93 protein-coding genes, 14 pseudogenes and 1 riboswitch (2 of these 108 running past the window's edge) are annotated in these 115,343 nt (G+C 59.3%); of the genes and pseudogenes, 52 read left to right on the top strand and 55 right to left on the bottom strand.

From position 1 onward, the window contains the following. Together P3T17_RS20510 and P3T17_RS20505 are read right to left on the bottom strand one after the other, a co-directional pair. Nucleotides 1–1,310, bottom strand: partial view of a sugar ABC transporter ATP-binding protein gene (locus tag P3T17_RS20510; protein ID WP_429408713.1) — the 5' portion only. 178 nt of this gene lie to the left of the window's left edge; 1,310 of the gene's 1,488 nt are visible here — the first part of the coding sequence; the start codon lies at nucleotides 1,308–1,310; the stop codon falls past the left edge of the window. Nucleotides 1,311–1,313: 3 nt separating this feature from the next. After that, nucleotides 1,314–2,354 carry a LacI family DNA-binding transcriptional regulator gene (locus P3T17_RS20505; RefSeq protein ID WP_429408855.1) on the bottom strand — a complete coding sequence of 347 codons (1,041 nt, stop codon included), beginning with the start codon at nucleotides 2,352–2,354 and terminating at the stop codon, nucleotides 1,314–1,316. 235 nt (nucleotides 2,355–2,589) lie between these two features. On the opposite strand from P3T17_RS20505, the gene P3T17_RS20500 reads away from it, so the two are divergent. From P3T17_RS20500 to ureG, 17 genes are all read left to right on the top strand, one after another. Further along, the gene (locus P3T17_RS20500; protein WP_074265534.1) at nucleotides 2,590–3,243 is read left to right on the top strand and encodes a protein-L-isoaspartate O-methyltransferase family protein; all 654 of its coding nucleotides are present in this window, start codon (nucleotides 2,590–2,592) and stop codon (nucleotides 3,241–3,243) included. Nucleotides 3,244–3,256: 13 nt separating this feature from the next. Next, nucleotides 3,257–3,580: a rhodanese-like domain-containing protein gene (locus tag P3T17_RS20495; RefSeq protein WP_074265535.1), complete on the top strand. Its 324-nt coding sequence runs from the start codon at nucleotides 3,257–3,259 to the stop codon at nucleotides 3,578–3,580. A 176-nt stretch (nucleotides 3,581–3,756) separates the two neighbouring features. Then, entirely contained in the window at nucleotides 3,757–4,257 is a 501-nt protein-coding gene (locus P3T17_RS20490; protein ID WP_429408712.1) for a DUF2844 domain-containing protein, read from the top strand. Between the two features lie 31 nt (nucleotides 4,258–4,288). Beyond that, nucleotides 4,289–5,617 carry a DUF3443 family protein gene (locus P3T17_RS20485; RefSeq protein ID WP_429408711.1) on the top strand — a complete coding sequence of 443 codons (1,329 nt, stop codon included), beginning with the start codon at nucleotides 4,289–4,291 and terminating at the stop codon, nucleotides 5,615–5,617. A 405-nt stretch (nucleotides 5,618–6,022) separates the two neighbouring features. Next, nucleotides 6,023–7,321, top strand: coding sequence for an urea ABC transporter substrate-binding protein (gene urtA / locus P3T17_RS20480; protein ID WP_429408710.1), 1,299 nt, complete (start codon nucleotides 6,023–6,025; stop codon nucleotides 7,319–7,321). 61 nt (nucleotides 7,322–7,382) lie between these two features. Further along, on the top strand, nucleotides 7,383–9,008 hold the full coding sequence (gene urtB / locus P3T17_RS20475) for an urea ABC transporter permease subunit UrtB (RefSeq protein ID WP_429408709.1): 1,626 nt from the start codon (nucleotides 7,383–7,385) through the stop codon (nucleotides 9,006–9,008). Nucleotide 9,009: 1 nt separating this feature from the next. Next, nucleotides 9,010–10,194: an urea ABC transporter permease subunit UrtC gene (gene urtC / locus P3T17_RS20470; RefSeq protein WP_074265541.1), complete on the top strand. Its 1,185-nt coding sequence runs from the start codon at nucleotides 9,010–9,012 to the stop codon at nucleotides 10,192–10,194. After that, complete coding sequence (gene urtD / locus P3T17_RS20465; protein WP_429408708.1) at nucleotides 10,191–11,054, top strand: urea ABC transporter ATP-binding protein UrtD; 864 nt, start codon at nucleotides 10,191–10,193, stop codon at nucleotides 11,052–11,054. The genes urtC and urtD overlap by 4 nt, the downstream gene beginning before the upstream one ends. 58 nt (nucleotides 11,055–11,112) lie before the next feature. Beyond that, nucleotides 11,113–11,805, top strand: coding sequence for an urea ABC transporter ATP-binding subunit UrtE (urtE, locus tag P3T17_RS20460; protein WP_074265543.1), 693 nt, complete (start codon nucleotides 11,113–11,115; stop codon nucleotides 11,803–11,805). Between the two features lie 254 nt (nucleotides 11,806–12,059). After that, complete coding sequence (locus P3T17_RS20455; protein ID WP_429408707.1) at nucleotides 12,060–12,941, top strand: urease accessory protein UreD; 882 nt, start codon at nucleotides 12,060–12,062, stop codon at nucleotides 12,939–12,941. Between the two features lie 316 nt (nucleotides 12,942–13,257). Continuing rightward, complete coding sequence (locus tag P3T17_RS20450) at nucleotides 13,258–14,061, top strand: transporter substrate-binding domain-containing protein (protein WP_429408706.1); 804 nt, start codon at nucleotides 13,258–13,260, stop codon at nucleotides 14,059–14,061. 158 nt (nucleotides 14,062–14,219) lie between these two features. Further along, on the top strand, nucleotides 14,220–14,522 hold the full coding sequence (gene ureA / locus P3T17_RS20445; protein ID WP_074266173.1) for an urease subunit gamma: 303 nt from the start codon (nucleotides 14,220–14,222) through the stop codon (nucleotides 14,520–14,522). Nucleotides 14,523–14,540: 18 nt separating this feature from the next. Continuing rightward, nucleotides 14,541–14,846, top strand: a complete 306-nt coding sequence (locus P3T17_RS20440) for an urease subunit beta (RefSeq protein ID WP_429286333.1) — start codon at nucleotides 14,541–14,543, stop codon at nucleotides 14,844–14,846. Between the two features lie 67 nt (nucleotides 14,847–14,913). Further along, on the top strand, nucleotides 14,914–16,620 hold the full coding sequence (ureC, locus tag P3T17_RS20435) for an urease subunit alpha (RefSeq protein WP_074265547.1): 1,707 nt from the start codon (nucleotides 14,914–14,916) through the stop codon (nucleotides 16,618–16,620). Nucleotides 16,621–16,622: 2 nt separating this feature from the next. After that, complete coding sequence (gene ureE, locus P3T17_RS20430; RefSeq protein ID WP_429408705.1) at nucleotides 16,623–17,354, top strand: urease accessory protein UreE; 732 nt, start codon at nucleotides 16,623–16,625, stop codon at nucleotides 17,352–17,354. Continuing rightward, nucleotides 17,341–18,021 (top strand): urease accessory protein UreF, encoded by a 681-nt coding sequence (locus tag P3T17_RS20425; protein WP_429408704.1) that lies wholly within the window; start codon nucleotides 17,341–17,343, stop codon nucleotides 18,019–18,021. The genes ureE and P3T17_RS20425 overlap by 14 nt, the downstream gene beginning before the upstream one ends. Before the next feature lie 12 nt (nucleotides 18,022–18,033). Beyond that, nucleotides 18,034–18,681, top strand: coding sequence for an urease accessory protein UreG (gene ureG / locus P3T17_RS20420; RefSeq protein WP_429286336.1), 648 nt, complete (start codon nucleotides 18,034–18,036; stop codon nucleotides 18,679–18,681). 21 nt (nucleotides 18,682–18,702) lie between these two features. Here the strand turns inward: ureG and waaA are convergent, their stop codons facing one another. From waaA to P3T17_RS20385, 7 genes are all read right to left on the bottom strand, one after another. Further along, the gene (gene waaA / locus P3T17_RS20415) at nucleotides 18,703–20,013 is read right to left on the bottom strand and encodes a lipid IV(A) 3-deoxy-D-manno-octulosonic acid transferase (RefSeq protein ID WP_429408703.1); all 1,311 of its coding nucleotides are present in this window, start codon (nucleotides 20,011–20,013) and stop codon (nucleotides 18,703–18,705) included. A gap of 76 nt (nucleotides 20,014–20,089) precedes the next feature. Then, nucleotides 20,090–20,974, bottom strand: a complete 885-nt coding sequence (locus P3T17_RS20410) for a Kdo hydroxylase family protein (RefSeq protein ID WP_074265552.1) — start codon at nucleotides 20,972–20,974, stop codon at nucleotides 20,090–20,092. Between the two features lie 124 nt (nucleotides 20,975–21,098). Continuing rightward, complete coding sequence (gene waaC / locus P3T17_RS20405; RefSeq protein ID WP_429408702.1) at nucleotides 21,099–22,100, bottom strand: lipopolysaccharide heptosyltransferase I; 1,002 nt, start codon at nucleotides 22,098–22,100, stop codon at nucleotides 21,099–21,101. A gap of 125 nt (nucleotides 22,101–22,225) precedes the next feature. Next, on the bottom strand, nucleotides 22,226–22,951 hold the full coding sequence (locus tag P3T17_RS20400; RefSeq protein ID WP_429408701.1) for a PepSY-associated TM helix domain-containing protein: 726 nt from the start codon (nucleotides 22,949–22,951) through the stop codon (nucleotides 22,226–22,228). Then, the gene (locus P3T17_RS20395) at nucleotides 22,948–23,631 is read right to left on the bottom strand and encodes a Fe2+-dependent dioxygenase (RefSeq protein WP_429408700.1); all 684 of its coding nucleotides are present in this window, start codon (nucleotides 23,629–23,631) and stop codon (nucleotides 22,948–22,950) included. The genes P3T17_RS20400 and P3T17_RS20395 overlap by 4 nt, the downstream gene beginning before the upstream one ends. Before the next feature lie 83 nt (nucleotides 23,632–23,714). Continuing rightward, nucleotides 23,715–25,943, bottom strand: coding sequence for a TonB-dependent receptor (locus tag P3T17_RS20390; protein WP_429408699.1), 2,229 nt, complete (start codon nucleotides 25,941–25,943; stop codon nucleotides 23,715–23,717). 340 nt (nucleotides 25,944–26,283) lie between these two features. Further along, complete coding sequence (locus P3T17_RS20385) at nucleotides 26,284–27,678, bottom strand: phosphomannomutase/phosphoglucomutase (protein ID WP_429286341.1); 1,395 nt, start codon at nucleotides 27,676–27,678, stop codon at nucleotides 26,284–26,286. Between the two features lie 282 nt (nucleotides 27,679–27,960). Here P3T17_RS20385 and P3T17_RS20380 point away from each other — a divergent pair, with 282 nt between their 5' ends. From P3T17_RS20380 to galE, 4 genes are read left to right on the top strand one after another with little or no spacing between them, the layout of a single operon-like run. Further along, complete coding sequence (locus P3T17_RS20380) at nucleotides 27,961–29,235, top strand: oligosaccharide flippase family protein (protein ID WP_429408698.1); 1,275 nt, start codon at nucleotides 27,961–27,963, stop codon at nucleotides 29,233–29,235. Continuing rightward, nucleotides 29,232–30,134 carry a glycosyltransferase gene (locus P3T17_RS20375; RefSeq protein WP_429408697.1) on the top strand — a complete coding sequence of 301 codons (903 nt, stop codon included), beginning with the start codon at nucleotides 29,232–29,234 and terminating at the stop codon, nucleotides 30,132–30,134. Before P3T17_RS20380 ends, P3T17_RS20375 begins: the two co-directional genes overlap by 4 nt. 37 nt (nucleotides 30,135–30,171) lie before the next feature. Further along, complete coding sequence (locus P3T17_RS20370) at nucleotides 30,172–31,371, top strand: glycosyltransferase family 4 protein (RefSeq protein ID WP_429408696.1); 1,200 nt, start codon at nucleotides 30,172–30,174, stop codon at nucleotides 31,369–31,371. Nucleotides 31,372–31,382: 11 nt separating this feature from the next. Continuing rightward, complete coding sequence (gene galE, locus P3T17_RS20365) at nucleotides 31,383–32,408, top strand: UDP-glucose 4-epimerase GalE (protein WP_429408695.1); 1,026 nt, start codon at nucleotides 31,383–31,385, stop codon at nucleotides 32,406–32,408. 221 nt (nucleotides 32,409–32,629) lie between these two features. Here galE and P3T17_RS20360 read toward each other — a convergent pair. From P3T17_RS20360 to P3T17_RS20350, 3 genes and pseudogenes are all read right to left on the bottom strand, one after another. Continuing rightward, a pseudogene (locus tag P3T17_RS20360) lies at nucleotides 32,630–32,836 on the bottom strand (IS3 family transposase); the annotation flags it as partial. Between the two features lie 12 nt (nucleotides 32,837–32,848). Beyond that, nucleotides 32,849–33,373 (bottom strand): annotated as a pseudogene (locus P3T17_RS20355) (transposase); the annotation flags it as partial. Between the two features lie 783 nt (nucleotides 33,374–34,156). After that, a complete protein-coding gene (locus P3T17_RS20350) occupies nucleotides 34,157–35,782 on the bottom strand; it encodes a hypothetical protein (protein WP_429408694.1) in 1,626 nt (541 codons plus the stop codon). Between the two features lie 762 nt (nucleotides 35,783–36,544). On the opposite strand from P3T17_RS20350, the gene P3T17_RS20345 reads away from it, so the two are divergent. The 4 genes from P3T17_RS20345 (at nucleotide 36,545) to P3T17_RS20330 (ending at nucleotide 44,204) form a co-directional block, all read left to right on the top strand. Then, the gene (locus P3T17_RS20345; protein ID WP_074265564.1) at nucleotides 36,545–36,892 is read left to right on the top strand and encodes a hypothetical protein; all 348 of its coding nucleotides are present in this window, start codon (nucleotides 36,545–36,547) and stop codon (nucleotides 36,890–36,892) included. A gap of 3 nt (nucleotides 36,893–36,895) precedes the next feature. Then, nucleotides 36,896–37,417, top strand: coding sequence for a hypothetical protein (locus P3T17_RS20340; protein WP_074265565.1), 522 nt, complete (start codon nucleotides 36,896–36,898; stop codon nucleotides 37,415–37,417). Between the two features lie 1,903 nt (nucleotides 37,418–39,320). After that, a complete protein-coding gene (locus P3T17_RS20335; protein ID WP_429408693.1) occupies nucleotides 39,321–43,703 on the top strand; it encodes a YadA-like family protein in 4,383 nt (1,460 codons plus the stop codon). A gap of 30 nt (nucleotides 43,704–43,733) precedes the next feature. Then, a complete protein-coding gene (locus tag P3T17_RS20330; RefSeq protein WP_254368871.1) occupies nucleotides 43,734–44,204 on the top strand; it encodes an outer membrane protein assembly factor BamE in 471 nt (156 codons plus the stop codon). A 1,360-nt stretch (nucleotides 44,205–45,564) separates the two neighbouring features. Here P3T17_RS20330 and P3T17_RS20325 read toward each other — a convergent pair. Both P3T17_RS20325 and P3T17_RS20320 read right to left on the bottom strand, forming a co-directional pair. Beyond that, nucleotides 45,565–45,765 (bottom strand): annotated as a pseudogene (locus P3T17_RS20325) (IS256 family transposase); the annotation flags it as partial. Continuing rightward, nucleotides 45,764–45,976: pseudogene (locus tag P3T17_RS20320) on the bottom strand (IS256 family transposase); the annotation flags it as partial. The pseudogenes P3T17_RS20320 and P3T17_RS20325, both read right to left, overlap by 2 nt. A 113-nt stretch (nucleotides 45,977–46,089) precedes the next feature. On the opposite strand from P3T17_RS20320, the pseudogene P3T17_RS20315 reads away from it, so the two are divergent. Then, a pseudogene (locus P3T17_RS20315) lies at nucleotides 46,090–46,727 on the top strand (porin); the annotation flags it as partial. Nucleotides 46,728–46,881: 154 nt separating this feature from the next. Here the strand turns inward: P3T17_RS20315 and P3T17_RS20310 are convergent. The 4 genes from P3T17_RS20310 to P3T17_RS20295 all read right to left on the bottom strand — a co-directional run bounded on the left by P3T17_RS20310 (nucleotide 46,882) and on the right by P3T17_RS20295 (nucleotide 49,999). Continuing rightward, nucleotides 46,882–47,586, bottom strand: a complete 705-nt coding sequence (locus P3T17_RS20310; protein ID WP_429408692.1) for a molybdate ABC transporter substrate-binding protein — start codon at nucleotides 47,584–47,586, stop codon at nucleotides 46,882–46,884. A 55-nt stretch (nucleotides 47,587–47,641) separates the two neighbouring features. Continuing rightward, complete coding sequence (locus tag P3T17_RS20305) at nucleotides 47,642–48,064, bottom strand: GlcG/HbpS family heme-binding protein (protein ID WP_074265571.1); 423 nt, start codon at nucleotides 48,062–48,064, stop codon at nucleotides 47,642–47,644. Nucleotides 48,065–48,244: 180 nt separating this feature from the next. After that, nucleotides 48,245–48,892, bottom strand: a complete 648-nt coding sequence (locus tag P3T17_RS20300; RefSeq protein WP_429408691.1) for a dienelactone hydrolase family protein — start codon at nucleotides 48,890–48,892, stop codon at nucleotides 48,245–48,247. 150 nt (nucleotides 48,893–49,042) lie between these two features. Beyond that, nucleotides 49,043–49,999 carry a WD40/YVTN/BNR-like repeat-containing protein gene (locus P3T17_RS20295; RefSeq protein WP_074265572.1) on the bottom strand — a complete coding sequence of 319 codons (957 nt, stop codon included), beginning with the start codon at nucleotides 49,997–49,999 and terminating at the stop codon, nucleotides 49,043–49,045. Nucleotides 50,000–51,453: 1,454 nt separating this feature from the next. On the opposite strand from P3T17_RS20295, the gene P3T17_RS20290 reads away from it, so the two are divergent. Then, nucleotides 51,454–52,119 carry a TetR/AcrR family transcriptional regulator gene (locus P3T17_RS20290; RefSeq protein WP_074265574.1) on the top strand — a complete coding sequence of 222 codons (666 nt, stop codon included), beginning with the start codon at nucleotides 51,454–51,456 and terminating at the stop codon, nucleotides 52,117–52,119. A gap of 135 nt (nucleotides 52,120–52,254) precedes the next feature. On the opposite strand, the gene P3T17_RS20285 is transcribed toward P3T17_RS20290, so the two are convergent. The 21 genes and pseudogenes from P3T17_RS20285 to P3T17_RS20185 form a co-directional block, all read right to left on the bottom strand. Then, entirely contained in the window at nucleotides 52,255–53,862 is a 1,608-nt protein-coding gene (locus tag P3T17_RS20285) for a class I adenylate-forming enzyme family protein (RefSeq protein ID WP_429408690.1), read from the bottom strand. Nucleotides 53,863–53,870: 8 nt separating this feature from the next. Then, nucleotides 53,871–54,650 carry an SDR family NAD(P)-dependent oxidoreductase gene (locus P3T17_RS20280; RefSeq protein WP_429408689.1) on the bottom strand — a complete coding sequence of 260 codons (780 nt, stop codon included), beginning with the start codon at nucleotides 54,648–54,650 and terminating at the stop codon, nucleotides 53,871–53,873. Further along, nucleotides 54,650–55,510: an amidohydrolase family protein gene (locus P3T17_RS20275; RefSeq protein WP_074265577.1), complete on the bottom strand. Its 861-nt coding sequence runs from the start codon at nucleotides 55,508–55,510 to the stop codon at nucleotides 54,650–54,652. The genes P3T17_RS20280 and P3T17_RS20275 overlap by 1 nt, the downstream gene beginning before the upstream one ends. A gap of 757 nt (nucleotides 55,511–56,267) precedes the next feature. Further along, complete coding sequence (locus P3T17_RS20270; RefSeq protein ID WP_143787547.1) at nucleotides 56,268–56,615, bottom strand: hypothetical protein; 348 nt, start codon at nucleotides 56,613–56,615, stop codon at nucleotides 56,268–56,270. Nucleotides 56,616–56,641: 26 nt separating this feature from the next. Further along, nucleotides 56,642–57,091 carry a hypothetical protein gene (locus tag P3T17_RS20265; RefSeq protein ID WP_429408688.1) on the bottom strand — a complete coding sequence of 150 codons (450 nt, stop codon included), beginning with the start codon at nucleotides 57,089–57,091 and terminating at the stop codon, nucleotides 56,642–56,644. A gap of 430 nt (nucleotides 57,092–57,521) precedes the next feature. Continuing rightward, nucleotides 57,522–58,131, bottom strand: a pseudogene (locus P3T17_RS20260) (IS6 family transposase); the annotation flags it as partial. Between the two features lie 754 nt (nucleotides 58,132–58,885). Continuing rightward, complete coding sequence (locus P3T17_RS20255; RefSeq protein WP_429408687.1) at nucleotides 58,886–60,433, bottom strand: methyl-accepting chemotaxis protein; 1,548 nt, start codon at nucleotides 60,431–60,433, stop codon at nucleotides 58,886–58,888. A 369-nt stretch (nucleotides 60,434–60,802) separates the two neighbouring features. After that, nucleotides 60,803–61,960, bottom strand: coding sequence for a porin (locus P3T17_RS20250; RefSeq protein ID WP_074265582.1), 1,158 nt, complete (start codon nucleotides 61,958–61,960; stop codon nucleotides 60,803–60,805). A 312-nt stretch (nucleotides 61,961–62,272) separates the two neighbouring features. Continuing rightward, on the bottom strand, nucleotides 62,273–62,755 hold the full coding sequence (locus P3T17_RS20245) for an aromatic-ring-hydroxylating dioxygenase subunit beta (RefSeq protein WP_074265583.1): 483 nt from the start codon (nucleotides 62,753–62,755) through the stop codon (nucleotides 62,273–62,275). A gap of 115 nt (nucleotides 62,756–62,870) precedes the next feature. Continuing rightward, the gene (locus P3T17_RS20240; protein ID WP_074265584.1) at nucleotides 62,871–63,860 is read right to left on the bottom strand and encodes a PDR/VanB family oxidoreductase; all 990 of its coding nucleotides are present in this window, start codon (nucleotides 63,858–63,860) and stop codon (nucleotides 62,871–62,873) included. Nucleotides 63,861–63,892: 32 nt separating this feature from the next. Beyond that, entirely contained in the window at nucleotides 63,893–65,212 is a 1,320-nt protein-coding gene (locus tag P3T17_RS20235; RefSeq protein WP_429408686.1) for an aromatic ring-hydroxylating dioxygenase subunit alpha, read from the bottom strand. Continuing rightward, nucleotides 65,209–65,727 (bottom strand): V4R domain-containing protein, encoded by a 519-nt coding sequence (locus P3T17_RS20230; protein ID WP_074265585.1) that lies wholly within the window; start codon nucleotides 65,725–65,727, stop codon nucleotides 65,209–65,211. Before P3T17_RS20230 ends, P3T17_RS20235 begins: the two co-directional genes overlap by 4 nt. Next, complete coding sequence (locus tag P3T17_RS20225) at nucleotides 65,724–67,058, bottom strand: MFS transporter (protein ID WP_074265586.1); 1,335 nt, start codon at nucleotides 67,056–67,058, stop codon at nucleotides 65,724–65,726. The genes P3T17_RS20230 and P3T17_RS20225 overlap by 4 nt, the downstream gene beginning before the upstream one ends. A gap of 87 nt (nucleotides 67,059–67,145) precedes the next feature. After that, nucleotides 67,146–67,904: a maleate cis-trans isomerase family protein gene (locus tag P3T17_RS20220; RefSeq protein WP_074266180.1), complete on the bottom strand. Its 759-nt coding sequence runs from the start codon at nucleotides 67,902–67,904 to the stop codon at nucleotides 67,146–67,148. Beyond that, nucleotides 67,904–68,938, bottom strand: a complete 1,035-nt coding sequence (locus P3T17_RS20215) for a carbon-nitrogen hydrolase family protein (protein WP_074265587.1) — start codon at nucleotides 68,936–68,938, stop codon at nucleotides 67,904–67,906. Before P3T17_RS20215 ends, P3T17_RS20220 begins: the two co-directional genes overlap by 1 nt. Nucleotides 68,939–69,018: 80 nt before the next feature. Next, complete coding sequence (locus tag P3T17_RS20210; RefSeq protein ID WP_074265588.1) at nucleotides 69,019–69,930, bottom strand: fumarylacetoacetate hydrolase family protein; 912 nt, start codon at nucleotides 69,928–69,930, stop codon at nucleotides 69,019–69,021. A gap of 70 nt (nucleotides 69,931–70,000) precedes the next feature. Then, nucleotides 70,001–71,128 carry a cupin domain-containing protein gene (locus tag P3T17_RS20205; RefSeq protein ID WP_074265589.1) on the bottom strand — a complete coding sequence of 376 codons (1,128 nt, stop codon included), beginning with the start codon at nucleotides 71,126–71,128 and terminating at the stop codon, nucleotides 70,001–70,003. Between the two features lie 392 nt (nucleotides 71,129–71,520). Next, complete coding sequence (locus P3T17_RS20200; protein WP_074265590.1) at nucleotides 71,521–71,823, bottom strand: Zn-ribbon domain-containing OB-fold protein; 303 nt, start codon at nucleotides 71,821–71,823, stop codon at nucleotides 71,521–71,523. Beyond that, the gene (locus P3T17_RS20195) at nucleotides 71,820–72,986 is read right to left on the bottom strand and encodes a thiolase family protein (protein ID WP_429408685.1); all 1,167 of its coding nucleotides are present in this window, start codon (nucleotides 72,984–72,986) and stop codon (nucleotides 71,820–71,822) included. The genes P3T17_RS20200 and P3T17_RS20195 overlap by 4 nt, the downstream gene beginning before the upstream one ends. Nucleotides 72,987–73,283: 297 nt before the next feature. Then, a complete protein-coding gene (locus P3T17_RS20190; protein WP_429408854.1) occupies nucleotides 73,284–74,906 on the bottom strand; it encodes an ATP-dependent acyl-CoA ligase in 1,623 nt (540 codons plus the stop codon). Nucleotides 74,907–75,033: 127 nt separating this feature from the next. Further along, nucleotides 75,034–76,272, bottom strand: a complete 1,239-nt coding sequence (locus tag P3T17_RS20185) for a dienelactone hydrolase family protein (RefSeq protein WP_429408853.1) — start codon at nucleotides 76,270–76,272, stop codon at nucleotides 75,034–75,036. A gap of 562 nt (nucleotides 76,273–76,834) precedes the next feature. Here P3T17_RS20185 and P3T17_RS20180 point away from each other — a divergent pair. The 6 genes and pseudogenes from P3T17_RS20180 (at nucleotide 76,835) to P3T17_RS20155 (ending at nucleotide 81,757) form a co-directional block, all read left to right on the top strand. Next, entirely contained in the window at nucleotides 76,835–77,587 is a 753-nt protein-coding gene (locus tag P3T17_RS20180; protein ID WP_083611462.1) for a GntR family transcriptional regulator, read from the top strand. A gap of 157 nt (nucleotides 77,588–77,744) precedes the next feature. After that, nucleotides 77,745–78,455, top strand: a complete 711-nt coding sequence (locus P3T17_RS20175; protein WP_074265592.1) for an SDR family NAD(P)-dependent oxidoreductase — start codon at nucleotides 77,745–77,747, stop codon at nucleotides 78,453–78,455. A 69-nt stretch (nucleotides 78,456–78,524) separates the two neighbouring features. After that, a pseudogene (locus P3T17_RS20170) lies at nucleotides 78,525–78,635 on the top strand (transposase domain-containing protein); the annotation flags it as partial. A gap of 11 nt (nucleotides 78,636–78,646) precedes the next feature. Then, nucleotides 78,647–79,243 (top strand): plasmid pRiA4b ORF-3 family protein, encoded by a 597-nt coding sequence (locus tag P3T17_RS20165; protein ID WP_429408684.1) that lies wholly within the window; start codon nucleotides 78,647–78,649, stop codon nucleotides 79,241–79,243. Between the two features lie 298 nt (nucleotides 79,244–79,541). Continuing rightward, a pseudogene (locus P3T17_RS20160) lies at nucleotides 79,542–79,867 on the top strand (IS3 family transposase); the annotation flags it as partial. A gap of 387 nt (nucleotides 79,868–80,254) precedes the next feature. Continuing rightward, complete coding sequence (locus tag P3T17_RS20155) at nucleotides 80,255–81,757, top strand: tannase/feruloyl esterase family alpha/beta hydrolase (protein ID WP_429408683.1); 1,503 nt, start codon at nucleotides 80,255–80,257, stop codon at nucleotides 81,755–81,757. Between the two features lie 41 nt (nucleotides 81,758–81,798). Here the strand turns inward: P3T17_RS20155 and P3T17_RS20150 are convergent, their stop codons facing one another. Both P3T17_RS20150 and P3T17_RS20145 read right to left on the bottom strand, forming a co-directional pair. Then, the gene (locus P3T17_RS20150; RefSeq protein ID WP_429408682.1) at nucleotides 81,799–82,686 is read right to left on the bottom strand and encodes a LysR substrate-binding domain-containing protein; all 888 of its coding nucleotides are present in this window, start codon (nucleotides 82,684–82,686) and stop codon (nucleotides 81,799–81,801) included. A gap of 55 nt (nucleotides 82,687–82,741) precedes the next feature. Further along, the gene (locus P3T17_RS20145; RefSeq protein WP_074265595.1) at nucleotides 82,742–83,506 is read right to left on the bottom strand and encodes an IclR family transcriptional regulator domain-containing protein; all 765 of its coding nucleotides are present in this window, start codon (nucleotides 83,504–83,506) and stop codon (nucleotides 82,742–82,744) included. 327 nt (nucleotides 83,507–83,833) lie between these two features. Here P3T17_RS20145 and P3T17_RS20140 point away from each other — a divergent pair, with 327 nt between their 5' ends. From P3T17_RS20140 to P3T17_RS20120, 5 genes are read left to right on the top strand one after another with little or no spacing between them, the layout of a single operon-like run. Further along, the gene (locus P3T17_RS20140) at nucleotides 83,834–84,376 is read left to right on the top strand and encodes a TRAP transporter small permease (RefSeq protein WP_074265596.1); all 543 of its coding nucleotides are present in this window, start codon (nucleotides 83,834–83,836) and stop codon (nucleotides 84,374–84,376) included. Between the two features lie 2 nt (nucleotides 84,377–84,378). Beyond that, nucleotides 84,379–85,668 (top strand): TRAP transporter large permease, encoded by a 1,290-nt coding sequence (locus P3T17_RS20135; RefSeq protein ID WP_167379395.1) that lies wholly within the window; start codon nucleotides 84,379–84,381, stop codon nucleotides 85,666–85,668. Between the two features lie 8 nt (nucleotides 85,669–85,676). Next, nucleotides 85,677–86,054 carry a cupin domain-containing protein gene (locus P3T17_RS20130; protein WP_074265597.1) on the top strand — a complete coding sequence of 126 codons (378 nt, stop codon included), beginning with the start codon at nucleotides 85,677–85,679 and terminating at the stop codon, nucleotides 86,052–86,054. 25 nt (nucleotides 86,055–86,079) lie between these two features. Beyond that, nucleotides 86,080–87,105: a TRAP transporter substrate-binding protein DctP gene (gene dctP, locus P3T17_RS20125; protein ID WP_074265598.1), complete on the top strand. Its 1,026-nt coding sequence runs from the start codon at nucleotides 86,080–86,082 to the stop codon at nucleotides 87,103–87,105. A 49-nt stretch (nucleotides 87,106–87,154) separates the two neighbouring features. Continuing rightward, nucleotides 87,155–88,306 (top strand): CaiB/BaiF CoA transferase family protein, encoded by a 1,152-nt coding sequence (locus P3T17_RS20120; RefSeq protein WP_429408681.1) that lies wholly within the window; start codon nucleotides 87,155–87,157, stop codon nucleotides 88,304–88,306. A gap of 68 nt (nucleotides 88,307–88,374) precedes the next feature. On the opposite strand, the gene P3T17_RS20115 is transcribed toward P3T17_RS20120, so the two are convergent. The 3 genes and pseudogenes from P3T17_RS20115 to P3T17_RS20105 form a co-directional block, all read right to left on the bottom strand. Beyond that, nucleotides 88,375–88,692, bottom strand: a complete 318-nt coding sequence (locus P3T17_RS20115) for a hypothetical protein (RefSeq protein WP_429408680.1) — start codon at nucleotides 88,690–88,692, stop codon at nucleotides 88,375–88,377. A gap of 474 nt (nucleotides 88,693–89,166) precedes the next feature. Then, a pseudogene (locus P3T17_RS20110) lies at nucleotides 89,167–89,322 on the bottom strand (GNAT family N-acetyltransferase); the annotation flags it as partial. A 256-nt stretch (nucleotides 89,323–89,578) separates the two neighbouring features. Beyond that, nucleotides 89,579–90,439 (bottom strand): LysR family transcriptional regulator, encoded by an 861-nt coding sequence (locus P3T17_RS20105; protein ID WP_074265601.1) that lies wholly within the window; start codon nucleotides 90,437–90,439, stop codon nucleotides 89,579–89,581. 114 nt (nucleotides 90,440–90,553) lie between these two features. Between P3T17_RS20105 and P3T17_RS20100 the strand changes: the two genes are divergently transcribed. From P3T17_RS20100 to P3T17_RS20070, 7 genes and pseudogenes are all read left to right on the top strand, one after another. Continuing rightward, nucleotides 90,554–91,525, top strand: coding sequence for a mandelate racemase/muconate lactonizing enzyme family protein (locus P3T17_RS20100; protein WP_429408679.1), 972 nt, complete (start codon nucleotides 90,554–90,556; stop codon nucleotides 91,523–91,525). 28 nt (nucleotides 91,526–91,553) lie between these two features. Beyond that, entirely contained in the window at nucleotides 91,554–92,555 is a 1,002-nt protein-coding gene (locus P3T17_RS20095) for an ADP-ribosylglycohydrolase family protein (RefSeq protein ID WP_074265603.1), read from the top strand. Beyond that, nucleotides 92,552–93,391 (top strand): NAD-dependent epimerase/dehydratase family protein, encoded by an 840-nt coding sequence (locus P3T17_RS20090; RefSeq protein ID WP_429408678.1) that lies wholly within the window; start codon nucleotides 92,552–92,554, stop codon nucleotides 93,389–93,391. Before P3T17_RS20095 ends, P3T17_RS20090 begins: the two co-directional genes overlap by 4 nt. Beyond that, nucleotides 93,388–94,215 (top strand): amidohydrolase family protein, encoded by an 828-nt coding sequence (locus P3T17_RS20085; RefSeq protein WP_429408677.1) that lies wholly within the window; start codon nucleotides 93,388–93,390, stop codon nucleotides 94,213–94,215. Before P3T17_RS20090 ends, P3T17_RS20085 begins: the two co-directional genes overlap by 4 nt. A 243-nt stretch (nucleotides 94,216–94,458) precedes the next feature. Then, nucleotides 94,459–95,844, top strand: coding sequence for a spinster family MFS transporter (locus P3T17_RS20080; RefSeq protein WP_074265605.1), 1,386 nt, complete (start codon nucleotides 94,459–94,461; stop codon nucleotides 95,842–95,844). A gap of 269 nt (nucleotides 95,845–96,113) precedes the next feature. Next, nucleotides 96,114–96,483 (top strand): annotated as a pseudogene (locus P3T17_RS20075) (transposase); the annotation flags it as partial. A gap of 472 nt (nucleotides 96,484–96,955) precedes the next feature. Beyond that, nucleotides 96,956–97,933 (top strand): helix-turn-helix domain-containing protein, encoded by a 978-nt coding sequence (locus tag P3T17_RS20070; protein ID WP_429408676.1) that lies wholly within the window; start codon nucleotides 96,956–96,958, stop codon nucleotides 97,931–97,933. 207 nt (nucleotides 97,934–98,140) lie between these two features. Here the strand turns inward: P3T17_RS20070 and P3T17_RS20065 are convergent, their stop codons facing one another. The 4 genes and pseudogenes from P3T17_RS20065 to P3T17_RS20050 all read right to left on the bottom strand — a co-directional run. Further along, nucleotides 98,141–99,466: an MFS transporter gene (locus tag P3T17_RS20065; protein ID WP_429408675.1), complete on the bottom strand. Its 1,326-nt coding sequence runs from the start codon at nucleotides 99,464–99,466 to the stop codon at nucleotides 98,141–98,143. A 395-nt stretch (nucleotides 99,467–99,861) separates the two neighbouring features. Continuing rightward, the gene (locus tag P3T17_RS20060; RefSeq protein ID WP_074265608.1) at nucleotides 99,862–100,932 is read right to left on the bottom strand and encodes an aromatic ring-hydroxylating dioxygenase subunit alpha; all 1,071 of its coding nucleotides are present in this window, start codon (nucleotides 100,930–100,932) and stop codon (nucleotides 99,862–99,864) included. A 713-nt stretch (nucleotides 100,933–101,645) separates the two neighbouring features. Continuing rightward, a pseudogene (locus P3T17_RS20055) lies at nucleotides 101,646–101,789 on the bottom strand (ATP-binding protein); the annotation flags it as partial. A gap of 41 nt (nucleotides 101,790–101,830) precedes the next feature. After that, nucleotides 101,831–102,012 (bottom strand): annotated as a pseudogene (locus tag P3T17_RS20050) (IS3 family transposase); the annotation flags it as partial. Between the two features lie 116 nt (nucleotides 102,013–102,128). On the opposite strand from P3T17_RS20050, the gene P3T17_RS20045 reads away from it, so the two are divergent. After that, nucleotides 102,129–103,124: an IS110 family transposase gene (locus P3T17_RS20045; RefSeq protein ID WP_429408674.1), complete on the top strand. Its 996-nt coding sequence runs from the start codon at nucleotides 102,129–102,131 to the stop codon at nucleotides 103,122–103,124. A gap of 252 nt (nucleotides 103,125–103,376) precedes the next feature. On the opposite strand, the pseudogene P3T17_RS20040 reads toward P3T17_RS20045, so the two are convergent. Continuing rightward, nucleotides 103,377–103,637: pseudogene (locus P3T17_RS20040) on the bottom strand (transposase); the annotation flags it as partial. 449 nt (nucleotides 103,638–104,086) lie between these two features. On the opposite strand from P3T17_RS20040, the gene P3T17_RS20035 reads away from it, so the two are divergent. The 4 genes from P3T17_RS20035 to P3T17_RS20020 all read left to right on the top strand — a co-directional run bounded on the left by P3T17_RS20035 (nucleotide 104,087) and on the right by P3T17_RS20020 (nucleotide 107,655). Next, nucleotides 104,087–104,497 (top strand): hypothetical protein, encoded by a 411-nt coding sequence (locus tag P3T17_RS20035; protein ID WP_429408673.1) that lies wholly within the window; start codon nucleotides 104,087–104,089, stop codon nucleotides 104,495–104,497. A gap of 4 nt (nucleotides 104,498–104,501) precedes the next feature. Continuing rightward, a complete protein-coding gene (locus tag P3T17_RS20030) occupies nucleotides 104,502–105,512 on the top strand; it encodes an Ldh family oxidoreductase (protein ID WP_254368873.1) in 1,011 nt (336 codons plus the stop codon). Nucleotides 105,513–105,522: 10 nt separating this feature from the next. Continuing rightward, entirely contained in the window at nucleotides 105,523–106,200 is a 678-nt protein-coding gene (locus P3T17_RS20025; RefSeq protein WP_429408672.1) for an iron-containing alcohol dehydrogenase, read from the top strand. A 1,326-nt stretch (nucleotides 106,201–107,526) separates the two neighbouring features. Next, complete coding sequence (locus P3T17_RS20020) at nucleotides 107,527–107,655, top strand: hypothetical protein (protein ID WP_429408671.1); 129 nt, start codon at nucleotides 107,527–107,529, stop codon at nucleotides 107,653–107,655. A 156-nt stretch (nucleotides 107,656–107,811) separates the two neighbouring features. Here P3T17_RS20020 and P3T17_RS20015 read toward each other — a convergent pair whose 3' ends face one another. From P3T17_RS20015 to P3T17_RS20000, 4 genes are all read right to left on the bottom strand, one after another. Then, nucleotides 107,812–109,770 carry an AAA family ATPase gene (locus P3T17_RS20015; protein ID WP_429408670.1) on the bottom strand — a complete coding sequence of 653 codons (1,959 nt, stop codon included), beginning with the start codon at nucleotides 109,768–109,770 and terminating at the stop codon, nucleotides 107,812–107,814. Nucleotides 109,771–110,641: 871 nt separating this feature from the next. Beyond that, nucleotides 110,642–110,968, bottom strand: coding sequence for a hypothetical protein (locus P3T17_RS20010; RefSeq protein WP_429408669.1), 327 nt, complete (start codon nucleotides 110,966–110,968; stop codon nucleotides 110,642–110,644). After that, nucleotides 110,968–111,333, bottom strand: coding sequence for a hypothetical protein (locus tag P3T17_RS20005; RefSeq protein WP_429408668.1), 366 nt, complete (start codon nucleotides 111,331–111,333; stop codon nucleotides 110,968–110,970). Before P3T17_RS20005 ends, P3T17_RS20010 begins: the two co-directional genes overlap by 1 nt. 201 nt (nucleotides 111,334–111,534) lie before the next feature. Next, nucleotides 111,535–111,894, bottom strand: a complete 360-nt coding sequence (locus tag P3T17_RS20000) for a hypothetical protein (protein WP_429408667.1) — start codon at nucleotides 111,892–111,894, stop codon at nucleotides 111,535–111,537. A 921-nt stretch (nucleotides 111,895–112,815) separates the two neighbouring features. On the opposite strand from P3T17_RS20000, the pseudogene P3T17_RS19995 reads away from it, so the two are divergent. Continuing rightward, nucleotides 112,816–113,175 (top strand): annotated as a pseudogene (locus P3T17_RS19995) (cupin domain-containing protein); the annotation flags it as partial. A 151-nt stretch (nucleotides 113,176–113,326) separates the two neighbouring features. Here the strand turns inward: P3T17_RS19995 and P3T17_RS19990 are convergent. Further along, nucleotides 113,327–113,917, bottom strand: coding sequence for a TMEM165/GDT1 family protein (locus P3T17_RS19990; protein WP_074266189.1), 591 nt, complete (start codon nucleotides 113,915–113,917; stop codon nucleotides 113,327–113,329). Nucleotides 113,918–113,929: 12 nt separating this feature from the next. Then, nucleotides 113,930–114,113: riboswitch (yybP-ykoY riboswitch) on the bottom strand. Nucleotides 114,114–114,186: 73 nt separating this feature from the next. After that, on the bottom strand, nucleotides 114,187–115,182 hold the full coding sequence (locus P3T17_RS19985) for a zinc-binding dehydrogenase (RefSeq protein WP_429408666.1): 996 nt from the start codon (nucleotides 115,180–115,182) through the stop codon (nucleotides 114,187–114,189). Between the two features lie 134 nt (nucleotides 115,183–115,316). Between P3T17_RS19985 and P3T17_RS19980 the strand changes: the two genes are divergently transcribed. Beyond that, on the top strand, nucleotides 115,317–115,343 hold the beginning of the coding sequence (locus P3T17_RS19980) for a LysR family transcriptional regulator (RefSeq protein WP_429408665.1). It continues 867 nt past the right edge of the window; the window shows 27 of its 894 coding nt (coding positions 1–27); the start codon lies at nucleotides 115,317–115,319; the stop codon falls past the right edge of the window.

Raw genomic sequence — 115,343 nt, 5'->3', positions numbered from 1 at the left:
AGGAAATAGATGTCGCGCTTCGAGCCGACATCGACGCCGCGGGTCGGCTCGTCGAGCACCACTACGTTCGGGTTCGGCTGCAGGTACTTGGCAAGTGCAAGCTTCTGCTGGTTGCCGCCCGATAGCATGCGGGCGCGGCTCGACAGATCGCCAGTGCGAATACCGAAGTCGCTCACCGCCTGCTTGAGGGCTGCGCGCCCCGCTTTCAGATCGAGCAGCGGATGCGTGTATTGCTCGAGCGTCATCAGGATGAGGTTGTCCTGCAGGTTCAGATTGACGTGCAGCGCCTTGCCTTTGCGGTCTTCGCTCAGGTAGGTGAGCCCGTTACGCATCGCATCGAGCGGCTTTTTGATCTGCACGGCGTGGCCGCCAATCTCGATGCGCCCAGCAAGGCGGCGGCGCAGGCCGAGGATCGCCTCGAAGGCCTCCGTACGACCCGCTCCGACGAGGCCCGCAAAACCGAGCACCTCGCCCGCGCGAACCTCGAAGCTCAGGTCTTCGACCCAATCGGGCACAACGAGGCCTTGGACTTTCAGGGCGATTGCAGCGTCTGCAGATACCGGCACTTTGTCCGGAAACATATCGGAAAGATCGCGCCCAACCATCAGGTTGGCCATCTGCTGCCGTGCGAGTCCTGCGGTTTCCCCGCGTGCAACGAAACGACCGTCGCGCATCACGATCACCTCGTCGGTGATGTGCTCGACTTCGTCGAGCTTGTGCGAGATGTAGATGATGGTGACGCCATCGGCCTTCAGCTTCGTCATCAGCGCAAACAGGCGTTCGGTTTCGGATGGCGTCAGCGTGGCGGTCGGCTCATCCATGATCAACAGGCGCGCCTTGCGCGACAGCGCCTTGGCAATCTCCACCATCTGCTTTTCGGCGACGATCAGATCGCGCACCTTGGTGTCCGGCGACTTTTTCAAGCCGACTTGCGCGAGATGTCGCACTGCCTCTGCGCGCATCGCAGCGTCGTCAAGCAGCCAGCCGCGGCGCTTTTCGTGGCCCAGATACATGTTCTGCGCGATCGTCAGATGCTCCGCCAGGTTGAACTCCTGGTGAATCAGCACGATGCCGGCGGCTTCCGCCTCGCGCGAGCTGGCAAACTGCTGCGCCGCGCCGTCGATCAGCAAGGTGCCCGTGGTGGCCGCCTCATACCCGGCGAGGATTTTCATCAGCGTCGATTTGCCCGCACCGTTCTCGCCAAGCAGCCCGTAGATGCGGCCAGGCGTCAGCTCGAAACTCACCCCATGCAGCACGCGCACCGGGCCGAAGTCTTTGCGGATGTCGTCGAAACGTACGGCGAGGCTCATGGCTCAGGCACTCCCGCGAATCACGAGCCGGTGCGGCAACAGCACACCGGGCACGCTTGCGAGGGGATTCGCCAGACGCTGCAGCAACAGGCGCGCAGCGGTTTCGCCGAGCTCGCGCATCGGCTGGGCGATCGTGGTCAGCGGCGGGTCGATCTGCGCGGCGAGCGAGATATCGTCGAAACCGATCACGGCGACGTCGTCCGGCACACGCTTGCCGACGCTGCGCAGGCCGTGAATCACGCCGATCGCGAGCGTGTCCGACACCGCGAAGATCGCGCTTGGCGCGTCGCGTTGCGCCATCAGCATCGCTGCGGCAGACGCGCCCGCTTCGTAGTCGAGGCTGTTCAGATTCATGCGCCAACGTTCGTCCGGCGTGATGCCGGCGTCGCGCAACGCGTCGAGGTAGCCTTGCTGGCGCTGCCGCGCGTAAAGGTAAGCGACGTCGGAGTTGATCAGGCCGATCCGCCGATGCCCCTGCGCCAGCAGATGCCGCACGGCGTCGCCGGCAGCGCGGTAGTTGTCGATGCCGACATACGGCACGCCAACCGCCGGATCGAACTCGCAGCACGCGACCCACGGCAACGCGCCGGACTCTTCGGCGAGCGCCTGCTGCACCGTGGCCGGATCCAGGCAGATCGCGCCGTCGGCGCGACGCCGCCGCAGCAGGTCGAAGTAGCTGCGCTCGCGGCCCGGGTCGGCGCCCGTGTCGCATAGCAGCATGAAATAGCCGTGCTGACGCGCGACGCTGTCGATGCCGCGCACGATCTCCGCATAAAACGGATTGCCGACGTCCGGCACCATGGTCAGCAGCAGCCGGCTCTCGGCGGTGCGCAGGTTGCGGGCGAGCTCGTTGACGCGGTAGCCGCTCGCGTCCACTGCTGCCAGCACCTTGTCACGCGTGGCGGGACGCACGTTGGCATGGCCGTTCAATACCCGCGAAACCGTCGCCACCGACACCCCCGCCTGCTCCGCAACGCCCGCAATGGAGATGCCCTCGGACGATGGAGGTGCGGTTCGGGGCGCGTTGGTCTCTGATTGCGGCAGTCGGGACACAGTTTTTTGTCGCGAAAATGTAATCGATTACATCTTTGGGCGATGGAGCAAGGAATCGCAAGGTCTGTCTCGTAGGGATTAACACGGGCCGGGTTGGCACCAGGTTGCTATCGGATCGCCGTGCGGCCTGCTGTCCGGGAAACGGGTTTCGCCCCTGGTTTGGTACAATTCCGCAGTTGTCCCGAACCCCCACAGGTCGCACCTAAACCGAACCGCCGAACCCACCATGAATATCGAACAAGCGCGTTTCAACATGATCGAACAGCAGATCCGCCCCTGGGAAGTGCTCGACCAGGACGTGCTGAATCTGCTCTCGATCGTCAAGCGTGAGAATTTCGTCCCCACGGTCTATCGCGAACTGGCCTTCGTCGACTTCGAAGTGCCGCTGCCGGCTGGCCAGCACATGCTGGCACCGCGCGTCGAAGCGCGCGTGCTGCAGGAGCTGGCCGTGAAGAAGCACGAAAGCGTGCTGGAAATCGGTGCTGGCTCGGGTTATATGGCGGCGCTGCTCGCCCACCGCGCACAGCACGTGCTGACCGTGGATATCGAACCGGAAATCGCTGAACTGGCCAAGGCCAACCTGGCCGCCAATGGTGTCCTGAATGCCGAAGTCGCGACCGGCGACGCCGCGCGCGGCTGGCCCGCAGCGGCACCGTATGACGTGATCTGCGTGTCGGGCGGCCTGCCGGTCCTGCCGCAGGAGATCCTCGAGCATCTGAAGATTGGCGGCCGTCTGGCTGCGTTCGTCGGCACCGCGCCGGTCATGAAGGCGCAGATCATCACGCGCATCGACGAAAAGCAATATCGGATTGCCGACGTGTTCGAAACGTATGTCGAGCCGCTGATCAACGCCGTGCAGCCGCCGCGTTTCAAGTTCTAAGGGTGTACCGCTGATGCAAAACCTGACCGCTCCCGCTCTGGCCGAATGGCTTGCCGATCAATCGCGTCCCGCGCCCGTGCTGCTCGACGTGCGCGAGCCGTGGGAAATCCAGACAGCGTCGATCGCCGGCGCCGTGTCGATCCCGATGCGTGAGATTCCGGCACGCAGCGAAGAACTCGATGACGACGCGCAGATTGTCTGCGTGTGCCACCACGGCGCACGCAGCGCGCAGGTCGCGATGTTTCTCGAATCGCGCGGGCATAAAAACGTGTTCAATCTGCAAGGCGGGATTGACGCGTGGTCGAGACAGGTTGATCCGGCCGTGCCCACTTACTGAAATTGAAGAGTACGAAGCCAGCGTATCTATGAGCCACCCATGCGGTGGCTTTTTTTCGTCCATTTCGCGCACCGCTATCCCGTAGCGATACTTCACGTCACAGATTAGGAAGTTTCCAGCGGCTCGACCTGCTCGTTGAAGGCAACATGCTCCGACTCAATTTCCGGAGCAGTCTGATGAGATTCGTGAAGATCGCGCTGGCCGCAGCAACGCTGTTGCCGCTCACCTCCCACGCCGTGCTCGGGGGCGCCCCCGCAGCGGGGTCATCCGCTCCCGTGTCGCTGCATGCCACCCGGCAGGCTGCATCGTCCGCTGCATCCACAGCGTCCGCTTTATCTGCTTCCGTAGCGACGCCCGCCTACTCCACCTCAGCCTATTCCGTGTACGAGTCGCGCGATGCCGACGGCATCACCGTGCGCGAGTATGTGCTGCCGAGCAACGTCGTCTTCGCGCTCACGTGGCAAGGCCCGGTACGACCCGACATGAAAGCGCTGCTCGGCAACTACTTCCCCAACTTTGTCTCCGCGGGCGAAGAACGCTTGCGAGGCACAGGCACGCTGATCCAGCACAACGGCGAGCTTCAGATCGAGTCGGCGGGACGCCCAGGACATTTCTTCGGCACCGCCTACCTCCCCCGCCTCCTGCCCGCCGATCTCCGCGCAAACAACCTGCAGTAACGCGCCGCCGCCTTCCCGGAACACCATCAAAATGAAGACCTTCAGCCACACCCTCGGCGTCGCGCTACTGAGCGCCAGCGTCGTCCTCTCCGCATGCGGCGGAGGCTCCGGAGAGAGCAGCACGAACAGCGGCATCAACTGGCCGGCCTCGGCAAGCTGGCCGGTGACGCCCACGCCGCCGTCTCCGCCCGTCGACACCAGCAACTCGGTGCCGATCGTCGCGGATACCTCGATGGACGCCGTCAACCAGCCCTCCGTCACGGTCACGCTGTGCCCGGCCGGTGCCCCCAACAACAGTCAGTGCGTGACGGTGACGAATATGCTCGTCGATACCGGCTCGGTCGGCGTGCGGGTTGCCAGCAGCGCGCTGAGCCCTGCGTTGAACGCCCAGTTGCTGACGCAGGTCGGCGCCACCGACGACAAGGTCGGCTCGGCGCCAATCGTTCAATGCGCGCTGTTCGCGTCCGGCTTCACATGGGGGCCCATCAAGCGCGCCGATGTCATCCTGGGCAACAAGAAGGCGAGCAACATCCCCATCCAGGTGATCGGCGACGGCGGATACACCGCGCCCGATGACTGCACCTCCCGTGGCGGCCCAGACCTCGGCCCGCTCCTCGGCGCCAACGGCAACCGTGCCTTCAATGGAATCGTGGGCATCGGCCATTTCGTGCGTGACAGTTCGCTCGCGGCAAAGTCGGTGATTCCGGCGGGCTACTACTATTGCCCGACCACGGAGTCATGTACCGGCACGCGCGTACCGCTCACCAGGCAGGTCATGAACCCGGTTGCAGGTTTGGCTACCAATAACAACGGCACCGTCATCCGCCTGCCCGCGTTGCCCGCGGGAGGACAGGTCCGGGTGACGGGACAGTTGATATTCGGCGTCGGCACGCAGGCAAACAACGCGCTGCCGGCCAACGCGAACATCTTGCAGGTGGATGGCAACGGCCTTTTTACGACCCAGTATCAAGGCCGCGCGATCATCAACAGCGCGATTGACAGCGGCACCAACGGCTACGCCTTCTCGGACACCACGATCCCGACCACGGGCGAGTGGTACACGCCACCGAGCGACCAGGCGCTGTCGGCAACCATGGCGTCCACTAACGGGACCGGCAACCCTGCCATGGTGCAGTTCTCGATCGGCAACGCGACCAACATGATGGGAAGCGGCTACGCTGCCTATGACAATCTCGGCATGTACCTGGCCAGCCTGCCGGTCTACGACGTCTCCACCAACAACATGTTGTCCGAAGAGGGCTTCCTCTGGGGCCTGCCATTCTTCTACGGCCGAAGCGTCTATACCGTGCTCGAAAACGCCAGGGTAGGGACGCAAGCGGGGCCGTTCGTAGCGTTCTAGGGTTCAGACGCGCCGCGTCATTCGCTCATGGCAGGAGGCTGGCACCGCAAGGTGGCCAGCCTTTTTTATTTGCGAGCGGTGCGCCGCCCTCATGCACAAAGGCGCGGCGGCGATGCACCTTGGCCGCCCACTGGCGGCCAGGCACGCTTCGTTGCAGCGCGACGCGCACCGCAACGAGGCGAGGCATCAGCGCATGCACCACATTTGCGCCCATCCGGCATACCGGCCGCCGATCGACCGGGACAGTGCCTACCGCACCGCAGCGCCCCGTGCGCGACGCACAGGTCACTCTTACCGCTTGGCACGTGCCTTGCAGTAGTTGTCTGGCAAGCCATGCCGGACAGCCTCGATGGCTGGAATCGACGCCCATAAAACATTCATTCAACCAAAGGCAAGGGGTAGCAAATGAAACGTCGCAATCTGTTAAAGCTCGGGTCAATGTCTGGCGCATTGGCACTCGCAGGCCAGAGTCCGTTTGCTAACGCGCAGTCCGACAGCGGGCCGATCAAGGTCGGCATCTTGCACTCCTTGTCGGGCACGATGGCGATCTCGGAAACGTCTCTGAAAGACACCGCGTTGATGACCATTTCGGACATCAACAAAAACGGTGGCGTAATGGGCCGGCAGATCGAGCCGGTAGTGGTGGACCCGGCGTCGAACTGGCCGCTGTTCGCCGAGAAGGCACGCCAGCTCATCACCCAGGACAAGTGCGCGGTGGTGTTCGGCTGCTGGACCTCGGTGTCGCGCAAGTCGGTGCTGCCGGTGTTCGAGGAACTCAACGGCCTGCTGTTCTACCCCGTGCAGTACGAAGGCGAAGAAATGTCGCGCAACGTGTTCTACACGGGTGCCGCGCCGAACCAGCAGGCGATTCCTGCTACCGAATACCTGATGAGCGCCGAAGGCGGCGGGGCCAAACGTTTCTTCCTGCTCGGTACCGACTATGTATATCCACGCACGACCAACAAGATCCTGCGCGCGTTCCTGCAATCGAAAGGAGTCCAGGAAGCCGATATTCAGGAGGTCTACACACCGTTCGGCCATAGCGACTATCAGACCATCGTCGCCAACATCAAGACTTTCTCGCAGGGCGGCAAGACCGCGGTGATCTCGACCGTCAACGGTGACTCGAATGTGCCGTTCTACAAGGAACTGGGCAACCAGGGTCTGAAAGCGACGGACGTGCCGGTGGTGGCGTTCTCGGTGGGCGAAGAAGAACTGCGCGGTATCGACACGAAGCCGCTGGTGGGCAACCTCGCTGCATGGAACTACTTCATGTCGCTGCGCGATCCCGAGAACACCAAGTTCAAGGCGATGTTCGCCAAATGGGTCAAGGACAACAACCTGCCGGGCGGCGACAAACGCGTCACCAACGACCCGATGGAAGCGACCTTCGTCGGTATCCATATGTGGAAGCAGGCGGTCGAAAAAGCCAAGAGCACCGATGTCGACAAGGTGCGCGTGGCGATGATCGGCCAGACCTTCAATGCACCGTCCGGCTTCGTGCTCACGATGGACGGCAACCACCACCTGCACAAGCCGGTGATGATCGGCGAAGTACGTGCCGACGGTCAGTTCAACGTGGTGTGGCGCACCAAAACGGCGATTCGTGCGCAGCCGTGGAGTCCGTATATCGCCGGCAACGCGGGCAAGCCGGATGTCGTCAGTTCGATCCCGGCATTCCTGCGCCGCTCGCGGGTTGCGTGATGTAACGGAGGGCGCATGCAACTCGCGCCCGCCTGATCCAATTGCACTATCAAAGGGCATCATGGCGTTTTCCATTCTGAGGCTCACACGGCGCGGTATCGGCAAGCTCGGCATCGCGCTCATCATCATTGCTCCGCTCACAGCTTTCGCGCTGGCCCCAGCCGATATCGCCCCGCTCGCCGGCGACGACTTCGATGCCAAGTCCGCGGCCATCGACAAACTGATCGCCGCTCACGACGCGCCTTCCCAGGCACTGCTGAAAGCCCTGTCCGAAGACAACGCGCTCACGACCGACTCCGGTGAAGTGCTGATCCAGGACGGCGACGCGACCAAAGATGCGATCACTGGCAAGACGGTCACGGCAACCGACGCACAACCGGTAACGCTGAATAACCTGCTGCGCTCGAAAGTCTCAGGCGCGCTGTCCGGCTCGCAACTCGACTCACCCGATCTGGAAACGCGCCGCACGGCCATCAACGCGCTGCTGCAAAACCCCGATCCTTCGATGAAGCCGCTGATCGATGCGCAACGCGCGAAGGAAACCGATCCGGATCTGAAGAAGAAACTCGACACACTGTGGGCCATGACGGCGCTGCACAACAGCGATTCGGCCACGCGCCTCGAAGCGGTGCAACTCGTGGCAGCGCGTCACGATCTCGACATGAACGAACTGTTGCGGCCGCTCGTCGCGAAGAAGCCGGACGGTACGTTTGCAGAGAGCGACGACCGCGTGCGCGCCGCCGCGCAGGCCGGCATCGACGAGCTCGATGCGATCCAGCGCCGCAGCGCAATCGCCGGCACGTTGTTCGCGGGCCTGTCGCTCGGCAGCGTGCTGCTGCTTGCGGCGCTCGGGCTTGCTATCACATACGGGCTGATCGGCGTCATCAACATGGCGCACGGTGAGTTCCTGATGATCGGCGCGTATGCAACTTACGTCGTGCAGAACCTGTTCCAGCGCTACGCGCCGGGCGCTTTCGACTGGTATCCACTGCTCGCCGTGCCCGCCTCGTTCGTCGCCGCAGCGGTGGTAGGCATGGTGCTCGAGCGGCTTGTTCTGAAGCACCTGTATGGCCGCCCGCTCGAAACACTGCTGACTACGTTTGGCGTCAGCCTGATCCTGATCCAGGCCACCCGGATGATCTTCGGCGCGCAGAACGTGCAGGTGAGCAACCCGGCATGGATGAGCGGCGGCGTCACGGTGCTGCCGAGCCTGATCCTGCCGTACAACCGGCTCGCCATCCTGGCGTTCTCGCTGATCGTGGTCGGCATCGCCTGGGCGGTGCTGACGAAGACGCGTCTTGGCCTCTTCGTACGGGCCGTCACACAGAATCGCCGCATGGCGGCGTGCGTGGGCGTGAAGACCGCACGGGTCGACTCATACGCATTCGCCTTCGGTGCGGGCATTGCAGGACTGGGCGGCTGCGCGCTGTCGCAGATCGGCAATGTCGGACCGGATCTGGGCCAGAGCTACATCATCGATTCATTCATGGCGGTGGTGCTGGGCGGTGTCGGGCAGCTCGCCGGCACGGTGATCGGCGGCTTCGGGCTCGGCCTCATCAGCAAGGCGATCGAACCGTTCTGGGGCGCCGTGCTCGCCAAAATTGCGGTGCTCGTCCTGATCGTGCTGTTCATCCAGAAGCGGCCGCAGGGCATGTTCGCCCTCAAGGGCCGCAGCGCGGAGGCATGAGATGACATCTGCAACCTCCCCTGCTTCGGTCACGCCCCCCGGCACAGCGCCGGGCACCGGGCGCTCCACGCAAAGCGGCTTTGCGCTCGGCCTGCCGCCGCGTCCGGCGCTGCTCACGCGGCCTGCGTGGATCGCGCTGATTGCGCTGATCATCGCGATCGGCCTGGGCGTGCCGCTCTCGGCGCTGGTACTGCCCGAAACGAGCGCTTTCCACCTGTCCGCGTACATGATGACGCTGATGGGCAAGTTCATGTGCTACGCGATCGGCGCACTGGCGCTCGATCTCGTGTGGGGATACTGCGGCATCCTAAGCTTGGGCCACGCCCTGTTCTTTGCGCTGGGCGGCTACGCGATCGGCATGTACCTGATGCGCTCGATCGGCCATCAGGGCGTCTATCAGAGCGATCTGCCCGACTTCATGGTGTTCCTTAACTGGCACGCGCTGCCGTGGTACTGGGAGGGCACGCAGCATCTCTGGTACGCGCTGCTGCTGGTAGTACTGGTGCCAGCCGTGATTGCGTGGGTGTTTGGTTTCTTCACGTTCCGCTCGCGGGTGAAGGGCGTGTATCTCTCGATCATCACGCAGGCCATGACATTTGCCGCGATGCTGCTGTTTTACCGCAACGAGACCGGCTTTGGCGGCAACAACGGCTTCACGGATTTCAAGCGGATCGGCAACTTTCCTATCACCCATCCGGGCACGCGCACAGCGCTCTTCCTGATCACATTTGCCGTGCTGGTGCTGGCGTTTCTGGGTGCGCGAGCGATTGTGACCTCGAAACTCGGACGCGTCGTGACCGGCGTGCGCGATGGCGAGACACGGCTGATGTTCCTTGGCTACAGCCCGCTTGGCTACAAGCTGTTTATCTGGACCGTCTCGGCGATCCTGTGCGGGATTGCAGGGGCGTTGTACGTACCGCAGGTGGGGATTATCAATCCGGGTGAGATGTCGCCGGGCAACTCGATCGAAATGGCGATCTGGGTCGCGGTGGGTGGACGCGGCACGTTGATCGGACCGATCATCGGTGCATTTGCGGTGAATGGAGCGAAGAGCTTTTTTACGGCGAACTTCCCTGAATACTGGCTGTTCTTTCTGGGCCTGATTTTCGTGCTGGTGCCGCTGCTGCTGCCGCACGGGATCATGGGACTGATCGACATGGCGATGCACCGGAGGAAGCGCTCATGAACGAAAACCCGATGGTGCCGGACCTGGCATTGCCGGAGGAGCCGGCCGAGCACTCGCTGAGCGGCGTGGCGGATTTCGGGCGGGTGGTAACGCCGGGCGAGATCGATGTATCGCACGGGACGATCCTCTATCTTGAGGACGTGACGGTCAGCTTCGACGGCTTCAGGGCGCTGAATGCGTTGACGCTATCGATTGATGTCGGCGAATTGCGCTGCATCATCGGACCGAACGGCGCCGGCAAGACGACGATGATGGACGTGATTACTGGAAAGACTGAGCCCGATTCCGGCAAGGTGTTTTTGGGGCAAACGATCGACCTGACGCGAATGAATGAGCCTTCGATTGCGCGCGCGGGAATTGGACGCAAGTTTCAGAAGCCGACGGTGTTTGAGCAGCATCCGGTGTGGGAGAACCTTGAACTGGCGATGAAGGCTGACAAGGGGTGGTGGGCTTCGTTGCGAGCACGGCTTGACCGGAGTGCGCAGGCCCGAATCGAGGAAACGCTGGAGCTTATTCATCTGGAGAGTGAAGCTCGCAGGCTTGCTGGAGAGCTTTCGCATGGGCAGAAGCAGCGGCTCGAGATTGGGATGTTGCTTATGCAGCAACCGGCGCTACTTCTGCTTGATGAGCCTGCGGCTGGGATGACTGATGACGAGACTATGCAGTTAGCTGAGCTTCTTAATCGTCTTCGTGGGACTTGTTCCATGATGGTAGTTGAGCATGATATGGAATTCGTGGCTGCTCTTTCTGGTGAGGCGGGGAAAGTGACTGTTATGGCCGAAGGGCGTGTGCTCGCCCATGGCACGCTTGATGAGGTCAAGAAGGATGAGACAGTGATCGAGTCTTATCTGGGAAGGTGAGGTTTGTCCGCCGCAAGCCCCCGAAGCCAAGAAAGCACAGAAAGAGGAACGGAGCAAAATGCTAGAAGTAGAAAACCTGAACCAGTACTACGGCGGCAGCCACATCCTCCGAGATGTAAAGCTAACGGTGCCAGACGGCAAACTCACGGTACTACTGGGCCGCAACGGCGTGGGCAAAACAACGCTCCTGCGTTGCCTGATGGGCGTCGTCCCAACCCGCAGTGGCGCGATTGCCTGGCGCGGCACGCCACTCACCAAACTTCCGACCTACGCCCGTGTCGCGAATGGCCTCGCCTACGTCCCTCAGGGACGCGATATCTTCCCGCGCCTGACCGTCGAAGAAAACCTTATGGTAGGCGCCGCCAGCAAACAGGCACCGTCGAAAATCCCCGATCGCATCTACGAACTGTTTCCCGTCCTCAAAGATATGCGTAGCCGCCGCGGTGGCGACCTGTCCGGTGGTCAGCAGCAACAACTCGCTATCGGCCGCGCCCTCATGAGCGAGCCGCAACTGCTCATCCTCGATGAACCCACCGAAGGCATCCAACCGTCGATCATCCAGGACATCGGCCGCACCCTGCGTCAACTCGTCGAGGAAATGGGCCTTACCGTGCTGCTCGTCGAGCAGTACTACGACTTCGCCAAAGCCATCGCCGATCGATACTGGGTCATGAGCCGCGGTGAAATCGTCGCCGGCGGTGAAGGCGCCGACATGGACGCCAACGGTGTGCGCGAACTCATCGCAGTCTGAATGTTGACGGGCCACCGGGACTGGAACGCCTCATCTGCCAGCGTACGCGCGCCCGTCTCCAACTGACGGGCAAAGACATGCAGAAGCACAGGCGTCCCGTGCGGCGAACGGCCCATGCTATCCTCGCCGCATCCATCCGGCGCGCTCACGTCGCTGCGAACCGGGTCACGTAGATCGCTCAGATCATGCGTTGCCTGGCATCGACGAGCGGCCGCCGGGCAGTCGCCACGCAAAGTCCAACTACATCGACCCGCATGTCGCTTCACGAAAACCATGCCACGCTCGCCTCGGCGGATTCCGCCGCGCACACCCAGTGGCAAGCTCGCCTCGAACTCGGCTTCGCCAGACACGCTGAACGCACAACGCTCGTCCATCGCCTGCATGATGGTCCGTTACGCGTCCAACGCCCCCTCTATCCCGAAGGCCACGCAATCTGCCACGCGGTGATCGTGCATCCTCCGGGCGGTGTCGCCGGTGGCGATCAGCTTCACATCGACGTAACGCTCGAGGTCGGCACACATGCCGTGCTCACGACTCCCGGCGCCACCAAGTGGTACAAGTCCAACGATCGCGCGGCGCGGCAGCAGATTGACGTGCGCGTGGGCGCGAACGCCAGGCTCGACTGGCTGCCACAGAACAACATCGTCTTCGACCACGCCAACGCGACCCTCGACTTCACGCTGACGATGGCCGAAGGCGCCACCGCGCTCGGCTGGGACGCCACGCAACTCGGCCGCCAGGCCGCCGGCGAACGCTGGTCGGCGGGCACGCTGCGCGCGGTCTCGCGCATCGTCGGCCCCGACGGCAAGTTGCTATGGCTCGAGCGCGCCAATCTCGCCGCCATCGATCCGCTGCGCGACGCCCCTCAAGGCCTCGCGGGATTCCCCGCCTACGGCACGTTGTGGGCCGTAGGGCCCGCTTGCGACGACACGCTCGCAGAACAGCTAACCGGGCAACTCCCGTTCACCGACACGCTACGCGCTGCCGCCTCGTGCGTAACTCCAGGCGTGGTACTGGTACGTGCCGTGGCGCGGTCAATGGAATCGCTGCAACGCGCGCTAACGCAATGCTGGCTACAGCTACGCCCGATCGTTCACGGCGTCGAAGCGGTACCGCTGCGGATCTGGACGACCTGAGAGAGCGAAACAAACCGAACGTGCGCTGGTGCAATGCTGGCCGGATCTGCGCCGAATTAAACGCGGCGTAGATAAAGGAACAGTACGAGCCTGCACAACCTGAGCGGACCCGTTCAGGGGCGATGCAAGCAGACCAAAGCACACAGCATTGAGCACCATCGCAGCGCATCGAAAAGCCCCACCAAGGTGCATCACCTGTAGAACCTCCCCGCCCGTCCCCGCTGCACCGCATTGGCACACACCTTGCTCGCCAAACCTCTCACGACGCCCCGCACCCGACGGAGGCCACCCGCTTTGCCCACCACCGCTGACCAACATGACCGAACTGTCTTCCCGCCAGTCACGCCGCACGTGGCTCGCCGCCCTGCTGCTCTCGCCCATCCTCGCGTTGACAACGCCAGCAGCCCACGCCGACGCCCTCGACAACATCACCAAATCCGGTGTCCTAAAGGTCGCGGTCCCCGAGGACTATCCGCCGTTCGGCTCAGTCGGCCCCGACATGCAGCCGCAAGGCTATGACATCGACACCGCAGCCGTGCTCGCCAAGTCGATGAACGTCAAACTGCAACTCGTGCCGGTTAACAGCGCAAACCGTATCCCGTACCTTCAGACCGGCAAGGTCGACCTGGTGATCTCGTCGCTCGGCAAGACGCCCGATCGCGAGAAGGTAATCGACTTCTCCACCGCCTACGCCCCCTACTACCAGGGCGTGTTCGGCCCCGCCGACATCAAGGTCAGCAGCCCCGCCGATCTCACCGGTATCACGGTCGGCGCGACGCGCGGCGCGCTCGAAGAAATCGCCCTCACGCAAATGGCGCCGAACGCCACCATCAAACGCTTCGAAGACAACAACGCCACCATCGCCGCCTTCCTGTCCGGCCAGGTGCAACTGATCGCTGCGGGCAATATCGTGGCCGCCGCCATCAATGCGAAGAATCCGCCGCGCCGTCCAGAACCTAAGTTCGTTATAAAGGATTCACCATGCTTCGTCGGCATGAATAAAAATGAAAGCCGGCTGCAGGAGAAGGTCAACGCCGCTATCGCCCAAGCCAAGGCCGACGGCACGTTCAACACCATGTCGAAGAAGTGGTTCGGCGCGCCCTTGCCGAAGACGCTGTAATAAATTTGTTAGTTAGCCTTGATATCTTTGTAAGCTGATCTGGCGTTAAGCTTGTCGCGGTTTGTAGCGTACCCCTCAAGCGTTCGCGACAACGCGCGACCCCGATGGCATCCGACGCCTGTCCCGGCTGGGACAGGCGCAACCCAACCAGACATCCGATGAAGCTGACACCCCGCGAGAAGGACAAGCTGCTGATCTTCACGGCCGCGCTACTGGCCGAACGTCGCCGCGCACGCGGCCTCAAACTGAATTACCCGGAGGCGATCGCATTCATCTCGGCAGCGCTGATGGAAGCGGCTCGCGATGGCAAGACAGTCGCCGAAGTCATGCACTACGGCACCACGCTGCTCACGCGCGACGACGTGATGGAAGGCGTACCGGAGATGATTCCGGACATTCAGGTCGAAGCCACTTTCCCCGACGGCACGAAGCTCGTGACCGTCCACCATCCGATTCCCTGACCCGCCCCGGAGCCCCTGATGATTCCCGGCGAACTTCTCACCGACGACGGTGAGCACGAACTCAATGCGGGCCGCGCAACGGTCTCGGTCACGGTGTCGAACACCGGTGACCGTCCCGTGCAAATTGGTTCGCACTACCATTTTTATGAAGTGAATCCAGCGCTGTCGTTCGACCGCGAGGCGGCACGCGGCTTCCGTCTGAACATTGCGGCGGGTACCGCCGTGCGTTTCGAGCCCGGCCAGGAACGCACGGTCGAGCTGGTCGAGCTGGCGGGCAACCGCGTCGTCTACGGCTTCAACGGCAAGGTGATGGGACCGCTCTGACGCGTGGCATGAGCCCCGTCGTCGAACGTCACGAATACCCGCCCTGCCCTTTTCCGGACTTCACACCATGACATTACGTATTGGCCGCCGCGCGTACGCGGAAATGTTCGGCCCCACGACCGGCGATCGCGTGCGACTCGCCGACACCGAATTGCTGATCGAAATCGAACGCGACTACACCACCTACGGCGAAGAAGTGAAATTCGGCGGCGGCAAGGTGATCCGCGACGGCATGGGCCAATCGCAGCGCGTCGCGGCCGATGTCGTCGATACGGTCGTCACCAACGCGGTGATCCTCGATCACTGGGGCATCGTGAAGGCCGATATCGGCATCAAGAATGGCCGCATTGCCGCGATCGGCAAAGCGGGCAATCCCGACATCCAGCCGGGCGTGACGATTCCGATTGGTGCGGCCACCGAAGTGATCGCCGGCGAAGGATTGATCGTAACGGCGGGCGGCATCGATACACACATCCACTTCATCAGCCCGCAGCAGATCGATGAAGCGCTCGCGAGCGGTGTGACGACGATGATCGGCGGCGGCACGGGTCCGGCTACCGGCACCAATGCCACCACCTGCACGCCCGGACCGTGGCACCTCGAACGCATGCTGCAGGCCGCCGACGGTTATCCGATGAATCTCGGCTTTCTCGGCAAGGGCAACGTGAGCCTGCCAGAGCCAGCCACCGAGCAGATCGCCGCGGGCGCGATCGGCCTGAAGCTGCACGAGGACTGGGGCTCGACGCCCGCGGCCATCGACAACTGCCTGTCCGTTGCCGACGACACCGACACCCAGGTCGCGATCCACACCGATACGCTGAACGAAGCAGGCTTCGTCGAAGCGACCGTGGCCGCGTTCAAGGGCCGCACGATCCACACGTATCACACCGAAGGCGCGGGCGGCGGCCACGCACCGGACATCATCAAGGTCTGCGGCGAGGCGAACGTGCTGCCGTCGTCGACCAATCCGACCCGCCCGTACACAGTCAATACGCTCGACGAGCACCTCGACATGCTGATGGTGTGCCACCACCTGGACCCGTCGATTGCAGAGGACATCGCGTTTGCCGAATCGCGGATTCGTCGCGAGACGATTGCTGCCGAGGACATCCTGCATGACCTCGGCGCGCTGTCGATGCTGTCTTCCGATTCGCAAGCGATGGGCCGCGTGGGCGAAGTGATCATCCGCACGTGGCAGACCGCGCACAAGATGAAGGTGCAACGCGGTGCGCTGCCGGAAGACAACGCTCGCGCCGACAACTTCCGCGCCAAACGCTATGTGGCGAAATACACGATCAATCCGGCTATCACGCATGGTATTGCGCACGAAGTCGGCTCGATAGAACCGGGCAAGTGGGCTGATCTGGTGTTCTGGGAACCGGCGTTTTTCGGCATTAAACCATCGCTGATTCTCAAGGGCGGCATGATCGCGATGGCGCAGATGGGTGATCCAAACGCGTCGATCCCGACGCCGCAGCCGGTGCACTACCGCGACATGTTCGCCACACGCGGAGGCGCTTTGGCGCGTACCTCGCTGACCTTCGTGTCGCAGATGGGCGCGGATGCGGGTATCGCCGAGCGGTATGGTTTGACCAAGCGTATCGTGCCGGTGAAGAACTGCCGCAACATCAGCAAGGCCGACATGATTCACAACGCGTGGCGTCCGGCCATCAGCGTCGATCCGGAAACGTATCAGGTGATCGCGGACGGCCAGTTGCTGACCTGCGAACCGGCCACCGTGCTGCCGATGGCGCAACGTTACTTCCTGTTCTAATCATGCGCACTATCGACAAACTGATCGATCCGAAGATCAAGCTCGCAGCGGTGCTGGTCAAGCGTGCACCGACGCTGACACTCGACTTCGATGCGCGTCGCAAGAGCCGTCTGGCGGCGACGCTTGATAATGGCGAAGAGGTGGCGCTAGTGTTGCCGCGTGGCACGGTGCTGCGCGATGGCGACGTGCTGGTCGCGCAGGATGGTGCGCTGGTGCGGGTAGTCGCGGCGCCTGAGGCCGTTTTGATGGTCACCGCGCGGGATGCGCTGACGCTTACGCGCGCGGCTTATCACCTTGGTAATCGGCATACGCCGGTTGAAGTTGGGGCCGATTATCTGAAGCTCGAATACGATCCGGTGCTCGCGGACATGCTCAAGCGGATCGGCGCGATGGTCGAGCAGCTGACGTTGCCGTTTCAGCCAGAGTCCGGCGCTTATGGCGGTGGGCATAAGCATGGGCATGACGAGACGTTTGCCGAGGACTATGCGCTAGCGCAGCAGGTTTATGGTGAGCATCATGGGCATGATCATGGTGGCGAGCATGATCACGGGCACGATCACAGCCATGGGCATGACCATGGCCACGCGCACGACCACGGCACCGGGCATGCGCACGCACATGGCGAGAATCACAGCCACGAACATGATCACGAGCACGGTCACAGCCACGACCACACCGACTGCGACGCGTCCTGCGACCACGATCACGACCACACCAAACATGCGCATCGCTGAACTCACAGCCTTGCTACATCTCGCATCGCCGGCGTTGCCGATCGGTGCGTTCAGCTATTCGCAGGGCCTCGAAGCGGCCATCGAAGCACAATTGATCACCGACGCCGATAGCGCCCGCGACTGGATCGCCAGTGGCCTCACTGAAGTCCTGGGGCTCGGCGAGCTACCGTTTCTCGCGCATCAGATTGAACGCTGGCATGCCCATGACGCGGCGGGCCTCGCCCTCGCCAACAGCGAATTCCTCGCAAGCCGCGAATCCGCGGAACTGCGCCGCGAAACCGAGCAAATGGGCTGGTCGCTGCGGCAGTTGTGCGTCTCGCTCGAATGGGGCGATGCGGAGCGCCGCACGACGCTCGCGGCACTCACACCGTTGGCACAACCGACAGCCTTCGCATTTGCTGCCTTCGCCCATGACGTCTCCGCAGACGCCGCGCTCGCCGCGTACGCATTCAGCTGGGTCGAGAACCAGGCCGCAGCCGCACTGAAGGCCGTCCCACTTGGGCAACTCGCAGGACAACGCATCATCGTGGCTCTGCGCGCGCCGATAGACGCCGCCGTCCAGCGCGCACTCGCCACAACGCCCGACGACATCAACACCTTCGCGCCGCAACTGGGCATTTTGTCGGCGCGTCACGAGTCGCAATACTCGCGGCTCTTCCGCTCATAGAAAAGATCGATCATGAACGCACCTCAGCACCACACCGCTCATCGCACCAAGAAACTGCCGCCGCTGCGCGTAGGCGTCGGCGGCCCGGTCGGCTCCGGCAAGACCACGCTGCTCGAAATGCTCTGCAAGGCGATGCGCGACCGCTACGACCTCGTCGCCATCACCAACGATATCTATACGAAGGAAGACCAGCGTCTGCTGACCGTAGCGGGCGCGTTGCCGGCCGAACGGATCATGGGCGTGGAAACGGGCGGCTGCCCGCACACCGCGATCCGCGAAGACGCCTCGATCAACCTGGAAGCAGTCGATCGCATGCTGACGCGCTTTCCCGATGCGGACATCGTGTTCATCGAATCGGGCGGCGACAATCTGGCGGCGACGTTTAGCCCCGAGTTGTCGGACCTGACGATCTATGTGATCGACGTCGCCGGTGGCGAGAAAATTCCGCGCAAGGGCGGCCCGGGAATTACGAAGTCGGACATTCTGGTGATCAACAAGACGGACCTCGCACCGATGGTCGGCGCGAACCTCGACGTAATGGCGTCCGATGCGAAGAAAATGCGCGGCGAGCGGCCGTTCGTGATGTGCAACCTGAAGAAGCTCGACGGCCTTGACGAAGTGATCGCGTTTATCGAGAAGAAGGGGTTGCTGACGGTGTGATACGTCAGCAACAGGCGGAGGTTACTCCGCCACCTCCGGCAACAACGCCATCAACACATCCACCGTGCGCGCCGTCGCGCCGCGATGGCGCGCGGCAAACGCCGACGCCGCGCCGCTCATTGCCGTGCGCCGCGCCTTGTCGTTGAAGAGTTCACGCAACGCTCTCGCCAGATCCGCCGGATCCTGCACCTGCACCGCCGCGCCCGCCGCCACGGCATCGGCCGTGGCCTGCGTGAAATTGAACACATGCGGCCCGATCAGCACCGGCACGCCCACCGCACACGCCTCAATCAGATTCTGTCCACCCAGCGGCAACAGACTGCCGCCGATAAACGCCAGATCGGACGCCGCATAGTAAGCACCCAACTCACCCATCGAATCGCCGAGTAGCACGGTCACGCTCGCCGGCAACGCCCGGCCCACGCCCTGCACCGACGCGCCTGCTGCGCCCGGCGCCCAGGTCGAACGACGCTCATAGCGCAGCCCGGCCTTCTCGACCAGCGCCGCCACTTCGTTAAAGCGCTGCGGATGACGCGGCACCAGAATCAGCAACGCATCCTCGACACCTAACGCCGCGAACGCCTGCAGCACAAGCTCCTCTTCATTCTCACGCGTGCTCGCAGCCACCCACACCGGCCGCGAACCGATCGCCGTGCGCCAGGCATGCCCACGTGCCGCGAGTTCCGGCGGCGTGCTCATATCGAACTTCAGATTGCCGAGCACCGCCACGTTACGCGCGCCGAGTGCAGTCAAACGCTCAGCATCCGACGGGCTCTGCGCCAACACCCGCGCAAAACCACCAAACACCTCACGCGTCCCTTTACCGAACCGCGCGGCCCGCTTGAACGAGCGCGCCGACATCCGCGCATTGGTCAGCACCAGGGGCACATCGGCACGTCGGCATTGGTCGATCAGCGTCGGCCACACTTCGGTCTCCATCACGAGGCCAAGCGTCGGGCGCCACGCGCGCAAGAAACGGCGCACCACATGCGGCATGTCATACGGCACGTAGCTGCGCATCACGCGATCACCGAAGAGTTGCTCGCTGGTGGCGCGGCCGCTCGGCGTCATATGCGTAAGCAGAATGCGCGCATCGGGGCGCGCTTTCATCAGCGCCTCGATCAACGGCTGTGCCGCGCGCGTCTCGCCCACCGATACAGCATGCACCCAGATCAGCGGCGCATCGTCCTCGGGCACGCGGCCACGCGTGTAGCCGAAGCGTTCGCCGATATGCTCGCGATAACCGCGCTCCTTACGCGACCGGATCAACAGGCGCAGCACCGCGAGCGGCGCGACGAGCCACCAGAGGGCGTTATAGATTGCCCTCAGCATCCGCACTCCGCACTCGCGTCCAGAGGGAAGTCGATGAAGTCGAAATCGGCGCAGCCCCGCGCAAAGCCGGCGGCGCTCAAACCAGCGCCCTGCCCTTGAGGCGTTCGAGAATGCCGAGCGGCGCGCATTCGGGTTGCGCCATCGCCTTGACCGGCAGGAAGAAGGTCTGCTCCATCATGAACTGACCGGACATCACGGCGTGCGAAGTCTGATCGGAGAAGCACACCCACACGCAGCCCGGCGGAAACGGCATGGTCTCCTGCGGGCTCGACTTCTGATACTCGAGATCGGCCTTCATGCTGTCGTGCAGATTCAGCATCAGATGATCGTATTCGCTGCGCAGCGATTTGGTCACGTGCAGCAGGTTCATCAGCCACGCGGAACCGGGCATCTGCGGCTTGATGCTCGGCAGAAAGCGCCTGGCCATGTCCTCGAACGGCTCACCCACGCGCCACACGCGCGGCGCGCCGGCCGGATTGATGTTGGTGAAAACGCGCAGGATGCGCTCGCCGTAGTTCGGGCGCGACGGGAACGCATCCACGTGCAGGCGGCTATCGTCCTTGCGCCACGAGGTCTGACGCGTTTCCACCTGATGCAGACGCAGGCTCGTCGGCGCGACGCGCAGCTTGCCGTCGTACTCGGGGAAGAGGCCATCAACCAGCGTGCGCGCATTGGTCTGATAACGTGCGATCAAAGCGCGCACGGCCGATTGCGTCACCGCATCGCCCACCACGCCATGCAGCGCGCCGCCGTTCGGCTCGAGACTGATGTTCTTGCGATTTGGATCGGCCAGCGCGGGATCGAGCAGCGCCTGCTCGCCCCCTTCGATCGCAAAGCGCAGATTGGGAAAATACAGCACCTTGCCGCGTTCGACGCCGGCCAGCAGCGTCTCGCGCGGCACAGACAGGTTGTGTCCGTGCCAGTCAGCGCTTGCAACTTCGATGATCTGGGTTTCGTTCATGGTCGCCCTTGAAAGCGGATGGAGCGTAATTCTGGTGGCTTGCAGCGTGGTTGCTGTCCTGCAGCATCCTGCCCTCTGGTCAAGCATTGCTGCGCGCGTGGCCCGGCAGGCTGGTCGCTGAGCGCTATAACAACCCGAAACCAGTCAGCGCGGACTTCACTTGCTGCAGCGTCGGCGGCTGGCCAGCGGTGCCGAGATTGATGACATTCGGCGACCAGTAGCCGCCGGTGCGCCACGCGGTGGCGAAATTGTACAACTCGACCGTGGGCCGCTTCAGCGCCGCCGCGATGTGGACTAGACCTGTATCAACTCCGACGGTCGCAGCAGCACCGTCGATCAGTCCCACCACCGCAGGCAACGACAGACGCGGCGGCACGATGGCCGCCGCACCGAACTCCCTGGCAAGCCGCTCGCTGGTCACGCGCTCCGCGTCACTGCCCCACGGCAGCACGATCGAGGCGCCGCGCAGCACCAGCGCCTGCCCCAGTTCGATCCACGCGGCGTCCGGCCATTGCTTGTCGGCCCGCGAGGTGGCGTGCACGAACACCACGTACGGCACGGGCAGGTTCAGATTCGCCTCGGACAGGGCCAGCGCGGCGCGGCCGGTATCGAGGCCGAAGTCGATCTCGTCGGTGGGTTCGGGCTTGGGGTCGTCCAGCGCGGCGGCGACCAGTTGACGCGTGCGCTCCACCACGTGGGTACGAGCTTCGATCGGCACACGCTTGTCGTAGAAGAAGCGCACTGGCCATTCGTAGCCGGCGCCGTCCGTGCGGTTGCCGAGGCCCACCACCGGGCCGCGTGCCATGCTAGACACCCACGCGGTCTTGATGAGCCCCTGGCAGTCGATCACCAGGTCGTAGTTCTCGGCGGCGAGCGCGCGCCGGAACGCGCCGATCTCGCGCCAGTTCTCAAGCGAAAAGAGCCGCTTGCGCCAGCGCCGCAGCGACACCGGAATCGCCCGGCGCACGCCGCTCACGAGCTGCACCAGCCCCACGAAGCTCTCTTCGACGAGCCAGTCGATCTGCGCCTCGGGATGGCGGCGATGGATATCCGCGATCACCGGCATGTTGTGAACGACGTCGCCCAGCGACGACACTCGCACGATCAGTATCTTTTGCACGCTCAAGTGGGGATCGCCGGCAATCCGGCGATAAGATGCGTTGAAAGGACGGCAATTTTAGCGCGTCGCGTGCAAAAACCATGAAAAAACCCGGCGGGGTAAGTGAATACCACGCCGCGCGAGGGTACGGCTCAGAGAAGCCCGGCGCAAAGCATGGTCACGATGCACCCGACCACGAGCACCGCGCCCACCGTCTTGCGACGGTTCAATTCGGTCCACAGAAGCACGCCGGTCAACGACAGCAGGATGAGGCTGCCTGCCAGCGTATCGACCACCAGCACCCACCCGACGCTCATGCCCACGCCCTTGTGCAGGTTGGTCAGCGTGGCGAGAAAGGCGTTTTCCGTGCGCTTGACGGTCACGAAGTCATTGCCGACCCAGTAGTCCGCCGCGGCGTTCTCGTGCGGCGAGGCGAAACTGATTTCCCAGTGTTCCGGCTGCATCATGCTGCGCTCGCCCCATGCCACCCGATGCGCCGGCTCGTTCTGCATGCGTCCTGGCTTGCCTGCCAGCTTCAGTTCCTGCTTGAGCCACTTTGCCAGCTCGCGCGGCGTTTCGGGCGCGGGTTGCGGCAGCGGCACCTGCACCGTGGAGACCACGGGCTCCCCGGTGGAGACGCGCAACGGTCCGCCACGATGATTCAACAGAAAGCCGGTGGTGCCGAACAGCAGGCCGAGCACCGCGCCCCACAGCCCAATCCAGCCGTGCACCTTGCGCAGCCACTTGATGAAGGTGATACGCCGTGCGCTTTTCGGTTGCCGGGAGGTTTCGGCACCCTGCGGGCCGGTCTCCCGCGCAGGCTTGTCGAGCACGGGGCTCGAACCAACGCCGGCATCGTCGATAACCGGTGTACTCATGTTTCACTCCAAAGACGCAACAGGTTGTGATAGCAACCAACGAGACTGCGGCGTGCCGCGTCGTCAGCCTGGGTTGAGTTGAGGCGTTGGATCGCCGTGTCCATATCGAACAGCAGCGCGCGTTGCGTATCGCTGCGCACGAGGCTCTGCGCCCAGAAGAAGCTCGCGAGCCGCACGCCGCGCGTGACCGGCGCGACCTGATGCAGGCTGGTGGCCGGATAGACGATCATGTCGCCGGCCGCCAGCTTCACCTGCTGCACGCCGTAGGTATCCTCGATGATCAGTTCGCCGCCGTCGTATTCATCCGGGGCGGAGAGAAAAAGCGTCATCGACACATCCGTGCGCACCTTGCTGCCGTTCGGCAACAGACGCACCGCACCGTCCACGTGGCTGCCGAACTGCATGCCGCCTTCGTAACGGTTGAACAGCGGCGGATAGACCTGGTTGGGCAACACTGCGCTGATAAAGAGCGGGTGCCGCTCGAGCTCGGCGAGAATCACATCGCCCAGCTCGCGCGCGAGCGGCGAGAACTGCTCGATCTGCTGGTTGCGTTTGACCGGCGCGCCCTGATAGCCGGCGGTAGCCCGGCCATCGACCCAGGCATCGCCCGCCGCATCGAGCCGTTCGCGCACGAAGCGCAGTTGCTCCTCGTTGAGCACATTCGGAATCTGCAACAGCATCAGTCAATCCTTTCGCGGAGTCGCCGCATTGTACGAACAGGTTGCGTCAACACGGTGACCCCGGAAGTTCACGCAAGCCTGCGTCAGAACCGGTAATCGACCGTAGCCAGCAGCGTGCGGCCAATGCCTGGCACCGAACGGCCACCGTCGGACGGAATCAGCGCATCGTAGTACGACTTGTTGGTCAGGTTCAGCAGGTTCAGGCGCACGTCGTATTTCTTCGCGTGATAGGCCGCCGTCATGTCCCAACGGGTATAGCCGCCGACCTCGACAAAGTTCGTGTTCGAGGCATAGCGCGCCGACATGTAGCTCGGACCGCCGCCAATCTCCCAGTGCGGCGTCAGCGAGTACGTCGTCCAGAACGTCAGCGTGTTGCGCGGCGTGTTGGCCGGGACGTTCCCCTGGGTGCCGTCGGCCGCCTGCACGATGGTGGCGTCCATGTACGTGTAGCCGCCGTAAACCTGCCACTTGTCGGTGATGTGCCCGGTTACGCCCGCCTGGAAACCGTCGACGCGAATGTCGCCATCAAGCTCGTACTCGGTCGGCGAGACCTGGGTTCGCGCGTTGGTCATTTCCTCGCGGAAGAACGCGGACGTCACCGACAGATTGCCGCCGAGCAGATCCCACTTGCCGCCCACTTCATACGAACGGGTGGACTCCGGCGCCAGATTCTGCGTCAGGTTGGTCACCGTCAGCGCTTCGAGCGAAGGATCGAACGAGGTGCCGTAGGAGACGTAATACGATTGCCAGTCGGTCGGCTGGTAGATCACGCCGGCGCGCACGCTGGTGAAAAAGTTGGTCTGGCTGGCGTACGACGGCGCGCTGATCGTATTGTGGATCTGCGCCTGGAAGCGATCCCAACGCAGACCGCCAATCAGCTTCCAGTGATCGCCAAGCGAAGCCGTGTCGTTGAAGTAGCCGGCAATTTCGTTGGACCCGGAGTCCGCGTAATTCCCCGTCGTGGTCGTCACCCCTGCCGGGTTGGACAGATAGACCGGGTTGACCATCGACACGATCGGCAGGTTGTTGCGCGTGTAGGCCTGGTTCGTGTAGCTGTCGTGTCCCACTTCGACACCGGCAATCAGGTCATGCTTGATGAACCCGGTGTTGAATTTGTACTCGAGCGTCGTGTCGTTGTAGATCGAGTGATTCTGGATCACGCGGTCGTGGCTCTGCAGCTTGATGAACAGGTCCGACGGCGACAGCGACGTGTAGTTGCCGTTGGTCAGCGCCGGGCTCGTCGCGAGCGGCCCCGTCAGCACCGATTGCGGCGCGGTTTCGCGCGCGTCCGTCATCGAATGCGAGATTTGCGTCTGGTTGCGCAGCGTGAGATCGTCGGAGAACTTGTGCTTGATGCTCGCGTTGAATGTCTGCACGTCCTGGATGGTGCGGTCGGTCGTGAGGCCGTAGAACGTGTTCTTCGGCACCGGCGACGGATGGCCGTTCAGCGCCTGGACACCATAGTCCGGCATGTCGTAGTTGTGCTGGATCAGCGCGGAGAGCGTGACCTCGGTCGGCGTGCCGATGCCGAAACGCGCTTCAGGCGCGATACCGTAGTCCTTGTTCTTCTCGGCGTCGCGTGTCGATCCCAGGCTCTGGCCAAAAGCATTGATCCGGATCGCGGACGTATCCGTCAGCGGATGATTCAGGTCGACGGTGGTGCGGTAACGGTCGTTGGTGCCGACGGTTGCCGACACGTCGCCCGACTCCTGAAGGTTGGCCTTCTTGCTGACCTGGTTGATCACACCGCCCGTCGAGCCGCGTCCAAACAACATCGACGACGGGCCGTACAGCACCTCGATCTCTTCGAGGTCGAAGGTATCGCGGTAGTACTGGTTGCGGTCGCGGAAGCCGTCGAGATAGATGTCGTTCTGCGCCGTGAAGCCGCGCAGGTTGACGTTATTGCCGATCTGGCCGCCTTCGGCCGCGCCGATCGTCACGCCGGGCGCATTGCGCAACGCGTCCTGAAACGAGGTCGCGCCTTGCGACTGCAGCACGGCCTTGTTAATGACCGTGACCGTCTGAGGGATGTCGCGTAGGGCCGTGGGCGTTTTGGCGCCTACCGTCGAGCGCTCGGCCTGGAAATCCTGCTGAACACCCTGGCCCGACACGGCGATGGTCGGCAGCGTGCCGCTAGTCGATGCTGCGCTGGAAGACGCGTCTGGAGACACGCCAGGCGATGCATTGGACGACGCGCCCGAAGGCGCAGCCTGCGCGGGAGTCGTCGCTGTGGTCTGCGCCAACGCAGGCGCCGCAAATGGAACGGACAAAGCTAGCGCCAGCGCTGTTGCCAGCGGCGTTTTATTGAACATAGGAATCTCGTCGGTGGAAGTCCTTGTCAGAAACCGCATGCGATGACGGTTTGTGTGACGAAGGAATCGGCGGCTGGCTGGCCGCTCTCCAGTCGACGGGACGGAAGCGGTGGGCTGGCGTTAGTTGTTAATGAGAATTACTATCATTTCATATGTTTCAAAACATTTCAATCGTAAGGAATTCATGCGGGTCGAATAAATCGTTTCGAATTATTACAGAAAGTTCTTTGAAAGAATTTCCCGCCCCCGCGCACGAGCTCTATAAAAAAACGCCGGCATCGAGCCAGCGTTTTTTGGTCTAACGAGGCGCGCCTGATGCGCCTCTTGCAGAAGCAAGCGGTTAAAACGGCAGTTTGGCGTCCGGCTTCTCGGCCAGAATCACACGGCGGAAGTCTTCCTGGATGCGCGTCAGCGCGGCGTCGTTATCCGCCTCAAAGCGCATCACGACGACCGGCGTAGTGTTCGACGAGCGCGCCAGACCGAAGCCGTCCGGGTACTCGACGCGCAGGCCGTCGATCTTCACGATGTCGTCCGCGCCGGTGAACTGCGCATTCTTCTGCAGTCCCGCAATCAGCTCGAAGTTTTCGCCTTCTTCGAGCTTCAGTTGCAGCTCCGGCGTGGAATGCGAATTCGGCAGCGAGTTCAGCAACGCGCTCGGATCGTCGACGCGCGCCAGGATTTCCAGCAGACGCGCGCCCGTGTACAGGCCGTCGTCGAAGCCATACCAGCGGTCCTTGAAGAACACGTGGCCGCTCATTTCGCCAGCCAGCGGCGCACCGGTTTCGCGCAGCTTGGCTTTCACCAGCGAATGGCCGGTCTTCCACATCAGCGGTTCGCCGCCCTTCTCCTTCACCCACTTCGCCAGATTGCGCGTGCACTTCACGTCGTAGATGATCTGCGCGCCCTTGTTGCGCGACAGCACTTCTTCGGCGAACAGCATCAACTGGCGGTCCGGATAGATGATCTGGCCGTCCTTGGTGACGACACCCAGACGGTCGCCGTCGCCGTCGAACGCGAAACCGATTTCAGCGTCGGTTTCCTTCAACGCCTTGATCACGTCCTGGAGGTTTTCCGGGTGAGCCGGGTCCGGGTGGTGATTCGGGAAGTTGCCGTCGATCTCCGTGAACAGTTCGACCAGCTCGCAACCGAGCTTCTTGAACAGCTTCGGAGCGAGGCCGCCGGCGACGCCGTTGCCGGTATCCACGACGATCTTCAGCGGACGCGCCAGCTTGATGTCGCTGACGATGCGATCGAGGTAAGCATCGGAAATGTCGTAATCCGTGTAGCTGCCGCTGCCGCTCGCGAAGTTGTCGTCGACGATACGCTGATGCAGCGCGAGGATCTGCTCGCCATAGATAGCCGCGCCGCGCAGCACCATCTTGAAGCCGTTGTAGTCCGGCGGATTGTGGCTGCCCGTCACGACGATGCACGAGTCGACACGGCGCTCGCCACCCGGCAGTTGCAGCGGCACGCTCGCGCCGAAGTAGCCGACCGGCGTGGGCACCATGCCGACGTTGACGACATCGACACCCGCCGAGCGCAGGCCATCGGACAGCGCCCCGATCAGTTCGGGGCCCGACAGGCGGCCGTCACGGGCCACCACGACGGCGTCGCCGCCTTGTGCACGCACTTCACTGCCGAACGCGCGGCCGATCAGACGGGCGGTATCGGCGTCGAGTGTCTTGCCGATCACGCCACGAATGTCATACGCCTTGAAAATGGATTTGGAAATCATGGTTGGCTCACTTGCGTGCATTGGAAAAGTTGACCGGCACCTTGTGTGGTTATCGGCGGTCGTGGGTGGTCATCGCGCTGCGCCCTTGCCGGAGGCGCTCCGGTTCCAACTTATAATTGCGCTTTTCTGTCACGCCTTACAGCCGACTATTCTAATGCTTAGACGCCCTCCGATCATAAAGTTGCCGCTTCTGCCGGCCGGGTGGGCAATCGCACGGACAGGCTCGTCGGATCTGGATAGGCGCACACGGCGAACCGGGCGAACTGAACGGGCAGGCGCTGGATGCTGACGCTCAAACGCTTCTCCGGGCGCTTTGCCAATCCCGATGTGACGCGAGCGTTTGCGAATATCGTCTGGCTCGGGCTTGAACGGGTGACGCAGATCGCCGTCGCCATTCTCATTAGCGGCATGCTGGCGCGCTACTTCGGACCGGATACCTTCGGCAAATGGCAATACGCCAATACGCTGCTGCTGGTGCTCTCGCCGATCACCTGGGTGTGCGGCGCCGAGATCCTCGTGCCGACCATCGTCAACCGGCCGCCGGCGCAACTGGGCACCGTGCTGGGGAGCGCCTTCGCACTGCGTATCTCGGTTTCGGCCGGGGCCTTGCTCATCACGTGGATCGGCATTGCCGCAGGGCTCACCGATCCGCTCGTCGGCGCCATGCTGGCCGGCCTGGCAGTGACGATGCTGTTCCGCGAGCCGTTTGTCGGCGTGATCAATTCGTGGCTGCAGAGCATGACCTACAGCAAGCCGCAATTGCTCACCAGTATGAGCACCGCCATCGTCAAGGCCGGACTCGTCTACCTGCTGGTGCGGGCTGCCACGACGCCCGCCCGCTTCGGCTGGCTATGGGCGCTGGAATCGGCGGCGATCGGCGCGGTGCTGCTCGCCTATTACATCCGCCGCCATGGCGGCAAGCTCGGCTGGCATGTCGACCGCTCGCTGTTCCGGCATTTCGCGAGCGCCGGCACGGTGTTCTGGCTCGGCCTGATCTGCATGTACCTGTTCCTGAAGCTCGACCGGCTGATGCTGGAACGGGCCATTTCGTTTGCCGATCTCGGCCGCTATTCGGCTGCCCAGCAACTCAACGAAAACTGGATCACGCTCGCGCTGATGCTGGCGCAAACCATTGCGCCCGCTTTCGTTTACCGCGTGCAGGAGCCCGCTCACCTGCGCCGCAATATGTGGCGGCTGACGGCGATGACGGCGGCGTTGATGATCGGCGGCGCGATCGTGCTCGATCTGCTGGCGGGCATCATCATCCGGCGCGTGTTCGGGGCTGCCTACGAAGGCGCCATCGAGATTTTCCGCTGGGCCGTGTGGCTTTCCGTGCCGGCCGGGATCGAGGCGATCGGCAACCTCGTCGTGCTGAAATATCAGGCCAAGTTCGTGTTGCTGGCGAAGTGGCTGCTGGCGCTGGCCGTGGCGTTCGCCGTCAATCTGCTGGCGATCCCACGCCTCGGGCCCTATGGCGCGCTGGTCGGACTGGCGGTCGGTTATCTGGTCGCCGCGTCGGTCAACCTCTATTACATCCGCTTCAAGTTGCGCTCATGACGAATTCATCCGCCTCGGCGCAAAGCCCGCAAACGCCGCAATGGCCGCGCGGGCCGCAAGGCTCAGTGGGTCAGCAGTTGCGTGCGTCGGACGACGCCCTTGGCGACGTCGCCGTGCTGCTGCCGGCATATAACGGCCAGGCCGACGTCGACCGCACGCTGGCATCGTTCAGCGAGGACGACGCGCTAGTTCACGTGCTGATCGTCGACGACGGCAGCACGCCGCCGATCGTCGCCCCGGCCCTGCCGAACCTGGAGATCGAAATCTTGCGCATGCCGCAAAACGGCGGCATCGAGAAGGCGCTGCAGACCGGCATCGACGCGCTTGCCGAACGCGGTTTCCGCTATGCCGCGCGAATCGACGCGGGCGATCTGACCGTGCCGCGCCGGCTCGCGAAACAGCGCGCGTACATGGAAGCAAACCCGCAAGTAGCCGGTCTCGGCATGTGGACCCAGGTGGTGACGCGCGACGGCACGCCGCTCTTCATGCTGACGCCGCCCGCCACGCCGGATGCGATCCGCCGCCTGCGCTTTTACCGCAGTTGCCTCGCGCACCCTTCGATGATGTTGCGGATCGACGCCGTGCGCGCGGTCGGCAACTACCGCGCCGATTACCGTTCCGCAGAAGACCTCGATCTGTTCCTGCGTCTGATGGAACGCCATGACTGCGCAAACCTGCCGGAACTGGGCCTGTATTACGAGCTGAACGAAGGCGGTATTAGCGCCACCAAACGGCGTGGTCAGGTCGCATCAACACTGCGCCTGCAACTGCGCTACTTCAACGCGCTCAACCTGCATGACTGGTTAGGGCTCGCGAAGAATCTGCTGCACCTTGTCACGCCGTATCGCACCCTGCAAGCTGTGAAGCGCAGGTTGTATGCGCCCGGCGCCGGACACTGAAACCTTGATGCACCCTCGAAGCCCCTGTCAAACCGCCATGAAGCCCAACGTTTCAACCGTGCCTGGTGTTGCCAATGTCTCCCGCGTTCCAGACGCTGCCGCTGTCCCCGCTGTTTCGTTGCGCATTACACTCGTCTGCAACACTGCCTGGGCAATCTACACGTACCGGCAAGGGCTGATCCGCGAGCTGGTCGCACGCGGCGTCGAGGTGACGGTGCTGGCACCACGCGACCGCACCTTCGATCTGCTGGGCGCCATGGGCTGCCGCTGCATCGAATTGCCAGTGGCGTCGAAAGGCACCAACCCGCGCGACGACCTGCGCACGCTGTGGGCGCTCTACCGCCACTACCGGACGATCCGCCCGCATATCGTGTTTCACTATACGATCAAGCCGAACATTTACGGCTCGATTGCGGCTAAGCTGGCGGGCGTCGATTCGGTCGCGGTGACCACAGGGCTCGGCTATGTGTTCATTCAGCACAGCCGCGCAGCGCAGGTCGCCAAAAAGCTGTACCGCTTCGCGTTTCGCTTTCCGCGCGAAGTGTGGTTTCTGAACCGCGACGATCAGGCCGCTTTCGTCGATCAAAAGCTGCTCGTGCATCCCGAACGCGCGCGCCTGCTGCACGGCGAAGGGGTGGATCTCGAGCAGTTTGCCTTCACGCCTTTGCCGGACAAGGCGAATTTCGACTTCGTGCTGATTGGCAGGTTGCTGTGGGACAAGGGCGTAGGCGAATACGTGGAGGCCGCGCGGAGCTTGCGCGCACGCTATCCTCAGGCGCGTTTTCGCCTTTTGGGACCCGTGGGCGTGGATAATCCCAGTGCGATCACGCGCGCAGAAGTGGCCGCCTGGGAGCAGGAAGGCGTGATCGAATATCTGGGCGAGGCCCACGACGTGCGGCCATTTATCGCCGCAGCCGATTGTGTCGTATTACCCTCGTATCGTGAGGGGGTGCCGCGCACGCTGATGGAAGCCTCAGCAATGGGCCGCCCGATTGTGGCGACCGATGTGCCAGGCTGCCGGGAAGTGGTCGCGGATGGCGTCAATGGTTTGCTGTGCGAAGTGCGCAACGCGGAAAGTCTCGCTGCACAGCTCGCACAGATGCTCGACATGAGCGGCGCGGCACGCCGCGCCATGGGCGAACGCGGCCGGCAAAAAGTCGCCGCCGAATTCGACGAGCGTGTAGTGGTAGCAAAATATAAAGACCTGGTTCGCAACTTGACGGGCGTTTCACTCTAATGGAGCACAGCATGACCACGAAGGGCACGATTCTGGTAACGGGCGGCGCGGGTTTCATCGGCTCGCATACATGCGTCGAACTGTTGAACGGCGGCTATGACGTTGTCGTGATCGACAATCTCGTGAACAGCAATCGCGAGTCACTCAGGCGCGTCGAACAGATCGCCGGCCGTGCCGTGACGTTCTACGAAGCCGACGCGCGCGACGAAACCGCGCTGAACCGCATTTTCGATGCGCATCCGGTAACGGGTGCGATCCACTTTGCGGCGTTGAAGGCGGTGGGCGAATCGGTAACGAAGCCGATCGAGTACTACAGCAATAACGTCGGCAGTCTGCTCACGCTGCTCGGTGTGATGCGAGATCGCAATGTGAAGCAGTTTGTGTTCAGCTCGTCCGCTACCGTGTACGGCGTGCCGAAAAGCTCGCCGATCGACGAGTCGTTTCCGCTGTCGGCGACCAACCCTTACGGTCAATCGAAGCTGATCGCCGAGCAGGTGCTACGCGATCTCGAACTATCGGACCCGAGCTGGCGCATTGCCACGCTGCGCTACTTCAATCCCGTGGGCGCGCATGAGAGCGGGCTGATCGGCGAAGACCCGGCTGGTGTTCCGAACAATCTGATGCCGTACGTCGCGCAGGTGGCGGTGGGCAAGCTCGAGAAACTGCGCGTGTTCGGTGGCGACTATGACACGCCGGATGGCACCGGCGTGCGCGACTACATCCATGTGGTCGATCTGGCGCGCGGGCACCTGGCTGCACTCGACGCGCTGGTGAAGCACGATGCGAGTTTTGTGGTGAACCTCGGTACCGGCCAGGGGTATAGCGTACTCGACGTGGTGCGCTCGTTCGAGAAAGCCTCAGGCCGCCCCGTGCCGTACGAAATCGTGACACGCCGCCCCGGCGACGTGGCGTCCTGCTACGCGAATCCGGCAGCCGCAGCAAAGCTGCTCGGATGGCAGGCGCAGTTTGGTATCGAGCGTATGTGTGTGGATCACTGGCGCTGGCAGGAAAGCAACCCGCAAGGATACAAGGTGTAACGTCTCAAACCGCCCGGTTGACCAGCGCTGACGCGCCCCGGCAGGCCCGCGCTGCGTGAGCTTGTCCGCTTGCCCGCCCGGGCGCAACCACTGTCGTGTTCGGGCGCCGCCCTGGAAGGGGCCGCCGAAAATAAATTCCCGGCTGCTTGCGCGCGGGCAGATCCATGCGATATCAGCGAACTGACCTTGCCCCCGTTTGTCGAAACCCATGACCGGGGATGTTATGCGTCCTTGCCTTGCTGTGCTGCGCACCAGTTCTGCCCGAAAGTCATCGGGCTAACGTAGTTGAGCGTCGAGTGTAACCGGCGTGCATTGTAAAGGCCCAGCCGGTCAATCACCTCGTCCATTGCGGCACGCCGCGTGGCGAAGCGCCGCCCGTGCATACGTGCAACCTTGAGCGAACCCCACAGACTTCCATTCGGTGCATTGACGCTCCTATGTCAGGTGGCAAGCGTCGAACCGGCCAGATCGGCGAGGATGAGTGGGTACAACCTCCTCACCATATAGCGCTTCAGGTAGCGGCGAATTTCCTTGCTGGACATACCTTCCTGCGTCCGGCGCTCGACGTGAGCCCGGGTCCGGGGATCGCTTCTCATGCGGACCATTGCGATGGTCCACAAGGCATTGTTTGCAGACCGGTCGCCGCCCCTGTTCAAGCGATGCCGGACCGTCTTGCCGGACGACACCTGCGACGGACTTGTGCCGCAAAGTGCAGCCAGCGCAGCTTCACTTTTGAGGCGTTCGGGATTGTCTCCCGCCACAGCAGCCAATACCGCAGCGGTCTGAGGGCCGACGCCGAATCTTTCGCGAAGGCGTCTGGCATGCTCGCTGGTCAGACTTTCAAGCACGCTATCGAGAGCTTTGAGCTCCTGCGCCAGCGTCAGCCACCGCTTCGCCAGCAAACGCAGCGAGGTCGTGAGCGTTTGCAAGATTGGCGTTTGGCCCAACGAACGAAGACGGGCACATCCGGTTGTCGCAGCCTCATGTTGCGCAATCCGGATCGGGCAACAGTTGCTGTCGGGGATTTCTGGTTGATAACGTTGGACGAAACGGAGAACGGCGAATTCGAGTAGGCGGGTAAGGCCACACTCCGCTCAAGGGCACTTCGACTCCACCACTGCAGCAACTGGGCGCGGTGGCCCAAAACTCAACTCGGCGCGAACAGTACTCGACGACCGGCACGGCCTGTGCTCCACAGTCATCACCCGTCACCGCCAGATCGCTGCCAGATCGCTGTTGAAGGCTGGCATATCGCCAGCGGTGATCCAACGCTCGCCCACGCTATCCTCGACCTGCTGGTTCACATCGCCTCACGTTCCCAGGCGAGTCGATGCGCAAACGCCGAAATGGTTTGGCCAGCAAAAACCGGAGCCGGAGTTAAGGAACTCACTCCGTGTTGCCATGTCCATGGCGCTCGCCTCGGCGTGGAAACACTGCTCGGTTTCGCGTGGAATGCCGGCTCGCATTGCCGCGGATCGGTCGCCCGATTTGCGCCGAATACGCACCCTGTCAGGCACGGTTGTGCGGCGTCGCAAACCGTCACTGCGACGCAGCGCTCATACCAGACGCAGCATTGCAACGCCGCGGACTAGCTGGCCAGATCGTGGAGAAGATCGGGTAGTCACGTAAGTCATGCGACGTCTCGCCGCTGGGAAGACCGACAGTCATCTCATGGGCGCCGCATTAGCGACACCCCCGTGATCGAGCCGAATCGATCCGCAGCAGACACGGGGGCGGAGCCGGGAATGTCAGATCCTGCTCGCGCTGATCGCTGAGATCCATTCTTCGCGGGAGATCTCAAGACGCTTCAATATCTGACCAGCAAGGAAGCTTGGAATTGCTGGATTGACGCCGTAATGACTACCAAGGCGGAACGGGTGCGCACCGCCGCGCAGAAGCTTAATCTCTGAACCCTTGCCTTGCACGATCTCCACGCCGCACATACGCAGGATCTTGAAAAAGCGGCTACGCCGGATTTGAGGCAAAAAGGGGCCCCGCCCCGCGTTCACCGCGACTGCCGGAATGCTGGCGCCAGCTTCGAAGTGGGGATCAGCATCAATCGGCTCCCGCAATGCTTCGGCATACTCGGCATGGACGAGAAGATCGTTGGCACCGTTTGCGACGCCTGACCCAGAATCAGGCACACCGTCGTGCTGTTTGCGCTGCAGAAAATATCGGTTGATCTTCAGGTAATCTTCGACGATCCGGTCATGCACCTGGCTAATCAGCCAATGCGACACGCGCAGCGCGTCTGTCGCGCCCAGGAAACGTTCAACAGTTAGCCATGGATGCATCAGACAGCCCAAGGCCCCATCAAAATCGAGGGTGAGGCCTGCCCGGCATGCTCCAGTCTCAAGACCGGCGTGGAGCTCCTCTTCGCTGTCAAAGAATGCAAACATGCCGAATCCATGCGGTCCGAGAAAGCGAAAGACTGCGACACACGTTGAGCCGCGAATGGGGAACGTATACCGGGACGTTCTTTTCGATGAGCAAAGGTACGGAAACGCCTCCAGCAGATCGCCCACGCAGGAATGAAAGTCTGCTCGAAGAACGACGTCGGGATCCATGGCCTCGACATCGACCAGAGCCGCGGAGAGAGGTCTCAGGACAACATCCCGGGTGTACAGCGCGGCGTCCACCCCGTAGAGATTCATGTGGTGGCTCACGCAATTGGCAACATGTTTATTGCGCAGGCACGCTCCTTCCCACTTCAGCAGGTGAAATGCGTCTATACCGTGCCGGCAGACGATGTGTCCCGGTTTGAGGAAGCAGCCCTCAATGAGCTGATAGCACATGCAATCCATGGCCCGTGACCAGATTTCCTGATACATGCGGTCATCGCCATGCGCAATCCGTGTGTCGATCTCGCGGATAAACGTTTCGAAGAGCTTGCCGTAGGTGACGAATGGTTCGTTCTCTACCCCTCGCCGGCGCTTGTACAGCACCTCCTGCATGGCTCGCTCGCACCAGTTCAGGACCCGGGCCTTGAGGTCCATCAATTCGACGTCGGCAAAGAGCTGCACCTTAACGGCCTGCGTCCAGCATCCGGCGTAGCGGTTGTTCAGCGCTCTCGTTGCCTCTATGAGACCATTGCCCTCGTCGCGCAAATTCATGGTGAGTAAGCACGCGAGGCTGAGCGGCAATTTCATGAGGGGCTGCTCCCTGATGATACAGTCACCCGCTTTCACGATGCCCTGTGAATACACGTCCAGCGCGCTCGCCGGTTTGAGATTCAGGATTTTGGCATCTTCCTCTGCCAATCGGCGTGCAACAACGGACGCGGGCAGCTCGATGAGGCTGCTTTCTAACTGTATGGTGCACCCGCCTGCCTGGCCTTCTGCCCGTTGCCCCAGTTTTTTGATGAACTTCGTCACAGCTAAACTCCGATAAAAAGCGCTATCAATGCGTTTCGACAGTCATATGACCTTGGGCGCCACGGCTGGCGAGCCCGTCCACGCTGTCCCTCCACACCGGTGATCGCACGCTTCCATCGGCCTCACACATAGCGTCCGTTGCATCGCATCCCGCCACCGGTGGAGCGGGAGAAACCACCTTGCGCGGTCCCGGTAGAACCTATCGGTCATCCCGGGAAGAAATTTAGGTAAAAATTCACGGTGCAGAGCATGGGGAAGGTCGCACTTCGACCGGAATCCGCCGCCCGATGAAGTGCACATGACGTATGAGAACGCAATACGTGCGGCGCAGGCCGTGGTGGCCAAAGGCCGACATCGTCGACGGGAGCCTCGTGTCGGGCCCGTACAATGCGAGAAGACGCAATCTTGACTGGAAGCACGCCATCGCCGTGCAGGTGCAGGCGCCTTTCTCATCACTTGCCGCAGGCCCCATTGACGGACCCGGTCCGTGCTGCCGTGGAGACAACCCGGGGACGCAGTCTTATCACGCAGAGCTGCGAGCTTGGGCCGCCAAGGGTGAGCGCCGCCGCCCGCGCTTTTCAGAAACTGCGGCGGAAGTTTCACACTTGGCTGACACAGCTTTCGCTTTCCGTGGCACACGACGTCCCGGTTGCCGGTCCGCCAATCGCGCCTCGTCAGTCATGGAAACTTTATACACATAATTGCGTGTAACACATAAATGCGCGTTATACTTTGCATTCATTCTGGATGGGGGGTCCTATCATGGCCGAAACCGTTAATTTCACCGGAGCAGTCGATCGCGACCTGCTCAAGCGCGCCAAGATCCTTGCTGCCAAATCGGACACGTCCGTGAATGCGCTGTTCAACGCCGAGTTGCGCTATCTGGTCGAGACGTTTGAGGCAGCGGAAGCCAGCGACAACCAGAACTTTCGTACCCTGGTCGATTTCTCGCTCGGCCGCATCGACGACAAGCAAGCGATGAACGCGCTGGGCATCGACACCGACGAAGACCTGTTCCTGCTCATGGCTCAGGCCCACCTGCCGATGCCGCGGCTCCCGGAGTTGAGCACACGCCGCATGCTCGACGACCTGAACGCGCTGCGCAAATAGCGGATGGCGACCAATACGGCGGTTACCCTGCTTCCTGATGCGGGGCCCCTGATCACGCTCGCCTACGCCGATGCCCTCGATCTGCTGCTGAAACCCGGCTGGGCAATCGAGCTGGTCGACATGGTGCTGCACGAGGTCACACGCAATGAGACGCCGACAAGCGCACGTATCGCTGCATGGATGCGTGACAGTGGCGTTCCGGTTGTCGAAACGAAGGTCTGTCACCATTACTGGCAATCCCGCACCCTCTCACCCGGTCGCAAGGCGAATCTCGGTGAACTCGCGATACAGGAAGCGATGAACGAGTTTGGCCTTGTTGCCGAACGAACCGGCGTCTTTCTGTTCGAGGACCACAAGATCGCTCGCACCAGCTTCCTGTTGCCGGATAACTGCCGCAAGGTCTCAACCCGCGCGTACCTGCTGTTCCTTGAGCAGCACGGTCTGATCGAATCGGCAGCCGATATCGAGCGCCGGGCGATTCGGGCCGGGCGGCATTTCTCGCAGATCCGGTTTCCGCCGGAATAACGCTACTGTCGCCGGTCGCACACCGGCGACAGCAAAGGCCCCTGTCGCAGACTTCTGGATTCAAACATTGGATGACTTGAAGAACCGCGAAAACGAGTAAGCGGCTCGGCTAGCGACGCATCCTCGCACGGCACTAAAGCGCTCGGTGGACCGCGTATGGTGCGGACTTAAGATGGCGGCAACCTACATGCCTGTCTCTTACCACGCAACCGGCGCGCAAGAGCAATCAAGGGCTAGATGCAATCAAGAAAAAGGCGCGGCACCCAGTCTAGAAGACGTACCAGTATTTTCGAACATTTTGCATGATTTATCCTCGACGGATTGGAAATTCTCACATGACGCCGCTGCTAGCGAACATATTCGCAACGCACATTCAGGCAGCTTTCGAGACATGTCAGGTACGCGAAATTCGCCCTCGGCAATGCCGGTGGGGTATGCGAAATCGATAACGCCGCGGCAACGATGCCGCTACCAGACGTCGCGGCCGCGACCGCAAGCTCCAGCAGCGATATCTCGTGATCGTCGTGATAAAAAAACACCTCACAGCCTGCGAACCCGTTTCATAAGGACTCCCACCTATCTACCATAGGAAATACAGCCATCAGATAGCGGATGCTCCACTGCCTGTCGCAATACAGGCGTCCGCCACCGATTGCTAAACGCAAATGCACGCGCGCTTCGCCCTGGTTCAGAACCGTGGCCCGACACATTCGATCTCACAGGAAGGAGCGATACAACGGTGTGGCTGGAGCGGTCCGTCCGCCGACATGACGACTCAAACGTCGGGGGCACCCAGACAACGGGCATTCACCGCTTCTATTGTTTCGTTGTGCCGTCGGTCGAAGCGGTCGTTCCGTTAGTAGATGGCGAGGCATGGTGTGTTTCGTGCGGGGCAAGAGCAAGAGCCTCAATGCCCGCGATATCCAACGGTTTGAGGCAATGCCACATCTCGGTCAGAATCGCGTCGCATGAGGGGTAAATCGTGATCATGTTTTCGATCCATCGCTCTACGTCAGTCAGGCGTCCGTCCTTCGCAAGAACTGCTACTTCCCGCGATCGCTCTCTGGCGGCATGCCAACGGCGAGCCGGTGATTGAGTCGTGAGCGGTTCGCGTGCCTTAACTCCTGACCCGCAAAGCTTGGTGCGCGCACATCGCACAGCGCGAAAGCGAAGCTGCGTCGGCTTGGGACAGGCCGGTTTTTATGTTTTATTGCCTCCGGATATGCGTTTTGCGATTGCCCAATTGTTAAATGTTCTGGTGCTTCGATTTCAATAGGTTTTAGTAGACAAATGAAAAAGCCTATGCGAGAGTTTCGTCTAATACTTACAGGAACTTACCTGCCTGGAACTGCAACACGGAAACCCGACTTTGACGGGAATATTTTCCGGTTGTCAGCTCGCGTAGTGCGGGAAACGGTGCTGAAACAGGAATAGCTTACAGCGCGACATGAGCGTTCGCCATGCTGCGCCGAAAAACGACGCAGTACTTCATTGGGGCGGAAACTATGAGTATTCCGGACACGACGGCGCAAGGCAAACGTTTGCCAAACCAGCCATCGAATTTAGACCGGCAATTTACGCCTTTTCGCGTAACTGGCACCGATAAGCCGTCGCTGTTCGGACCTTCATAAGCCTATGGCCCTCTGCGGCCTGTACTGCCAGGGTGCCAGAAAATAGAAGCGTCCTCGTAGTCCCTCATCGATAACTTTCTCATGTGAATTCTCCAGACAGGAGGATGGCGCTCGTTTGTATTTAGGATGTCTAAGTTTTTGTGTCAGACGTGTGTAAATTTATTTACCCGCAATAAATTAATTCAATGCCAACAATTCCCTTTCTTCTTATATGCGTAGTTATCCTAAAGAAAGGTGATGGTGAATACACGCAATATTGAACAGGAAAAAATATGAACAGGATATACCGGTCGATCTGGAATAAGGCACTAGGCGCCTTTGTAGCTGCATCGGAGCTGGACAGGTCGAACAGCAGGGGCGGTTCGAGGGGCGGGGCCGCGGTACGTGACGGGCGGAGCGTCCCGCCCGATGGGCACGACGTTTTCACGTGGCACGGTTCCGATTCCCGCCTCGTCGCCGCGCTGTTGTTAATGGGTCTAAGCGGCTGGGGCGCACAGGCGCAGGCGCAGGTGAGCTGTTCCGGGTCTCCCTACAACTTCTATAACGGCAACTCCACATGCGTGGGTTTCCAGTCCGTGGCCAGCACCACCGGGGCCACGGCGCTGGGCGGAGGGGCAACGGCGTCGGCAGCAAACTCTACCGCCGTAGGAGTCGGGGCAGTGGCGAACGGAGCGAATTCCATTGCAGTGGGCACGTCTACCACTGCCAACGGCGATGCCTCGATTTCCATGGGTTATACGAATTCCACTAACGGCCTGAATGCGATTGCGATCGGTTTTGCTTCGAGCGCGATCGGGATTAACGCTCTCGCGCTCGGCCAGGCGGCTAGCGTCAATGGGGAGTCGTCCATTGCCTTTGGTGTCAACACCGTTGCCACTGGAAATACCGCCGTTGCCGTCGGCCCCGGAGCGCAGGCTCTTGCCGCGACCACCATCGCCCTCGGCGCTAACGCGAAGGCTAATACGCCCTCCGGTTCCAGTCTGTCGATCGGCGTCAACGCCCAGGCTGTTGCCTCGGGTACCGGCGGCTCGCCTATCGCCATTGGCGTCAACGCCACAGCAAGCGGAGCCGGTAACGTGGTGCTTCCGAACGGCAACACCGCCACGACCTTCGAGGCGCTTGCGGTAGGCAATGGCGCAAGTGCCGCGGGAGAGCAAGGTGTAGCGATCGGCAACTCCACGAACGCTGGCGCAACGTGGAGCACGGCCGTCGGCAGCCTTGCCGGCGCAACGGGTGTCCAGTCGACGGCCGTTGGGGTATGGTCGAAGGCCACGGGCGTCGGTTCCACCGCGTTGGGTGGCGGCGGCATCAGCGCCGCTACGGCGGTCCGGGCGACCGCTGACGGTGCAACCGCCATTGGCGGCAATGCGGGAGCAGGCGCTGCGGCAACGGCCACCAATACCGTCGCCATCGGCGGACAATCGACTGCAAATCAGGCCAGTGCCATCGCCGTCGGGTTGCAGACAAATGCAACTGGAACCAATGCCATTGCTATCGGCGCGGCGTCCAACGCGACGGCCAGCGATACAGTTGGCCTAGGTTATAACGCACTAGCGAATAGCACAAACGCGGTTGCGATTGGCCTCAATACTGTCAGCAGTGGTGCCAATGCGGTCGCCTTGGGTAATACTTCAGAAGCGCTCGCTGCCTCGACGGTAGCGTTCGGTGACAGCAATATCGTAGCGGCAGCAGCCGGCACCGGTTCGATCGCCGGTGGACACAACTCGCAAGTGGTAGGCGGGACAGGCGCGGTTGCGCTCGGTGAGGGGCAAACCGCGAGCGGCAACGGCGCAGTGGCCATTGGCGATCCGAACACGGCCACCGGTAACGGCGCAGTAGCGATGGGTGCCGACAATACTGCAAACGGCAATGGCGCGATCGCGTTGGGTAACACGAACGTGGCGACGGGAGCTGGGTCGGTCGCGCTCGGCAACGCATCGCAGGCCAATGTCGCGGGCTCGGTGGCGATTGGTAATGGCGCCATTGTCCAGAGCGCCGCGACGAGCGGCGTGGCGCTCGGGTCGGGCGCCACGGCAAGCAGCGCCAACGGCGTGGCGCTGGGCTCAAACGCTGTAGCGACCAATGCAAACGACGTGGCACTGGGGGCAGGTTCGACCACGGCGGCGGCCGACACAGGCACGACCGCACTGTTTGGCGGCACCGCGGCCGGCATCGCGAAGACAGCCTCTGGAGTCGTCTCCGTCGGCAGCGCGGGCAACGAACGTCAGATCCAGAACGTGGCGGCAGGCGTGATCTCGTCGAGCAGCACCGACGCGATCAACGGATCGCAATTGTTCTCGGTCGCGACCGGCGTAAACAATCTGGGTAGCGCGACGGCGAGCGCACTGGGCGGTGGAGCGACCTACAACAGTTCGACAGGAGCGATCAGTGCACCAAGCTATACGGTCGACGGCAATACCTACACTAACGTGGGCAGTGCGCTGGAAAGCATCAACAACTCACTGACTGGCGGTGGCATCGAGTACTTCCATGCAAACTCGACGCTTGCAGATTCAACGGCGACCGGTACCAATAGTGTCGCGGTCGGTCCGGTTGCGGTCTCCACCGGAGCGTCTTCGGTTGCAATCGGCAATGGTGCGCAAGCCAGCAATGCGAATGACGTCGCTCTGGGCGCCGGGTCCACAACGGCGGCACCGCATACCGGGACGTTCGACATGACGGGCGGTACAGCAGAGGCTACCGCACCCACTTCGGTCGTATCGATCGGCGCAGCCGGATCGGAACGGCAGCTCCAGAACGTTGCAGCGGGTGTCCTGTCAGCGACGTCGACCGACGCCGTCAACGGCTCGCAACTGTTTTCGGTGGCGAGCGCGGGCAACACGACCGGGTCGACGGTCGCTTCGGCGCTGGGCGGAGGCTCCACTTACACACCGGGCAGCGGTGTCTCGGCACCGAGCTACACCGTGCAAGGCAGCACCTACAACAACGTCGGCGGTGCGCTTGGCGGGTTGAACACCAGCCTCACTAACATCGAGAACTCTCTCACTAACATTAACAACGGGGCGGGCATCGAGTACTTCCATGCCGACTCGACAGAAGCGGATAGCCAGGCCACCGGCACCAACAGCATCGCCGTCGGCCCTGAGGCGGTAGCCAGTGGAACTGCCAGCTTCGCGGCAGGCAACGGTGCGCAGGCAACCGCTGACAACGCCATGGCGCTGGGAGCGCAGGCCACTGCTTCTGTCGCGGGCGCAATTGCGATAGGCTCGGGGTCCGTATCTAACCGCGCGATTGTTCCCGCGCAAGGTTCGATTACGACCGGCAGTTACGTGATTCCCTATAACACCACCGACGAGACGTTGCTGGGCGCGGTGTCGTTCGGAACCACCAATGCGTATCGCCAGTTGACCAATGTCGCGGACGGGACGCAACAGCAGGATGCCGTCACCGTGCGGCAACTTGCCGGAGCATTGTCCTCGTTCGCAGTCACGCCCATCGAGTACTTTCACGCCAACTCGACTGAAGCAGACTCGCTGGCCGTAGGCAGCAATTCAATCGCAGTCGGACCGACCACAGTGGTCAATGGCGACAATGGTGTGGGGATTGGCAACGGCGCCATCGTCAATTCGAACGCGCCGGGTGGTGTCGCGATCGGGGAAGCAGCGAGTTCGAATCAGGCCGACGCGATCGCGCTGGGTAGTGGCGCTAACGCAAGTGGCGCACAGTCTGTCGCGCAAGGTGCGAATGCCAGTGTCACGGCTGTGGGAGGCATCGCGCTGGGTTCCGGCGCGCAAAGCAGCGCGACCGATGCAGTGGCGCTAGGCGCCGGTGCATCCGCAACCTATGCGAACAGTGTCGCGCTGGGAGCAGGGTCGGTGACGACGGTCGGTGCATTGTCGAACTACATTGCTTATGGTCTGAGCAGCCCCCAGTCCTCAGCAGGGGAAGTCAATATCGGAAACCGGCAGATCACGGGGGTTGCAGCAGGGAGCGTCGGGACCGACGCAGTCAACGTGAGCCAGCTCCAGGCAGTACAGCAGCAGTTGACCACGCTGATCAACAACGCGAACGGCGGCAATGGTGGCTTCCCGTCCACGTCGGGAACAACAACAACCCCGCCTGCGTCAACGGGATCCAATTCGGCCGCGGGCGGACAGGGGGCCGTTGCTTCGGGAACCAGTAGCACGGCTGTAGGCAACAACTCGCAGGCTACCGCCACCGGGTCGACGGCCTTGGGGCAAGGGGCGACGTCGACAGGATCCAGCTCGGTGGCCATCGGTGCCGGTAGTAACGACGAGGGTCGCAGCAACGTGGTCTCGGTGGGGTCGGCCGATTCACCACGGCAGATTACCAATGTCGCTGCCGGCACCGCACCCACTGACGCCGTCAACGTGCAGCAATTGGGGAGCGCCGTCGCCCAGGCAAATGCATATACGGATAATCAGATTCAACAGCTGAAGCGTGACGCGGATGGGGGAATCGCAACTGCGATGGCTGTCGCAGGATTGCCGCAACCTTCCGGGCCGGGGAAAAGCATGGTATCGGTCGCCGGCAGCGTTTATCGGGGCCAGTCAGGCCAGGCGGTCGGCATTTCCACAATCTCGGATAACAATCACTGGATCTATAAGGCTGCGGTTTCGACCAATACGCAAGGCTACTATGGCGCGGTCGTGGGTGCAGGTTACCAGTGGTAATGGACATAACGAAGCTTCCAGGTGGCGTCAATGCAGCAACTATGGGTGACGTCATTCCGTTTCTCGCTGCGGCCCATCTCGCGTGCCGCCGCCTGTTCGATGAGAGATGCAAACATGAAAAAGCAATGGAATCTTGCGCTGTCTATCACGTTACTTTCACTGATCGCGGGCTGCGTTGCCGATGGTCCGCCGAAGTTTCCGGATTCTCAATCCGCGACGCAGGCGGGCGGCACCTTCGTCAACCTGGATAACCTGCGCAATGTGGAGCCAGGCCTCACGAAGGACCAGATGTTCGACCTGCTCGGACCGCCTCATTTCCACGAGTGGTTCGTCGGAGGGCATGTCTGGAACTACCTGTTCGATTTTCGTCAAGGCGGAAAGATCGTTACTTGCCAGTATCAGGTGCGATTCGACAAGCAGATGAAGGTGAGCGATACGTACTGGCGCGACCCTTCATGCGCGGATTTTCTTTTGACAGCGGGCGGAACACCGGCGCCGTAGGCTCCCGTTGCCGGACATTCGTCGACGTCGCCTTGCCGTCGCGAATGTCCGCTCCCTCCGAACACTTGCGTCCCCATGCGAATCGACGGACGACCGCTGTACGTTGGAAGCTGCCGTCAGGTCGCGCTGAGGCGACAGACCGAAGCGGGTCGCATTCTGTCCGTCGCGAAGCTTGGCTCCCGCGTCGCGATGCTGATTGCATGAGACGCCGCTCGTCCATGAAAGGACATCGACGTGTGCGACCGAAATTATCAACGGACGAGATGCCGCCGCCGACGAATTTACTCTCCAGCGTTGACGCAAGGCAACCGTAGCAAACGTTGTATGCGCTGGATTACGGTGTAAAGGTGTGTGACGTTGTTAGAGCCCCGCGCATGCGATTGGGGCGATATCTATGGTATCCACAGTCCAAAGCTTATGCTGGAGTCTCACTCTTTCTATACACGTAGACGGCAATAATCGTTGCCGCGTGCGAACGCAATCAACCGGAACGGAGCCTGAGCATTCGAATCCGTCTTTTGACAACGCCGATATCGCCTCCGAAATTGGCATGCCGACAGTCACCCGTTTATGCACCGTTTCCACCAGTGCCTCCTGGTTTGGTGTATAGCAAGAAGTCAAGGTTAGGCAAATAGTCAGGGCGATAAGGAAAGTTCGCACCATGTCATGTCGTCGGGCCTGTGAGGATGTAAGCAACTTTCTGAAGAGCGAGTTCGAAATTGAGTGGAGACTCCAGCGCTGCCCAATCATGACGCGCTTCCCGTTGGTTGTCGATTGCGGAATATGGGAGGGGTGTCCTGATAAAGTCCGTACGCGCTTTGCACGCACTGCTGACGACTGCTTCCGGGAATCGCAACCGACCGTTGTGGGCGCCCTGAGCCGATCGCCGCTGGGCTCAGTGCGGCCGCGTCCAGTGGTCCGGCATTGTTGCCCAGACCGTCGACAATTGGCTAGCGACGGCTAGTGCTCTGCCGGAACGATGCTGGAGATCAAAATCCGTCCCTTAGAGTCAGCAAAGCAGTTGACTGCAACATATTCGCCCGGCGCAGCACGAAAAGAGGCCTGAAACTCGACCTCTTGGCCCTCGACGCGACAAACCAATGCTTCCCTCATCGCAAATCCTTCTTTGGGACCGGGTCGCAAATGATCTATGCGCTCAATTCTAGCGACGGCAGAACGCATCGACCGATCGGGAATGTTGTTGCTGAAATAGGGTCGCCATATCGCCAGTCACGCGACAAGAAACAAAGCTGCGAGCACCCCTACGTAGCGCACGAGGTACTGAGGCCTGCGAGGATAAGGTCCCCACTGATGAGATATGGTCAAGAGTGGTGTTCGGGCGGTTTGATGAGCGGCGATTTCAAGCGGCGGGTTCCTGCTGATCCGGTCGATCGTCTTGCACCGGTTCGCCGTCTTTGAAGCCAATGCCCTCCAACAACAGCTTGATCTGTTTGGGGCCGTTGATACGGCCCCAGGCTTTCTCGGCTTCCTCGATCAGCTTGAATGCCAGACCGAGGAAGGTGGGTCGTGATACGCAGTTGCGCGTACGCGTAGTACGGTGTCAACACTTCGCGTTCCGGCAAATAACCTTTGCGCACCGCGGCGCGCTGCCCGTGCAATGTCTTGACGTTCTCGAACCGCTCCAGCAGCGCCAACAACTCCGCTTAGATTGCCTGCTGAATGACCTGCCGAGCCCTGTGCCGAACCAATTCGTCCAGCCCCAGACCGACTCCCGATAGTCCGACGACTTCTTTTTCTGTAAACTTGCTCATGGTGGATGGTTTGTTGTTTGCTAGTTTCCGATTTCGACAATCAGATTCTCAGGTAAAACCTCCACCGCCTTCAATCTCCCGCTCCCAAACTTCCCCGCACACCAGAATCGAGCTTATCTCACGGGAAACTGGGTTCGCCAGATGAGCTGTTCGGTCGACAGGCGTATGTTGGTCCGTCGAGCGACAAGGCCGGCACGGTTACGTTCGGTCGTCAATACTCGCCCCTTTACGACACAATGGGCGATGTGTTTGACCCGTTGACCGTGGGCGACTACTGGCAAGACAGCTGGGTGTGGAATGGCATCGGCCCGTACCTGGAAGTAAACAACTCGGTCAAGTACAAGGCGACGCTCAATGGCCTGACTATTGATGCCATCTACGGCTTCGGCAAAAATGCCGGCTCAGTCGGTCTGGGCAGCACGTACGGCATGGAGCTTACGTATGCAGTCGGCCCAGCATCGCTCGACACAGGCTTCCAGCAAACTTCCGTTTCAACTGCGGAGGGCAGCCTGGTCAACGGTGCAAAGATTACTCGTTCACGAAGCGCACGGAGGTTTACGCCACCGTGGACTTCGCGCGCGGCAACGGAGCGTTTGCTGCCGACTATCCGGGCACAACCAACACGAACACTGGTGTTGTCGAGAAGATTGGCCGTACCAACGACGTTGGCGCAGCGATCGGACTCCGGACAATGTTCCGATTCCCCAATCCGACAAGTTCGACTCCGGACCTGTCTGGACTATCGTCGTAGGCCCAGGCGAACCGGTGGGCGAGACGCAATACACGCGGAGCAAAACTCTTCGAAAACCGGCGTTGACGCGACCGCCCCGGGTATGATTTTACCCCGCCCGTTTGGGCGGCCTTTTTTGGTGCTCTCCGGAAAGCGCAATCGCAGAAACGGCGTGTCAGACTGGATCGAAGCCGCTTTCCCGCCGCGTGCTCACCTGAAGCCCGGCTGTCAGGAACGCAGCAAAATCCTCAGCAGCCGGCGCTTTGTCGATGACCCCCAGCACATATTCCGTCGCAAGATGGAACGCTTCCGGCAATGGGCCGACGAACAATACCTCGGGGATTTGCAGAACTTCGCTACGCTGCGCGAAGGCAAGCACCCGCTTGCCTTCGACGCCAGCAAGAGCCGCGACCGCCTGTGCTCCACCCGGAAATTCGACAATGTCAGGACGCAGCTTACCTCGGAGATCAAACGCCTCAAGCACGTATATGAGATGACGCCCTACCGTCGACTGCCGCGTATCACCGGTGTAGACGGCATCCACTTCACTCAAGGTCCGTCGCAGCGCATCGACGGTGGAAACCTGGAACGCGCCCGCATCGCCCCTACAGGCGAAACAAGTCGTCGTCGAGCCGAGCGAGCCACCCGGCGTCACGCGTTGCGGAAACGCCTGCTGGAGGCGCTGAAAAAATGAGGAAGTCAGAATCGTTAGACCGCAATCCTCGTGCGTCCGCATAGCTTCGCTCACGCGGTCGAAGGTTGTCCCCACCGCAGCAAAATCCGAAGACAATTTGATTCCATGGCTAGCGAAAAATTCATCGCACACCCTCCCGATCAAACCGCGTGCCGCACCGGCACTTTTAATACTAAGCTGTTGCATCAATTCTCCGATTCATTGATTTTCCTGGGCGACGGGCAGCGCGGTTCTCTCTATGTCACTCCTCAAGGCTGACGGTGGCGAGCGCGGCCAGCGCGCATTTTTCATCATTGTCAGCAGTGTCTCCGCTAATTCCGATGGCACCAAGTACGCGTTCCACAGGGTCGAGAATGAGTACACCACCCGGAACCGGCACGACGTTGCCGTCAGTGAGTGCCGCAATCGCCGCGAAGAAGTGCGGCACCTGGCCGACCCGTTCAGACATTACGCGGGTCGACTGTCCAAGCCCCAGTGCGCCACGCGCCTTGGCGGTCGCGATTTCGGCACGCATGTTGCCAGAATTGTCTTCGCGCTTTAACGCGGTCAGGTGGCCGCCGCGATCCAGTACTGCGACTGTTATCGGGTGCAGATTCAGTTTGCGCGCCTCGGACAATGCAGCGTCAATAATCCGCGTGGCTTGCGCCAAAGTAATGTCTGTCATGTTAGTACTCTTGGTGATGCCGGTTTAACGGCTTGATAAGTTTGCCTGGCGAAGCAGGCAGTATTTCGAACACCGTGGACGGGTCCCCGGATCTCATACCCTGCTCGCATGTGAGCGTACCCGGATATGTTTGGACGGCTCGGAGAACGACAACGGGCCTCCTCGACAAGGCCGCCATTCTCATCCAAGATAATTGTCCGGGAAAGCAAGTGTGCGCCTCTGCGCGAGGTCGTAGTCAACCTGGCTGAACGGCGCACGAACATCGCAGCCGAAGCCATGCGTTGCGCCCGGATAGACGCAGATTTCAACCTCCGGCCGAGCCTGCCGCAAAGCTTCTACATCCGTCATCGGCACGGACGCGTCCTGTTCGCCAAAGTGCAGCAGTGCAGGACAGTTTGGCTCTTCATCGCGCAGGGCTGCTATTCCACCGCCGTACCAGCCACAGGCGGCCTGAAAGACCCGCGTCCGGGTCGCGCCAAGCCACGCGACACAGGCACCGAGGGAATAGCCGACGATGCCGCACCGGGATGTCCCAGGTGCGACGGCAGCCGCTTCAATATCCGCGACCGTTTCGGAATCCTTCATCCGGGTGCGGGATTCACGGCCCCTGAGCCTTTCCTCCTCCGAATATCCCATCTCCATACCACGCTCGATACGGTCGAACATTGCGGGTGCTACGACCTTGTAGCCTTGCGCCGCGAAGCGATCCGCAACATCGCGGATGCGCGTATTGAGTCCGAAGATCTCCTGCACGATGACCAACCCGTAGGCAGCGTCCTCGGGGCCCGCCATATAACCCGACGATTCAAACCCGTCTTTCGCACACAACTGAACTCGGCCTCGCACGTTATCGCTCCATTTGACTTCAGCTATTGATGACCTGCGTACAGTTCGGGTGGTATCTCGCAGAATCCACAACGCCAACCGACGTTATCCCTGCGGTGATCCAATGGAAAACTGGTGATTGCGGCAGAGTGATCATATCCATGCCCATTCCAGGCTGCGAATATCGCCGAACTCCTGCTTCACTTTTGTCCACGTGACGCCTCCGTCTTTAGAACGGAAAACCTGCCCGAGTTTGCTGCTGCAGAAGATTAGATCCGGATTCTCGGGATGAGGTGCAAACTTCCAGAGCGTGCTGTTGAGCTCGAACCGCATCGGAACCTTGCGCCACGTGTCACCGTGATTGTCGCTGCGGAACAGATTGCCCCAGGAGCCCGGCGGCCCGTTCCCATTCGTGACGAAAATCGTTTGCGGAGCATGAGGCATAACAATCACAGAGCGTGTGTACTGATCAGACGCATCCAGAGGAATGTGAGACCACGTCTCGCCCTGGTTACCGGTCATGTGCAGACCTTTGTCCGTCGCGGCGAAAACGCGCTCCCTGACCGGCGAGACGGCGAGGCCGTGAATGTCCCCGGATATCAGGCCGCACGTCGTCTGCTTCCACGTCTCGCCGCGATCGCCCGAGCGCCAGATGTAATCGATCTCAACGCTACCCCAGATCGTGTTCTCGTCCTTCGGATCAAAAACAAACTTGGTGACGCGGGGATAGACTACTGCGGGGCAGCTCTGCGCCAGTCGTGCGGAAAGCCACGTCCACGTTTTGCCACCATCACTTGAGCGATAGAAAGCAGCCGGGTATCGTGTCCCGGCGAGGATAAAGTCAGGGTCCGAGGGTGCTTGGGCAAGTGCCCAAACGGGCGTCCTGCTGAACTCATTGAACAGCGGAACCCACTCCTCGTCTGCAGTACGCCAACGCATAATTCCATTATCGGTACCTGCCAAAAGTTCGCCTGGCCGTGCAGGATGCGAGCTCAATGCCCAGGCGGGCGTCACCGGGTAATGAATACCCTTTGTCATTCTTCTCCAACTCACGCCTTCGTCAGAGCTTGCCCATGCCATCATCGTTGCAGTACCGACTACGATTTGCATCCGCGCCTCCTGTGGGATCGTTTGGCCTCATTCCGTAAGATCGAGTTATAGACGAAGGTCCGAGGAAGCCGGTAACCAGAATGCTTGCAGAGTTACCCTTTTGTTTGATCGAAACCAGCCTCATGGCATTACCGGGCAAGAAGAAGAGCGAGCCGCGGGTACCCCGGTCACTGAACAATCCGTAGAGCCTTAAGCGTTGGGGCTCCACGGTGGAAATCGTGTTGCTGGAATTGCAAAGACATGGCAGCCTCTTCGTTTTGCTGTCTCCCCAGTTTCATTTTGCTGCCTCTCGCAACGGAGGTTGTCGAGCCGTATGCGCTGCAAGATCGTGGGTTTCGGGAGGCGAGCTCACGTGGGTGGCGCCAGGTATTGGTCATGTACCTGGAGTGCTCGCGCAGGCCTCTAAAGACGTTGGACTATCTGATCAGGATGAATCGCCTGCATCGGGCAGTGCCTCGTCCAATGATCCTGCTCAAAACGCTCGCACAACTCACCTCAGCGCGGGGACATTCGGTTCTGTTCGTGGCAAAACTGGGAGAGAAAATCACTGGTACCGTAGGCATGAGCCTGCTTGATACTCACGTGGGCAATACGGCACATCCGTACACGGCAAGTACGCTCGCCGCGTATCGCGGTCGCGGGATTCAGGTCGAACTGCTCCGCGCAACACAGGCCGCACCAAACGGCGCGCGAAGCCGGACGCCCGTCACGAGATGGTCGCTGCGGAGATTTCACGGTCTATACTGACCGAATCTCCTCCATGTCTCATTTGATATGGACTCAGCCCGCCGGCTGGCGGGTATCTTTTGAACTAACATTTTGTCGAACGTCGCAGATGTGCTCTTCGATGCACCTTCCGGCCGGTTTCTGGAATCCATGACACCGCGAAGCGCGCCAGAGCGTCCTGACTAGCGATCCAGCCGCCCCCCAGTTGATCAGCGGACATTTTACGAGCCATCAATTCTCTGCCCTTCGGGCCGACCACCATCCGTTCTTCATCGCTAGCGCTGCAATTACTGCGGCTTCAAATGGATACGCGAGACGGATCCGGCTGAGCCGGATAGAGTCGAGTGAATCTGCCTTTACCACATCCAACACCGTGCCTCCTGTGCGGCGGACTCCTCTTCGCTATCGCCGACCATTGAACGCCCGAGCGCTTCGGACGACAGGGACCGGTATCCCGCGCGTCCCGAGCCATTAGCGGCGACGTTTATCCTGAGCGATCACGGTACGCCCCGAAGGACGGAGATGAAAAGTCCTTTGCGCGCCGGGAAACCGGGCCCGCTGTGCTTTTAAAGAGAATTACAGGTGTGCCCGTGCTGAGGAACAATCGTGTCGGCACATGCAGCACACTATCCGCCCACTCCACCTCCGATTCAAGGACAGGCAAACACGTAATCGATGATGCTATGATTTGAAACCAACGCAACAGACCATGTCCCGTGCGGGTTTCCATGAAGACTGCAGATACTTCCGAAAAAGCAACGCCCGAGAAAGCGGCCGTTACGCACAGGCGCGTCATCAAATCAAATACGCGGGACGAGTCCCTCGTACAGGAACGGCGCAATCATCTGGTCAAGGCCGCAATCACTGTCTTCATTGAGAAAGGTTTTCACGAGGCAACCGTCCGCGACATCGGCAAAGCTGCCGACATGACGCAGGGGACGATCTACAACTATGTGAAGTCAAAGGACGATATCCTTTATCTGGTCTGCGACAGAATCATCACGGAATATCAACTGAAGGTCAAACGTGCTATCGATGAAGTCGATGATCCCGCAGCGCGTATCAAGGCAGCACTGCGCGCCACCAGCGAGATCGTTCACGACCACGAGAACGAAATCCTGTTGATCTACCAAAACAGTCACCTGCTCGACAAGCGCTCACGCAAGGTCATCCTCGCGCGCGTCAAGGAGTTTATCCAGATGTTCGAGGACATCGTGACACAGGCGTCATCCCAAGCAAAGATCACCGTGCGCAACCCGCGTATCACTGCCAATATTGTCACCTTTCTGCCCACCATGATTGCGCTGCGCCGCTGGTCACTCCGTGAGCGGGCAAAACCTGCAGAGGTAATCGAAGAACTCAGTAACTTTATGGCGCGTGGGCTCGGATTCTGACACGAGCTAACGACCAGCCGAAATTGTGTCCATTACTCCTCTCGCACTGAAAATAGTTGATACCGCACTCCAATACGGGCCCGAATCGAAACGGTGGCCGTAGAGTCCCAACAGGTTAAACCACCGTTTTGGATATCAAGACACGCTGGCGACAAGGTCCGCGCGCTTGATCTTGCCAGTCGGTGTCATCGGAAACTCGTTGACAACAACCAGCTGCTCCGGCAGTTTGTAATCGGCCACCTTGCCTCGCAGAAACGCAACCACCTGCTCCAACGTTACTTCATGACCGGGGCGCAACGTTGCAAAAAGGCAGCCCTTCTCGCCAACACGCTCATCAGGAACACCTACGACGGCGAGTTGCTGGAACGCTGGATATTCATAGAGAATCTCCTCGACCTCGCGCGGGAAGTACTTCTTGCCACCGCGGTTGATGATTTCCTTACGACGCCCCACGATTGCGACGTTGTGTGCATCATCGATGAACTTACCAAGGTCACCCGTTAGAAACCAGTCATCACCGGGGAAGCTCTTGCTGTTTTCCTCCGCATTATTCAGGTAGCCGAGGTGAATCGAAGGACCGCGAGCTGCAATTTCACCTTCCTCGAACAGATCTGCACGCGTTCCATCCGGCCTGAAGATCTCGAGTTCCAGACCTTCCACGACCCGTCCGACGGTCCCGTTGACTGCCAGCGGATCGTCACCTATCCGCGTGTAGGAGTGAAAACCCGTTTCTAGCATGCCGTACAGTTCGACCAGCGCCGTTTCTGGAAGCCTTCGTTGGAACATCCGAATCGTCTCTACCGGAGCGGAAGCACCACCCGTAACTATCACACGCAACGAATCGAGTTTCCGGCTGTCTATCTCATCGTGCCCGAGCATCGCCATAATTGATGCGGGTGCTGTCGGAATATAGGTTACCTTTTCACGCTCGATCAACGCGAGTGCTTCTCCCGACGAAAATCGCTCCATCAGGTATGCCCTCGCGCCCGTCATGATTGTCTGCAGAAGTGTCAGGTAACCCCAGTTCAGACCAACGGGCAAATAGGCCAGGAGGACATCCGACTCGCGTACAGCCATGTCCTTGCTGAGGATCATTGCCGCATAGAGCGTCGTGTTAGTGCTATGAAGGACCGCCTTCGGGTTTCCCGTTGTCCCAGAGGTGAATGCCATCCGAATGATCCTGTCGGGGGACACTTTCACCCATTCCCCGGACGCTAGTGACTCGTGCCGCGCAAGATTGGCCATCGACGAAACGTCGGCGTCGAAAACATCGTCGACGCAGATAATTGTGAAATCCTGGCTGCGTGTTCTAACGTCCCGTGCCATTGGCAAGTACTCGAATCCGCGCATCTGTTTCGCGCACACATAGGCGACGGACTGCGAGAACTTCATGATGTATTCGAGTTCCGAAGCGCGAAAATCCGGACTGATCTGGTTTGCGATCGCCCCGATGAGTTCAAGCGCGAAAAAGGCAACCGGAAATTCTACCCGGTTCGGTAGCTGTAACGTCACGACGTCGCCCGAGCGGATACCAACGCTTCTGAAGAACGTCGCACAACGGGTTACCTCATCCGCTAACTCTGCGTAGCTAAGGCGCCGATTTCTGTCCGCGAACACTTCCTTGCCGCCGTAACACTTCGCGGCTTCAAACAGGACATCGTGAAAGGACTGGTCAGCCCAATATCCAGCCGCTCGATATTGTCGAGCGCGCTCCTCGCATGGAAACTGTGTAGCCTCAATCATGATGCACCTCAACGAGTAGCCCGGAAAAGCCCGCCGTCGACCTGCGTCGTCGTGCCCGTAATGTACGAGCCCCGCGGTGAGACAAGTAACGCGACCAGATTCGCAATGTCCTGCGGGGTACCGATTCTGCCCAGTGGAACTTCCGCGCAGAGCTTGGCCTGTACGTCATCCGCCGGCTCATCACCGGCTGCGAATACCTTCTGCAGCCGCGGCGTGTTGATATATCCTGGACAGATCGTATTGATCTTGATCTGCTTGGCCGCCAGTTCAAGTGCCAAAGTCTTTGCCAATCCGATTACCGCCGACCAGGTTGCAACCGACAGGCCAAATTGCGGAATTGGCTGGATCGCGGAGATCGCGGTGATGTTGAGAATGCTGCCCCCTCCTCTCTGCTCCATTGAGGGAACGACCTGACGGATCATGCGGATGACGCTAAGCAAATTCTGTTCGACCGCTCTCTCCCACGCCGCATCGTCAAAAGAAAGAACGGGCCCCAACGGGGGCGCACCTGCATTGTTCACAAGGATATCGACGCCACCGCATTCGTCGAGGGTCCTACCAACGATTTCCTGGCAAGCGGACTCCGTTCGAAGATCCGCCGCGACTGGAATCACCCGGGCCCCGGTCTCCTCTGCGATCCGGCGAGCGCTCGCAAGGAGCGGCTCCTTGCGTCTTGCCGTGATGACCACGGTCGCCCCTTCCATCGCCAGCGTGTGTGCGATGCTATAGCCGATGCCCTGGCTGGCCCCTCCCACAATTGCGATCTTATCCTTCAGGTGCAAGTCCATCAGTTGTCTCCTTCACCGAGAAAATTGCTCGCATTGCGCCAGAAGACCTTCTCCAGTATTTCCTCGGAATATCCCTCCGCTTTCCAGTCAGTGACGAGCCGCTCATACGTGTAAAGCGGAATGTCTGCACCAAACATCACGCGGTCCTGCAGACGCCTCGAAATGTCATGTTTTAGTTCGTGCGTGAAGTACTTGGGCGACCACCCGTGCAGTTCATACCAGATATTGCGTTTGTGCATGAGCACCGCGATCGTCTCGGCTTGCCATGGCCAGCCCGGCCTTGCTGCAACGATTTTCAGGTCGGGATAGGTGGCCGCGACAAAATCAAGGTGCCTCGGATGGCAATTATCAAGAATGATGCCGCCACCGCCAGGCAGCCCCGCTCCCAGACCGGTAGTACCGACAAAAATCAGGGCTGGAATCCCGGCCTCGATACATAGTCTGTAGTACGGGGCAAAGGCCTCGTCGCTCGCCGGGGCCGTACCGGACGAAGAAACTGCAAAGCCAACGAAACCTGGAGCCTCGTCGATACAGCGTCTGAGTTCGTTCACACCGGCCGTTCCGCTTTTGTGCGGATCGATGTGAATCCAGTGTCCGACAACAGACGATCCGATTTCGCGCTGTGTCGCGAAGGCGTAGTCGTGCAATGCCTGCATCTCGTCGAGTGGCAGAAATTTTGCAAAACCAAAGTCAAGGATGGCGCGCGCATTGTTCTTCGTAAAGTACTCGGCCATTTCCCATTCGGACATGTAGCGCGGTTCAGAATTCCACGTCTTGCGCTGCTGGGCCAACTCCTGTTCGGTTCTCAACGGAAATCCGCGCCTCGTAGGCCAGTGTGAATGTACGTCGATGATCTTCATTCTTTCTCCAGTATCCGAAGAATACTTGCTCGCAGTACCACGGCCCTACGTGCGAACTCCCTGCTTCCAGCTGGCAAACCAATGTGACTGAGCGCTCAGTTTATGTCCGGAAATAGTAAAAGTCAATTTCACGGTCACCTCCTCCGTCACCCTGATCAACACGCCAGTCGACGCTCCGATCAACGTCGTGATCCTCTGAACGGCAGGGCTTCGGGACTCACGCGCCGCCCAGTCGTTGACGCAACGAGACTCGCACGGCAGTGGGGCAGACAAGCGCGTGTTTTCCAGCTAGCGCCCCTTGAAATGCCTTCTCGTTCAGAATTTCACCCAGCCAGACCCAGTGGCAGACCTCTGCAAAGCGCCAAACAGCCTGGTATCCTGAAGATCACTTCCATGGACCTCCCGATCGAACCACGACCGGGTCTGCCTGACGGCCGCCGGCCATCTCGCTCGCGCCCGTGATTCCGGGTACGCCTGAATACCAGGCATCACACTGAAAGTAAATTTCAAGAAAGCAACGACAGTCGGGGGCGGTTAGGGCCATTGTTGCGACTATAGAAGAATTATTTCCGAATCGAGCGATAAAGTCAGGTGCACTCTGTGTCGAAAACAGGTCTATCTTCCCAGCGTTTAATGCCTAGTTAGTAACGCGCGCTCATACAGCGTCCGGTCGAGTGCGACCTGGCCGTAATTCGCCAATCGTCCCAGTCGTTGACTCCAGTTTGCTCTTTTATTGAGCCGACCAAAGAGATCACAATCAATTCAATAGCATCAACCTGATGGCAAGCTTTAGCGCTGCCTGCTGTTTTTTGAAGTAACAGAGGAGGTCAAACTTTCCGGATATTTCTTCAGCCGGTATGGCGAACACTGCATTAGCTCCCGACACCTCCAGGGTGTAAACCTCTTCCAGAGCATTGAGCTGCCGATAATGAAGACGAATGCCTGTGACATTTGTGTGCGGACTTGCTCGCACCTGCAATTGAAGGAGCTGCCCGACTGAAACCTGGCTGGGTGGCGTGTGGATAATGCTTGGGCGCGCGAGGGCCATCGGATAATGCTCCTCCGCAGGTGGTGCGGCTTTTCTCGCCAGGTTTCGGAGCAGCATAATTGCTGACCTTGCCCGTTTTCATGCTAGAAAGCAGGAAGCCGCAAGTCTAGTTCTGTACCGCGCCATTCCTGGTTACCTCCCAGTTTTGACCCTGCCCTTGATACCGCCGCCTCAATCTGCGAACCAATGCCGTCGAATAATTCAGCAGTCTCGTGTGGCCCCTGCTTTGCCGATGCATGGTTCTGTACGACGTTTCGAACCGCTTCGGCTGGGCTAGCAATGAAACTCTGGTCGCTCGGGAGTACATCTTTATAGTCTGCGATTAATCCGCCTGGGTTGATTTCGGGCCAGATGTACATGTTTGGATCTGCGAGGTGAGCGGCAGCAATTTCGGAGACAACACACCTTCCGGCGTGGTAGGTCGTTGATACATCCGCGGCCGCATCCCCAAAGCGGCTGCGCAGCTCAGTCATCCACACATCTTCCGATGCGGTGGGGTTATAGCTCAACCGTCCCCAAAGCAAGTAAAACATCCAGTGCCGCTCAAACTCCCAATTCCAGAATTTCCGATCGTTATGAGATACGTATTGATTCTTATCGAAGATTTCCCATTTTCCCGGTCCGTTGCCATAGCCTTTTTGCGCCAGAGGGGCATTGATCTCAAATCCAGTACTATCGGACAGCGAAAACGTAGGTACTGCGCGTCGTACATACGCGGGATCGCCCTATAGTAAAACTCGGTTCTTCGAACCCGTGGAACTGGACGTTGTGGCCGTGCGCCATTGTGCCTGGCGCGATATCGGACGTGGCACAGCCGATCACCACGTTGTCGTCGGGATGCAGTTCGATCATGGGGCCGCTGATGGTCTCGCTGGATAATTCGGTCATATATTTGTGGCCTCGAAAGGGGTTCTGTCGCAGTACGGTGGTTGAGCCTTACAAAGACGATATACGTAGGATTACTTATATTATCAATGAATATAACTGACAGGCTGTAGATGGCTTGATTTTGTCAGTGTGCTTCATCTTCCCTTTGGCGATCATATGTATGATCTCGATGCCACTCAGAATGACACTCGCGGCGGAAGTCCTTGAACCCGACTTTCGGTCCGTCGATGCGTTTGATCGCCCAATGGTCCTGCTCAATCACGTTATTCAGATACTTGACCTGACAAACCTTGGTGGGCGTGTCGCGCCCAGCGTTCACCACGCGCAGCGCGGCCAGGTTGGCTCCGCTTTTGTCGATAGACACCGTCTCGGGTACGCTGTTTTGCTAGAGCGATTTCTCGAAAAAAACTGGTCAGTCGCCTTGCTACGCTTGGTTCGCAGACGAAAATCAATGTGTTGTCTTCCCTGTCCACGGCCTGATAGAGACAATCCCATTCACGCAGGTTTCGTCCATCCTCTAGATCTTGCCAACTGGCCGATTGCGGCGGCGGAACACCGTCTCAAGCACCGGCAGAAACTTGATGGCCCAGCAGTGCACCATGGAGTGATCGACCGCAGCCCCACGCTCCGCCATCATTTCGTCGCGACGCGAGCTAAGCGGATAGGCAACGTACCAACGCACGCAGCTACCTCAGTTGGCAGCTCGCTACGTTGCTTTAAAAGCGTGAGGCGATTACCTAGGCCACTGTGGGCGGCAGCCCGTTGAACTTGTGCCAATGGGCGGGCCACCCACAGCGACCAATGCATCTGTTGCCATTTGCACATCCGATGGTTCAACGCCTGATTACCAGCCGAATTCGCCATAGCAGTTGAAATTGATCCTCCATCGCGATGCGACTTGCTTAGACGAGCGTGATGAACCTTTCTCCTTTCCGCGGCGTTCGCCGATTCGTTTCTTAAAGGCGAAGACATGAGGCGTTTCCCCTTTCGTAGTCAATCTTATAGTGAGGACTTCAAAGCTTTGGCACACCAATTTTGATTTCCGCGAACAAATCCGCCATCGACCTCCGGCGTCCATTTGGTGTCGCTGTCAGTGAGCCCACTGACAGCGACACCATCGATACGCATGCCGGCCCGTAATGTCCGGTTTTGCACAATCACATGGTTCAACGTTTCACTGACTGCCAGTGACGCGTGCGGTCTTTGGCTTTGCCAACGCTGGGGGCGCACCTTCGATGCCAAAACCCGCGGATTGCTCTGCCGACCAATCACCCGTGATACGGATGCCCCCGATAGTCTTCACATTCTTCAGCCTCGGTAGTTTGTGCTCACTAATGGGCTGCGGCGAGCGCCTTCAGGGATGACATGGCCGGCGCCCTCGCACACCGGAGCCGCGCCGTGTGCGTTTGCGCGCCTGCGTCGCTCACCTCGGCTTTGCGTCAGGCGTTCAGCCTGAACATCGAGACCGACGCTTTCAGATCCTTCGCCTGCGCCTCTAGCGAGCTGGCGGCGGCGGCTGCCTGTTCGACCAGCGCGGCGTTCTGCTGCGTGACCTCGTCCATCTGTGTGACCGCCTGGTTGACCTGGCCGATGCCCTTGCTCTGTTCCCGCGAGGCGGCGGTAATTTCCCCCACGATGTTGGTCACGCGCCGGATCTCGTGAGTTATCTCGCTCATCTTTGTGCCGGCTTCCAGTACATGGGCGGCACCTGCCCGAACCCGCTCCACGGAATCCTGGATCAGCTCCTTGATCTCCTTGGCCGCCGCCGAGGAACGCTGCGCCAGCGAACGCACTTCCGAGGCAACCACCGCGAAACCTCGCCCCTGTTCGCCTGCCCGTGCGGCTTCCACGGCCGCGTTCAGTGCGAGAATATTGGTCTGGAAGGCTATGCCCTCAATGAGGTCGACAATATTGGCAATCTTGTCTGAGCTGGCGTTGATGCCCTCCATGGTTTCCACCACCCGTGACACCGCGGTGCCTCCCTGTTCCGCCACCTGAGCAGCCTGTGCAGCGAGCTGGTTGGCCTGACCGGCATTGTCAGCATTCTGGGTGACGGTCGAGGTCAGTTGCTCCATGCTCGACGCGGTTTCCTCGAGCGAGGCGGCCTGCTCCTCGGTGCGCTGCGACAGATCCTGATTGCCCGTCGCGATCTGGTGCGTGGCGGTGGCAATCGAGTCGGCCGAGATCTTGATCGTGCCGATCGTCTGCGTGAGCTGCTCCTGCATGCGCTTCATCGAAAACAGCAGGCTCGAGCGATCATCCGGTGCCGTCTTCACCATGCCAGTGAGATCGTTACCGGCAATCTGGTTGGCAATTTCGGCGGCGTACGACGGGTCGCCTCCCAGTGAGCGGAGAATGCCGCGGTTGAGCAGCACCACCACAGCCGACAGGGCGCCAGCCAGTACCACTAGGACCCCGAGGTTCTGGTACAGCGCCGAGCGGAACGCCGCATCAATGTCGTCGACGTAGAGCCCCGTGTTGAGAATCCAGTCCCACGGCTGATACGCTACGACGTAAGCAATTTTCGACGAGGCTTCGGTGCCCCCCGGCTTCGGAATGCTATAAAGGGTAAAGGCCTGACCGTCACGCCTGAGAACAGCGAGCATATCTCTGAAGAGAAAAGCACCGTTCGGACCCTTGAAGTCGCCGATGTTCTTGCCGTTCAACTGCGGTTGCGCCGGGTTCATCAGAATGGTCAACTGTGAATCCAAGATCGCGAAATAACCGTCTCGACCGAACCGCATGTTGCGAATGGCGGCCATTGCAGTCCTTTGAGCCTCCGCTAAAGGAATTGAGCCGGCAGCCGCCTGGTCGCCAAAATTCTTGACGACACTCAGCGCAACCTCCGACGCGTGTTGCAGGTCCGCCTTACGCTCGTCCAGACGCATTTCCCGAGTCTGGTAGGCGTTGTAAATCGAAATTCCAGCGAGAAACAACAGGCTCAGGATCAGTGGCAGCCAGAGCTTTTGAGCAAACGAAAGTTTCATATCTATCGAGTCCCTTTATTACACAAACATCGTATCCTGCGGCGTCCACGGCTAACTTTAGCCTCATGACCTCCCCTTCGTGTTGAAAGGGGTAATGCTCTGGGTTGGGCGCAGGGCCCCCCCTATGCGCCCAGAACGAAGCATCATGCAAACGGTCTCCCGATCGTCCTCAGATACCGCGACAAAAAAAGTCAGAAGCTGTGTCTAATGGACGCCGGGACGATGATCTGTTTGCCCGTCGTGGACGGCGACGCAGCGTCGACGTTTTTTGCGTAATCGACTTCGCAAAAAGAAACTTCTTGGCCAGGAGAAAAATCTCAACGAAGGGCGCCGAAGCGCCGTTCGAACACTGGATACCTTTACTGCCAGCTAGAACTTGTGTCGAATTCCAACAACCGCTGCCACTTGATTCGACGTCGACGACGGCGAGAGTCCGTTGATGTCTGCAACAGCCGTATGGCCGGTCGAATCCGTACCCGACGCGTGTTGATAAACCGCGTCGACGTAGAAGTCCGTACGCGTCGAGACGAAGTAGTCCGCGCCAAGGATTCCTTGGTGGTACTTCGCGTCGTTCACGCCGTAACCCTTCGTATAGTCGTATGCAGCGCCCAACAACAGAGCCGGCGTCACCTGATACCTGAAGTTCAGTTCGGCGTTGTGGAACTTGGCGCTGCCGGAGGTGGTCTGGTCAGGTGCACCAGTAATACCGGTTTGTCCGAGATCCTTGAACTGCGTGTTGCTGTACGTTGCACCGACCGTTGCCGCACCGAACGTGTAAGCACCTCCGGCGGCGATCACTTGCTGCGTCTTAGCCGATGCATAGCCCGAGTACACCGTCGAACCGGTCATGTTCGAACCAGTCGCGCTCGAGGTCGAGTTGTTGCCGAAGAAGGAGTAATTCGGGTTCCTGACGTTCAAGTAAGCTGCGTCCAACCGCAACGGGCCTTGCACATAGCCAATACCGCCCGAGAATATCTGGTTGCGGTTGAACTGACCTGCAACGCCGCCCAGGCTATACAAGCCGCCGAACTTGATACCGCTATAGTTGCTGCTCGTGAACTTGATCGAGTTATTCGCCCGAAGCGTGTTGTTCATGTTATCCAGGTCACCCGGGTGCGCGCCGAGGTACGTCGCCCACTGGGCCCCCACTTCGAGCGTACCGGTATAGTCCACCACGGAGTCGTATTGACGACCGACGGTGACTGTACCGAAATGGTTCGACAGGCCAACGTAGGCTTGACGGCCGAATTCGTCACCGCCTTGACTCAGTTTGCCGGTGAATACGCTGAAACCGTTCTCCAACACGAACACTGCCTTCAGGCCACCCCCCAGGTCCTCCGTGCCTCGCAGGCCCCAACGATCGGCTTGGAGGGCACCCCCGGTAGCTTCATAAAGCTTACTACCGCCGATATTGTTCGCGTAGACGTAACCTGCGTCGACAATACCGTACAGCGTCACGCTGCTTTGTGCCTGGGCTGCACCAGTGAATGTTCCCAATGCTGCAAAAGCGAGAAGTAATTTTTTCATTTGTTCTCCAAAATTTTAGTTAGCAGACGACGTGGGGAAATTCTTTGCTTCATCAATTTTCGATGAGATGACTAGCACTACATAAGACACTTTGATATAAATTAATTACGCAGTCCGAAATAAATACACTAAATCAAAATTCTCTGCCTGAGACTCTACGCCGCCACCGCTTCGAGAAACCAATGATCGTCAGACTCCTTTCACCCTCACCCAAAAGTGCGAGTGACACTGCGCGCAACAATACGGAGCTCGGACGCCCTCAATCTCAGCTGACGGGGACATAAACATGCTTCATGTACCAAGAACCACAATTCAAATGAAGAGTTGAATCGCAGGTAACGCGGCGTCGCAGTTGAGCAAGTTGACTCGCTTGACCTTGATCTTGAGAACATCGTCGAAGACCATGAGATCGTGGAACACCGTAGCGGCAAATATCTGCTGCTCGTCTCCTCGTGTCTCGGTATAAATCATTGGGGTACGCATTCGGTAGATACCATTTTCCACGGCATATAACGCTGGACGATGCAGTACATGAAGACAGCGGCTTTCCGGTTGTTGTGAAAATGCCCGCGGCTGCTTCAGCCTGTCGATGCGCAGCTTAAGCAGCAAGCGATCCTCATACATGAGCGAAGCCTGATTGAGACCATCACTTTGATTTAGCGTAAGGGGCATCCAGTACGTGCCGTCTTCAGTAAAAAGCTCGTACCATTCCTCGAAGCGCTTCTCATCAAGCAGAAGCGTTTCGTCATACACGAATTCGATCAGCGCATCGCGCAAAGAGCCAGCGATTTCCATATGTTGTTTCCTTATATTTCGTCGACTGTCGGCGGTCGTCCGACAGAACACGCTAGAAAGAAGACATGGCAGCGGACCAAAACGAGGCCCGTTGGCCTGGACGCTCCCCCCACAGTCAAGCGTCAAGCACGAGCTTCGGGCCACGCGCTCGCGACACGCAGATTTGCATGACGCGACCCGCCCGCTTTTCCGCGTCAGTCAGGCAATAGTCGCGATGCTCGATATCGCCCTCGAATACCGAAGTCCGGCAAATGCCGCACTCTCCACGTTGGCAGTCGAAGATCGGATCTAGACCTGCTTCAATCATAGCGTCCAGTATTGTCTGGTCCGATCGGACCGACAGCACCATCCCGGCCTGGCGTAACTCCACTTCGAACTCACGGTCGCCTGCCTGAGGCGCCGCCTCAGCGAACAGCTCGACGTGAATATTCTCTCGTGGCCAGCCTCGCGCAGTCGCCAGCGCGATAGCGGCATCGATCATCCCTTTAGGTCCGCATATGTAGAGAGGCTGCGTCAACTGAAGGGTCTCAAAAAGTCCCTCCAGATTCAGGCTCTTCGATGGATGGTCATCGGTATAGATATGGAGCCGTTCGCCGGCCAGTCCGCGCAGTTTGTCGACAAATGCCATATCCGGGAGGTTGCGACCACTGTAGTGCAATGTGAAGCCATGCCCCGCACTGACCAGTGCGGTCGCCATCGACGCAATTGGGGTAATGCCAATACCACCGGCAATCAGAACTGCGCGATCGCAAGCGTCCAGCGCGAATGCGTTCTCCGGTTCAGACACCTGCAACGTATCGCCAAGGCGTACGTTGTCGTGCATCCAGCGTGAACCACCCTGTCCGCCCTCCTCTCGTCGCACCGCGATCAGGTAAGCGCCGGGATTCAGTGTTGCGTGGGCGCCCAGTTCAAAGTTGACAAGCGAATAGTGTCGCCATTGACGACCATCCTGCGGCGAAACGCACACACGGATGTGCGCTCCGGCAGCAAAGGCTGGCAATGGCGTGCGGTCGGGCGCATGCATGCGGAACGTCTTGATTTCGGCAGTCACATCGCGGACCTCGTCGACAATCACATCCAGTATCTTTCCAGCGTGAGCATTCATCGCATACTCCTGCACTCAGTCCTCATATTGAATCAATCGTGGGTAGCCATCAGGTCAACCCAGGCGCGAAACTGATTGCGCATCAGAATTTCATTGTTGCCGCTAACATCCACGGGCAATTGACTACCTTCATCGACCTGGCATTCGCGGTGTAAGCTTATCCATGGATTGCCGCTGGAAGCCAACGCTTGCTGCATGGTCGTGAAGACGTGAATGTCGTCATGCGCAACGATGGACATCGGGGAGAATACGAGCCGGTTGTAAGTCAAGGTTCGCTGCAGCAGTTCGTCAGGCGCATCCACGGGCGCCAAGGCGAAAATCTCGACAAGTGTTCGGTTGACAGCGAGTGGGCGGATTGCGCGCAAGGTCTGCGGCGAACTCTTCAGCGCCAAAGTTGGAAACAACACTGAGTTCTGGGGGGCAAACGCTAGGATTTCCTTCGCACGTTTCTCCCCGTGCGCTGCGCGCATCGCGTCTTCGTATCCCGGCGGCGCGCCGTAGCCGGAATGAATGCTAGCGCGAGTACCAAGGATGCAATGTCCGTTCGCATAAACGCGCGCCCCCGCTTGCTGATAGAACTCGTAGCCTGAGCCGAATGGCAGTAATTGCTCCAACTCCATCGGGCGCGGGGTATCCTCGGGCCACGTTTTCACCGCGTCTCGAGCAGTTTGCCAGGCCGATTCGTGGGTGGAGATCGGGTGCACCGCGTCGACAATATTCTCGAGATACATCTTCCAGTTACACGGGATCACACTGCGCAAAATGCCACCGGCCACGCGCACTTCACCAGCGGGCGATCGATCGGCTAGATTGTCAAGCACGCCCAACATATCTCCGAAGTAATCACGAAAGGAAATGCCTTCGGGTGACATACGCGCAAACACAAAACCGCGGTAATTTTCGCAAGCCAGGCTGTCAAGCCCGGCAGACGCTTCGCACTCGTGTAGCCGTGTGCCTTCGTAGCCAATGCGCAGCGGCACGCCAAGTGGTTTGCCATCCGTGCGATAGGTCCAAGCGTGATAGGGGCAGCGCAGGAACTTGCCGGCGTTGCCTGAGGGCAAAGAGATCACCATTGTCCCTTTGTGGGCACAACGATTAAGCAGAGTGCGGATCGAGCCATCGGGTTGCCGGATCATGATGACCGGCTGACGGGCGATCTGAGTCGTGATGAAGTCGCCCGTATTGGGTACCTGGCTGGCGTGACCGACAAAGACCCAGCTCCGAATAAACAGTCGTTCACATTCGAGATCGAAGAGCTCCTCGTTCAGGTAGACATCCCGATGCACCCGATCTTTATCGAACAACGCTCGGATGGCGTCGGGGTCGCTGCGGTATTGAGACAGGTGGTTCATTGCGGATTACCGGGTAAAGTGCCACCTTTCCGACTAGCGACAAAGTGACAAGCCAGCTGAGATGTCATCGCCGCGCACTCCAACTCCTCAACCACGACGGGGGTCCCGAAGAACTGGGTGGCGACGGCTCGAAATATGCCGACTATCGGCGCACAGACTGTATGGGTGCAAGCGCCGTAGCCCCATGCAAACGGACTGTTGTGCACAGTCAGCTTGAGTTCTTCGGCACTCTCTTCGATGTACCATCGTCCCCAGCCGAGACCAGCCGATGCATCACACATAGTTTCTAGCAACGCGCGGCCGACAGCTGTTTTGCCGTACGCTTGCACGCTGCGTCCTCCATGGAGCGCCGCGGAATTGGCTAGAGAACTCAGCACGCGCTCGCGCGTCGTGTCGTCCAGGCTTTTCAACGTCCCCATGAGTACATCAGGTCGCATGATCAGGTAGCGGCGGTCGCCATCGCAGATCTCTCCCGCCTCAAGATCGTGCACCAGCCGTGAAACGATAGCGTTCATACCGATCGCTCCTTAGCGCGCTCTTCGGGCGGCAAAGTCTCGGGGGTGAATCTCAGCGCGACAACGATAGATAGACCCAGCAGTGCTAAATAGATGGCGACCGGCCACGGGCTTCGGTATTTCGCCAGCAAGGCAGTCGCCAGCATCGGAGATAAGCCCGCTCCGAGGACCGAGGCCACTTCGCGCCCGAGTCCCAAGCCCGAGTAGCGCACATCGGCGTTGAAAAGCTCCGACATGTAGGCTGGCTGCACACCCTCAAGGGCACCAAGAGCCACGCTGGTAGACAGAACGTAGGCCAGCACGATCACCCATGCCTGCCCGGACTGAAGCATCAGGAAAAAAGGAAACGCGACCGCTATGACGCCTAGTGCGCCCCACCTGTATACCGCGCGACGACCGATGCGATCCGACATATGACCGAACCATAGCGAGAAAGGGATCATCAGCACCATGGAAACCGTCAGGGCGCCCAACAGCAGGTTGCTGGACAGGCCAATGAACCTGCCGTACGCCAGCGAAAATGCGAAGAAAATATACGACGCGCCACCTTCACCAAAACGCAATCCCATTACCATCAAGAGCTCTTTGGGGTGGCGCCGGAGCACTTCGACGATGGGCGTGCGAACGCGCACTGTGGCTCGCTTAACCTTCACAAACTCAGCACTTTCCGGGATCTGTTTGCGAACGTAAAAACCCAGGGCGATAATGACAATGCTAGCGAGGAACGGCAAACGCCAACCCCAGCGAATGAACGCGTCATGCGGCAGCATTTGAGCAAGAAGAAATACCGCAGATGACATCACGAAGCCAGTTGTTGCCCCGGCAGGACTCCATGCGGACAGAAAGCCGCGCCGCGAGGCCGGCACATTCTCGCTAATGATAAGAATGCTTCCACTCCACTCACCGCCGGCTGCAAGGCCTTGGACGACACGCAATGCCAGCAGCAACACAGGCGCCCAGATACCAATGCTGTGATAGGTAGGCAGCAATCCCATCAGAAAGGTGGCACTGCCCATCATGAGCAGGGTCAGGATAAGCACATTCTTACGTCCAACACGATCGCCCAAGTGTCCACATACGATCCCGCCGATCGGCCGTACCATGAAGCCAATGAGGAATCCACCGAAGGACAGAATGGTTCCAACGAGCGGATCCGTGCCAGCGGGGAAAAAGAGATCGCCAAACACCAAGGCGGCCGCGGTGCCGTACAGAAAAAAATCGTACCATTCCAGCGCCTGCCCTATCATCGAAGTGAGCACTGTGCGCCGCAACGTTGCTTCGGGTACCCGCGTCGCCGCAGGACCGCTCACAATCGATATATCAGAGTTCATACCGGTCTTCCCACAAGTTCAAGGTATGGCGAACGCACGCTATGTTCGGGTGATCTCACAGCCTGTTCGCCGGTATCGGTCTCACGTTCAATATCTGCCGGACAAAAGTTCGCCGCAGTCCGAGACCTCCGTATGCATTTCCAGACGTCGCAGCATTTGCCACGTAGTCGCGACCGCCGCCGACATGGTCGGGACACCCGACTCGTCCTGGACCTTCTGGATCGACGACAACGACTGCATCTGGACACAGGCTGACAGCACGAGGGCGTCGATGTTGCCGCGATCGAGACGTTTATAGATGGCGAGCAGTTTCTCCGGGTCCTGCGCGGCAACCTGCAGGTTGTCCGGAATTTCGAGCGCAATATAGTCTTTCACTTCAATACCTTCACTTTCAACGTATTCAACAACCAACTTCGTCAGCGGCTTCATGTAAGGGCAGACTATCGAAACGCGTTTTGCGCCCATCGCGTGCAGGCCGTCAACCAGCGCGCCTGCGCTCGTCACCACGGGGGCAGGCGCCCCGTTCTCCATCGTTCGCTGGAACAGACGCTTCTCCGACACCCGGTGGTAGCCAGCGCCCATGCTCATGATGGCCACCAGGCACGCATAGCCGAGCACGTCGACGTGAGCATCTGAAAGCTCGATCGCACAGCGGTCGCTATCGCGATCCATTGCTTCGAGCTCTTCCTTCACGACCCTCTTCATTCGCATGCGACTAGAGTGGAATGTGAAGCGCTCGTCAGAGTCTCGCTCGCGCCTACGGAACATCGCAGGGATTTCGGTTTCCATCGTCGTATTGGAAGATGGGACAATCTGCCCGATACGCAGAACGCGCTGCTGAGCCATCATTTGCTCTCCACGGTTTCGAAAGCATTGAGTTGCACTGTTTCGGCGTCGACATCCGATGCCCCGCTGCCTTCATCGTTGAATTGCACGGGCGCGAGTGGCTTGCGGTTCACGCGTAGATCGAACACATCGAAGCGGTTGTAGTGACCGGTAATATCGTGCATCTGGCGCGGCTGGATACAGCGCGACAGGTCGATATCAGCGTAGACGATGCCCTCGTCATCGATTAGCGGCTCACCAATCACTCGACCGTCAGGCCCGAGAATCCCCGAGAACGCGCTGTTTCGACGCGCCAACAAATCGCGAGCCTGGGGGTGCGATGCGCCAATCGTCTGAATGATTTCCGGTGAAATGGTCGAGCATGAGACCACCGTAAATACCTTGCCTTCGAAGCAGTGCGCAGCCGCTCGCAGGCGGATTGCTTCGACCATGTCGTAATCAGGCGGTGCGACGGGGAGCGAGATATAGCTCGCTACGTGCACAAGCTCGCCCTGTGCGAGCAGGCTGAAACGGGCAAGCGTATTCGTGTTCTCGCCGCACGCTAGCGAGCCGAGCGGCCCTATGCTCGTATCGTGTACCCGCAACGCGGACGCGTCGCCGTTGGCCCACGTCAGCTTTTCGGCCCACGTCGGCACGAGCTTTCGATGTCTCCCGAGAATTCGGCCCTCGTCGTTGATTGTGACGAGCGTGTTGTAGAGCGTGCCAATGCCCATGCGGCTGCGTTCGTTGACGCCGATCACGACGTTGATATGGTTCGCCTTAGCTGCCCCTGCGATGCGTCGGATTTCCGGCCCAGGTATTTCGATGGCGGATCTGCACAACTTCTCGAACCAAGGGCTGCCTTCGACTGGGCTCATCACCCAGTTCCAGTACGGATAGCCGGCGACGAACACCTCGGGGAACGCGACAAGGCGCGCACCGTTGTCTGCGGCTTCGCGAATCAGCCCGCAGACCTTGTCGACGGTGGCGTCGGTGTCAAGGAACACGGGAGCGGCCTGCACGGCCGCTGCTTTGAATTGCGTGAGATTCAGCATGGAAGACGTCTCGCACTTTGTTGGGAAAATTTGACGCCGGCCAGTTGCCGACCGGATAGCGTCATACGAATGGCACAGGCTCAGACCCCCACGACCGGATGGCGGAGTTCTCCGATGCTTTCAACCTGAGCGCAAACCACATCGCCCGGCCACAACCATTCCTGCGGATTTCGACCTGCGCCGACGCCTTCGGGCGTACCAGTTGCGATGATGTCGCCCGGCTCCAGCGTAATGGCCTTGCTGATGTCCGCAATCAAAGCGGGCACATTGAACAGCATGTGGCGCGTGTTCGAGCTTTGTTTCATCACGCCGTTGACCGTCAGGCTCAGGTTCAGCGTCTGTGGATCGGGGATTTCATCAACGGTGACGATGCACGGACCGAACGGCGCGAAGGTGTCCTGCCCCTTCGAGTAAATCCACTGGCCCGCACGCCGACAGTCGCGTGCGCTTATGTCGATCATGACGCTGTAGCCGAACACGTACTGCAATGCATCCGTTTCGCTTACGCCCTTCGCGCGTGTGCCCATGATCACGGCAAGTTCGACTTCCCAGTCGAGTTGTTGCGTGATCGCCCTGTTGTGTTCGATCGCATCGCCCGGGCCGATCACCGCCGTCGGGGGCTTCGAGAAGATTACTGGCTCCTTCGGCAGATCTTTCGACGTATCGAGCGTCCGGCTCGATTCGGAAACGTGCTCGACGTAGTTCAAGCCGATACCGAAAATATTCTTTCGCGGGCGCGGGATCGGAGCGAGCAGATTGATGTTTTGCACGGGCACGGCAACACCGACCGGCCACTTGCCGCGATGCTCATCGAGCAGCGAACTCGTGGAGAGCACGGCCTGCGGACCGAGGTCAATGAATTCGAGCATGCTCGCCGGCAGCGGATGTCCAGTGGTTGCACCGAAGCGCGCCAGATCGATGACGGTTCCATCGACGATCGATCCTAGACGGGCAGCAGCGCAAACTTCCGGACGGTAGGTAACGAGACGCATGAAATGACTCCATCAGTGCCGCCCTCTCCGGGCAGCAAATAGAAACTGGTTAGAAAGAAGCCGATTGCAGTCAGTCCGACGCGACCTGATGGCCGCCGTTTTCCGCAAGGGCGTCTTCACGGTACAGTCCGAGCGAGTGCATGACAGGCAGATCGCTGAAACAGAACAGGCACGCGTCGTCCGACAATGAAGCGTTTGAGTGCTCGTGGAACGCCCACGAAGGCACGCAGAAGATATCGCGCTCCGTCCAGTCGAAGCGTTGGCCGTTGATGATCGAACAACCGCTGCCTTTCGCGACCTGATAGATGAAACTGCCGGTATGACGGTGCGCGCGGGTCTTTTCGCCTGGACGCAGCAATTGCATGCTTGCACCGATCGTCGGCATCACCGGGCCGCCGTTCACTGGATTTACGTAGTTCATTAGCACGCCGTCGAACGGCGAGCCGTCCGATACGCGCGCGTATTGCGTGAGCGCCTCATAGGTGGGTTCCCATTCGTATTTGAATAGCGGTGAATAGTGCTTGTCCCAGTCCCCTTTCTGCGCATGCAGGCCCTTTGCGCCCCAGATCGCGGTCAAATCGTCGACCGGGTGAGTGATCGCCTGCTGCAAGTCCGGATGCACCGCGTAAAAGCCTGCTTCCATCGCGTTCACCAGCGGGATGTCGAGGCCGTCCTGCCAGATGCAGGGCGTGCCGTAAGCCGCAACGCCATGCTCGTGCCAGGTGCCATTCGGCGTGAGCACGAAATCGTTTTTCCCGAGCATCACTTTGTGACCATCGACGATCGTGTATGCGCCGGTGCCTTCCATGATGAATCGCAACGCCGACGCCGAATGAGAGTGTGCCGAGGCCGCCTCCCCCGGGTTCATCACCTGCAAACCGGAATACAGCCAGCCCACCGCGGCCGATACTTCGCGTCGGCCTGGGTTGTTCAGATACACGACGCGGCGCCCTGCCTGCTCCGGGGTTACAAGTTCAACCGCGCGCAGCACGTGCTCGCGCAGATCGCGATAGCGCCACAGCACCGGAACCGATTCGGACTTCGGCTGCCACGGCTCGATCTTGTTGGCAACGGTCCATAGCGCGCCTGCGTCGAGTTGTTCGAGTTGCTGATAGTAGGCAGCGAGTGCCGGCGTATCTGCGACGTTCGCACGGCCCGCCACGCTCTCCCGATAGCTATCGTAAGTGTTCCCTGCCATGTTCATGCTCCTGTCTATCACAGCGACGAGGGTCCGTACGGTCCGGGATGCTGTCATCGTCGGGCGCCCGGAGTTGTGTTCAAGGCAATCGTTCGCGAGTTGGTGGCTGAAGCCATCGACTGATTGCCCTGCGAAAATGCTGCCTTGCGTCTGCCTTGCGCGATCTCCATTCTGAGTGCTGGACCGCGTGAGGCTGCGCCCAATGATTCCGTCAAGCGATGTGCTTCTTTCTACATCATCGAATCAACTTATAAATAGGATACCGAAAGAAATATCAGGTATCTTTTACAGAAATTCCTTTTCCTCTTACTGCTGCCGAATTGATAAGTCACAGTTCAAACCCACCTGCCGCTCGAGCACAGCGCATTTAGCGCCAACGCAACACGACTGCATCAACTGCGGCTGGCCACGATTCGATGTTGCTCATCCAGTGCAAGGCATACCGTATCGCCCTTCTCCGCGACCGACTTAAGGCATGCGATTACGGTTGGGCCCGCCTGCATCGCAACGCTTGCCAGATGAACGTCACCGCTGTTGTGTGCTCCGACCCGGTGCCGGACCACCGTCAGCGCGGTCACTGTGCCGCGTGCTGCTTCGATCTCCGACCATTCGGCACCCCCGCACACGGGACACAGGTAGCGCGCCGGGAACACAGTCGTGCCGCAGCGGATGCAACTGGAGACCGTCAGACTCATTGGCTACCTCCGCCGACAGCTTCAAGCACCACTGCGTTCGCACACATGCCGTACCGGTACTCGACCATCCCGTAACCGCTGACCAGTGCACGCGTTGCATCCCGCACCTGTCGTTCGCCCGCTTCGCCGCGCAGTTGAGTGACCGCCTCTACCAGTCCATGCATGCCGCCTGCCGCGCCGGCCTGCCCCGCGGAAAGTTGTCCACCTGACGTGTTGACCGGCAATTCGTGGGACGATATCCGCGAGATCAGCGCGCGCAGGTCCGCGTCAGGCGCGAAACCCAGGTCAGCGAGCTGCACGAGCGCCATCACCGGATAGTCGTCGTATACAGACACGAGATCCATTTGGTCCGGCGTCATGTCTGCGTCGCGCCATAACGCCGGCGCGAGCGTGACTAGCGACGTCTGCAGGCCATCGCCCATCTGGTGGTCGACGTTATAAGCGCATCGCAGTGCGCGCACCGCAACGCGAGTGCCATGCTTTGCGAGGTCCGTACGCGCAACGACGATCGCATTCGCGCCGCTCACCACCGGTACGCAATCGAAACGGCCCAGTGGGTCAGCGACGAGCGGTGCGTCCAGATAAGCATCGATTGACAGTGGCGTACGATAAACCGCCTGGGGATTGCGTGATGCCCATCCACGTTGCGCCACACACAGCGCGCCGTAATCGGTACGCGACAGGCCATAACGTTGCGCATGCTGCTGGGTCAACATGGCGAACAGCGCGTTCGGGCCGCCGCTCTCGAGCGGACGCAGCCACACACGCGTTGTCAGATTGTAGTGATCAACGAGCTGCTTGAAGTCCGAGGGCTGGAAGCGGTCGCCCGATACGAGCGCAATCACATTCGCGTCACCGCACTGGATAGCACGCACCGCGTGTTGGAGCAGATTGATTCCGCTGGCACCGCCGTGGCAGTCGTCCATGCACCACCGAGGCGAAAGGCCAAGGCGCCACGCGAGGTCAATCGCGTGATCGGGAGAAAGGGTAAAGGACGCCACGCCGAGTCCGTCGATTTCCTTTGCAGCGAAACCCGATTGGGCGAGTGCCATACGAAACGCTTGCGCGAGTAGATCACCCGTCGTACCTTCGGGAGCCTGCCGCCGATATGGAACTTCCACTCCAGCGCATACCGTCACACCCGAGAATTCGCGTGAGTGCATGTTCAATCTCCTCGCCAGCATGTCATGCATTGCGATGCTGCGTGCAGCATGAGCAGGGCCTCGCACCGATCGCCGGCACCCCTGTAGCTCAATAAGGTGCCGCTTGGCCGCGCTCCAGAGCCGACGGCAACGTGCTCGAATGCGACCGGCGTCGCGACAAACGTTGGAGAACCTTGCGCCGTTGCCATACAGCTTCCTCTGTGCCGCCTTGCGGCAAGATAAAAATAGTCCGTCACTGCTTCGTTGCGCACTTTGCGGGTCTCAGACTATGGCTGGAGCACCCGACGGGCATAGCTGCTACGAGCGTCTGAGCCGGTATCCCGACGTTTCGAGATCCCAGGTTCTTTCGGTCACGCCTTTCTCGCGCAACCTGTACTTCTGGATCTTGCCGTTTTCGGTTTTGGGTAGCTCGCGCAGAAAGTCGATAAAGCGTGGCACTGCGAAATACGGTAGACGCGGCTCGCAATAGCGGATTAGCTCAAGCGGCTCAAGGATCTCGCCGTCGCGCAACACGAGTGCAGCCATTACTTCGTCTTCGGCAAGTTCGGACCTCACCGCAAACACCGCGGCGGTTTCGACCGCGGGATGACTTAGCAGGACGTGCTCGACTTCAAATGATGAGATGTTCTCGCCACGGCGACGGATTGCGTCTTTAAGCCGATCGAGAAATTTGTAATAGCCATCAGCATCACGAATAACCCGATCTCCGGTGTGGAACCATAGATTGCGCCACGCATCGACTGTCGCTTCAGGCATCGAGAAATAGCCTCTCGAGAACGCAAAAGGCTCCGAGGCACGCAGGGTCAGCTCGCCAGGATGTCCGTCCGGCACCGGCTCGTCGTTCTCGTCAACGACGCGTGCTTCAAAACCTGGCGCCACACGTCCCATCCATCCGGCACGCTGGTCGGCAACACCGCACCCGATGACACAATTGCTCTCTGTCGTTCCAAATCCGTCAAGCAGGTGAATCCCGCAACGTTCGGTGAAACTGGCGTGAAATTGCTCCGGCACACCCGGAGCCAGGGCGATCCTGACCTTGTGGCGGAGCTCCATGTCTGTTGGCGCTTTCGACAACAGGATGGGAACCATCGCCCCTAGCAGGTACGTTACCGTGGCCTCGGTCTCAGCCAACGCCGCAAAGAATCGACTTGCGGAGAATTTCTTGTCGACGATTAGCCTTGCTCCCGTCACCAGGGCCTGGAAAAAACTGTTCAGGGCATTGGTATGGAACAGCGGCAGGACGGTATAGAGCGTATCTCCTGCCGTGATCCCGATATGTCTTGATGAGTAGATGCCCCACCAATAAAACTGTCCATGCGGGCAGACGACGCCTTTCGATAAACCGGATGTCCCCGATGTATAAAGGATGGCGAGCGTATCACCGGGCCTGACATCGGCGGCTTCATGTGCCTCGCCTCTCGGAGGAAGCTGTTCACAGGATACTGGCAGGGACTTAGCCGGCGCGCCGTCATTAATGAGCCATACAACCTTCAGGGCAACCCTCGAGAAATCGAGCGCACCAATCGCGTCGGTCAATGAGGCTTCTATTACGATCAGTTGCGCTTTGCAATTTTCGAGAATGTGTTGCAGTTGCGGGCCCCGTGACGCGGTGTTGACTGGTACCACGATTGCGCCGAGCCAACCACATCCAAGCACGATCTCCATGAATTCCACACGGTTCGAGCACATCAGTGCTACCCGATCGCCACGCTTCACCCCTGCGGCCGCCAAAGCGCCGGCCCGTCGCGCAGCCGCATCTAGCGCATCGGAAGTTGTCCATACCGTTGTACGATCGGAAAAGAGAATGGCATTGCCACGGGCTGTGGCACGGGCCTTCAGCAGTGCAGGGAGCGTGCGTTGCGACGGAGCGACGTTCCACTCGCTCACGTCCTTTGGATAATCAATGTGTTTCGGTTCCATAAGTTCCTGCACGGTGATGTAGTACACGATCGAGCGTTGAGGGTGAACTCGCGAACCCTTCCGTCCGGCAAATGGACGTCATGTGCGGAGTATGGTCACCCGGAAATGATGAGCAGCGCTCTTTACGTCACGGGGCGTCGGGAGCACTCTTTGCCCAGCGTTTCATCAAGGTATTACTCGGCAGTGTTTCATCCATGACTTTCCTGGCAGTTTCGATGCCGGCTACCGGAAAGTGCTCGGTATCGAGCAAACCAATCTGAGCCAGAACACTCCCTTGATCCCAATAAATGTGCTCATGACACAACTTGTCGCCACGAAATTTCACGATGCCCACCAGAGGAACTTCAACATAGCGCCCCGTCGGTGACACCCCCGGTAATAGCCAGTCAATCTCGCAGGTATGCGTAAAGCAGAACAGGACCTCATCGACGATTTGCGTGGCACCGACCGTGCGTGAGATTGGAATCTGTCGCGTGTCGGGAGGATTGGCATGGATGAAGTGATGCTGATAGAAACGCCTGAGCGACGTATGACCAACTCCGCCAGTCATCGTCGGGATATGATTGACGTAGGGTTCAGAGACCATTGTCGCCATCGTTGCATCGGCATCGCGAACCTCGAACTCCAACTGAAGGTGCCTTTCCCACAGCGCCTCAAGATCGAAATCCGGTCCAAGGGTGTGACGCAACGCAGCAATCGAACGATCATGGGCTAGCGCGCTCGCCCGCTTGTCGAAATGCGGGCTCGCGAATCGGGCGAATGCGTGATCGACGCCGGGATAAACATATAGGCTTGCATTCTTCTGCTGCTGTAAGGCCGCGAATATCTTTGCGCGCGCCGACTCATCGCAGAAGGCATCGTTGCCGGCGAAATGAAGCACCAACTTGCTCTTCAAGTGATCCGCACGATCCAATAGATCCTCGATTCCTACTCCGTAATAGCCAATGGAAATGGCGGCATCGGTATGCGTCGCAGCCAGATAGGCAAACTTTCCACCGAGGCAAAACCCCACGACACCACACTGGCCATCCAGCTCCGGACGCTGGCGCAAGACAGTCAATGCGGCGTTGAGATCGGACACAGCATCCTCATCGCGGACCCCCGTGAGCAGACGCATCGCATGCTTGACGCCCAACTCATCCGGCTCTAACTCGATTCCCTCCTCCTGGCGCCAGAAAAAATCCGGAGCAAGAACTACGTAACCTTCTTCGGCATACAGGTCCGCCATTTTGCGGACGAACGCGTTCACGCCAAATATTTCCTGGCACAAGACCAGGCCCGGGCCGCGCCCAGCGGGTGGCAGCGCCAGATATCCCGTGAATTTCCTGGCACTGTCCCCTGATATTTTTATCGTTATTCCGGCCATCGTCTTCTCCAAAGTGGCCCTCGCCCGAACCTTCAGGCGGGTCATACGGCAACTGTGCTGACATTGCGCGACGGCTGGCAGCCGCCGGGATCAAATAACTTCACCACGGAACAAACAGTATATTGTTTACGATCTTTCTTCAAGAAGATTGTTATTTATTTTAATTATCGTTATAAATCAATACTTTAAGCTAAAAACAATAGTATACTGTAAGTTGTGCGACATGCTACAATACGCCGAAAGTGCCTGTCCCTCTTTGGTACGGGGAAGAGAGCCATTGTGCGTGGGGTCAGCGTCGTTTTCGGAAGGGTCTACGCAGATTCGAGGTAGAGACCAAATTAAATCGGCCGCTTTGGTGGCCGCTTCCGCACGTAGGGCAGGATGACGTGCCGATCGCCCGCCATACAATCAGGAGCACGACATCTTGCGAATCAAAGGCGAAGCGCTCTTCAAAGCTACAGTGATTCCACGTGACGTAGACACGGCAACGGCTAGAATCGCTGTAAGCTCATGGATTGTTTGCCCACCTCAACCGGTACCTAGAAGAGATGGAAGTACAGTCATGCCGACATCGTTAACCGTGGCAGCGAAAGCGACGCCAAACACCGCGATGCAGGAACCCAAACAGAGCATCCGGGAACAGGTGTACCGTCACTTGCGCGACAAAATGCGAAGTGGCGAGATTACATACGAAGACAAATTGGTTGACCATGAGATCGCCAGTCAATTGGGCGTTTCACGTATGCCCGTGCGGGAAGCATTGCTGCAACTGAAGAGCGAGGGCTTTCTTGAAGGAACCTCGCGCGGGTTCGTTCTGCGCCGCTTTACTCCGACTGACATCGCCAATATTTTCGAAACTCGGCTCCTGCTTGAGCCCGCTGCGGCTGGCGATGCTTGCAAGAACGCTTCGATCAAGGGGCTTTCCGAGATGCGTTCGATGGTCGCCGCGGCCGAGCGTGCCTACGCTAATGACGATATCCCAGGCTTCATGGATTCGTCCGACGCTTTCCGCTTGACCTGGGTTGGAATGGTTCCCAATCCTCATCTCGTACAGACAATTGACCGCTTACGCGATCATGTCGAAGCCGTCCGACTCGCGACGCTTCGTGACAAGGCCATTCGCGAGTTGGCGTTAAAGCATATGAAACACATATTAGACGCATTCCTTGAGGCGGATGCCGAGGCAGTCAAGGAGCGGGTTGCCCATAACATGCGTGTTTCTGCGACGTGCTATTACTCTACGCAAGAGACGATCTTGAGCTCATCCGCTGAACGCGGGACCGAACCTTTGACAGCAAAGTCGGCGGATTTATAGAGAAAAAGCTGACCGACTTTAGATTAAACGGCTCGGTGAAATTCCACTACACCGCAGCTGATGGAGAAATGTCTCGTTCAGGCATTTTCTTCTGACGGTCAGACGCCAGACGATTTCATCAAGAGCATTCTTATCGCTCATTCAACGTGGATCGCAAATGAACTCAAAAAGCAAATCTTTTTTTGAAGGCCGCACAGCGCTCGTCACCGGCGCAAACGGTGGGCTCGGCCTGGTGTTAGCACGTGCGTTAGCAGGCCGAGGTTGTAAAGTGTATGCCGCAGTACGCAATCCAGACAAATTCGCCGATGCCTCTAATTACCGCCTAATTATCCCGGTGCGGCTTGATCTCACCGATCCAGACAGCATCGATGCTCTGATCCCGCTCGTAGCTGATGTGAGTTTGGTATTCAATAACGCTGGTAGCAATCGGCAAGATAGCGCTTTATTTTGCCGTAGCGAAGGTGCGGCGCGGGAAGAAATGGAAGTCAACTTTTTCGGGCCCTTACGTTTGGCTCGCGCACTCGCCCCATTGATGAAAGATCGTGGAGAAGGGACTTTTGTCAATCTCCTTTCCATACTGGCGTTTGAGCACCTGGTGGAGTGCGGCTCGTATTCCGCATCGAAGGCGGCGGCACACTCGCTTACACAAGGGATGCGAGCTCAGTTGCAGCCGTGGGGCGTGCGAGTGATCGGTGTTTATCCCGGGCCTATGGATACCGCAATGAGTGCGAGCCTGCCCCTACCTAAGGTATCCCCTGAAGTCGTTGCAACTGCAATCATGAGTGCGCTCGTGTCCCGCGATGATGAAATTTATCCTGGGGACATAGCTCAGAAATTCCATACGAAATGGCGACCATATCGCGGATAGCATCATTCTTTGCCGTTGTTGCATGTAGGCAGTTGCAAGGATGATCTGAGGAACAACGAACACATCGGTTACCTGCGCACGGTGTTTGAGCGCATTGCCGATCAACCCATCAACCGCATCGACGAGTTGCTGCCGTGGCGCCTGATGCCGGCTGCACACATCGAGCAGCAAGCTGCCTGACAATCAATCCGATGGCCCAGCCCCGCAAACCTGCCGTGCGCCTGGTCAAGGCGCCAGTGCCCGATTACGTACTGCGCGTTGAGCTGAAGTACATCAAGCCGGCGATCTGGCGACGAATCATCGTTCCCGGCTCGATCCGGCTGGGCAAGCTGCATGTCGTGCTGCAACTGGCCATGGGATCGGAAGGCGGGCACCTGCACGAGTTCGTCTTCGGCGAAACCAACTATGGTGAACCTGATGACTTCGGATTCCAGAGCTCTCCACCGATGCTCAATGAAGCACGGGTCACGCTGGCGAAGGCGCTGGGCGGGCTGAAGTCATTCACCTACATCTACGACTACGGCGACAACTGGCAGCATCGGATCAAAGTCGAGAAGGCGCTGGTGCCTGATCCAGACATGCGCCGGCCGCTGTGCCTGGACGGGCAGAATGCGTGTCCACCAGAAGACGTTGGTGGAGTGCCAGGATATGCCGACTTCCTCGAAGCGATCACCAATCCGACGCACGAGGAGCACGACCACTTCCTCGAATGGTGTGGCGGCAGCTTCGATCCCGCCGCCTTCGATCTCGTGCTCGCGAATCAGCTGCTCTCAGATGTCAAATTCTGATCGTCAAGACGGCCTCAGATTGACGCTTACTTTCGAGTCGCCTGGAGAGAATAGTTGTGCGGCAATGAGTGCGGCCGGCAGCCACGCTGCGGTCGGATCGAGGACAAAAGGGGCCTTGCTGCTTCCGAGACTCCCTGTCACTCAAATTGCGTCACGAATGGCCTTCCTGATCCAAGTTGTGAAAACATCCATCGTGGCCTCCGTTCGTGCCGGCAGATGACGTTTTTTCGGATAGAGAATCGATACTTCGGGAGCGGGTGTCTGCCATGACGTGAAGATCCGCTCGAGCTTGCCTTCGGCTGATAGTGATGAGCGACCAGTGCTCCACTCCGATCGCGGTGCACACTATCGTTGGCCGGGACGGCTATCGCGGATGCGCGATGCCACGCTCGTTCGCTCGATGTCACGCAAAGGATGCTCGCCCGATAACGCAGCCTGTGAGGGCTTCTTCGGTTGGCTCAAGACCGAACTGTCTTATCCTCGTGACTGGCGGGCTACGACTGTCGATCAATCCATCGAAACCCTCGACGCTTATATCCGCGTATATAACATAGCGCGAATCAAGGTCTCGCTTGGCTCTCTGATCCTCTGGAATACCGGAAAAGTCTCGGGATCGCGGCATAAACCAGTCCAAGATTTTAGCCGCCCCTCCTTCCATTCGGCGCAACTCAATCAGTCTCGGTTGTGCTGCTTACCTGAAACTGACTACGCATTGATCCGGTCTCGCACAGATGACCTGTGACTCGCATGCTGTCATATGGTCTGTGATATGGATCACGTCTAAAAATAATATTGTTATCCGAATCATCCTCGCTCTACCATCAGTTCGATAAAGCAAGCGCAAACCAAAAAAACTAGACGAGACAGGAGATGACAATGTGCAAGACAATGCAGGCTGCTAGCGCACTTACACTTGCCGCTTGTGCGGTGCTTTCCGCATGCGGTGAAGGCATCAGTAGCACTTCCGTAATGCCGTCATCAGCGACAATCGCTGGGAACTGCGCGAGTCTGATGAACTATTCGGGTGCAATACCCACAACGATTACAAGTGCCGTTCAAGTCACACCGGGTGCTGGCACACCGTTCCAGACGCCGACCAACTTCCTGACGCCCGTGAGTCTTAGCGTGACTACGCCGTTTTGTCGTGTGACAGGTGTGATCAAACCAGTAGCAAATTCCACTATCGCCTTTGAGGTGTGGTTGCCGCTAGACCGCGAGAAATGGAATTCGAAGTTTGTGGGAAGCGCTGATGGTGGCTCCACGGGCGTTATCAACTACACTTCGATGGTAGATCCTCTCGCTCGGGGATATGCGGTCATGGGGCACGACAACGGGCACACCAGCACGGATGTTTTTGAACAATCGTGGGCCTTCGATTTTTCAACAAACACCGTCAAAACCGATCAGATAATCGACTTCGGATACCGCGCCGAGCACGTGGTGACGGTGGTAAGTAAGGACATTACCAACACTTATTTTTCCTCGCGGCCTGTGCACTCCTACTACGTGGGTTGTTCACAGGGCGGTCATCACGGGATGATGGAAGCTCAACGATACCCCGATGACTATGATGGCATTGTTGCTGGCTCACACGGGGGCGACTGGCTCGGCATGATGTCTTCGGAGGCCTGGGCCGGCGTATCAGTTCTAAAGAATAACCGTGCGGGGGGAATGAACGCCGCGCAGCTAGCTACGTTAAACACCGCCGTCATCTCGGCTTGCGATGCGAAGGACGGGTTGGTTGACGGTCAGATCGACGATCCGAGGCAATGTAGCTTCGACCCCGCGACTTTGCAGTGCGGTGCGCCTGGCGCGAATCCGGCTACTTGTCTCACGCCGGCACAGGTTCAATCTGCGAAGGATATCTATGCGGGTCCGAAGCGTCAGGACACAGGCGCGTCGGTGTCGCCTGGGTACGCGATTGGGAGCGAAGGAGGCTGGGTAACAACTTGGAATTCGACAACGAGTTTGCAGAGCGGGAGCTACTACGATTTCTTCCGGCTGATTCTTAAGGGAAATCCCAATTTCGACATCCTCACTTTGAATTGGGACACCGATATTGACAGGGGCAGATCGCAGTACGGCTCAATCTATGATGCGATCAATCCTGACCTCTCGGCATTCCAGACAAACAAAGGCAAACTCATTATGTACCACGGTTGGGCCGATCCCCTGATCTCTCCCTATCTTTCCGTCGCTTCCTGGGGACGAATCCAGGACGCTATGGGGCCCGATATGGTCAATCAGTTTGCCCGCCTGTATATGGTTCCTGGTATGGGGCACTGCACTGGTGGCCCGATTGGTACGGTGGACTGGCTCACTCCGCTTGAAAACTGGGTTGAGAAAGGGATTGCGCCTGACGCGACGAGTGCGACGTCGACGATCGTTGGGTCGGGTACGGTAAACGGCGTTACCAGAAGTCGTCCGCTCTGCCCTTATCCAATGGTCGAAAAGTACAAAGGGACTGGCGACATTAACAGCGCAGGCAATTTCACTTGTGTAACCCCGTCCTGAATTGACACGACATCCGATCTCGAAGTCCGTGTCAAGACACTTCATGCGGCAGGAATCGCGTCGATCACCTGCTGGCAGATTCTCGACCGGTTTTGGAGACGCCAAGCTAACGCGATTTCGAGGTTCAGGTGGCCCTGGTCTCCAGTTACATCGCGGTACACAACGCCCGGGTGAGGTATGTGCTTGACCTGTTCCGGTAGAAGAGCGATCCCCATTTGCGCAGCTATCAAGCTAACCATCGTGGGCATTTGCCATGCTTCAAGTCCTGTTCGTGGACTAAAGCCGGCGGCATGGCACGCCATCATCGTTTTTGCATGCAGGCTTAGCACTAGATGAGAGGGGAACATCATGAAGGTTTCGTCGGCAAGCAATTTCAATTCGACGATTTGCCGCTTTGCGAGCGGGTGGCCGATGGGCAAAACGGCAATCATGCGCTCGCGTTCAATCACCTTCATTTCGAGGTCGCTGGCGTTGCTCAATGGCAGCCTCACGATTCCTAGTTCGATCTGTTCTGTGCGAAATGCGGAGAGTTGCCCAGACGAAGGAAGTTCACGCAGATCAAACACGATGTCGGGATACGTGCGCCTGAACTTCGACAGCAGTTCTGGGAGCAGTCCGTAGCTGACGGAGCCGACAAAACCCAGAGAGATTCTCCCAGTCATTCCAATGCACGCTTCGCGTGTATGTGCAATGGCCAGTTCCTGCTGTTCCAGCAGTCTTCGCGCCTCTACGAGAAACACACTCCCAGCGTCGGTCAGAGATACGGACCGGCTCTTTCGAAGGAACAAGTGAACCCCGATGGTTTGCTCGAGCCGCATGATGGCCTGGCTCAACGGTGGTTGCGATATATGCAACCGGTTTGCCGCCCTACCGAAGTGCAGCTCTTCCGCCAGAACAATGAACTGCTCCAGGGCGCGGGAGGATAGCATCGATGAAAATCGGCCAGTCATCGTGGACAGAAGCAGGCACGACTTCGTTGCAACATCATGAGTTCCTGAGCGCATCTTCGATACGCTTGCCTAGCGAGATAATTTTTGGTCCCCACGTATCTTCGAGCTCATCCATCGACATCGCGGACGCGTGCGCGACAAGATTGACGCTAGCGACCGGCCTGTCATTCGCCACGATGGCAACAGCTATCGCACGTCCATTAGTTAGTGTCTCGCGGTCTGCCGTCGAATACCCCTGTTCCCGGATGACTTCGAGCAAGCGACGGAAATTGCGCGGGCTGCGCGCGGCCTCGAACTCGTCCTCGGGTCGCACAGCCAGCTTCGCCATCAACGCATCGCTTTCCTGTTCAGGCAAAGCCCCCAGGTAAGCGCGTCCCAAAGCGGTTTTAAACAGGGGCACGCGCGAGCCGGGCTTCCGGTTAACGGAAAGATAGCCGGGCTGCCGGCTCGTATTCAGAATGACCATCGCATCGGTGTCAAATACACCGAGTTCGACCGGCCACCCGGCAAGGCTGCGCAACTCGTCCAGTAGCGGGCCAGTCACTTCCAGCAACCAGCGCTGTTCCTCATACCCGTTGGCGAGACTCAATACTCGCGGCGTCACGGCATACCGCCTGTCGGCATTTCCGGCATTCACGTAACCGGCGTGCTGCAAGGTTTCCACGATACGCACCAGGGTCGGCTTTGCGATACCCGTGACCCGATACAGGTCTCCGATCGCTTGCGGCCCCCCTTCATTGAGCACTTTCAGCACCTCGAGACCGCGTAGCAACGCTGCAATAGGTTCGTAAGAAGACATTTCAATAGATGAATTATCGTTTCAATATGAGAGTCCTTAGTACCTCTGGATTGCGCGAAAACTCCCGACAGTCACAGCATGCTACCCAACTCCAGCATAGCAGGCGTGAGGGGTAAACCCGTCTTATCACGTCGGTCACCTCGATTATAATTATCGAAATGATGTTTCACTAGGTGAAACATCAACCTGCAACGTTTTTTGTCCGAAGTCCTGTGCAAATGGATACGTCTCTCCAACGCTGCTGATACCGGTCGTTGGAGTGTGCGCAGAAAATCCTGGCTCGCATTTGGGCCGGCACATCACTTACATGCAGTCGGAGACAAGTAAATGAAACGATTCGAGAAGTTGCTTCTCGCGGTCGAACAACTATGTCAGGTGGTCACGGTCGTACTGATGCTTGCGATCATGCTGATTGTGTTCTGCGACGTAGCGTCGCGCCACCTGTTCAACCATCCGCTGGGCTGGGCCTACGATCTCATTGGCCTGTATCTGATCGCTGGCGTTTACTTTCTGAGCCTGTCCGATTCGTATGCGGCGCATGCGCATGTCGGCGTCGACATCCTCGTGCGCAACTGGCCGGAGCCCTGTCGACGAATCTCCGAGATGCTGACCAACGTGGTCGGCATTGCACTGTTCGGTCTGATCTGTTGTGCCGCCTCCATGCGAGGCTGGCAAAGCTACCTGGGTCAGGATGTCGTGTCGGGATTGATCGCGTGGCCCACCTGGATCTCTTCGGCACTGGTCGCTCTAGGCTGCGGACTTCTTGTCCTGCGACTTGTATTCAGGTTGACCGGAAACGCGCTCAGCCTGATGCGGGGACATAGCGTCGTCGATGCCCTGCCACTCGCTGGCGCGCACTTCGGGGAATAGGCATGGCGATGTCTGTAGCAATGATGGGGCTGTTGTTCGCGCTGCTCGCCCTCGGTGTGCCGGTTGGCTTCTCGATGGGTACCGCAGGTGCCGTCGGGCTGTTTGTCACCGGCAACTGGGATGTTCTGCTGGGTGTGCTGCGCACATCCCCGCTAAGCACTGTGGGCTCTTATGAGCTGATCACTATCCCCATGTTCCTGCTGATGGCCGAGTTCGTGCTACTCAGCGGTATCGCAGATGAGCTGTTTGTTGCAGCCGCCGCCTGGGTCGGCCGCTATCGCGGCGGACTGGGCATGGCGACCGCGGTCACCGGCGCCGCATTTGGTGCGCTGTGCGGCACCAGCACCGCTTCGGCTGCAACCCTGTCATCGACCAGCCTGCCGGCGATGATCCGGCAAGGTTACAAGCCAGACCTTGCAGCCGGCGTGGTCGCAATCTCTGGCACTCTGGCGATGCTGGTGCCGCCCAGCGTGACGCTGATTATCTTCGGCCTGCTTGCGCAGGCCAATATCGGTCAGTTGCTGGTAGGAGGCATCATCCCGTGCGCGCTGATCACGCTGACGATCATGCTAACGGTTGCCTTCCTCGCCTGGCGCGACCCGAAGGCGGCGCCAGCCAGCCCTAAGGTCGGTCTGCGAGAGCGGATCCGGCTGCTGCGTGTGGTGGGACCGATGCTGCTGCTAATGGGCGCGGTAACGGGTGCCATCTATAGCGGCGTGGCAACGCCGACTGAGGCGTCGGCGATGGGCGCAACCGGCGCATTTCTGCTCACGATCTGGAAACGCAAGGCTAGCCCGGCCTTGATCAGACAAGCGACCGTACGCGCAGCGCGTGGCTCCTGCATGATCATCACGATCCTGCTCGGCGCCCAGTTATTCGGTTATTTCTTCACGCTGACCCATGTCACGCAGGACCTGATCGAGTGGGTGGGGCACCTTGCGCTGAACCGCTGGGTCATCGTGGTGGCGATCCTCTGCGTGTACATCGTGTTGGGTGCTTTTATGGATCAGATCGCGATCCTCGTTCTGACTGTGCCCGTCGTAATTCCAATCATCGTCGCACTCGGTTTCAGCCCGATCTGGTTTGGTGTCATCAAGATTGTTACCGCTGAAGTCGGCATGATCACGCCGCCGATCGGACTCAATTGCTTCATCGTATCGCGCTACGCCAATCGTCCTGTAGCCGAGGTATTCAAAGGCACCTGGCCACACTTCATTGCACACCTGTTCGCGATCGCCGTACTGCTGTGCTTCCCCAGTCTCATTCTTTGGCTCCCTGGCCATATGCAATAAAGGCGCAGATGAAATCCAGATACTTTGTCCGGTTGTCGGAGATGCCGGGCTATCACCCGGCCAACCACGAAGGCACCACCAATCGCCGTCTCATTTCGCCAGACACGACGGGTGCGAAACACTTCGAAGTGGTACACGGCACGATCGAAAAATGCCAGGGCGCGTTGCCGCATGCTCACCCGGGCTTGGAGCAGGCGTGCTACATGCTGGCTGGGCGTGCGATCGCCGAGGTGGGCGGTGAGAGGCAGGAAATGATCGCGGGCGATGCCGTGTTCTTTCCAGCCGATGTACCCCATGTTTTTACTGCGGTCAGCGATGAGCCCGTCCAATTGCTTGTGATCTATTCGCCGCCGTATGGGGAGGATCCAGCCAAGGTTGTTCGTTAAGCCTGCCGTACAACAGGAGACATCGATGAAGAAAATAGTCCGGGCGGCTTCCCGGTTTGCTGCGCTGACACTCGCCTGCTGCAACGTACATGCTGAAACGACGCTACGTCTCGCCGACAGTTTGCCCAACGGTCACTTCATTGCTAGCGAACTGACCCGACCGTTTATTGACCAGGTGCAAAGGGACTCGAAAGGTCAACTCAAGCTCCAGTACTTTCCCGGCGAGCAACTTGGCAAAGCCAAAGACATGCTGATGCTGACACAGTCAGGTGTCGTGGACATCGGCTACGTCGGGCCCTCCTATGTATCGGACAAAATGCCGTTGTCTGCCGCATTCGAGTTGCCCGGCGCGTTCAAAGACGACTGCCAGGGCACACGAGCGTTGTGGGCCATGACGCATGACGGTGGCTTCCTGCAGAAAAGCGAGTTCGAACCCAATCATGTGATCCCGCTGCTGATATTGATGCTACCCAGATACCAGATCCTGCTGTCGTCGAAAAAGCCGGCAAGCGGCGTGCAGGGGCTGGCTGGCTTCAAGGTCCGCTCAGCGGGTGGTGCGATGGATTTCATGCTGCACAATCTGTCCATGGTGCCAGTCCGGATGACGCCACCCGAGGTGTATGAAAGCCTGTCGCGCGGCACGATCGACGGGGCGGTATTTCCCTATTCGAGCGCTCTCGCGTATGGCCTGAGCAATCTGGTCAGGCAGGGCACTGTCGGCGGCAGCTTCGGTACCGTGGTGTTGACCTACTCGATTAGCGAGAATCGCTGGAAACAGCTATCCGTTAATGAGCGGACCGTGCTGATGACAGCAGGCAAAGAGAATTCTCTCAATGCGTGCAAGCGCTTCGAGACGACCGAAAATCAGTCGATTGACAAGTTCAAGGCGCAAGGCATGAGGGTCATTTCCTTCACGGCCGCGGATCAAACGTTGATGGACAGCGCATTCTCCAAAGTCGGTCGCGAGTGGGCCAGTGGCCTGGACAGTCGCGGCAGACCGGGCACCCGGATGCTTGGTGAAATGGAAAAGGCGCTTGCCGCGGCCAAATAAATGGAAGACAGGCAATGCGCCTGTCCGTCGAGCTTTGGAGTATGCAATCATGGCAGGACCGCTGGACGGTATTCGCGTCTTAGACTTGACGAGTGTTGCAATGGGACCCTATGCCACGCAGATTCTTGGCGACATGGGAGCGGACGTCATCAAGATCGAGACCCACCTCGGCGATGTCTTTCGACATGTGTCGTCGAATCGCAACCCGGCGATGGGAGCGGCGTTTCTCAATCTGAACCGCAACAAGCGCAGTATCGTACTTGAACTCAAAAGTAGCGAAGGTCGCGATGCATTTCTCGAACTGACAAAGACCGCAGATGTGCTGATCTTCAATGTTCGACCACAATCGATGCGCAAGCTCGGCTTCGACTTCGAAACGCTGAGTGCACTCAATCCGCGCCTGATCTATTGCGGTGCGTATGGCTTTTCGGAAACCGGCCCGTATGCAGGCCGACCAGCCTTTGATGACATCGTCCAGGCAATGAGTGGTACTGCGTCATTGCAAGGCCGCAATAGTGATGACGGACCAGCCTACGTCAACACCATACTGGCGGACAAGACTGCGGGCCTGACCGCCGCTTATTCGATTGCAATGGCATTGTATGAGCGAGAGCGCTCTGGGCTAGGCCAGGCGATCGAAGTACCGATGTTCGAGACCATGGTGTCGTTCACGCTCACCGAGCATCTTGCTGGCGAGACATTTCGACCCGCTGAAGGATCGATGGGCTATGACCGTGTCTTGTCCGCACACCGCAAGCCATATCGGACCCGCGATGGCTTTATCGGCCTGCTGCCCTATACAGATGCACAATGGCAGCGCTTCTTCGCAGTAGCAGGATATCCACACTACGCAAGTGACGTTCGCTTTGAAAAACTGAACGAACGTAGCAAGAATATCGATGCGCTCTACGATATTCTCGCCGATATCATTTCACAGCGCAGTACTGGGGATTGGATGACCTTGCTGCGCGATGCCGATATACCCTCTACGCCAGTTTTGACACCCGAAGAGGTTCTCGAAAATGAGCACCTTGCAGCGACCGGCTTTTTCCGCGACGACATACACCCGACGGAAGGCCCTCTGCGGACGATCTCGATACCGGTGAAATTTTCCAGAACGCCTGGAGACATTCGTCGGCTAGCGCCTAATCTCGGCGAACACACTCATGAGATTCTGGCTGAGATACAGCATTCACGATAACAGCATGCCGGCAGGACAGGCGCTTTGTAGCAATCGCCAAGCGATTCTGGCGTCCCACATAGTCGATCTTACTCAGCCATGCCGGCAATCTGCTGCGGCCGATTATTCTCCAAAGGAAACTCAAATTCTTGCAGTTGCTCAATCGTGAGCTTGCACCCTGCACGAGCCTTGAGTATCCGTTGGGCGTTTTCGACCAGAGCATGCCCTGCCTTCTCGGGATTCCCAACGTTGAATGGTGGCGCGGGATCATATTCCATCAAAAGCTGCACCGTCCTGGCGGCCTCCTCGCCGCCCAAAATCGCAAGTAACTTAAGTCCGAAGTCCAGTCCCGCAGTCACTCCCCCACCCGACAGTCGATTTCGATCACGCACAACGCGCTTCTGCACGGGCTTCACTCCGAGAGATGACAATATCTCGTGCCAACCCCAATGTGTCGTTGCTTCATAGCCCTTTAGAAGCCCGCAGCGCCTTGCATGAGAGATCCAGTGCAAACGGAGGTCGCGCACCCTGCTTGCTCTCCTCTGTCACGCACAAAGTGAAGTAGCTCTAAGTCTATATGGCTTCTTTCAGGAGATCGGGATCGAAAGCTTTCCGGACCGAATACGCAATCTGATTGAATGTCGGAAACGGCTCACCATTACGCGAAACGATTCGAAAGTCTTCTCTGCTTCGTCTTGTCGTACACCCAAACTGCGATCCGATAATACGCGAATAAATATCTTTCTGGGACCGGCCAACATCCTCATGTTTGACGTACCCCTCTTCGATCTTTTTCCCAATCTCCACAGTCACGTGGCGATAGGTACCTCGTCGTTCATGCGGCTCAACTTGATTAGCCCTATGCCTCGACTTCCCTCTCAAATAATCTGCGCGTCTTCGAAGTTTGATCTGATGCGCTGGTAGTGCGCGTCATCGTCGACGGGCATAGCGACTCGTTCCAGATGCTCCGTCATCGTTAGCTTGCGGAGTTGCAGGAGAAATGGCTCGTCACCCTGAGATGCAGTGCGCAAATTGATTGTTGATTCATCGTCCGTGTTATCCACCCGTGGCGAGATGAACGGTCAAGGGAAGCTCGACTGCAGCTTCCATGGTAATAGCGCGCCGTCTGTTCATGCATTGTGGGGTTCGATTGTCGGTAATCTTCGGAAAGAGGTAGCCGCAAATCCCCCACACTGCACGCTCTCCGATCGTAGTTTTCCGGAGGCTCGCACGACTGCGCACCTGCGTTGAGCAAGTGCGGCTCTTCAAGCGATCGGCTGGCTCTTCCATCTGCTAATTGGCAAGCCGCACGAACTCCCTTACCAATGCGGCACGCACCTGCGCCTTGAGCCACAGCACGCCGACAGTACGGCTCAGCCGCGGCTGTGGCAGTTCCCACTTGCGCAATGACCGGGCCGAAATGTCCGTCATCGGCCAGTCGGGCAGAACGGATACCCCCAAGCATTCCGCCACGAGTCGCGCGATATTCTCGATGCCGTCGAGTTCAAAGCGCACTTGAGGCTGGATGTTCTTGCGGCGCAGGTAGTCGTCGGCCATCCTACCCCCGATCACGTTCCGGTCATAGCGAATGTAGGGTTCGCTCTCCAGTGTGCGCAATGGATCCCGCACATGCATGCAGGCGGGCGTGACCAGCACGAGGTGTTCCTGCCTGAGCGTATGCCAAGCCGCCGACTTCGGAAGCTCGAAAGGGGGCTGGACGAGCACCGCGGCGTCCAGTTCGCCCTCCATCACCCGCGCGTGCAGTATCGTGGTTGGACCCGGCTCGATGTAAATCGCAATGCCAGGATGCTCCGCCACCCATTTTTTGAGCACCGCCGGCAGCATGCCAGTCATCGCGGTCGGCGTGGCGCCCAGCCGCAAGGGGCCGGCGGGCAGGCTCGTGTTCGACGCGGCCGAACGCAGGTCGCGGACCTCGCGAATCACAGATTGAGCGCGCTCGAGCACGCGCAGACCCGCCTCGGTCGGACACACAGTTCGGCCTGAACGCGTCACCAGCTTGCCACCGATGTCGGCCTCGAGAACCGCCAGCCGCTGAGCAACCGACGCAGAGGTGAGCCCCAGATGGCGTGCCGCCTCCGCGATCGAACCGAGCTGGGCCACCAGCATGAAGGTTTGCAGGAAACGCACATCCATCGGTCAAGCTCCATGAAAAAGATGATTTTGCCATCTTCTTAAGCAGTTAAACATCGATTGCTCCTATGCCTCACGCATTGTAGATTTGCACACATTAATCAGGGGATCCTTTTCGTGGCCAAGATCCAGCGCATCCAATTCTGTCATGTCGCCGTCCCTCTCGACGCCTTGACATCCTTCTCCAACCGCACAGTCCACACCCGTCACTACGGCCTAGTGCGCGTGCGCTCCACCGATGGCGCCCAGGGCCTCAGTTTCTTGTACGTCGGCAGCGCTGCGGGCCGGCTGTTCGAGGGGCTGTGGCAGGCCATGTACCAGGAAGCGCTGCTGCAGGGACGCATGGGCACCGTAATGCGTGCCCTCAGCGCGCTCGACACGGCCCTGTGGGACCTGAACGCGCGCACGGCTGGCCTGCCGCTGCACAAGTTTCTCGGAGGCATGCACGCAGAGGCCGTTCCGGCCTACGCCAGTGGCGGTTACTACATGGAAGGCAAGACGACTCAAGGCGTGGCCGACGAGATGGCCAGCTACGTTGACATGGGCTTTCAGGCCGTGAAGATGAAGACGGGCCGCTGGTCGCCCCGAGGCGAGGGGCAACGCGTGCAGGCTGCCCGCGAGGCCATCGGCCCTGATGTGCAGCTCATGCTCGACTGCAACAACGGTAAGGTGGACACGGTGCAAGCTACGGAGTACATGCGTCGCATTGAGCCCTTTAACCCCTACTTCATTGAAGAGCCCTTTGAACCCGACGACATCGAGAGCCACGCGAGGCTCACCCAGCTGACTCGCGGTCCCGTCGCCACGGCCGACCGCCATCCTGCGGCTGTATCAGGACCGGCGCGCCGACGACGCCGACGCGCAGCAAGCGGCGCTCGACCACACACGCGCAATCTTCCAGGCCTATCGTCTGATTGCAGCGATGAAGACCGCGATCGCATGGAAGTCAGGCGACGAGCACTGGCAGCATGTCCGCCCGCCGCTCAGTCCGTTAGCCGCGCAGCTCGCCGGGAACTGGAGGACTCGCTCGCCCGCGCGGGCCTCGACATCCCGGCCGCGCAACGGCTATCGATGGCAGCGGCTCTATGACTAACTCTCCTGAATGGAACAACATGTTATGAACCGCAACTCCCCTCTCTTCGACAAAGTCCTCGGATGCCTGCTCGGCGGCTTCATTGGCGACGCCATGGGTACCCCCACGGAAAACCTCTCCCACGACGACATCCAGCAACGCTTCGGCTGGGTGCAGACCTTCTCCGGAGATGGAACAGACGACTCCCTGCTAAAGCACATCCTCTGCGAGACACTGGAGCGCACCGGCGGCCATGCCACGGCCGATGCCTGGGCCGCTGACTGGATTCGACACAGCCAAACCTTCGTGAACAGCAAGCTGTTCTTCGCCCCCGTGGTGGCGACGTTCTGGAAGCTCAGCGGGGAACAGGTGTTGCCCCGCGACGCAGGCGCGGGCAACATGGCCAGCAGCAGCTCGGCCATGTGCATCTCGCCGATGGGAATTGTGAATGCGGGCAATCCGCGCCAGGCCGTGCTAGAGACCTTCGAAGTCGCAGGTCTGATCCATCACAACTTCTGCCGCGACGGCGCCTGCGCCATGGCCGCGGCCGTCGCGCAGGCGTTCGTGCCGGGCACCAACGTCGAGTCGGTCCTGCGGGCCGCGTCCGAGTTTCTCCCCGAGCGCAGCGCGGAGGCCATGCGGGTGGCACTGCAATCGACGCTGGCCATGGCGCGCGAGAGCGCAGGGTATAAGGATTTCCGGGCCCGCTACTATAGTGCCGCCATCGACGTTCGGCGGCACTTTACCGATTCACGCGAGACCGTTCCCCTGGCGCTGGCCCTCGTGTGGCTGGCCGACGGGGACGCGCAAAAGGCGGTGGAATACGGCGCGAACTTCGGTCGCGATGCTGACACGATCGCCTCCATGGCGGGTGCCGTGGCAGGCGCCATGAGGGGCGCGAGCGCGCTGCCACAGGCGTGGCTCGACACATTGGGCTCACAGGCTGACAAGCAGCGCGCGCTGGCCGACCGGATGACGCGACTCGTGCATGCGCGGGCCGAGGCGGCACGCGCGGCTGCGCTGATCGTGCTGGAGACCTCGGCGTGACGCGCAAAACGTTGTTCATCACGGGCGCTGCAGGCGGCATCGCTACACACCTGCGCCGGGAACTGGCGGGCCGCTACCAACTGCGCCTATGCGATCTGCGGCCGATCTCCGACCTGAAGCCGCATGAGGAATTCGTCGCGGCGGCGTTGGAGGACCTGCCGGCGCTCGAAGATGCGATGCGCGGCGCGGACGCGGTGCTTCATCTGGGCGGCCTGTCCATGGAGGGGCCCTGGGACGAGGTGCTGCCCTCCAACATTGAAGGCGGCTATAACACTTTCGAGGCGGCGCATCGCGCGGGAGTTCGGCGCTTTCTGTTCGCCTCCAGCAATCATGCGGTTGGCTTCTACAAACGCACGCACACCATCAATCACGAGGTCGCGCTGCGGCCGGACAGCCGCTATGGCGTATCCAAGGCCTTCGGCGAACTGCTGGGCCGCCTGTACGCTGACAAATACGGCATGGATGTTTTGTGTCTGCGCATCGGCAACGTCAACGTACGCCCTCTGGACGAACGCCGGCTGGCCATCTGGCTCAGTCCTCGCGACATGGCGCAACTGGTCACGATCGGCGTGGAACATCCCGACATCCGCTTTGAGGTCGTGTATGGCGTCTCTGGCAATCGTCGCAGTTGGTACGACAACCGCAATGCCCACCGCTTGGGTTACCGACCGCTGGACGACAGCGAGACCTTCGCGCTGGAAGTCATCGCTGGCGCGCCCGAGGAAGATCCATGCGGCGCGCCCTACCAGGGCGGCGCCTTCGTGCACGAGGAGGCCTTTGCCAACCCCGCGCCCCTGCCCGGGCGGAGACCGGCACGCAAGGGTTCGGGCGCATGAGCTGGACATTCCCTGCGGGCGCATGCGACACCCATATGCACTTTTACGACCTACGCGTTCCGTCCGCGATCGGCGGACCGCCCCTGCCGGGCTGCTACACGGTGGCGGACTACCGCGCCTTGCAGAGTCGCCTCGGATTGCAGCGCGTCGTCGTCGTTCAGCCCAACGCCTACCAGTTCGATAACAGCGTCATGCTGGAGGCCCTGACGGAACTCGGCACGAACGCGCGCGGCGTGGCCGTGACATCAGCGAACACGAGCGATGCGCAAATCGACGCAATGACCCAGGCCGGCGTGCGCGGCCAGCGCTTCTACGCGCTTCGCTGGGGTGCATTGGGCCTAGACGCACTGGCCCCCTTGATGCCGCGGCTGCATGCGCACGGCTGGCACGCGAACATCCAGTTGGATGGGCATGCCCTGGCCCAATGCGCCGGGTTGCTCACAACGTTGCCCTCCGATTGCGTGATAGACCATGTGGGCAAGTTCCTGCCGCCACCACGGGTGGATGATCCGGCCTTTACAGCGCTACTGCGGTTGCTCGACACCGGCCGATGCTGGGTCAAGCTCTCGGCTCCGTACGAATCATCAACTCGGCTGACTGGAACTCGCGCCTTCGATGATGTCGCCGCGCTGATCGGCGCGCTAGTGGCCCACGCGCCACAGCAGCTGCTTTGGGCCACCAACTGGCCGCATCCTTTCCCGCCAGCCGACTTCATTCCGGATGACAGTGCACTGCTGCGCTTCTTTCTGGACTGCGTGCCACGCGAGCAGGACCGTCGCCGCATCCTGGTCGACAATCCAGCGCGGCTCTATGGCTTCAGTTGAACGCCGGTTCGATCAGAACTGATAACACAAGTACTCAACGCATGTCTGCTGTCGATCACGCTGCAATGAGGTCCACGCAATGCAGATCTCTCCACCTTGCCCTCGGCTTTGCAACGACAGCAACACCAGTCGTCCAAGTCTTGGACTGCAGAAACCTGACGAAGCCGATGCAGTAGATGCCGCAGCGAAGAGCAACCAATGCTTTGTCGACCACAACAAATACAGCCAGATGGAGGAGTCCTTATGATAAACCCCAATGCTTACCCCACGCCCCGGCGCGCCTGGCTGACAGTATTCATTCTCTTGCTAGCTTACGTGCTGTCCTTCATGGATCGGCAGATAGTGTACCTACTGGTGGCCCCGATTCGGCGCGACATGGTACTGACCGACACGAAGATCAGCCTGCTGATGGGCCTGTCCTTTGCCATCTTCTACGCGATTGCAGGCATTCCACTGGGGCGAGTTGTCGACACCAAGAGCCGACGCGGCCTGATTTTCTGTGGGGTGCTCTTCTGGAGTCTAATGACTGCCAGCTGCGGCCTAGCGAAGGTTTACTGGCAGCTCCTGCTTATGCGTGTCGGCACTGGCGCTGGTGAGGCGACACTGTCGCCCGCTGCCTACTCCATCCTGGCAGACAGTTTCCCGCCCCAGAAGCGAGCAACGGCCATCAGCGTCTATGGAATTGGCGTGTACATCGGAATAGGCATGGCCTACTTGCTGGGGGGAGCGATCATCACGTGGGCGAATGCGCGAGGCGACGTAATCCTGCCGCTGCTCGGCCATATCAAACCGTGGCAAGTGATTTTCCTTGTACTAGGCGCCTTGGGCATCTTGTTCGCCCTGCCTCTTCTCGCCATCAAGGAACCCACGCGCAAGGGCGCTGGCGCTGGCGTGGTGGTGCCACTCAAAGACGTTGGTCGCTATATCGTCGGCATTCGCAAGGCCGTGCTCTCGCACAACCTTGGTTTTGGTTGTCTCGTCTTCGCGGCTTCTGGCGTCGGCGCCTGGACTCCGACGTTCTTGCTCAGGGATCATGGCATGACGCTGGGCAAAGTCGGGCTGTACGTAGGAAGCATTTCAATAGTCGCAGGCTCTCTTGGCGTTATGTCCGGTGGCCGCCTTGCTGACTATCTGGCGCGGCGCGGATTCCGGGATTCGAATATGCGCGTCGGCCTCCTCGGAGGCGTACTGACGGCGCTTGGCGGTGTTGGCTACTTGATCGACAACCTGACCTTGCTGTGGATCTTCATGTTCGTCTACACCTTTGCCGCAGCCATGCCAAACGGCGTCGCGGCCGCAGCGATTCAGGAAATCATGCCGAACTCCATGCGTGGACAGACTTCCGCCATCTATCTGCTCGCCGTGACGCTGATCGGACTGGGTCTTGGCCCCACCGCTGTGGCACTGGTCACAGATTATGTGTTCCGCGATGACATGGCCGTTCGCAACTCCATCGTTTGGGTTGGAAGCATTGCAAGCGGCTTGGGCGCGCTGCTGATCTGGTCTGGACTCAAGCCATATGCGCAAGCGCGCCAGACGCTTGAAGACTGGGGGGCCCAACACGGAAATTCAGACGGCCTGATACCTGCACCCCACGAGGGTACAACCTTGCAAAGAGCATCTCTGTGAGAAAACAAGAGTGGATAACTGAATAGATTCAAGCAGATCCGCTCCTGCCACGTCCGCACGTGGAATCCGCTTACATCGACATAGATCTATTATGAGCAGCATATTGAAGCATAAAGCTATTTTGGCGATGTTGCGGGCCACCGTGGCTGGTGTTGTCAACTTTCAAAGCAGCGTTACGATGTATGGATGCGAAGTGCTGGAAGTCGGTCCCGGCGGATATCATCAGCGCCGACAACGAACCGCACAGGCCAAGCCGCGCCGAGATGTGAGTGACGACGCACTGCTTGCGCATGGCGTGGTTCCGGTACCGCCCTGGAGCCGGTGTAATTGTGTATAGCGACCGCGGCAGCCAATATTGCAGCGGCCTGTTTCAGGGCACGTTGAAGGCCTATGGCATGCGTTCGTCGATGAGCCGGCGCGGCGATTGTTGGGAATGCGCCGACTGAAAGTCTGTGGGGTTCGCTCAAGGTCGCACGTATGCACGGGCGGCACTTCGCCACGCGGCGTACCGCAATGGACGAGGTAATTGACTGGCTGGGCTTTTACAATGCACGCCGGTTACACTCGACGCTCAACTCAGTTAGCCCGATGACATTCGAGCAGAACTGGTTCGCAGCACAGCAAGGCAAGGCCGCATAACATCCTCGGTTACGGGATTCGCCAAACGGGGGCAAGGTCAATTCGATTGTGCCGGATGTATCCGTGTACAGCTGTCCGGTTGATGTTCAACTAATCAGTTACCCAGATCTGTCCAGCATCTATGAAGTCGAATTCCTATGGAGCGCGGACGCTAGAAACCCCGCACTCGATCAGTTCATCCAATATTTTAGGCCTTGATATCGCGTCCAGCGTCGGCGTGATCGGTTTCCCTCGTTGGGCGACCAGTCGAATCTCCGGGAGTCTGGCTTCGTGACTGGGCCTTTCCCGGAGGCGTTGTACATGACCTCGCAAGCCTGCGCTCCCTTGTATCAGAGCATCACCCTGTTCAGAGCGCGAGCGAGGACGCCAGGTACATGACGACTACCCAGCTCTTCCTGAGCGTGCTAGCCTTAAAGAAAAAGGTCTTCCAGCGTCTACTGCTGGACAGCCACTTTTGGGCGGAGACGGGAACATGAAACAGCAACTTTCTACCGATATTAAGTTTTCGGACTGCAGGGCTGCGCCATCGTCTATTGGCGAAGCGCGTGTCGAAGGCGATCTCAGCAGCACCGCGCCCAGAGTCGTCTCCGCGCACCCATGTTCAACGCGAGTGTCGGCAGCTTCAGGGGCACAGGGAGCGTTGCTCGCAACGGGTCATTTTGGACGGGTGATGGGCTGTTGGACGCAGCGCAACATTGGATTGCATGCCCATGACGAGATCCAGATTACGTTCAATCTCGGTGCCGGTCCGCTGAATTACAGGATCGATGACACACTTGTAGTGGTGAAGCCCGGTCAAGGTGCAATCATTCCCTCTTGGGTGAAGCATTCGCGTGACGTCGACCCCACCCTACCAACATATCTGATTGTGATAGCGATTTCGCCTGCATGGCTTCGTGCACATGATAAAGCCGGCTATAACCTCAGCGGAGGCGTGGAAGTCTTTGCTGTGCCTCGCTCCCTCGCAGAGATCCTGGCGCATTTGCGATTGTCGTTGACAAATCCAGGGTTGGACGCGCCAGAGCAGGTGACGGCGCTCGTCGACGCGCTTATCGATGGCGTGGGCTCAATGGGCACATCCGCCCCGGTTCTCAATTCAGGGCGTCTGAAAGGCTATTGGGACAAGCGGATTCTGGACGCGGCCCACAGTATTCAGCGGTGTAACGGGCGAACAGATGTCGATCATCTGGCGAAAGAATACGGACTTTCAAGAAGCCACTTTTCCAGCCGGTTCTGTGCTCACTTTGGCTTTTCGCCACAGTTGCTGATTAACGCCGTCCGGATGAAAGCTGCGCTCCATCTTTTACTGGAGAGCGACGATTCGATTGCGACGATCAGCGATATTTTGGACTTTAGTATGCCCGGCCATTTCACCCGATTCTTTACCCGGCACACCGGTGAAACACCGATGTCCTACCGGACGAGAAACCTCACCCTCGAGTCGCTGTGAGATTTGAATTCAGGAAGCCCGCGCAGTCTTGGTTCACTATGCCCACGTCCGATGAAACGCACAGTGTGTTGCCGAAATAGGCGGCGCATTCTTCATGCGCAGAAGCTCCATGGGGTACAGAGTACAAGAACGGCACAACCTCAACTTATCTTTCGCTAGGCTGCGCGCGAATTGCCAGGGCGACGCGGCGGGTATTGGAACTCGCTCCTAGGCTTGAGCGGGGTGCGTGGGTGGAGCGGGTGTTGCCGGTTGGAGGACAGGCAAGCGGTTCGCTACTAACAGAATAGCTCCGAGTACCAGCAGCCCGACCATCACATACAGACCGGCTTGTATGCTGCCGGTTGCGGTCTTGGTCCAACCGATGATCGTCGGACTCAGAAAGCCGCCTAGCAAACCGATCGTATTGATCAACGCAATTCCTCCTGCAGCTGCGTCGCCTTTCAGATAATCGGAGGGTATCGCCCAGAAGACCGTATAGGAGATCGACATCATGGCGGTGGCGACGGCCATGAAAATCAGGGAGATCGCGAGTTGTCCGCTCGCCCACGTCGCGGCGGCTAGGGCAAGCGCACCAATCAGCGCCGACACCGCGCTATGCCAGCGCCGCTCGCGCTGGCGATCTGAACTGCGGCTACCAAGGTACATAGCGATTACCGCGGCGATGTAAGGGATCGACGAGTAAAACCCGATCTGCAGCGTGTCTTTCACGCCATTGGCCTTGAGGATCGTCGGTAGCCAGAAATTGACGGTGTAAATGCCGCAGATCACGCAGAAATAGGCCATCGCCATCAGATACACCCGGGAATCGCGCGCCACCTGCCTAAACGAGTGATGAACGACGGCGGGAGCAGCGAGGCCGCTTTCGAGCGTTCGCTTTTCTTGCGCCGACAACCACGTCGCTGAAGCCGGGCGGTCGGCGAGGAAAAACCATGCGACGACACCCAACATGATGCAGGGCAAGCCTTCCACTAGAAACATCCATTGCCAGCCAGCAAGACCGAAGGCCCCCGCAAAGTAAGTCATAGTCCAGGCTGACAGCGGCCCGCCTACCACGCCCGCTAGCGGCTGACCTATCATGACGATGGCAATGGCGCGTGCCATGCGTGCCTCGCCATACCAATAGGTGAGGTAAAAGAGCATCCCAGGTGCGAAGCCAGCCTCGAACACGCCAAGTAGAAAACGCAGCCCGTAGAACATCGTCACGTTGTGCACAAACAGCATCGATGCAGATGTTAGCCCCCAAAGCACCAGGATACGGCTAATTGTTTTGCGAGCGCCTAATGCGGGCAGTAAGAGATTACTGGGGACTTCGAACAACATGTAGCCCAAGAAAAAAATTCCCGCACCTACTCCGTAAACGGCGTCAGAGAAGCCGAGGTCGCTTTGCATCTGCAATTTCGCGAAGCCGATGTTGAGGCGGTCGAGGCAAGCGAACAGATAGCAGGTGACCAGAAATGGCAAGAGACGCCAGTTCAATCTGTTGTAGAGCACCGTGGTCTGATCAGCGCTCGAATTCGAAGAGATAGCAGACATGCACGTTCTCCAGAAGAGGCTCTGCAGGCGGGCAGTGAATGACAGTACGGGATTCAGCCACCCATATCAACGTTGCCCCAAGCACCGCCTGCTCGGGCGGCGTTGGGGCTCAGGCAAACACCGGACTACTGTTTCATAAATTCTTCTACATGAAAGCAAGGTGACCGTTCGCCGCAGTCGGTATAAGGCGAAGGGTCGCCACGCGGTGGCTCAGGGCGGTATGGCCGTGGTCCAGCACGTGGATCTTCCGACCGCGCGGGTTCGCCTCATAAGCACACCGGTTAGTTACACTGTGTGCAAGTTCTAAGCCACGGACGTGACCGAGCGCGATTGTGCGAGCGCGACGTGCGTCGCTTTTCACGGAGAGCGGAATCGAACTTTATTATCCAAATAGATTATTTACTTAGCCCTGAACGGATATTCATCTCCAGTTCAATCTGCTGCTCGATCAGTCGCCGTCCGCGCAAGCCAGGCGCATCGGACCGGGCATGGATTTCTGGGCCAATCCCACCAAGACTAACCATGGCCTCGCAGTACTTCACTCCCACCACGTCCTCATCCAACGCAGCGGCGATATCTGCTTTCAGTGATTCGGTAAGCTGTTGATCGCCGAGCCCGAAATTTCGACTAAACGCCCAGAAGTAGTGGGTCGTATTCTCTGTCTCGGGCGTAATCGCATGATTTACCCTAAGCGCGCCGTATGGTTTTCCAGGCTCCGCGCCACCATTTGCCGCACTATGGAAACTCGAGCCCGTGGAGTGCAACCCCGGAGGGAAGAAGTACTGGATCATAGTACGGTCGACCAGTCCAGTCATATTCAGTGTCTTTGCTAGCGGAAGGTGTTCGACCTTATCACTCTTGATAAAGCGGGAGACGATAAACTGACGCTCATCCTGCTTCATCTCCGCTTCGGTTTGGGCGATTCCGGGACCACCAATTGTGCTGCCGTGCAGGTAGCTCAGATGCGACAGGTCGAGCAAATTGTCATGCAGAAAGATGTATCGCGATTCGACCCGTTCATGGCCGCCGATCGTTGGTTGCCAACCTTCATCCGACACACGAAGGGGCCGGTGATCGGGAATCAGACTCTCGTCCGCAACCGATGGATCACCCATCCATATCCATAGCCACTCCCAGCGCTGCACCAGAGGATATTGGGCGACGCGATAGCTCGCTGGAATGTCCGATTGAGAAGGAATGCGAACGCACTTTCCACTGCAATCGAACGTGAATCCGTGGTATCCGCATTCAATCTGATCGTCGATGAGCTTTCCCTTGGAGAGGGGAAACCTTCTGTGTGGGCACCGATCGGCCAGTGCTACGGGATTTCCCTCTTGGGTACGGTAGAGAACCACCGGGACGCCCAATATCGTGCGGGCCAGCAACTCCGGGCCAACCTGATCAGACCAGGCCGCAACGTACCATTGATTCCTCGGGAAATTCACGTCTTTCTTGAGGGGATACATTTGCTCATCTCCGATATATGTAGTTGTACGTCCGCTTGCACCTTCGGCGCCCTATCGATGATCTCGCGATCGGCTACGCAGAACACCTGTGCACATAGAGACCGGTTTCCGCCGCCGCTATGCCCGACCGCTACAACACGGTTGAAGGTCCACCGGCATTCAGGTTCACCTTCGATCTGCTTTCATTAAGCGTAGTTATAGACGAAGGTTCGTGGATGCCGGTAACCGGAATGTTTGCAGAGTTACCCTTTTGTTTGCTCGAACAGCCCCCAGACGACAGCTTGCCGTGAGGGGAAGACTGGATCTCATGCGGTCCCGCGCGGAATGCCCAGCTTGATGCCGCGAATGTTGTCGTAGGGGCGCTCGCGTGGACTGCGGCAGAGCGAATATTGTCCTGCCAGTACGACTTCAACATCGATGTGTGCGCCAGCCGTAAACCAGGGCAGCCCCCTTCTCGTCCGCCATCTCAAGACGCACAACCATCCGCCGCATGTATCTTGACCGCAACTTCTAACTCAATCCACGACTCATTCCTTCACGACGCTCAGTTAGCACCCACCATTCGCCTCGAGATCCAGAAGGCCTCTCGCGCGCCCTGCGGACCCGCATAGCACCTGCGTCACACGTCAGCGCCACCGGTTGGATAGCGTCAAGCAGCACGGCCGGTTTACCGACAACCATCTTGGCCGGTCGACCGGGTTGATTGTCGGTGGTTATTCGGCCATGTTTGTCGCTCCTTCACTGTGGTTGTCGGTGGATGAATGTCGGCGCCGGCTGTTCTGTTTGTCGCTGGCGGTGCGACGGCGGTAGCTTTCGACATTCATCTCGAAAATCGTCGAATGATGGACGAGCCGGTCACACAATTACACCGGCTCCAGGGCGGCGCCGGAACCACGCCATGCGCAAGCAGTGCGTCGTCACTCACATCTCGGCGCGGCTTGGCCTGTGCGGTTCGTTGTCGGCGCTGATGATATCCGCCGGGACCGACTTCCAGCACTTCGCATAGCACCGAGACCGCCAGTGGCGTCGATTGCGCTCGATGAATGCGTACTTCTCATCGACTCCTTGGTGAAGTACGCGGCCGCCTAATGGAATGGTCTGCCCCACCTCCTGCGCGATACTAGGCGCGTCCACTCTGGGAGAGCGACCCTGAACGATCACCGCGTCTATGTCATTGGCATTGATCTCGGCAAGAATTGGTTCCACCTCGTAGCGAACGACGAGCGAGGTACGAACTATTCCGCAAGAAGTTCAACCGAGGCCAACTGGCAGAATTTCCGGTCACGGCACCCCGATGCTTGATCGCCATGGAGGCGTGTCCTGGATCCCAATTCTGGGAGCGACGGTTCCAGCAGGCGGGCCACGAGTTGCGCATTATCCCGGCCCAGTTTGTGAAGCCGTACCTCAAATCGAACAAGAACGATTTCAACGATGCTCAGGCGATTGCGGAAGCTGCAAGTCGCGGAAGCATGCGCTGTGTTCCGCTAAAGACAACTGATCAAATCGAGCTACAAGCATTGCATCGAGTTCGCCAACGATTCATTGTCGAGCGAACCGCCGTCGTCAACCAGATGAGAGCGCTGCTTCTCGAGCACGGCATTGTCATACCGGTTGGGCGTGCTCTCTTCGCTCGACGCCTGCCAGCAGTATTAGCCGATCCCCAGAGCGGCTTATCGCCACGACTGAGTCAGCTCATTGCGCGGTTGCGTCAGCGATGGCTGGCCTTGGACGAAGAGATCGACACGGCGTCGGCTGAAATTACCCGGATCGCTCGTGAATCGGACCTCTGCCGACGTGTCTGCACGGTACCCGGCGTCGGGCCGGTTGTGTCAACGGCTCTTATTGCTGCAGTCGGCAATGGTGCTGCGTTCAAGCGGGCTCGCGATATGTCAGCCTGGCTCGGCCTTGTACCGAAGCAATACTCAACGGGAGGCAAATCGAATCTTGGTGGCATCAGCAAGCGCGGTAACACCTATTTACGGATGATGGTGATCCAAGGCGCACGTGCTTTGATGATACACATGAAGCGCGATCAGTCCCGAATGGGCTTATGGCTTCGCGAGGTCGAGCAACGTAGTCATCCGCACGTCGCCCTAATCGCACTGGCCAACAAGATCGTCCGTATCTGCTGGAAGGTGTTGACCAGCCAGCAGTCCTATCGACCGTTTGCGGAAGCACCCGCAGCTGCCTGAGCAAGTCCGAGCACTACCGTCCTGTTTTGCGAGCCCTGCATAGCTGATGACACAGAACCGTTGACCGGCATGCCGAAAGCCCGGCTAAAAAAGCAGTCTTTAATGACGGAACGCTTTATTGGGTTAGGTGTGCGCGGATTCCATCACGGCCAGCAGTCTCGAACTGCGCGAACAGGCCGGATACATTCACGCAAACGATGTTCTGTCGAGACGGCTAGACAGTCCTTGCAAACCTGGGGCAGACCATACATTTTTTAAAATATCCCGCTCCATCTTCAGGCGAGCCACTTCGGCACGCAGCCGCGCCAGCTCCATCTGTTCCGGGCTCACGGGCTTCGTGCCCGCTCCCGTCAGTTTGCCTTCCCGGTCAGCCTTTACCCAGTTGTACAGCGTCTGTTCGACCACACCCAGTGTCGCTGCCACCGCTGCCATGCTTTGCCCGTCCTTGACCAGCCGCACCGCTTCCAGCTTGAACTCGAGCGTGTACTGCGCTCGCTTTGCCTTGCTCGTCATCGTTCCTCTCCTTGCTTGAGTTTACCTGCTCAGCAAGGGATTCGTTTTTCGGGGGCAAGCTCAGCTACGATTCTTTCTCTGCGGCTGCTCCTGCCCTCACGCATGGATTTCGTTCCGGTCACATGGGATGCGATGGGACGAGGACGCGAGCCGTCGCATTCGACCACGGCGAAGTAGAGCAGGAACTAAGTGGTGTCCCGATATTGCGGCACTCGAAGGCACACGCAAGGGCATTGGCAGCACGTACACGGTACGACATCATCTGGATGAATATCGCTTATACGATCATTCGATTTCCCGACAACGCCTCTCTTTGCCACACTGTTTCCAGATAAATCAAAGCGTTTTCTGTACTGATACACCTAGAGCAGAAAGGAACAAACAGAGAGGCAACATGAATCCTCGAAAGATCGTTGATTCACATCACATGCGGCTGCAAACGATGTGTCGTGGTGAGCTACCACGCACCCTTCTCTAAAGTGATGCGCTTCAGTCTTTCGGGCTCGGTTGCTGGTATCGGCGAGGTTCCAGTTGCTTGGTTCAAACGGCGAATCAGTCCCGGCAATCTCAAGTCAATGCGAACGATTCAATCCCATGATCTGATTGACCTTCCTGGTGCCCTTCACTTCTCCCCCAACGGCCTTCTCGGATTCACGCCACGGTTCGGAAAAAGCACGAAAGAGACAAACATGAGAAACATTGCTTATAGGCGCTTTCGTTCGCGTCCTTTCATCACAATTTCGTCATCGAAAATGCCGGCGCTCGCCCGCAAGGCAAATCGTGCGCCGAAGCACGTAAAGATCGACCCGATTACCCCGTTCGAGGGCTTACTCGGACGACTCGAAAACCCGGTGCTCTGATCACATGATGATGGTCGACTTTCAGGAGGCGAGGCGGGTTGCGTTGGCGGTGCTTGACTCGGCCGGTGTCCCACTGGCCCACGCGACGTTGCAGGTGGATCTGTTGCTGGAGGCGGAGCTGCGCGGCCGCTCCTCTCATGGGCTGCTGCGACTCAAGCGCATCGTCGAGCGAATTCACAATCGCGTTGTGGACCCACTCACCAACGGCTCACACCACTGGCGCGGCAACGTGCTCGAGGTGGATGGGTACATGGGCTTAGGACCGGTGGTTGCGGTTGCCGCATTAGAACGAATTTCTGAGCGAGCTGTTGCAGCCGGCATAACAATGGCCGCCATAAAAAACAACAACCACCTTGGAATGCTGGCTTGGTACGCAGACCGCATTGCTCGACAGGGGCAGATCCTCATTGCGCTGTGCAACAGCGAGGCGCTAGTGCACCCTTGGAACGGACGACGTGCCATGCAGGGCACCAACCCGTTTGCTATAGGTATTCCGCTCGTCGGGGAGCCTTTCGTGCTCGACATGGCGACCAGCCTGGTTTCGATGGGCGAGATACACCACCATGCCAACCTGAACCGCCCGATTCCGTCCGGCTGGGCATTGGACGTGTCTGGAGAGCCAACCACCGACGCTCACGCTGCCAAACGGGGCGCTATCGCGCCGTTTGGAGGCGCCAAGGGTTACAGCCTCGGTCTCGGCTTCGAGGTGCTGATCGGCGCCCTAAGCGCTTGCGCGCTGGGGCCGGGAGTGCATGGCACGCTTGACTCGGACCAAGTTTGCAACAAGGGTGACATCTTCATCGTAATAGACCCAGGTGCCGACCAAGGTCGCTATGCGGCCATTGAGACTTATCTTGACGCAGTGCGCGCGTCTGGTTCCCCCGACGCTGCCGTGCAGGTGCCAGGCGATCGCGCGCTCGCATCTCGTCGCGAGCGTTTGTCCAATGGCCTACCGCTCGATGATCAGGTATGGCATGACCTCCAACTGCTCGCGGCTTCGCGCAAGCGTGATTGAGAAAACGACCATGAATAATTTCGGCATTGCCCGGACCGGCCAGACCGTACTTTTCGGCTGGGGTCAGCGCCACGCGCTGCCTCGCCTAGTCAAGCCGCTCGGGAATCGGGCTTTCATCTGCACAGACGATCGCTTCCCCCAAGACCCATTGCTTTCCGCATTGGCGACCGACATGCGCAGTGAAGGCATTGCTGTCGAGGTGTATGACGCAACCGTTGCAGAGTTGCCGCTCGACTGCATCCTGGATGCCACTTCGCAGGCCAGAGCTTTCGGTCCGGCTGTCGTCGTCGGAATCGGAGGTGGAAGTTGTATGGATTTGGCCAAGCTGGTCGCCTTGGCGTTGAGTCATTCGGGCGAAATGTCGGCGTTCTACGGCGAATTTAAAGTGCCTGCCCCGGTCCTCCCGGTCATCGCGATACCGACCACCGCTGGCACCGGCTCCGAAGTAACCCCGGTTGCTGTACTCGCAGATCCAGCACGTGACATGAAGGTCGGGATATCCAGCCCTTATCCGCGGCATGCCCGAAGCCACTGCGCCGCTGGCTCTCCTTCCGGCACCTTAATATTTGGGGTCTTATCTTTCGCAATCGACGTCTCATGGGGTCGGCGAATTGCGCGATGCCGCATGTTCGCCCGGGCTAACTTCGATTGCGTGAAGCGTCGGTGCGCGTGCCCAGTCGCACAGTGAGACAAACGGCCGTTGCCCGGTAAGGAAATTAAACTGCCTTGCTATACAGATTCAGTCTGGCCGCGTACGGCACCGTAGTAGGTCCATCCCCTGTTTTATCGTTTCCATATCGACCGTCGCGTGCCCCGAAGCTAGCTTTGACCGCCGTGCAGACGTGCCGCGTACGGCGACTTGGCTGGGACCCACAAGCCCGCGGGCGGTTTCGGCAAGCGAGAAATGACGAGGCGCTGGAGGCACGTCGAGTCGGACTGGCCCACGGCGTAGCCTCGCTTCGGGCCAGGTTGCCTATCGCACCCTGCGGCCACCTGCCCGGAGCCGCGGGGTAAACTTTTTCGAAGTCTGCGCGCGAGCAGCGCGCACCGGACGCACCGGCAAACACGGGTCGGCAGGTTTGGAGAGGCAGGGATCATGTCTGGCGCGGGCCAAGCGAGCACTATCGCAAAGCCGCCACCTTCTCTTCAGGGGGAAGACCCACGGCAAGCGCACCCTGCGCGCCTGTCTTGCTATAACTGCAGCCGTGAAATCGCGCGGGTGCGGAAGCCAAAGCTGGAATTCTGCAACAGCGTGTGTGTCCGCGTAGTCCCGGACCGCAAACGGCCGGTGCATGGCGGTACGTTTTCGCTTGCGAGGTGCCAATAGACCGTGTGTCGTCCACACCGTATCCGGTGCGGACGACACATGGGTGAACTACACGCTATCCCTTGCCACGGAGCCAGCGCGCAAGGTCAATCAAGGGCCGGGCGCAGTCAAGAAACAAGGCGCGGCACTCTGTCCAAAAGAGGTACCAGTATTTACGAACATCTTTCATGATTCATCCTCGACGGATTGGAAATTTTCATATGACGCGGCTATTAGCGAATGTATTCGTCACATACTTTCGGGCAGCTTTTGAGACAGGTCTGGTACGCGGCGTTCGCCTTCGGCAGTGCCGGCGGAGCATGCGAAATCCATAATGCTGCAGCAACGATGCCGCTACCAGACGTTGCGGCCGCAACCGCAAGCATCAGCAATGACAGATGGTGATCGTCGTAGTGAAAAAAATACCTCCACACCTTGCGAAACAATTTCATAAGGACTCCGATTTATATTTCACATGAAATGCGATCATCAGATAGTGGACACCCCACTGCCCGTCGCAATTCCAGTGTCTGTCACCGATTGCCAGACGCAAATACGCGCGTCGCCCCGGCTCAGGATCGTGGCCCGATACTTCCGATCTCAAAGGAAAGCGTTATCAGCAGTTTGGCTGCAGCCGTGCCCCGCCGGCGACGACCCACACGTGGCATTGCCTGGGGGGATGACAGTCGATACCGTAAGGACGGCCCCATGAGACCACGGCTCGGCACAACGTGGATATCGACCCAACGCCTGATTGCCGGGCGTACGGCCAAGGAGGACTCCCCCGACCCAAAGGCAGCGCGCCATTTTCTTGCCCTGACCAGCATGCCTGCGTGAGGGCGGATCAGATGAAACACGGATCGGTGGTCTGTGCTGGAAGGAACCCTCCCCGCTTCCGTAATTACGATAAGGCGCGCGGCTCATACTGTGGTGCGTTCCGGCACTGAAGGTCAAACGGTTTTAATGGCATGCACGGAAGCTTGGCCTTGCATGTCAACTCGTCGCTGATATGTCGACGTTCTCGACAAACACCGCGCGCGCCGCGAATGACACGTCGCTGACCCGCAACTGTGCGACGCTTCCTCGCATGGCGCGGACGGCGGCAATATTGACTGCATTTGTGATAACCGCGTCCGCATCTCCAATCGACCTGCCGTCAAGCACCATAACGCAGCGATCAAGCACCCCAGAAGCGACGGTATATCTGTTGCGTGTCATGTCCGCCAGCTTCCGGCTCGCATACGCACGCATGTCTTCGCGCGCCGGCACGTCGAAGCGGATTTTCTCCTCAAAGCGTCCACCACGTAGCGCCGCCTTGTCCAGGCGGTCGTAGTGATTGGTCGCCGCGATATACATTACGTCACGAACCTTTCCTTGAGCGCCACTCAAGGACGTGAGGATCTCGTTCGTCAAGACCTCGACGTTCGAGTAACGACGCTCCAGCAGCACGGGGTCCGCCTCGTCAATGAATACAATCGCCGGACGGATATCACTGGCTTCCCGTACCAGGTCGCCCCACGCACCCGGCTTGCCGATGAGCCTGGCACCCGTAGTCGACAGGAACCCCCACCCGCTCGCCTGGGCAATCGCCATCGCTGCTTCCGTCTTCCCGGTACCCGGAGGGCCGAAGAAGATCACGCCAGGGGGAAGGCTCCCCCCCATCTTCTCCAGGTTATGGACCTGCTGCATCTTGTAAGCCATATCGCGTAAAACGTCGCGTGACTCAGCCGGCATGATGATTTCTTCGATCGACTTCACGCCCACCGGCAGCCTGCCCTTGCGACCCTGCAGCAATCGCATCGCCTGCATCCCCAGATCAAACGTCACCGTGCCCGTCCCAAACCTGCCGTCCCTGCGCATTTCCGCCAGCTGGCCACCCACGCTCGCAAGGCGGCTCGCGCTAAAGCCGTCCCAGCGCTCTGCCAGACTCTCGACCACGACGGGATCAACCGCCGAGAAACCTAGGCTTTCGCCGATCGACCTGCGCAGGATTGCCACCCGTGCTTCCATGTCAGGTACCGGCACTTCAATCTTGAAATCGAAGCGACCTTCGCGGATCGCAGCACGGTCGAGCCGGTCGATGAAGTTTGAGGCTGCCACCAGCACCACACGCGTACCGTGCAGGCTGGTGATGTTCGTTAACATGACGTTGACCATATGGATATCCATCGAGTGCGAGCTGCCTTCGTCACGGACAGGCAGGATGGAGTCAACTTCATCGAGGAAGAGGACGCATACTCCGATGCGACGCGCCACCCTGAACATCGCGTCAATCTTCTGCGGAGTCTCGTTGATCCACTTCGACGCAAGGTCACCATAGGTGATTGCCATGAACGGCACCCTCAGTTCGCCAGCGAGCGCCTCCGCGAAAAGGGTCTTTCCGTTGCCAGGTTTTCCAAAGAGAAGGATCCCGTTTCGTTTGTCGCGACCGCCATGAATAATGCTCTCAGCGGCCGCCAGCAAACGCATCTTCGTTTCAGCCATGCCAATCAGGTCGCCAAACCGGTAGCGAGGCTGTCGCACGCTGTCATCGAACGAATAGGCCGGGTGCCGCTCCTGCACCGGATCACGTAGCGTCTGCGGCGCAGCCCCGGTGTTCGCAGCGATCCGGTCCGAGCCTGGCCGCCCGTAGCGCCAGTGGCGACGAATCATCATGGCGACGGCCGCTATCGTCCAGATAGCCGCCCCGGTTCGATTGAAACCACCTGAAGCGATCTCCAGACACGTCATGCCCGCGCTCAGGATAAGGAACGCAGCAAGCGTCCAGCGCGAGCTGTGCCGGTCCTGCACCCACACCGATGCGGCCGCGATTAAGGTAAGTCCGAGCAACTCGCGGCACGAATCAGCGCTCATCTGGTACCCCGCCGTAAATGAATGGATGGTGGCAACCATAAAAAGTCCCACGAAAACCCACCGCAGTACAAAGCAGGCGGGATGATTGAACCCGTTCATTGATTTACCTCAATTTGTATGTCGGAGACCAACAGCAGCACTCACCATGCAAGCGCTGCTGTTGCCGTCAATTGCTCCCGGAGCCAGGGCACGTCGTGCAGCGCCGGGCAGGTTTTTAGCGGCGCGGGACCGGATCCCACTGTCGCAGTGGCTTTCTGATCCGCTTTTTGACCGGGCGCATGCGTGCTGTGAGACGTACCCGCTTAGTTCTGCGCCGCTTCCAGCGTCTTTCCGCGCGTCGCAGCCGACCAATTCGACGTCTGAGATGGCTCGCGAGTCGCTGGCGCCAGAGTTCGATGACTTCAAGGGGGACCGAAGCCGGGACAAAGGCAGTAAGGCTTCCGCCGCTCATCCTGATAACTCCCTCACCGTGTTCCACAAAAATTGATGCTTTCATTTTCATCAATACTCCTATTTATATAAATTACGTTTGCCGTCTGATCTGACATGCCGGCTGGGCATCGTTCAAACGACGGGGTCACTTGCAGCGCCTCTGTTCGCGCACCCGGCGCGCAGCCCATATCGAGGCCACCACACAATCCCTGACACCCCCCCGGACCTAGGCGAACAACAGATCCCGTTGCATCCGGCAAGGTACAGCCGTGAACCGCTCGCAGAATCGGCCTGCGGAAGCAGCCCGTTTGCACAACGTCATCAGCTGGAGCGGCCGGCCCAGGCCCTCCACCATGATGCGACCCAGGTCTGATACGAACCTTCCGCCTGCGGTACGGTCACGGCTTCATTCTTGACAACATGGTCAGGATGGCGTGCGGCCGGGTCGGTGCAAGCCACGCGGATCGGAACAACAGGAGCGAACGCTGCCCGCAAGACATCATGCAAGGCACATCGCTGCAAGGGCCCCGCTCTAGCCTCAATGTAGCCCCGGTGGTCCGGCCATGTTAGTTCCGGGCAACGCGTCAGGAAGTGCCTTCACATCGTTCGCAAGCATCAGCCATCCGACGACATTGCCACGTGCGTCACGCGGGAACAGAACGAGCGCCCAATGTGCAGTGACGGATCCACATCCATCCGCACCATGAATTTCCGGTACGGTGCCAACGCGATACGCGCCTTCCACCTCGATACACGCTCCGCAAGGCAGAGTCCCGTCTTCCTGCACCTGCTCATATTCCAGTCGCACGATCACCAATTCACCTGGTTTTTTCGCAGTGTCGGTTGCTAGGCGTTCAGCGTTCATCACGACTCCCTTTCCATATGTCCGCGGTGTGGATAGTGCAATATGACGCGTATGCCGTTGAAACCGAACAGGTAGCGCGCGTCACGGTCCAGGTCGAGAATTTCCAGGTCGAGGAGCGCTTCCAGGTCGCGCATGACTGACGTCTTCTCGCGAGCCTGGAGCGAAGCAATCGATTCCGCCGTCATTGGGCCTTCTTCCCGAAGCATTGTGACAATCTCCATCCTCTGGACGGTCAATGCTTCTAGCAGCCGGGTCGGGTCGTCAAACAGCAGGAACCTCGAACCGTGAGACCACACGCTACTGCCGCAGGCAGTCCTTTCTTGTGCACGATCGAACGGAAAGTTCGCCAGGATAAGAAAATTCATGGTCACTCCTTTTGCATGAGCGGAACGCACGCGATCGTCAGCGCACGTTGTGCCGTGTCATGCGAACCTCAGGCATCAAAGGGTTGCAAACAGAACGGCCGTCGCACCCGGTAATCGCGAAAGCGTCAGGCACCGCCGTCACTGATCGCGAATGCAGCATTAAGCGGCCACAGGGACCGGGGCGACGACCGGTGGCTGGGTCTATCGACAAAACAGGATGGAAAATTCCTCGCAACTGTCGTCGAGAATCTGGTAGACCTCTTCGGCCCACTCTGCCCTGCTCGACCAGAACTCGAGGCCAAACGCCAGCGTGAACATCGACGTAGCGAATTTCAGCATGTCGAACAGCGCGAACACGGTACCTCTTCCATCCTTTCCAAGGACCGACTGCAGTACATCGATACCCCAGGTGAGCAGAAACCACGACAGCACCGAGAAGACGTGAGGAGCGGCCAGAAAGAGCACGCCGATGCCGTTGATAATCCAATGGACCGGGCGTGGCAGTTCGGCGTAAGCCGCATTGACGACGGAAAAGCGGGAACAGCGTTGACGGTTCTGCATGTGAATTCTCCTGGCTGTTGTTGGGACACAATCGTGTGTTCGTCGATCGAACCCACGAACACAGTCTCAGGTGCACTTCCGCAAATGCAAGTCACCAACAGCCTTTGGGAAAATCCAGCAGTCCGTACAGCAGCGGGATGGTTGGCAGCGTTGTCAAAGCGATAAAGCGATAACAAGTCTCACGGGTGGCCAGAAAAAAGTGCAGCCTTGAAAGACCTGACTGTTGCCTTTAAGCGGGACAACCGGTCGAATTCGCAGCGCGCCATTAAGCACCGCTCGCCACACGGACTCTGGCAGCAAGCAGATTTATCAACTTGAGGTGATCACATGTCCGGTCACGCAGAACAAGTCCAGATCATGCAGCCCGGAAGCGGTTCGCTTGGGGAGATTGGCGTGCAGCGATGGAAGCCGCGTCAGGCAATTCTTCGGTGCGGGTTCGGTACGCACCATCGACGCAGGTCGCTGGTTTGAGCCGTCCGATTCTCCTGTGCCAGCACAACCCCGGCTCGACAGAACAGCGGTAGCTCGCAATCATCGCAGTCGTTGAGGTGGTCTGGCTGGAGTGAAAACAACCTGACAGCACATCGGACAAAAGACGTTTTGCATTCGTCAACTGACGTGCCTTCGTCTAACAACGTTTTCACTACCGCGTACACGGGGTTCACCCGGTGACCATAACCGTAATTTTTATTGCACCGGATCCATTTGCTGATCGCGCCCAGGCAGAGGCGCCCCTTCATCGACCGTCACGCAGATCACTACCATCTGCGTCCGCCTACGAAAAGCCACCCTGTTCAACCCACACGGCGTGAGCTTTACGCGTGCATATCACACGGTCCAGCATGTGCCACCACGCAATCTGGATGGCCGCGCCGTCCCTCGCGTGAGCGGTCGCATACTCGCCATCCGGAACCTTCAATCTCCGTCACACATCGGCGCGTTGTGCGCCCTTGGGGTTCCTATGAAGGCATCGACCATGGTGTGCGCTTCCAAGTGAAGCGAATTGTCGTCAACCCGGCGGCCAAGATTAGTCTGCAGATGCATCACCATCGCGCAGAACACTGGATCGTGGTTAAAGGCACCGCGCTCGTCACCAACGGCGACCAGGAAATCATGCTGACAGAAAACCAGTCGACCTACATTCCAGTCGGGGTAACGCACCGGCTGATGAACACGGGCAAGATTCCCCTTGAACTGATCGAGGTTCAATCTGGAGCGTATCTGGGGGAAGACGACATCGTGCGCTTCGAGGACACTTACGGACGCGTAACACAAGCGTAGGCGAGCGCCTTGCGTCAAAGCGGTGCGCAAGTCAGCCGTTTCCCCTAGGTGCGGATGGGGATTGAACCCGTGAGACTCGCGCCGCGCATCCGGTTCTGAGCGAACGCCCGCCAGGATTAGACTGCCAATAATAAACAGAACCTGCGTCACGCTAAAACATCGGATGCGCATCCGGATACAGCGCCGTCCTCAGCGCAAGTCCACCCAACACCACAAAGATGATGGCCGCGAGAACGTGAACGGCCTTTGTCGGCAAGCGGTCGGCGAACTTGTGTCCCAGATAGATGACCGGCACGTTCGCCAGCATCATGCCCAGGGTCGTGCCCGCGACGACACCGAAAAACTCGTGAAAGCGCGCGGCTAGCGCGATGGTCACGATCTGGGTCTTGTCGCCCATCTCCGCGAGAAAGAAGGTCACGGCCGTTGTGCCGAAGACACCCATCGTATTTTTCGAAACCGCCGAATCGGCGTCGTCCAGTTTGTCCGGGATGAGAATCCACACGGCCATCACCGCGAACGATGCGACCACCGCCCAGTTGAGGATGCCGGGTCGCAACACACTCGCAAGCCACGCTCCCAACGCGCCGGACGCCGCATGGTTGATGAGCGTCGCGGCCAGCACGCCAAGAACGATGGGAATGGGCTTGCGATAGCGGGCCGCGAGCACGAGGGAGAGCAGTTGTGTTTTATCGCCGATTTCGGCCAGGCCAACAACGCTGGTTGAGACGAGAAAGGATTGCATGGGATGTTGTACCCGGGCCGCGCCGAAAAAACGCGATGACGCGCATTCCGGCGACCCGGTTAGGTCGGAATGCGTGTCATCGGTCTTGCCAGGCATTTCGCTGCGTACGCCATGGCAGATCTTGCGATTTGCCAAGTATGTTGACGTGCGCCCCTGAACGTCGCGTTCAGGGCGGCTACTCCCCAATGAGCAGGCGCGATTCTATCGCGCCGTGCATTACAGATGCAACCTTCCTGTCGGGATGGTTACAAATGCAATCGCCCGGTTACCTACGCTACGAGGACCGCCTTGGTCCCATCGGACGGCTGGTAAGCCATGGCCTCTTCGATCTGCTCGAAACTGAACTCCTTGCCGGTTCTGGTCCTGAACATCGGATCGTCGATCACCTCCCCGAGTGCTTTCAGCGCAGACACGAGCTTCGGTGGTTCCTTCGCTGTCCTGCTCTCGAAGTTGCTGAATCGCCTTATGGTCAGGTTCTTCATCATGAACAGCACGGACTGGATCGTGAGCGGCGCGCTCGCGCCGAGAAAGCCGTAGATGTAGATGGTGGAATTCATCGGCAGGCTGGGAACCATCTTCCCGAGCAGGTCGCCACCGACGCCGTCGAATACCGCTGTCGTCCCTAGCTCAGCGGACAACGCGGCAAGCGTGTCGGTAAAGCCGTCGCTTGTCGCGATCACATGTTCCACGCCCAGTCCACGGAGCGCTTGCCGCGCTGCTTCGGTGCGCACGAGGAAAATCGCCGGCAGGTTTCTGCGGCGCGCGAGTGAAGCGAGAGCATGCCCCGTAGCCGAATTTCCGGCCGTGACAATGACGCCCTTATGCCCCGCCTCGGCAATCTCTTCCAGAAACGCGAAGGCCGTCATGACATTGACCAGCGAACCGGAATAATCCCTCGCACGCACATGCTCGGGCAGAATCACGCAACTCGTGTAAGGCACCTGCGCTCTCTCGCACCACAGCCCGATACTCCCCGGCGTTCTGCCGAGCGACCGGTAGATCGCCACCTGCTTGCCCGCATATTCGGCCGGCACGCCTGCCCCCACTGCCACTACCCTCCCCGCTCCCGACGCACCCCATACGCCGTGCTGGCCGCCTCCCAGAGGGTTGCCCGCCGCGCCCGGCATTTTGAGGAACGTCTTGTCGCCATGGTTGATGGCCGACGCGTCCATGTCGACAAGGATATGGCCCGGCGCAGGCTCGGTCGGGGTCGGGATGTCGCGCACTTCCAGTTCGCGGCTGGGTGTCACACAAATCGCTTTCATGGATCAGCTCCTGATGTTCCGGTTTAGGTGTCGACGACTGCACAGCCCGTAACATAAGCAACTTCATCCATTGCCGAAACGTAGCTTCAGGACATACCATCAATTCCACCTTGGAATGGATGGTGGGGAAGCACATGGACCGACTGGATGCGATCCGGCTG

Source organism: Paraburkholderia sp. GAS82 (genome assembly GCF_050436285.1).
Lineage (GTDB): Bacteria > Pseudomonadota > Gammaproteobacteria > Burkholderiales > Burkholderiaceae > Paraburkholderia > Paraburkholderia phenazinium_B.
Note: the sequence above shows the minus strand (reverse complement) of the source record. Positions and strands in the feature narration are given on the sequence as shown.

What these genes read in the sequence shown, in the direction of transcription:
- P3T17_RS20500 (WP_074265534.1), top strand. Translation starts at nt 2,590, where the DNA reads ATGAATATCGAACAAGCGCGTTTCAACATGATCGAACAGCAGATCCGC.
- P3T17_RS20495 (WP_074265535.1), top strand. Translation starts at nt 3,257, where the DNA reads ATGCAAAACCTGACCGCTCCCGCTCTGGCCGAATGGCTTGCCGATCAA.
- P3T17_RS20490 (WP_429408712.1), top strand. Translation starts at nt 3,757, where the DNA reads ATGAGATTCGTGAAGATCGCGCTGGCCGCAGCAACGCTGTTGCCGCTC.
- P3T17_RS20485 (WP_429408711.1), top strand. Translation starts at nt 4,289, where the DNA reads ATGAAGACCTTCAGCCACACCCTCGGCGTCGCGCTACTGAGCGCCAGC.
- urtA (WP_429408710.1), top strand. Translation starts at nt 6,023, where the DNA reads ATGAAACGTCGCAATCTGTTAAAGCTCGGGTCAATGTCTGGCGCATTG.
- urtB (WP_429408709.1), top strand. Translation starts at nt 7,383, where the DNA reads ATGGCGTTTTCCATTCTGAGGCTCACACGGCGCGGTATCGGCAAGCTC.
- urtC (WP_074265541.1), top strand. Translation starts at nt 9,010, where the DNA reads ATGACATCTGCAACCTCCCCTGCTTCGGTCACGCCCCCCGGCACAGCG.
- urtD (WP_429408708.1), top strand. Translation starts at nt 10,191, where the DNA reads ATGAACGAAAACCCGATGGTGCCGGACCTGGCATTGCCGGAGGAGCCG.
- urtE (WP_074265543.1), top strand. Translation starts at nt 11,113, where the DNA reads ATGCTAGAAGTAGAAAACCTGAACCAGTACTACGGCGGCAGCCACATC.
- P3T17_RS20455 (WP_429408707.1), top strand. Translation starts at nt 12,060, where the DNA reads ATGTCGCTTCACGAAAACCATGCCACGCTCGCCTCGGCGGATTCCGCC.
- P3T17_RS20450 (WP_429408706.1), top strand. Translation starts at nt 13,258, where the DNA reads ATGACCGAACTGTCTTCCCGCCAGTCACGCCGCACGTGGCTCGCCGCC.
- ureA (WP_074266173.1), top strand. Translation starts at nt 14,220, where the DNA reads ATGAAGCTGACACCCCGCGAGAAGGACAAGCTGCTGATCTTCACGGCC.
- P3T17_RS20440 (WP_429286333.1), top strand. Translation starts at nt 14,541, where the DNA reads ATGATTCCCGGCGAACTTCTCACCGACGACGGTGAGCACGAACTCAAT.
- ureC (WP_074265547.1), top strand. Translation starts at nt 14,914, where the DNA reads ATGACATTACGTATTGGCCGCCGCGCGTACGCGGAAATGTTCGGCCCC.
- ureE (WP_429408705.1), top strand. Translation starts at nt 16,623, where the DNA reads ATGCGCACTATCGACAAACTGATCGATCCGAAGATCAAGCTCGCAGCG.
- P3T17_RS20425 (WP_429408704.1), top strand. Translation starts at nt 17,341, where the DNA reads ATGCGCATCGCTGAACTCACAGCCTTGCTACATCTCGCATCGCCGGCG.
- ureG (WP_429286336.1), top strand. Translation starts at nt 18,034, where the DNA reads ATGAACGCACCTCAGCACCACACCGCTCATCGCACCAAGAAACTGCCG.
- waaA (WP_429408703.1), bottom strand. Translation starts at nt 20,013, where the DNA reads ATGCTGAGGGCAATCTATAACGCCCTCTGGTGGCTCGTCGCGCCGCTC.
- P3T17_RS20410 (WP_074265552.1), bottom strand. Translation starts at nt 20,974, where the DNA reads ATGAACGAAACCCAGATCATCGAAGTTGCAAGCGCTGACTGGCACGGA.
- P3T17_RS20400 (WP_429408701.1), bottom strand. Translation starts at nt 22,951, where the DNA reads ATGAGTACACCGGTTATCGACGATGCCGGCGTTGGTTCGAGCCCCGTG.
- P3T17_RS20395 (WP_429408700.1), bottom strand. Translation starts at nt 23,631, where the DNA reads ATGCTGTTGCAGATTCCGAATGTGCTCAACGAGGAGCAACTGCGCTTC.
- P3T17_RS20390 (WP_429408699.1), bottom strand. Translation starts at nt 25,943, where the DNA reads ATGTTCAATAAAACGCCGCTGGCAACAGCGCTGGCGCTAGCTTTGTCC.
- P3T17_RS20385 (WP_429286341.1), bottom strand. Translation starts at nt 27,678, where the DNA reads ATGATTTCCAAATCCATTTTCAAGGCGTATGACATTCGTGGCGTGATC.
- P3T17_RS20380 (WP_429408698.1), top strand. Translation starts at nt 27,961, where the DNA reads ATGCTGACGCTCAAACGCTTCTCCGGGCGCTTTGCCAATCCCGATGTG.
- P3T17_RS20375 (WP_429408697.1), top strand. Translation starts at nt 29,232, where the DNA reads ATGACGAATTCATCCGCCTCGGCGCAAAGCCCGCAAACGCCGCAATGG.
- P3T17_RS20370 (WP_429408696.1), top strand. Translation starts at nt 30,172, where the DNA reads ATGAAGCCCAACGTTTCAACCGTGCCTGGTGTTGCCAATGTCTCCCGC.
- galE (WP_429408695.1), top strand. Translation starts at nt 31,383, where the DNA reads ATGACCACGAAGGGCACGATTCTGGTAACGGGCGGCGCGGGTTTCATC.
- P3T17_RS20345 (WP_074265564.1), top strand. Translation starts at nt 36,545, where the DNA reads ATGGCCGAAACCGTTAATTTCACCGGAGCAGTCGATCGCGACCTGCTC.
- P3T17_RS20340 (WP_074265565.1), top strand. Translation starts at nt 36,896, where the DNA reads ATGGCGACCAATACGGCGGTTACCCTGCTTCCTGATGCGGGGCCCCTG.
- P3T17_RS20335 (WP_429408693.1), top strand. Translation starts at nt 39,321, where the DNA reads ATGAACAGGATATACCGGTCGATCTGGAATAAGGCACTAGGCGCCTTT.
- P3T17_RS20330 (WP_254368871.1), top strand. Translation starts at nt 43,734, where the DNA reads ATGCAGCAACTATGGGTGACGTCATTCCGTTTCTCGCTGCGGCCCATC.
- P3T17_RS20310 (WP_429408692.1), bottom strand. Translation starts at nt 47,586, where the DNA reads ATGCAACAGCTTAGTATTAAAAGTGCCGGTGCGGCACGCGGTTTGATC.
- P3T17_RS20305 (WP_074265571.1), bottom strand. Translation starts at nt 48,064, where the DNA reads ATGACAGACATTACTTTGGCGCAAGCCACGCGGATTATTGACGCTGCA.
- P3T17_RS20295 (WP_074265572.1), bottom strand. Translation starts at nt 49,999, where the DNA reads ATGCAAATCGTAGTCGGTACTGCAACGATGATGGCATGGGCAAGCTCT.
- P3T17_RS20290 (WP_074265574.1), top strand. Translation starts at nt 51,454, where the DNA reads ATGAAGACTGCAGATACTTCCGAAAAAGCAACGCCCGAGAAAGCGGCC.
- P3T17_RS20285 (WP_429408690.1), bottom strand. Translation starts at nt 53,862, where the DNA reads ATGATTGAGGCTACACAGTTTCCATGCGAGGAGCGCGCTCGACAATAT.
- P3T17_RS20280 (WP_429408689.1), bottom strand. Translation starts at nt 54,650, where the DNA reads ATGGACTTGCACCTGAAGGATAAGATCGCAATTGTGGGAGGGGCCAGC.
- P3T17_RS20275 (WP_074265577.1), bottom strand. Translation starts at nt 55,510, where the DNA reads ATGAAGATCATCGACGTACATTCACACTGGCCTACGAGGCGCGGATTT.
- P3T17_RS20270 (WP_143787547.1), bottom strand. Translation starts at nt 56,615, where the DNA reads ATGCTGCTCCGAAACCTGGCGAGAAAAGCCGCACCACCTGCGGAGGAG.
- P3T17_RS20265 (WP_429408688.1), bottom strand. Translation starts at nt 57,091, where the DNA reads ATGTTTTACTTGCTTTGGGGACGGTTGAGCTATAACCCCACCGCATCG.
- P3T17_RS20255 (WP_429408687.1), bottom strand. Translation starts at nt 60,433, where the DNA reads ATGAAACTTTCGTTTGCTCAAAAGCTCTGGCTGCCACTGATCCTGAGC.
- P3T17_RS20250 (WP_074265582.1), bottom strand. Translation starts at nt 61,960, where the DNA reads ATGAAAAAATTACTTCTCGCTTTTGCAGCATTGGGAACATTCACTGGT.
- P3T17_RS20245 (WP_074265583.1), bottom strand. Translation starts at nt 62,755, where the DNA reads ATGGAAATCGCTGGCTCTTTGCGCGATGCGCTGATCGAATTCGTGTAT.
- P3T17_RS20240 (WP_074265584.1), bottom strand. Translation starts at nt 63,860, where the DNA reads ATGAATGCTCACGCTGGAAAGATACTGGATGTGATTGTCGACGAGGTC.
- P3T17_RS20235 (WP_429408686.1), bottom strand. Translation starts at nt 65,212, where the DNA reads ATGAACCACCTGTCTCAATACCGCAGCGACCCCGACGCCATCCGAGCG.
- P3T17_RS20230 (WP_074265585.1), bottom strand. Translation starts at nt 65,727, where the DNA reads ATGAACGCTATCGTTTCACGGCTGGTGCACGATCTTGAGGCGGGAGAG.
- P3T17_RS20225 (WP_074265586.1), bottom strand. Translation starts at nt 67,058, where the DNA reads ATGAACTCTGATATATCGATTGTGAGCGGTCCTGCGGCGACGCGGGTA.
- P3T17_RS20220 (WP_074266180.1), bottom strand. Translation starts at nt 67,904, where the DNA reads ATGGCTCAGCAGCGCGTTCTGCGTATCGGGCAGATTGTCCCATCTTCC.
- P3T17_RS20215 (WP_074265587.1), bottom strand. Translation starts at nt 68,938, where the DNA reads ATGCTGAATCTCACGCAATTCAAAGCAGCGGCCGTGCAGGCCGCTCCC.
- P3T17_RS20210 (WP_074265588.1), bottom strand. Translation starts at nt 69,930, where the DNA reads ATGCGTCTCGTTACCTACCGTCCGGAAGTTTGCGCTGCTGCCCGTCTA.
- P3T17_RS20205 (WP_074265589.1), bottom strand. Translation starts at nt 71,128, where the DNA reads ATGGCAGGGAACACTTACGATAGCTATCGGGAGAGCGTGGCGGGCCGT.
- P3T17_RS20200 (WP_074265590.1), bottom strand. Translation starts at nt 71,823, where the DNA reads ATGAGTCTGACGGTCTCCAGTTGCATCCGCTGCGGCACGACTGTGTTC.
- P3T17_RS20195 (WP_429408685.1), bottom strand. Translation starts at nt 72,986, where the DNA reads ATGCACTCACGCGAATTCTCGGGTGTGACGGTATGCGCTGGAGTGGAA.
- P3T17_RS20190 (WP_429408854.1), bottom strand. Translation starts at nt 74,906, where the DNA reads ATGGAACCGAAACACATTGATTATCCAAAGGACGTGAGCGAGTGGAAC.
- P3T17_RS20185 (WP_429408853.1), bottom strand. Translation starts at nt 76,272, where the DNA reads ATGGCCGGAATAACGATAAAAATATCAGGGGACAGTGCCAGGAAATTC.
- P3T17_RS20180 (WP_083611462.1), top strand. Translation starts at nt 76,835, where the DNA reads ATGCCGACATCGTTAACCGTGGCAGCGAAAGCGACGCCAAACACCGCG.
- P3T17_RS20175 (WP_074265592.1), top strand. Translation starts at nt 77,745, where the DNA reads ATGAACTCAAAAAGCAAATCTTTTTTTGAAGGCCGCACAGCGCTCGTC.
- P3T17_RS20165 (WP_429408684.1), top strand. Translation starts at nt 78,647, where the DNA reads ATGGCCCAGCCCCGCAAACCTGCCGTGCGCCTGGTCAAGGCGCCAGTG.
- P3T17_RS20155 (WP_429408683.1), top strand. Translation starts at nt 80,255, where the DNA reads ATGAACTATTCGGGTGCAATACCCACAACGATTACAAGTGCCGTTCAA.
- P3T17_RS20150 (WP_429408682.1), bottom strand. Translation starts at nt 82,686, where the DNA reads ATGCTATCCTCCCGCGCCCTGGAGCAGTTCATTGTTCTGGCGGAAGAG.
- P3T17_RS20145 (WP_074265595.1), bottom strand. Translation starts at nt 83,506, where the DNA reads ATGTCTTCTTACGAACCTATTGCAGCGTTGCTACGCGGTCTCGAGGTG.
- P3T17_RS20140 (WP_074265596.1), top strand. Translation starts at nt 83,834, where the DNA reads ATGAAACGATTCGAGAAGTTGCTTCTCGCGGTCGAACAACTATGTCAG.
- P3T17_RS20135 (WP_167379395.1), top strand. Translation starts at nt 84,379, where the DNA reads ATGGCGATGTCTGTAGCAATGATGGGGCTGTTGTTCGCGCTGCTCGCC.
- P3T17_RS20130 (WP_074265597.1), top strand. Translation starts at nt 85,677, where the DNA reads ATGAAATCCAGATACTTTGTCCGGTTGTCGGAGATGCCGGGCTATCAC.
- dctP (WP_074265598.1), top strand. Translation starts at nt 86,080, where the DNA reads ATGAAGAAAATAGTCCGGGCGGCTTCCCGGTTTGCTGCGCTGACACTC.
- P3T17_RS20120 (WP_429408681.1), top strand. Translation starts at nt 87,155, where the DNA reads ATGGCAGGACCGCTGGACGGTATTCGCGTCTTAGACTTGACGAGTGTT.
- P3T17_RS20105 (WP_074265601.1), bottom strand. Translation starts at nt 90,439, where the DNA reads ATGGATGTGCGTTTCCTGCAAACCTTCATGCTGGTGGCCCAGCTCGGT.
- P3T17_RS20095 (WP_074265603.1), top strand. Translation starts at nt 91,554, where the DNA reads ATGAACCGCAACTCCCCTCTCTTCGACAAAGTCCTCGGATGCCTGCTC.
- P3T17_RS20085 (WP_429408677.1), top strand. Translation starts at nt 93,388, where the DNA reads ATGAGCTGGACATTCCCTGCGGGCGCATGCGACACCCATATGCACTTT.
- P3T17_RS20080 (WP_074265605.1), top strand. Translation starts at nt 94,459, where the DNA reads ATGATAAACCCCAATGCTTACCCCACGCCCCGGCGCGCCTGGCTGACA.
- P3T17_RS20070 (WP_429408676.1), top strand. Translation starts at nt 96,956, where the DNA reads ATGAAACAGCAACTTTCTACCGATATTAAGTTTTCGGACTGCAGGGCT.
- P3T17_RS20065 (WP_429408675.1), bottom strand. Translation starts at nt 99,466, where the DNA reads ATGTCTGCTATCTCTTCGAATTCGAGCGCTGATCAGACCACGGTGCTC.
- P3T17_RS20060 (WP_074265608.1), bottom strand. Translation starts at nt 100,932, where the DNA reads ATGTATCCCCTCAAGAAAGACGTGAATTTCCCGAGGAATCAATGGTAC.
- P3T17_RS20030 (WP_254368873.1), top strand. Translation starts at nt 104,502, where the DNA reads ATGATGATGGTCGACTTTCAGGAGGCGAGGCGGGTTGCGTTGGCGGTG.
- P3T17_RS20025 (WP_429408672.1), top strand. Translation starts at nt 105,523, where the DNA reads ATGAATAATTTCGGCATTGCCCGGACCGGCCAGACCGTACTTTTCGGC.
- P3T17_RS20020 (WP_429408671.1), top strand. Translation starts at nt 107,527, where the DNA reads ATGAGACCACGGCTCGGCACAACGTGGATATCGACCCAACGCCTGATT.
- P3T17_RS20015 (WP_429408670.1), bottom strand. Translation starts at nt 109,770, where the DNA reads ATGAACGGGTTCAATCATCCCGCCTGCTTTGTACTGCGGTGGGTTTTC.
- P3T17_RS20010 (WP_429408669.1), bottom strand. Translation starts at nt 110,968, where the DNA reads ATGAACGCTGAACGCCTAGCAACCGACACTGCGAAAAAACCAGGTGAA.
- P3T17_RS20005 (WP_429408668.1), bottom strand. Translation starts at nt 111,333, where the DNA reads ATGAATTTTCTTATCCTGGCGAACTTTCCGTTCGATCGTGCACAAGAA.
- P3T17_RS20000 (WP_429408667.1), bottom strand. Translation starts at nt 111,894, where the DNA reads ATGCAGAACCGTCAACGCTGTTCCCGCTTTTCCGTCGTCAATGCGGCT.
- P3T17_RS19990 (WP_074266189.1), bottom strand. Translation starts at nt 113,917, where the DNA reads ATGCAATCCTTTCTCGTCTCAACCAGCGTTGTTGGCCTGGCCGAAATC.
- P3T17_RS19985 (WP_429408666.1), bottom strand. Translation starts at nt 115,182, where the DNA reads ATGAAAGCGATTTGTGTGACACCCAGCCGCGAACTGGAAGTGCGCGAC.